At 71.3% G+C, this 108,990-nt stretch carries 119 protein-coding genes, 1 tRNA gene and 1 pseudogene (2 of these 121 cut by a window edge); 61 read left to right on the forward strand and 60 right to left on the reverse strand.

What is annotated here, in order from left to right:
* Together ACFYUV_RS41950 and ACFYUV_RS41955 are read right to left on the reverse strand one after the other, a co-directional pair.
* A protein-coding gene (locus tag ACFYUV_RS41950; protein ID WP_352319745.1) for a glutamine amidotransferase crosses the window boundary here: on the reverse strand, window positions 1-641 show its 5' portion. It extends 73 nt beyond the left edge of the window; only the first 641 of its 714 coding nucleotides appear in the window; it begins with the start codon at window positions 639-641; the stop codon falls past the left edge of the window.
* Window positions 631-1,860 carry a MurT ligase domain-containing protein gene (locus ACFYUV_RS41955; protein ID WP_358289348.1) on the reverse strand — a complete coding sequence of 410 codons (1,230 nt, stop codon included), beginning with the start codon at window positions 1,858-1,860 and terminating at the stop codon, window positions 631-633. Before ACFYUV_RS41955 ends, ACFYUV_RS41950 begins: the two co-directional genes overlap by 11 nt.
* Before the next feature lie 181 nt (window positions 1,861-2,041).
* Between ACFYUV_RS41955 and ACFYUV_RS41960 the strand changes: the two genes are divergently transcribed.
* Window positions 2,042-2,452, forward strand: a complete 411-nt coding sequence (locus tag ACFYUV_RS41960) for a YjdF family protein (protein WP_387679388.1) — start codon at window positions 2,042-2,044, stop codon at window positions 2,450-2,452.
* A gap of 19 nt (window positions 2,453-2,471) precedes the next feature.
* Here the strand turns inward: ACFYUV_RS41960 and ACFYUV_RS41965 are convergent, their stop codons facing one another.
* Together ACFYUV_RS41965 and ACFYUV_RS41970 are read right to left on the reverse strand one after the other, a co-directional pair.
* A complete protein-coding gene (locus ACFYUV_RS41965; protein ID WP_358289352.1) occupies window positions 2,472-5,441 on the reverse strand; it encodes an ATP-binding protein in 2,970 nt (989 codons plus the stop codon).
* A gap of 73 nt (window positions 5,442-5,514) precedes the next feature.
* Window positions 5,515-7,458, reverse strand: a complete 1,944-nt coding sequence (locus tag ACFYUV_RS41970; RefSeq protein WP_358289355.1) for a hypothetical protein — start codon at window positions 7,456-7,458, stop codon at window positions 5,515-5,517.
* Between the two features lie 169 nt (window positions 7,459-7,627).
* On the opposite strand from ACFYUV_RS41970, the gene ACFYUV_RS41975 reads away from it, so the two are divergent.
* The 3 genes from ACFYUV_RS41975 to ACFYUV_RS41985 are packed head-to-tail and all read left to right on the forward strand — an operon-like array spanning window position 7,628 to window position 10,138.
* Complete coding sequence (locus ACFYUV_RS41975) at window positions 7,628-8,293, forward strand: hypothetical protein (RefSeq protein ID WP_387679392.1); 666 nt, start codon at window positions 7,628-7,630, stop codon at window positions 8,291-8,293.
* Window positions 8,290-8,943 (forward strand): hypothetical protein, encoded by a 654-nt coding sequence (locus tag ACFYUV_RS41980; RefSeq protein WP_387679395.1) that lies wholly within the window; start codon window positions 8,290-8,292, stop codon window positions 8,941-8,943. Before ACFYUV_RS41975 ends, ACFYUV_RS41980 begins: the two co-directional genes overlap by 4 nt.
* Window positions 8,944-8,950: 7 nt before the next feature.
* Complete coding sequence (locus ACFYUV_RS41985; protein WP_387679398.1) at window positions 8,951-10,138, forward strand: hypothetical protein; 1,188 nt, start codon at window positions 8,951-8,953, stop codon at window positions 10,136-10,138.
* On the opposite strand, the gene ACFYUV_RS41990 is transcribed toward ACFYUV_RS41985, so the two are convergent.
* Window positions 10,125-11,366 (reverse strand): hypothetical protein, encoded by a 1,242-nt coding sequence (locus ACFYUV_RS41990; RefSeq protein ID WP_387679400.1) that lies wholly within the window; start codon window positions 11,364-11,366, stop codon window positions 10,125-10,127. The two genes, ACFYUV_RS41985 and ACFYUV_RS41990, sit on opposite strands and share 14 nt — an antisense overlap.
* Window positions 11,367-11,591: 225 nt before the next feature.
* On the opposite strand from ACFYUV_RS41990, the gene ACFYUV_RS41995 reads away from it, so the two are divergent.
* The gene (locus ACFYUV_RS41995) at window positions 11,592-12,146 is read left to right on the forward strand and encodes a helix-turn-helix domain-containing protein (protein WP_387679403.1); all 555 of its coding nucleotides are present in this window, start codon (window positions 11,592-11,594) and stop codon (window positions 12,144-12,146) included.
* On the opposite strand, the gene ACFYUV_RS42000 is transcribed toward ACFYUV_RS41995, so the two are convergent.
* The 10 genes from ACFYUV_RS42000 to ACFYUV_RS42045 all read right to left on the reverse strand — a co-directional run bounded on the left by ACFYUV_RS42000 (window position 12,122) and on the right by ACFYUV_RS42045 (window position 18,096).
* Window positions 12,122-12,874 (reverse strand): methylated-DNA--[protein]-cysteine S-methyltransferase, encoded by a 753-nt coding sequence (locus ACFYUV_RS42000; RefSeq protein WP_387679406.1) that lies wholly within the window; start codon window positions 12,872-12,874, stop codon window positions 12,122-12,124. The genes ACFYUV_RS41995 and ACFYUV_RS42000 overlap by 25 nt on opposite strands.
* A complete protein-coding gene (locus tag ACFYUV_RS42005) occupies window positions 12,871-13,431 on the reverse strand; it encodes an RNA polymerase sigma factor (RefSeq protein WP_387679409.1) in 561 nt (186 codons plus the stop codon). Before ACFYUV_RS42005 ends, ACFYUV_RS42000 begins: the two co-directional genes overlap by 4 nt.
* Window positions 13,432-13,534: 103 nt before the next feature.
* The gene (locus ACFYUV_RS42010; protein WP_357706203.1) at window positions 13,535-13,837 is read right to left on the reverse strand and encodes a DUF1416 domain-containing protein; all 303 of its coding nucleotides are present in this window, start codon (window positions 13,835-13,837) and stop codon (window positions 13,535-13,537) included.
* A complete protein-coding gene (locus ACFYUV_RS42015; protein WP_358289377.1) occupies window positions 13,837-14,676 on the reverse strand; it encodes a sulfurtransferase in 840 nt (279 codons plus the stop codon). Before ACFYUV_RS42015 ends, ACFYUV_RS42010 begins: the two co-directional genes overlap by 1 nt.
* The gene (locus ACFYUV_RS42020) at window positions 14,673-15,086 is read right to left on the reverse strand and encodes a DUF4395 domain-containing protein (RefSeq protein WP_364326456.1); all 414 of its coding nucleotides are present in this window, start codon (window positions 15,084-15,086) and stop codon (window positions 14,673-14,675) included. The genes ACFYUV_RS42015 and ACFYUV_RS42020 overlap by 4 nt, the downstream gene beginning before the upstream one ends.
* 174 nt (window positions 15,087-15,260) lie before the next feature.
* Entirely contained in the window at window positions 15,261-15,719 is a 459-nt protein-coding gene (locus ACFYUV_RS42025; protein ID WP_387679414.1) for a thioredoxin family protein, read from the reverse strand.
* Between the two features lie 28 nt (window positions 15,720-15,747).
* The gene (locus tag ACFYUV_RS42030) at window positions 15,748-16,560 is read right to left on the reverse strand and encodes an anti-sigma factor family protein (RefSeq protein ID WP_387679417.1); all 813 of its coding nucleotides are present in this window, start codon (window positions 16,558-16,560) and stop codon (window positions 15,748-15,750) included.
* Window positions 16,557-17,069, reverse strand: coding sequence for a sigma-70 family RNA polymerase sigma factor (locus ACFYUV_RS42035; RefSeq protein ID WP_125643242.1), 513 nt, complete (start codon window positions 17,067-17,069; stop codon window positions 16,557-16,559). The genes ACFYUV_RS42030 and ACFYUV_RS42035 overlap by 4 nt, the downstream gene beginning before the upstream one ends.
* 37 nt (window positions 17,070-17,106) lie before the next feature.
* Window positions 17,107-17,772 (reverse strand): DUF2993 domain-containing protein, encoded by a 666-nt coding sequence (locus ACFYUV_RS42040; RefSeq protein ID WP_387679419.1) that lies wholly within the window; start codon window positions 17,770-17,772, stop codon window positions 17,107-17,109.
* A 72-nt stretch (window positions 17,773-17,844) separates the two neighbouring features.
* Window positions 17,845-18,096, reverse strand: a complete 252-nt coding sequence (locus ACFYUV_RS42045) for a MoaD/ThiS family protein (protein ID WP_358289389.1) — start codon at window positions 18,094-18,096, stop codon at window positions 17,845-17,847.
* A gap of 176 nt (window positions 18,097-18,272) precedes the next feature.
* Here ACFYUV_RS42045 and ACFYUV_RS42050 point away from each other — a divergent pair, with 176 nt between their 5' ends.
* The 3 genes from ACFYUV_RS42050 (at window position 18,273) to ACFYUV_RS42060 (ending at window position 22,986) form a co-directional block, all read left to right on the forward strand.
* Window positions 18,273-18,965 (forward strand): winged-helix domain-containing protein, encoded by a 693-nt coding sequence (locus ACFYUV_RS42050; protein ID WP_387679422.1) that lies wholly within the window; start codon window positions 18,273-18,275, stop codon window positions 18,963-18,965.
* Between the two features lie 104 nt (window positions 18,966-19,069).
* Window positions 19,070-22,516 carry a tetratricopeptide repeat protein gene (locus ACFYUV_RS42055; RefSeq protein WP_387679425.1) on the forward strand — a complete coding sequence of 1,149 codons (3,447 nt, stop codon included), beginning with the start codon at window positions 19,070-19,072 and terminating at the stop codon, window positions 22,514-22,516.
* A 101-nt stretch (window positions 22,517-22,617) separates the two neighbouring features.
* On the forward strand, window positions 22,618-22,986 hold the full coding sequence (locus tag ACFYUV_RS42060) for a hypothetical protein (protein WP_387679428.1): 369 nt from the start codon (window positions 22,618-22,620) through the stop codon (window positions 22,984-22,986).
* Window positions 22,987-23,404: 418 nt separating this feature from the next.
* Here the strand turns inward: ACFYUV_RS42060 and ACFYUV_RS42065 are convergent, their stop codons facing one another.
* Window positions 23,405-24,595, reverse strand: coding sequence for an aromatic acid exporter family protein (locus ACFYUV_RS42065; RefSeq protein WP_387679430.1), 1,191 nt, complete (start codon window positions 24,593-24,595; stop codon window positions 23,405-23,407).
* Between the two features lie 103 nt (window positions 24,596-24,698).
* Between ACFYUV_RS42065 and ACFYUV_RS42070 the strand changes: the two genes are divergently transcribed.
* The gene (locus ACFYUV_RS42070) at window positions 24,699-25,295 is read left to right on the forward strand and encodes an alpha/beta hydrolase (RefSeq protein WP_358289401.1); all 597 of its coding nucleotides are present in this window, start codon (window positions 24,699-24,701) and stop codon (window positions 25,293-25,295) included.
* 90 nt (window positions 25,296-25,385) lie between these two features.
* Here the strand turns inward: ACFYUV_RS42070 and ACFYUV_RS42075 are convergent, their stop codons facing one another.
* The 4 genes from ACFYUV_RS42075 to ACFYUV_RS42090 all read right to left on the reverse strand — a co-directional run bounded on the left by ACFYUV_RS42075 (window position 25,386) and on the right by ACFYUV_RS42090 (window position 28,334).
* Window positions 25,386-26,234, reverse strand: a complete 849-nt coding sequence (locus ACFYUV_RS42075; RefSeq protein WP_387679433.1) for a PHP domain-containing protein — start codon at window positions 26,232-26,234, stop codon at window positions 25,386-25,388.
* Between the two features lie 17 nt (window positions 26,235-26,251).
* On the reverse strand, window positions 26,252-26,959 hold the full coding sequence (locus ACFYUV_RS42080) for a zf-HC2 domain-containing protein (protein WP_387679436.1): 708 nt from the start codon (window positions 26,957-26,959) through the stop codon (window positions 26,252-26,254).
* Complete coding sequence (locus ACFYUV_RS42085) at window positions 26,956-27,450, reverse strand: sigma-70 family RNA polymerase sigma factor (RefSeq protein WP_352355860.1); 495 nt, start codon at window positions 27,448-27,450, stop codon at window positions 26,956-26,958. The genes ACFYUV_RS42080 and ACFYUV_RS42085 overlap by 4 nt, the downstream gene beginning before the upstream one ends.
* Before the next feature lie 173 nt (window positions 27,451-27,623).
* A complete protein-coding gene (locus tag ACFYUV_RS42090; protein WP_387679439.1) occupies window positions 27,624-28,334 on the reverse strand; it encodes a hypothetical protein in 711 nt (236 codons plus the stop codon).
* Between the two features lie 309 nt (window positions 28,335-28,643).
* Between ACFYUV_RS42090 and ACFYUV_RS42095 the strand changes: the two genes are divergently transcribed.
* Window positions 28,644-30,227 (forward strand): Coagulation factor 5/8 type domain-containing protein, encoded by a 1,584-nt coding sequence (locus tag ACFYUV_RS42095; RefSeq protein ID WP_387679442.1) that lies wholly within the window; start codon window positions 28,644-28,646, stop codon window positions 30,225-30,227.
* 18 nt (window positions 30,228-30,245) lie between these two features.
* Here ACFYUV_RS42095 and ACFYUV_RS42100 read toward each other — a convergent pair whose 3' ends face one another.
* A complete protein-coding gene (locus ACFYUV_RS42100) occupies window positions 30,246-31,451 on the reverse strand; it encodes an MFS transporter (RefSeq protein WP_387679445.1) in 1,206 nt (401 codons plus the stop codon).
* A gap of 79 nt (window positions 31,452-31,530) precedes the next feature.
* Here ACFYUV_RS42100 and ACFYUV_RS42105 point away from each other — a divergent pair, with 79 nt between their 5' ends.
* The gene (locus ACFYUV_RS42105; protein WP_387679448.1) at window positions 31,531-32,448 is read left to right on the forward strand and encodes a LysR family transcriptional regulator; all 918 of its coding nucleotides are present in this window, start codon (window positions 31,531-31,533) and stop codon (window positions 32,446-32,448) included.
* Here the strand turns inward: ACFYUV_RS42105 and ACFYUV_RS42110 are convergent.
* Together ACFYUV_RS42110 and ACFYUV_RS42115 are read right to left on the reverse strand one after the other, a co-directional pair.
* Complete coding sequence (locus ACFYUV_RS42110; protein ID WP_387679450.1) at window positions 32,414-33,304, reverse strand: SMP-30/gluconolactonase/LRE family protein; 891 nt, start codon at window positions 33,302-33,304, stop codon at window positions 32,414-32,416. The two genes, ACFYUV_RS42105 and ACFYUV_RS42110, sit on opposite strands and share 35 nt — an antisense overlap.
* A 57-nt stretch (window positions 33,305-33,361) precedes the next feature.
* The gene (locus ACFYUV_RS42115) at window positions 33,362-34,633 is read right to left on the reverse strand and encodes an MFS transporter (RefSeq protein WP_387679452.1); all 1,272 of its coding nucleotides are present in this window, start codon (window positions 34,631-34,633) and stop codon (window positions 33,362-33,364) included.
* A 52-nt stretch (window positions 34,634-34,685) separates the two neighbouring features.
* Here ACFYUV_RS42115 and ACFYUV_RS42120 point away from each other — a divergent pair, with 52 nt between their 5' ends.
* Window positions 34,686-35,558, forward strand: coding sequence for a winged helix-turn-helix transcriptional regulator (locus ACFYUV_RS42120; protein WP_387679454.1), 873 nt, complete (start codon window positions 34,686-34,688; stop codon window positions 35,556-35,558).
* Between the two features lie 26 nt (window positions 35,559-35,584).
* Window positions 35,585-36,031, forward strand: a complete 447-nt coding sequence (locus ACFYUV_RS42125; RefSeq protein ID WP_387679457.1) for a GNAT family N-acetyltransferase — start codon at window positions 35,585-35,587, stop codon at window positions 36,029-36,031.
* Window positions 36,032-36,037: 6 nt separating this feature from the next.
* Here ACFYUV_RS42125 and ACFYUV_RS42130 read toward each other — a convergent pair whose 3' ends face one another.
* Window positions 36,038-36,964, reverse strand: a complete 927-nt coding sequence (locus tag ACFYUV_RS42130) for a helix-turn-helix transcriptional regulator (RefSeq protein ID WP_387679460.1) — start codon at window positions 36,962-36,964, stop codon at window positions 36,038-36,040.
* 94 nt (window positions 36,965-37,058) lie between these two features.
* Here ACFYUV_RS42130 and ACFYUV_RS42135 point away from each other — a divergent pair, with 94 nt between their 5' ends.
* The 3 genes from ACFYUV_RS42135 to ACFYUV_RS42145 all read left to right on the forward strand — a co-directional run bounded on the left by ACFYUV_RS42135 (window position 37,059) and on the right by ACFYUV_RS42145 (window position 38,759).
* On the forward strand, window positions 37,059-37,472 hold the full coding sequence (locus tag ACFYUV_RS42135) for a VOC family protein (protein WP_387679463.1): 414 nt from the start codon (window positions 37,059-37,061) through the stop codon (window positions 37,470-37,472).
* Window positions 37,473-37,477: 5 nt separating this feature from the next.
* Window positions 37,478-37,834, forward strand: a complete 357-nt coding sequence (locus ACFYUV_RS42140; RefSeq protein WP_387679466.1) for a YdeI family protein — start codon at window positions 37,478-37,480, stop codon at window positions 37,832-37,834.
* Window positions 37,835-37,952: 118 nt separating this feature from the next.
* Window positions 37,953-38,759, forward strand: coding sequence for a type II CAAX prenyl endopeptidase Rce1 family protein (locus ACFYUV_RS42145; RefSeq protein ID WP_387679469.1), 807 nt, complete (start codon window positions 37,953-37,955; stop codon window positions 38,757-38,759).
* A 98-nt stretch (window positions 38,760-38,857) separates the two neighbouring features.
* On the opposite strand, the gene ACFYUV_RS42150 is transcribed toward ACFYUV_RS42145, so the two are convergent.
* The 3 genes from ACFYUV_RS42150 to ACFYUV_RS42160 all read right to left on the reverse strand — a co-directional run bounded on the left by ACFYUV_RS42150 (window position 38,858) and on the right by ACFYUV_RS42160 (window position 40,483).
* Complete coding sequence (locus ACFYUV_RS42150) at window positions 38,858-39,145, reverse strand: hypothetical protein (RefSeq protein WP_387679471.1); 288 nt, start codon at window positions 39,143-39,145, stop codon at window positions 38,858-38,860.
* Between the two features lie 121 nt (window positions 39,146-39,266).
* The gene (locus ACFYUV_RS42155; protein WP_387679472.1) at window positions 39,267-40,208 is read right to left on the reverse strand and encodes a hypothetical protein; all 942 of its coding nucleotides are present in this window, start codon (window positions 40,206-40,208) and stop codon (window positions 39,267-39,269) included.
* On the reverse strand, window positions 40,205-40,483 hold the full coding sequence (locus tag ACFYUV_RS42160) for a hypothetical protein (protein ID WP_387679475.1): 279 nt from the start codon (window positions 40,481-40,483) through the stop codon (window positions 40,205-40,207). Before ACFYUV_RS42160 ends, ACFYUV_RS42155 begins: the two co-directional genes overlap by 4 nt.
* 457 nt (window positions 40,484-40,940) lie before the next feature.
* Between ACFYUV_RS42160 and ACFYUV_RS42165 the strand changes: the two genes are divergently transcribed.
* From ACFYUV_RS42165 to ACFYUV_RS42195, 7 genes are read left to right on the forward strand one after another with little or no spacing between them, the layout of a single operon-like run.
* Complete coding sequence (locus tag ACFYUV_RS42165) at window positions 40,941-42,008, forward strand: hypothetical protein (protein WP_387679478.1); 1,068 nt, start codon at window positions 40,941-40,943, stop codon at window positions 42,006-42,008.
* Window positions 42,005-43,105, forward strand: a complete 1,101-nt coding sequence (locus ACFYUV_RS42170; protein WP_387679481.1) for a JmjC domain-containing protein — start codon at window positions 42,005-42,007, stop codon at window positions 43,103-43,105. The genes ACFYUV_RS42165 and ACFYUV_RS42170 overlap by 4 nt, the downstream gene beginning before the upstream one ends.
* 8 nt (window positions 43,106-43,113) lie before the next feature.
* Entirely contained in the window at window positions 43,114-44,331 is a 1,218-nt protein-coding gene (locus ACFYUV_RS42175) for an arginase family protein (protein ID WP_387679483.1), read from the forward strand.
* Window positions 44,328-45,617 carry an MFS transporter gene (locus ACFYUV_RS42180; protein ID WP_387679486.1) on the forward strand — a complete coding sequence of 430 codons (1,290 nt, stop codon included), beginning with the start codon at window positions 44,328-44,330 and terminating at the stop codon, window positions 45,615-45,617. The genes ACFYUV_RS42175 and ACFYUV_RS42180 overlap by 4 nt, the downstream gene beginning before the upstream one ends.
* A complete protein-coding gene (gene rsgA / locus ACFYUV_RS42185) occupies window positions 45,610-46,647 on the forward strand; it encodes a ribosome small subunit-dependent GTPase A (protein ID WP_387679489.1) in 1,038 nt (345 codons plus the stop codon). The genes ACFYUV_RS42180 and rsgA overlap by 8 nt, the downstream gene beginning before the upstream one ends.
* Window positions 46,640-47,392: a JmjC domain-containing protein gene (locus ACFYUV_RS42190; protein ID WP_387679492.1), complete on the forward strand. Its 753-nt coding sequence runs from the start codon at window positions 46,640-46,642 to the stop codon at window positions 47,390-47,392. Before rsgA ends, ACFYUV_RS42190 begins: the two co-directional genes overlap by 8 nt.
* Window positions 47,389-47,997 carry a 2OG-Fe(II) oxygenase gene (locus ACFYUV_RS42195; RefSeq protein ID WP_387679495.1) on the forward strand — a complete coding sequence of 203 codons (609 nt, stop codon included), beginning with the start codon at window positions 47,389-47,391 and terminating at the stop codon, window positions 47,995-47,997. Before ACFYUV_RS42190 ends, ACFYUV_RS42195 begins: the two co-directional genes overlap by 4 nt.
* 18 nt (window positions 47,998-48,015) lie before the next feature.
* On the opposite strand, the pseudogene ACFYUV_RS42200 reads toward ACFYUV_RS42195, so the two are convergent.
* Window positions 48,016-48,123: pseudogene (locus tag ACFYUV_RS42200) on the reverse strand (transposase); the annotation flags it as partial.
* 163 nt (window positions 48,124-48,286) lie between these two features.
* Here ACFYUV_RS42200 and ACFYUV_RS42205 point away from each other — a divergent pair.
* Both ACFYUV_RS42205 and ACFYUV_RS42210 read left to right on the forward strand, forming a co-directional pair.
* Window positions 48,287-49,051 carry a MerR family transcriptional regulator gene (locus ACFYUV_RS42205; RefSeq protein WP_387679498.1) on the forward strand — a complete coding sequence of 255 codons (765 nt, stop codon included), beginning with the start codon at window positions 48,287-48,289 and terminating at the stop codon, window positions 49,049-49,051.
* On the forward strand, window positions 49,048-49,653 hold the full coding sequence (locus tag ACFYUV_RS42210) for a hypothetical protein (RefSeq protein ID WP_387679501.1): 606 nt from the start codon (window positions 49,048-49,050) through the stop codon (window positions 49,651-49,653). The genes ACFYUV_RS42205 and ACFYUV_RS42210 overlap by 4 nt, the downstream gene beginning before the upstream one ends.
* A 40-nt stretch (window positions 49,654-49,693) precedes the next feature.
* Here ACFYUV_RS42210 and ACFYUV_RS42215 read toward each other — a convergent pair whose 3' ends face one another.
* The 3 genes from ACFYUV_RS42215 to ACFYUV_RS42225 form a co-directional block, all read right to left on the reverse strand.
* Window positions 49,694-51,193 (reverse strand): M28 family metallopeptidase, encoded by a 1,500-nt coding sequence (locus ACFYUV_RS42215; protein WP_387679504.1) that lies wholly within the window; start codon window positions 51,191-51,193, stop codon window positions 49,694-49,696.
* 122 nt (window positions 51,194-51,315) lie between these two features.
* A complete protein-coding gene (locus ACFYUV_RS42220; protein WP_387679507.1) occupies window positions 51,316-52,257 on the reverse strand; it encodes a DNA polymerase domain-containing protein in 942 nt (313 codons plus the stop codon).
* Between the two features lie 33 nt (window positions 52,258-52,290).
* A complete protein-coding gene (locus ACFYUV_RS42225) occupies window positions 52,291-53,127 on the reverse strand; it encodes a helix-turn-helix transcriptional regulator (protein ID WP_387679509.1) in 837 nt (278 codons plus the stop codon).
* 78 nt (window positions 53,128-53,205) lie between these two features.
* Between ACFYUV_RS42225 and ACFYUV_RS42230 the strand changes: the two genes are divergently transcribed.
* The 3 genes from ACFYUV_RS42230 to ACFYUV_RS42240 all read left to right on the forward strand — a co-directional run bounded on the left by ACFYUV_RS42230 (window position 53,206) and on the right by ACFYUV_RS42240 (window position 54,745).
* The gene (locus tag ACFYUV_RS42230) at window positions 53,206-53,970 is read left to right on the forward strand and encodes an SDR family oxidoreductase (protein WP_387679512.1); all 765 of its coding nucleotides are present in this window, start codon (window positions 53,206-53,208) and stop codon (window positions 53,968-53,970) included.
* 65 nt (window positions 53,971-54,035) lie between these two features.
* Entirely contained in the window at window positions 54,036-54,428 is a 393-nt protein-coding gene (locus ACFYUV_RS42235) for a CoA-binding protein (RefSeq protein ID WP_352319836.1), read from the forward strand.
* Window positions 54,429-54,463: 35 nt separating this feature from the next.
* Window positions 54,464-54,745 carry a hypothetical protein gene (locus ACFYUV_RS42240; RefSeq protein ID WP_387679515.1) on the forward strand — a complete coding sequence of 94 codons (282 nt, stop codon included), beginning with the start codon at window positions 54,464-54,466 and terminating at the stop codon, window positions 54,743-54,745.
* Between the two features lie 2 nt (window positions 54,746-54,747).
* Here ACFYUV_RS42240 and ACFYUV_RS42245 read toward each other — a convergent pair whose 3' ends face one another.
* Together ACFYUV_RS42245 and ACFYUV_RS42250 are read right to left on the reverse strand one after the other, a co-directional pair.
* Window positions 54,748-55,212 (reverse strand): hypothetical protein, encoded by a 465-nt coding sequence (locus ACFYUV_RS42245; RefSeq protein ID WP_387679518.1) that lies wholly within the window; start codon window positions 55,210-55,212, stop codon window positions 54,748-54,750.
* 77 nt (window positions 55,213-55,289) lie between these two features.
* The gene (locus ACFYUV_RS42250; RefSeq protein WP_352319839.1) at window positions 55,290-56,684 is read right to left on the reverse strand and encodes a cytosine permease; all 1,395 of its coding nucleotides are present in this window, start codon (window positions 56,682-56,684) and stop codon (window positions 55,290-55,292) included.
* 113 nt (window positions 56,685-56,797) lie between these two features.
* Here ACFYUV_RS42250 and ACFYUV_RS42255 point away from each other — a divergent pair, with 113 nt between their 5' ends.
* Window positions 56,798-58,201 (forward strand): MFS transporter, encoded by a 1,404-nt coding sequence (locus ACFYUV_RS42255; protein ID WP_387679521.1) that lies wholly within the window; start codon window positions 56,798-56,800, stop codon window positions 58,199-58,201.
* A gap of 19 nt (window positions 58,202-58,220) precedes the next feature.
* On the opposite strand, the gene ACFYUV_RS42260 is transcribed toward ACFYUV_RS42255, so the two are convergent.
* The gene (locus ACFYUV_RS42260; protein WP_387679524.1) at window positions 58,221-59,105 is read right to left on the reverse strand and encodes a cytochrome c oxidase assembly protein; all 885 of its coding nucleotides are present in this window, start codon (window positions 59,103-59,105) and stop codon (window positions 58,221-58,223) included.
* Between the two features lie 256 nt (window positions 59,106-59,361).
* Here ACFYUV_RS42260 and ACFYUV_RS42265 point away from each other — a divergent pair, with 256 nt between their 5' ends.
* Complete coding sequence (locus tag ACFYUV_RS42265; RefSeq protein ID WP_387679527.1) at window positions 59,362-60,702, forward strand: sensor histidine kinase; 1,341 nt, start codon at window positions 59,362-59,364, stop codon at window positions 60,700-60,702.
* 150 nt (window positions 60,703-60,852) lie between these two features.
* Here ACFYUV_RS42265 and ACFYUV_RS42270 read toward each other — a convergent pair whose 3' ends face one another.
* Window positions 60,853-62,661 (reverse strand): bifunctional metallophosphatase/5'-nucleotidase, encoded by a 1,809-nt coding sequence (locus ACFYUV_RS42270; protein ID WP_387679530.1) that lies wholly within the window; start codon window positions 62,659-62,661, stop codon window positions 60,853-60,855.
* A 107-nt stretch (window positions 62,662-62,768) separates the two neighbouring features.
* On the opposite strand from ACFYUV_RS42270, the gene mshD reads away from it, so the two are divergent.
* Window positions 62,769-63,677 carry a mycothiol synthase gene (gene mshD, locus ACFYUV_RS42275; protein ID WP_387679533.1) on the forward strand — a complete coding sequence of 303 codons (909 nt, stop codon included), beginning with the start codon at window positions 62,769-62,771 and terminating at the stop codon, window positions 63,675-63,677.
* A gap of 91 nt (window positions 63,678-63,768) precedes the next feature.
* Here mshD and ACFYUV_RS42280 read toward each other — a convergent pair whose 3' ends face one another.
* The 3 genes from ACFYUV_RS42280 to dcd form a co-directional block, all read right to left on the reverse strand.
* Window positions 63,769-64,773 (reverse strand): inorganic phosphate transporter, encoded by a 1,005-nt coding sequence (locus tag ACFYUV_RS42280; protein ID WP_358289487.1) that lies wholly within the window; start codon window positions 64,771-64,773, stop codon window positions 63,769-63,771.
* 5 nt (window positions 64,774-64,778) lie between these two features.
* Window positions 64,779-65,396 carry a DUF47 domain-containing protein gene (locus ACFYUV_RS42285; RefSeq protein ID WP_106243913.1) on the reverse strand — a complete coding sequence of 206 codons (618 nt, stop codon included), beginning with the start codon at window positions 65,394-65,396 and terminating at the stop codon, window positions 64,779-64,781.
* A gap of 236 nt (window positions 65,397-65,632) precedes the next feature.
* A complete protein-coding gene (dcd, locus tag ACFYUV_RS42290) occupies window positions 65,633-66,208 on the reverse strand; it encodes a dCTP deaminase (RefSeq protein WP_358289490.1) in 576 nt (191 codons plus the stop codon).
* A gap of 99 nt (window positions 66,209-66,307) precedes the next feature.
* Here dcd and ACFYUV_RS42295 point away from each other — a divergent pair.
* Window positions 66,308-66,378, forward strand: a tRNA-Gly gene (locus ACFYUV_RS42295).
* Between the two features lie 104 nt (window positions 66,379-66,482).
* Here the strand turns inward: ACFYUV_RS42295 and ACFYUV_RS42300 are convergent.
* From ACFYUV_RS42300 to ACFYUV_RS42325, 6 genes are all read right to left on the reverse strand, one after another.
* Complete coding sequence (locus tag ACFYUV_RS42300) at window positions 66,483-66,962, reverse strand: tyrosine-type recombinase/integrase (protein ID WP_387679537.1); 480 nt, start codon at window positions 66,960-66,962, stop codon at window positions 66,483-66,485.
* Between the two features lie 390 nt (window positions 66,963-67,352).
* Complete coding sequence (locus tag ACFYUV_RS42305; RefSeq protein WP_387679540.1) at window positions 67,353-67,619, reverse strand: hypothetical protein; 267 nt, start codon at window positions 67,617-67,619, stop codon at window positions 67,353-67,355.
* Window positions 67,620-67,782: 163 nt separating this feature from the next.
* Window positions 67,783-68,295, reverse strand: a complete 513-nt coding sequence (locus ACFYUV_RS42310) for a hypothetical protein (protein ID WP_387679543.1) — start codon at window positions 68,293-68,295, stop codon at window positions 67,783-67,785.
* Window positions 68,296-68,590: 295 nt separating this feature from the next.
* A complete protein-coding gene (locus tag ACFYUV_RS42315) occupies window positions 68,591-68,827 on the reverse strand; it encodes a hypothetical protein (protein WP_387679546.1) in 237 nt (78 codons plus the stop codon).
* A gap of 113 nt (window positions 68,828-68,940) precedes the next feature.
* Window positions 68,941-69,567 carry a DUF6518 family protein gene (locus ACFYUV_RS42320; protein WP_387679549.1) on the reverse strand — a complete coding sequence of 209 codons (627 nt, stop codon included), beginning with the start codon at window positions 69,565-69,567 and terminating at the stop codon, window positions 68,941-68,943.
* A gap of 194 nt (window positions 69,568-69,761) precedes the next feature.
* Window positions 69,762-70,013 (reverse strand): hypothetical protein, encoded by a 252-nt coding sequence (locus ACFYUV_RS42325; RefSeq protein WP_387679552.1) that lies wholly within the window; start codon window positions 70,011-70,013, stop codon window positions 69,762-69,764.
* Window positions 70,014-70,429: 416 nt separating this feature from the next.
* Between ACFYUV_RS42325 and ACFYUV_RS42330 the strand changes: the two genes are divergently transcribed.
* Window positions 70,430-71,020, forward strand: coding sequence for an RNA polymerase sigma factor (locus tag ACFYUV_RS42330; RefSeq protein ID WP_306861939.1), 591 nt, complete (start codon window positions 70,430-70,432; stop codon window positions 71,018-71,020).
* Window positions 71,013-71,993, forward strand: coding sequence for a CU044_5270 family protein (locus ACFYUV_RS42335; RefSeq protein ID WP_387679555.1), 981 nt, complete (start codon window positions 71,013-71,015; stop codon window positions 71,991-71,993). The genes ACFYUV_RS42330 and ACFYUV_RS42335 overlap by 8 nt, the downstream gene beginning before the upstream one ends.
* Window positions 71,994-72,767: 774 nt before the next feature.
* On the opposite strand, the gene ACFYUV_RS42340 is transcribed toward ACFYUV_RS42335, so the two are convergent.
* Entirely contained in the window at window positions 72,768-74,075 is a 1,308-nt protein-coding gene (locus ACFYUV_RS42340) for an MFS transporter (protein WP_387679558.1), read from the reverse strand.
* Window positions 74,076-74,211: 136 nt separating this feature from the next.
* Between ACFYUV_RS42340 and ACFYUV_RS42345 the strand changes: the two genes are divergently transcribed.
* The 3 genes from ACFYUV_RS42345 to ACFYUV_RS42355 all read left to right on the forward strand — a co-directional run bounded on the left by ACFYUV_RS42345 (window position 74,212) and on the right by ACFYUV_RS42355 (window position 75,878).
* Entirely contained in the window at window positions 74,212-74,583 is a 372-nt protein-coding gene (locus ACFYUV_RS42345; RefSeq protein WP_387679561.1) for a hypothetical protein, read from the forward strand.
* A 106-nt stretch (window positions 74,584-74,689) separates the two neighbouring features.
* On the forward strand, window positions 74,690-75,073 hold the full coding sequence (locus tag ACFYUV_RS42350) for a DUF5655 domain-containing protein (RefSeq protein WP_387679562.1): 384 nt from the start codon (window positions 74,690-74,692) through the stop codon (window positions 75,071-75,073).
* 442 nt (window positions 75,074-75,515) lie between these two features.
* On the forward strand, window positions 75,516-75,878 hold the full coding sequence (locus tag ACFYUV_RS42355; protein WP_387679565.1) for a hypothetical protein: 363 nt from the start codon (window positions 75,516-75,518) through the stop codon (window positions 75,876-75,878).
* A gap of 295 nt (window positions 75,879-76,173) precedes the next feature.
* On the opposite strand, the gene ACFYUV_RS42360 is transcribed toward ACFYUV_RS42355, so the two are convergent.
* From ACFYUV_RS42360 to pyrH, 4 genes are all read right to left on the reverse strand, one after another.
* Window positions 76,174-76,716 carry a hypothetical protein gene (locus tag ACFYUV_RS42360; protein WP_387679567.1) on the reverse strand — a complete coding sequence of 181 codons (543 nt, stop codon included), beginning with the start codon at window positions 76,714-76,716 and terminating at the stop codon, window positions 76,174-76,176.
* Between the two features lie 551 nt (window positions 76,717-77,267).
* Window positions 77,268-77,522: a hypothetical protein gene (locus tag ACFYUV_RS42365; RefSeq protein WP_387679570.1), complete on the reverse strand. Its 255-nt coding sequence runs from the start codon at window positions 77,520-77,522 to the stop codon at window positions 77,268-77,270.
* 263 nt (window positions 77,523-77,785) lie between these two features.
* Window positions 77,786-78,325, reverse strand: a complete 540-nt coding sequence (locus tag ACFYUV_RS42370; RefSeq protein ID WP_387679573.1) for an SMI1/KNR4 family protein — start codon at window positions 78,323-78,325, stop codon at window positions 77,786-77,788.
* A gap of 67 nt (window positions 78,326-78,392) precedes the next feature.
* Complete coding sequence (pyrH, locus tag ACFYUV_RS42375) at window positions 78,393-79,106, reverse strand: UMP kinase (RefSeq protein ID WP_387679576.1); 714 nt, start codon at window positions 79,104-79,106, stop codon at window positions 78,393-78,395.
* A gap of 140 nt (window positions 79,107-79,246) precedes the next feature.
* On the opposite strand from pyrH, the gene ACFYUV_RS42380 reads away from it, so the two are divergent.
* Window positions 79,247-79,897, forward strand: a complete 651-nt coding sequence (locus ACFYUV_RS42380) for a histidine phosphatase family protein (RefSeq protein WP_387679579.1) — start codon at window positions 79,247-79,249, stop codon at window positions 79,895-79,897.
* 47 nt (window positions 79,898-79,944) lie between these two features.
* Here the strand turns inward: ACFYUV_RS42380 and ACFYUV_RS42385 are convergent, their stop codons facing one another.
* The 4 genes from ACFYUV_RS42385 to ACFYUV_RS42400 all read right to left on the reverse strand — a co-directional run bounded on the left by ACFYUV_RS42385 (window position 79,945) and on the right by ACFYUV_RS42400 (window position 81,739).
* Window positions 79,945-80,094 (reverse strand): hypothetical protein, encoded by a 150-nt coding sequence (locus ACFYUV_RS42385; RefSeq protein ID WP_387679582.1) that lies wholly within the window; start codon window positions 80,092-80,094, stop codon window positions 79,945-79,947.
* 68 nt (window positions 80,095-80,162) lie between these two features.
* Entirely contained in the window at window positions 80,163-80,624 is a 462-nt protein-coding gene (locus ACFYUV_RS42390; RefSeq protein WP_387679585.1) for an NUDIX hydrolase, read from the reverse strand.
* Between the two features lie 97 nt (window positions 80,625-80,721).
* Window positions 80,722-81,036, reverse strand: coding sequence for a hypothetical protein (locus ACFYUV_RS42395; protein ID WP_387679587.1), 315 nt, complete (start codon window positions 81,034-81,036; stop codon window positions 80,722-80,724).
* Window positions 81,037-81,070: 34 nt separating this feature from the next.
* Complete coding sequence (locus ACFYUV_RS42400) at window positions 81,071-81,739, reverse strand: FadR/GntR family transcriptional regulator (protein ID WP_387679590.1); 669 nt, start codon at window positions 81,737-81,739, stop codon at window positions 81,071-81,073.
* Between the two features lie 76 nt (window positions 81,740-81,815).
* On the opposite strand from ACFYUV_RS42400, the gene ACFYUV_RS42405 reads away from it, so the two are divergent.
* The 11 genes from ACFYUV_RS42405 to alc are packed head-to-tail and all read left to right on the forward strand — an operon-like array spanning window position 81,816 to window position 94,021.
* Entirely contained in the window at window positions 81,816-82,946 is a 1,131-nt protein-coding gene (locus tag ACFYUV_RS42405; protein ID WP_387679592.1) for an amidohydrolase family protein, read from the forward strand.
* Entirely contained in the window at window positions 82,946-84,571 is a 1,626-nt protein-coding gene (locus tag ACFYUV_RS42410; protein WP_387679595.1) for an ABC transporter substrate-binding protein, read from the forward strand. Before ACFYUV_RS42405 ends, ACFYUV_RS42410 begins: the two co-directional genes overlap by 1 nt.
* Window positions 84,568-85,500, forward strand: coding sequence for an ABC transporter permease (locus ACFYUV_RS42415; protein ID WP_387679598.1), 933 nt, complete (start codon window positions 84,568-84,570; stop codon window positions 85,498-85,500). The genes ACFYUV_RS42410 and ACFYUV_RS42415 overlap by 4 nt, the downstream gene beginning before the upstream one ends.
* Complete coding sequence (locus tag ACFYUV_RS42420; RefSeq protein WP_387679601.1) at window positions 85,497-86,297, forward strand: ABC transporter permease; 801 nt, start codon at window positions 85,497-85,499, stop codon at window positions 86,295-86,297. The genes ACFYUV_RS42415 and ACFYUV_RS42420 overlap by 4 nt, the downstream gene beginning before the upstream one ends.
* A complete protein-coding gene (locus ACFYUV_RS42425; protein WP_387679604.1) occupies window positions 86,294-87,223 on the forward strand; it encodes an ABC transporter ATP-binding protein in 930 nt (309 codons plus the stop codon). Before ACFYUV_RS42420 ends, ACFYUV_RS42425 begins: the two co-directional genes overlap by 4 nt.
* Window positions 87,224-87,259: 36 nt before the next feature.
* Entirely contained in the window at window positions 87,260-88,045 is a 786-nt protein-coding gene (locus ACFYUV_RS42430) for an ABC transporter ATP-binding protein (protein WP_387679607.1), read from the forward strand.
* On the forward strand, window positions 88,042-89,496 hold the full coding sequence (locus ACFYUV_RS42435; RefSeq protein WP_387679609.1) for an amidohydrolase family protein: 1,455 nt from the start codon (window positions 88,042-88,044) through the stop codon (window positions 89,494-89,496). The genes ACFYUV_RS42430 and ACFYUV_RS42435 overlap by 4 nt, the downstream gene beginning before the upstream one ends.
* Window positions 89,493-90,746 carry a DUF6986 family protein gene (locus ACFYUV_RS42440; RefSeq protein ID WP_387679612.1) on the forward strand — a complete coding sequence of 418 codons (1,254 nt, stop codon included), beginning with the start codon at window positions 89,493-89,495 and terminating at the stop codon, window positions 90,744-90,746. The genes ACFYUV_RS42435 and ACFYUV_RS42440 overlap by 4 nt, the downstream gene beginning before the upstream one ends.
* A gap of 1 nt (window position 90,747) precedes the next feature.
* Complete coding sequence (locus ACFYUV_RS42445; RefSeq protein ID WP_387679615.1) at window positions 90,748-91,530, forward strand: aspartate/glutamate racemase family protein; 783 nt, start codon at window positions 90,748-90,750, stop codon at window positions 91,528-91,530.
* Complete coding sequence (allB, locus tag ACFYUV_RS42450; RefSeq protein WP_387679618.1) at window positions 91,530-92,870, forward strand: allantoinase AllB; 1,341 nt, start codon at window positions 91,530-91,532, stop codon at window positions 92,868-92,870. Before ACFYUV_RS42445 ends, allB begins: the two co-directional genes overlap by 1 nt.
* Window positions 92,867-94,021: an allantoicase gene (gene alc, locus ACFYUV_RS42455; RefSeq protein WP_387679620.1), complete on the forward strand. Its 1,155-nt coding sequence runs from the start codon at window positions 92,867-92,869 to the stop codon at window positions 94,019-94,021. The genes allB and alc overlap by 4 nt, the downstream gene beginning before the upstream one ends.
* Before the next feature lie 2 nt (window positions 94,022-94,023).
* Here the strand turns inward: alc and ACFYUV_RS42460 are convergent, their stop codons facing one another.
* Window positions 94,024-94,545 carry an EF-hand domain-containing protein gene (locus ACFYUV_RS42460; protein WP_387679623.1) on the reverse strand — a complete coding sequence of 174 codons (522 nt, stop codon included), beginning with the start codon at window positions 94,543-94,545 and terminating at the stop codon, window positions 94,024-94,026.
* Between the two features lie 162 nt (window positions 94,546-94,707).
* Between ACFYUV_RS42460 and ACFYUV_RS42465 the strand changes: the two genes are divergently transcribed.
* Window positions 94,708-95,043, forward strand: a complete 336-nt coding sequence (locus ACFYUV_RS42465) for a hypothetical protein (protein WP_358289570.1) — start codon at window positions 94,708-94,710, stop codon at window positions 95,041-95,043.
* Window positions 95,044-95,053: 10 nt separating this feature from the next.
* Window positions 95,054-95,860 carry an inositol monophosphatase family protein gene (locus ACFYUV_RS42470; RefSeq protein ID WP_387679630.1) on the forward strand — a complete coding sequence of 269 codons (807 nt, stop codon included), beginning with the start codon at window positions 95,054-95,056 and terminating at the stop codon, window positions 95,858-95,860.
* A 24-nt stretch (window positions 95,861-95,884) separates the two neighbouring features.
* Here the strand turns inward: ACFYUV_RS42470 and ACFYUV_RS42475 are convergent, their stop codons facing one another.
* Window positions 95,885-96,328, reverse strand: coding sequence for an HIT family protein (locus ACFYUV_RS42475; RefSeq protein ID WP_387679633.1), 444 nt, complete (start codon window positions 96,326-96,328; stop codon window positions 95,885-95,887).
* Window positions 96,329-96,495: 167 nt separating this feature from the next.
* Complete coding sequence (locus tag ACFYUV_RS42480; RefSeq protein ID WP_387679636.1) at window positions 96,496-97,542, reverse strand: trypsin-like serine peptidase; 1,047 nt, start codon at window positions 97,540-97,542, stop codon at window positions 96,496-96,498.
* 173 nt (window positions 97,543-97,715) lie between these two features.
* On the opposite strand from ACFYUV_RS42480, the gene ACFYUV_RS42485 reads away from it, so the two are divergent.
* Window positions 97,716-97,847, forward strand: a complete 132-nt coding sequence (locus tag ACFYUV_RS42485; protein ID WP_387679639.1) for a hypothetical protein — start codon at window positions 97,716-97,718, stop codon at window positions 97,845-97,847.
* A 5-nt stretch (window positions 97,848-97,852) separates the two neighbouring features.
* Here the strand turns inward: ACFYUV_RS42485 and ACFYUV_RS42490 are convergent, their stop codons facing one another.
* Window positions 97,853-98,611: an NAD(P)H-binding protein gene (locus ACFYUV_RS42490; RefSeq protein WP_387679642.1), complete on the reverse strand. Its 759-nt coding sequence runs from the start codon at window positions 98,609-98,611 to the stop codon at window positions 97,853-97,855.
* A 166-nt stretch (window positions 98,612-98,777) separates the two neighbouring features.
* Here ACFYUV_RS42490 and ACFYUV_RS42495 point away from each other — a divergent pair, with 166 nt between their 5' ends.
* Complete coding sequence (locus tag ACFYUV_RS42495) at window positions 98,778-99,665, forward strand: maleylpyruvate isomerase N-terminal domain-containing protein (RefSeq protein ID WP_387679644.1); 888 nt, start codon at window positions 98,778-98,780, stop codon at window positions 99,663-99,665.
* 41 nt (window positions 99,666-99,706) lie between these two features.
* Window positions 99,707-99,934 (forward strand): hypothetical protein, encoded by a 228-nt coding sequence (locus ACFYUV_RS42500; RefSeq protein WP_352327393.1) that lies wholly within the window; start codon window positions 99,707-99,709, stop codon window positions 99,932-99,934.
* A gap of 156 nt (window positions 99,935-100,090) precedes the next feature.
* On the opposite strand, the gene ACFYUV_RS42505 is transcribed toward ACFYUV_RS42500, so the two are convergent.
* A complete protein-coding gene (locus ACFYUV_RS42505) occupies window positions 100,091-101,890 on the reverse strand; it encodes an alkyl sulfatase dimerization domain-containing protein (protein ID WP_352355665.1) in 1,800 nt (599 codons plus the stop codon).
* 160 nt (window positions 101,891-102,050) lie between these two features.
* On the opposite strand from ACFYUV_RS42505, the gene ACFYUV_RS42510 reads away from it, so the two are divergent.
* From ACFYUV_RS42510 to ACFYUV_RS42530, 5 genes are all read left to right on the forward strand, one after another.
* A complete protein-coding gene (locus ACFYUV_RS42510; RefSeq protein WP_387679646.1) occupies window positions 102,051-102,677 on the forward strand; it encodes an HAD family hydrolase in 627 nt (208 codons plus the stop codon).
* The gene (locus tag ACFYUV_RS42515) at window positions 102,674-103,132 is read left to right on the forward strand and encodes a GNAT family N-acetyltransferase (RefSeq protein WP_387679649.1); all 459 of its coding nucleotides are present in this window, start codon (window positions 102,674-102,676) and stop codon (window positions 103,130-103,132) included. The genes ACFYUV_RS42510 and ACFYUV_RS42515 overlap by 4 nt, the downstream gene beginning before the upstream one ends.
* A gap of 18 nt (window positions 103,133-103,150) precedes the next feature.
* Window positions 103,151-104,089 carry a ribose-phosphate diphosphokinase gene (locus tag ACFYUV_RS42520; protein ID WP_387679652.1) on the forward strand — a complete coding sequence of 313 codons (939 nt, stop codon included), beginning with the start codon at window positions 103,151-103,153 and terminating at the stop codon, window positions 104,087-104,089.
* Between the two features lie 54 nt (window positions 104,090-104,143).
* Complete coding sequence (locus ACFYUV_RS42525) at window positions 104,144-104,890, forward strand: nucleotidyltransferase domain-containing protein (protein WP_387679654.1); 747 nt, start codon at window positions 104,144-104,146, stop codon at window positions 104,888-104,890.
* Window positions 104,891-104,990: 100 nt separating this feature from the next.
* Window positions 104,991-105,629: a maleylpyruvate isomerase N-terminal domain-containing protein gene (locus ACFYUV_RS42530; RefSeq protein ID WP_387679656.1), complete on the forward strand. Its 639-nt coding sequence runs from the start codon at window positions 104,991-104,993 to the stop codon at window positions 105,627-105,629.
* A gap of 13 nt (window positions 105,630-105,642) precedes the next feature.
* Here ACFYUV_RS42530 and ACFYUV_RS42535 read toward each other — a convergent pair whose 3' ends face one another.
* A complete protein-coding gene (locus ACFYUV_RS42535) occupies window positions 105,643-106,212 on the reverse strand; it encodes a TetR/AcrR family transcriptional regulator (protein ID WP_387679659.1) in 570 nt (189 codons plus the stop codon).
* A 73-nt stretch (window positions 106,213-106,285) separates the two neighbouring features.
* Between ACFYUV_RS42535 and ACFYUV_RS42540 the strand changes: the two genes are divergently transcribed.
* Both ACFYUV_RS42540 and ACFYUV_RS42545 read left to right on the forward strand, forming a co-directional pair.
* The gene (locus ACFYUV_RS42540; RefSeq protein ID WP_387679661.1) at window positions 106,286-107,461 is read left to right on the forward strand and encodes an FAD-dependent monooxygenase; all 1,176 of its coding nucleotides are present in this window, start codon (window positions 106,286-106,288) and stop codon (window positions 107,459-107,461) included.
* Between the two features lie 60 nt (window positions 107,462-107,521).
* The gene (locus ACFYUV_RS42545; RefSeq protein ID WP_387679664.1) at window positions 107,522-108,346 is read left to right on the forward strand and encodes an NAD(P)H-binding protein; all 825 of its coding nucleotides are present in this window, start codon (window positions 107,522-107,524) and stop codon (window positions 108,344-108,346) included.
* Between the two features lies 1 nt (window position 108,347).
* On the opposite strand, the gene ACFYUV_RS42550 is transcribed toward ACFYUV_RS42545, so the two are convergent.
* Window positions 108,348-108,990 carry the 3' portion of an ABC transporter ATP-binding protein gene (locus ACFYUV_RS42550; protein WP_387679667.1) on the reverse strand. It continues 362 nt past the right edge of the window, so only the last 643 of its 1,005 coding nucleotides appear in the window; its start codon lies beyond the right edge, outside the window — the gene reads right to left on this strand; its stop codon occupies window positions 108,348-108,350.

Below are 108,990 nucleotides of genomic sequence, written 5' to 3' on the forward strand. Positions count from 1 at the left end.
TCGCCCACGCGCCACGACAGCAGCAGGTCGGCCAGGGCCGGGTTGCGCGCCAGCGCCGGGCCGTGCAGGTACGTGCCCACCACGTGGCCCGCGTAGCAGCCCTCGAAGCCGTCGCCGTTGCCGACCCCGGCGACCGTCTTGGACAACGGCCGCACGCCCGGGCCGAGGTGCGTGACGCCCATGTGGTTCTCGAAGCCGGTCAGCGTGGGCAGGTTGAGTGCGGCGTCGACCTCGGCGACCAGCTCGCCCACGGCCCGGGCGGGGCCGCGCGAGCTGGCGATGTCGAGCAGGCCGATGCCGTCGACCGGCTGGCCCTCCTCGCCGCCGAACGTGCTGCCCATGATCTGGTAGCCGGCGCACACGGCCAGCATCGCCGCGCCCCGGGCGATGGCCCGCTGGAGGCCGCCGTCGCGGCGCAGGCGCTGGGCGGCCAGGATCTGCGGCCGGTCTTCGCCGCCGCCGATCAGGTAGATGTCGCCGGTCTCCGGCACGGGGTCGGCCGAGCGGACGTAGACGGTCTCGACCTCGATGCCCCGGCGCTGCGCACGCTGCTCCAGGACGAGCACGTTGCCCTGGTCGCCGTAGGTGCTCAGCAGGTCGGGGTAGATCCAGACGATGCTGAGGGCGCTGTCAGACGGCACGTCCGAACTCCGATCGGATCTGCTGGAAGGCGGTGTAGTTGGCGATCACGTCGACCCGGCCGGGCGGCTGCATGGCCAGCGCCTCGGAGAACGAACTGCACAACGTGAACGGCACGTCGGCCACGTCGAGCCGGAGCGCCAGGTCGAGCCGCCGCTCACCGGTGACGAAGACCGGACGGCCGCGCAGGATGCGGTAGTCGACGTCCCACAACCACGAGGTGTCGCGGCCGTCGGGGCCCTGCGCGTTGACCGAGAGGATGATCGGCAGTTGCGGGTCGGCGACGTCGAAGGCCTCCAGCCAGCCCGCCGGGTTCTTGGCCAGCAGCAGCCGCGCGTGGCGGCCCTCGCGCTCGACCGTGGTGTAGCGGCCGGCCACCGAGGTGACCTCCCGCAGCCGCGGCAGCGCCCGGTCGACGGGCAGCCCGAACGCCTCGGCCACGGCCAGCGCCATCACCGCGTTGGAGCGGTTGGCCAGGCCGGGGAGCTGGATGTCGAGCATCCACCGCTGCCCGCGCGGGTCGATGGCGACGTCGTCGTCGAGCACCCACTGCGGCTCTGGACGGTGGAAGGTGCACTCACGGCAAGACCAGTCGGCGTCTTTGCGGTCGAGGGGGCCGCCGCACTCGGGGCAGCACCAGGAGTCCTCCTTCCAGCGCTGGCCGCCGGCGACCCAGGTGACCTTGGCGGCGGTGGAGGCCCCCCAGGTGACGAGGGGGTCGTCGCAGTTGGCGATGACGTGCGTGGGCCTGCCCGACAGCGCCCTGCGCCACTTCTGCGCGAGCAGCCAGATCTCGGCCGCGCGGTCCATCTGGTCGCGGCTGAGGTTCATCAGGCAGACGACGCCGGCGCCGGTGGTGTCGAGCACCTCCGGCAGGTACTTCTCGTCGACCTCCAGCACGCCGTAGGGGGCGCCCTTGTGCTGGGAGAGCGCCGAGACGTGCCCGGCCGGCATGTTGGCGCCGAAGGCGTTGGTGGCGACCTCGCCCATCTCCAGCAGCGCGGAGGTGATCAGCCTGGTCGTGGTGGTCTTGCCGTTGGTGGCGCTGACCAGGGCCAGCTTGCGGTCGCGGGCCAGCTTGCGCAGGAGGTCGGGTTCGAGCATCAGGCCCACCCTGCCGCCGATCACCGAGCCGTCACCGCGCCCGGTCATCCGCGAGAGCGTGGCAGCGCTGCGTCCCAGGGCGCTGGCGAGCTGAGCCCGCAGAGGAAGCTGGGTCATGCACATGGATCCTAGTCGCCGTTGAGTCCTACTCTGGAGTCGCACACGAAAACGCGGCCCGGTTGGTAGCCCGGGCGAAGCATCACGTATCCGCCCTTCCAGGGATGTCCGGTGTGCCGGAGGCGGCCTGTCCAGGTCGCTTTCCCGGCATGTCTGGTGAAGGGCGGAGAAGATGGTCACGTTGTCGGTCTATTTGGACGGCCCGTTCTGGGTCGGGGTGCTGGAGGTCGCCGAGGGCGGGCGGCTGCGGGCGACCCGGTTCACCCTCGGGTCCGAGCCCACCGATCCCGAGCTGCACGCGTTCCTGATGCGCCATGGCGTTTCGCTGCTGGAGCAGGCCCATGCCGCGCCCGCCGTGGCCGGCGGGGAGCGGGCGCGGCGGGTCAACCCCAAGCGGGCGGCCAAGCTGGCGGCGCGGGCCGCCGCCCAGGTGTCCGTACGGAGCACGGCCGCGCAGGAGGCGATGCGGCTGGAGCTGGAGAGCCGCAGGCAGCAGGCCGCGCAGGGACGTCGGGAACGGCGGCGCGAGCTGGCCGAGCACAAGCGCGAGGTGGCCCGCCGCAAGCGCCTCGAACGCCGCCGCGACCGCTGACCCGTCCCCCGGGCGGGCGTCAGGCCGAGGGGGCGTCGACGAAGGCGATCTCCGGGGCGCCCCCGTGGTCGAACGGCAGGACGAACCGCTGCGGCCACGACAGCACCCCCTCCAGCCAGCCCGCGCCCATCGTCTGGCCGACGTGCCTGATCCTGGCCGACGCCTCGATGCCGATCGCCACGTTCGTGATGTCGCGCTGCACGCTCTCGTTCTCGTCGTCGCCCAGGATGACCCGCCAGGCCAGGGCCCGGTTGTGGTCCACCTCCATGGACAGCGGGTGGTGGCGCAGGGCCTTGGCGCGGTGGCCGAGCAGCTCGGCGTGCACCAGGTCGGCCGTGCCGTTGCCGTTGGACTGGCGGAACAGCGCGTACTCCATGGGCGGGGCCGGGCTGCGCAGGTTGGGGGCGGGCTGGCCGTACGGGAAGAGCCGGTCGACCTCGTGCAGCCAGCGCACCTGCGGGATCACCCACGACGCGCCCGGACGGTCGCCGCCCGGCTCGGCCCCCGACAGCAGCCGCGCGGCGACCTCGGCGGCCTTCTCGGTGAGCAGCGCCGGGTCGAACCAGCTCCGCAACGACCAGGCCCGCCGCTGGACGGCGCGTTCGACCAGCGTGGCGAGCAGGCACTCGCGGCGGCGGGCGGGCAGCTCGCCCCAGGCGGCCGACAGGGCGCGCGGCACGCCGGGCAGCGGCCGGTTGCTGACGAAGGCGAGCACGACCGTGTCGCACCAGATGCGCAGCCACGCCCAGTCGGGCCCGTCGGCGAGCACGTCGGCCTCTCTGAGCTCCACCAGGGTGCACGCCTGGCCGGTACGGCACTGCGCCCCGCACGCGGCCGACCTGCGCCCGCGGATGGGCGGCTGGGGGCCCGGCAGCGGCTTCTCCCGCGACTCGCCCAGCGGGACGCGCACCCGCAGCGGCCGGTCCATGCCGTCGGCGAAGACCGCGGCCGAGCCGGGCTGGAGCGAGACGACGTGCCTGGACTGCTCGTCGCTGAGGTTCATGGCCGCGCCGACGAGCTTCCTGTCGTCCTCGGCGGGCAGCCGGTGGACGACCTTCAGCGCGGTGTTCTTCACGACGTCGGAGACGAGCTTGGTCGGGATCTGCTCGGCCACCACGATGCCCTCGCCGTACGCCCTGATCTCGGCGAGCAGGCCGGCCAGGAGCTCCACGGCGTGCGTGGAGGCCCGGCCGTGGCCGCGGTCGCGCAGCAGCCGGTGGGCCTCCTCGATCACGATGACGTGCCGCAGCCCGGCCGACTTCTCCTTCCTGGCCCGCATGCGCAGGTGCTCGACGATCCGGATGATCAGCGTGCCCATGAGGAACGCCTTGTCCTCGTCGTTGGCGACGTCCTCGATGGCCAGGACGACGTTGCGCTCCAGCAGGCCGCCGATGTCGGCCGGGTGGCCGCCCTCGAAGAAGCGCCCGGCCGAGCCGACCCGCAACGACCGCAGCCTGAGCGAGATGAAGCCCTCGACGTCGGCCTGGACCTCGCGGCCGTAGCCGATCTCCTTGATGACGTCCATGGCGTGCTGCTGGAGCTGTTCGAGCGTCGGCACGCTGGGCGGGACGTTCGAGCCGGGCACGGCGCCGCCGGTCACGACGTCCCAGCCGGTGGCCTCGTAGACCCGTTGCAGGGACAGCGACATGATCTGCGGGAACGGCTCCTCGGCGTCGAAGGCGGCCATGAACAGCGCCCTGATCATGTCGATGTGCGCCTGGACGGGGTAGCCGGGCTCGGGTTCGAGCGGGTTGACGCTGAGCGGCACGCCCTCGGGGGCCGACGGGTTGATCACCGTCACCGGGTCGGCGATGCGGCCGGCCATGGCCGCGTACTCGGACTTGGCCGGCTCGATGGCCAGCCACGGGATACGCGCCTCGCTGAGCTGCTCCAGCAGGTGCCGGACGGTCTGGGACTTGCCCGAGCCGGTCGCGCCGGTGACGAACGCGTGCCTGTTGAGCGTGGCCAGGGGCACCCGGAAGCTGCCCACGCCTCTGTCCTGGCCGTCGAGGATCTCGCCCAGCTCCAGCTCGCCGCCGTCGGCCTCGGACGTCACGTCGAAGAAGCCGGAGTCGAGCACGCGCACGCCGGGCACCTCGCGCCTGGGCAGCCCGGCCAGCGCGGCCAGCGCACCGGCGGTGGCCGCGAAGGGCGCGGCGGCGCCGTCGGCCGGGTCCTGCATGGTGATGGCCAGGGCCTCCGACAGCGCGTAGACCGCGCCGTGCGCGCTGCGCAGCCGGTACGGGTGGTGGCTCATCTCGACCGACCCCACGAGCACGGGCGCGATCTGCCGCAGCTCCTCGGCGGTGGCCCCGCCGGCCAGCACGCGCACGTTCCACAGGCCGGCCTCGCGGAAGGCGTCGAGCTCCTGCATGCGGCGCTCGGCCCGTTCGGCGTCGAACCGGGAACGCTCGGAGGCGTCGCCGTACTGCCGCAGGACGTTGAGCTGGGTGCGCAGGTGCGCCACCTCGGCGTCGAGCAGGTCGGTCGGCTCGGCCACCACCAGCCAGGCGAACGGCCGCGACATGAGCGTGACCAGCGTCGACTCGAACAACGTGGGCCGCTTCAGCTCGTCGGGGTCGGACCCGGCGAACTCGCGTCCCCGCCCGCCCAGCGGCGGCGCCTGGCGGCCGGGGCACGGCGTCCAGACCAGGTCGGCGAGGTCGGCCAGGTACTCCTCGTCCAGCTCGACGCCCCGCGCGCCGCCCGGGAACAGCAGCGGCTGGGGCCCGGTCGGCAGACCGGGCACGTCGGTCGCCCTGCGCGGCTGGCGCGGCGGCGAGAGCGGGCCGGCATTGGTGATCAGTTCGAGCGGCGCCCCGGAACCCCGCGACAGCCACCCGATGACGAACGGCCGGTCACGCTGCGCCGCCGACAACACGGCGGGCAGCACGGTGACGAAATCCCATTCCGCCGACGAGCTTCGCGAGGGTGCGGCGATCGACTGGATCCGATACCAGGGCCCGCTCAGCGAGACACTCGGCTGCATCTTCAATTCCCCCACAGTCGGTTCTCAGTAAAATCCCGCTGATCGTCAGCTCCTCACCACGCCCTTGACCAGGTCATTGCCTGCCCTTGCGCCAGTCAAGGCGTGGCGGTGGTGGCCCGAGGTTGGGCGGCGGCTCCTCGCCCTCGTCCTTCGCCTCCAGGGCCAGCACGGCCTCGCGCACCTCCTCCAGGTCGCCGAGCGTGGTCTTGGGGAAGGTGAGGATGGCCGGGTTGGCGTCGGCCAGCCGCACCCGCCTGCCCTCGGCGGTCGCGTCGGTGACGATCACGGACGTCGTGGGGAGCTGCTGGAGCTGGTGCGGCTCGACCAGGAACTCGCGCGACCGGTGGAGCACGCGCTCGGTCTCGGAGATCTTGTCGGCCGTCCGGCCCCACTCGGTGGACTCGGTGATGTCCTCGACCAGGTCGGCGTGGCCGTCGCCGCGGTCGTGGCGGGCGTCGTCCACCTGGGAGATGGTGGAGGTGTAGCCGCCGTCGAGGCCCGGCAGGGCGTCGCTGATCGTCTCGGTGAGCTGGGCCAGCTCCAGCCGGTGCTCGGTGCCGACGTGCTCGCTGGCGACCCGGGCGTCCTCGGCGTTGCCGAGGCGCATGAACGCCACGGCCGCGTGGCCGCGCCCCAGCCGCTCCTTCACGGTGGGGGTCAGGCTCCGGTACGTCAGCACCAGCCCGGTACGCGAGGTCTCGCACGCGTCCATGAGCCGGTCGAGCACGTCGCCGCGGAGCTTGTCGGCGCCGGCCACGATGATCGTGTGGTACCAGGGCCGGTCGGAGGCGGGCGACTGGCGCAGGATGTGGGTGAGCGCGGTGGCGACATACGTGCCGAGCACCCGGTTGCCGAACACCCCGGCCTGCCGGTCCATGCTCACCACGCGCAGCCGGGCGGGCGGCAGCCGCACCGCCTGGGTGCCGAGCGTCTCCAGCTTGCGCAGCTGCGACTCAAGGGCCCAGGCGCGCTCGATCACCACCCGGTCGCTCACGCCGCGGCCGAACAGCGTGCCGATGCGTTCGAGCTGGGTCGCGGTGATCAGGCCGAAGCGCAGGTCGTCGCGCGGGTCGCCGACCTGCGCCAGGGCCCGCAGGGCGGCGGTGACCTGGCTGATGGTGGCGTTCTCGCCGAGCACTTCGAGCACCCGTTCCAGGATGGCGTTGTCGAAGCTGAGGTCGCGGGTGGTGCGGTGCTCCTCGCTCACGCTCACCACGTGGGCCAGCACGTCGGCGAACGCCTCCGGCTTGAGCGTGGCCCCGAGGTCGAGCTTCGGCAGGTCGACCGGCAGCACCCAGACCAGCGGGTCGTCGCCGCCCTTGCGGGCCAGCTCGATCAGGTCTTTGGCGATCGCGCCCTCCGACAGGTCGAGCACGGTGAGGTGACCGCCGCTGTAGAGCCGGGTGGCGCCGAGCAGCGTGATCAGCGCCGACCAGCCGGGCAGCGTGCCGCCGGCCACGTCGATGCGGTCGATCTCGTCGGGGACGGCGACGGCGTACCAGGTGAGCTGGCGTTCGTGGCGCTCCTTCGACTCCTGCCAGTCGCGGTAGCGCCGGGCGTGCTCCTCCTGGGCGCGGAACAGCTCCTTGTCACGTTCCTGACGTTGCCGGTCGTCCCTGGCCTGCTGTTCGAGCACTCGGTAGCGGACCGCCCGGTCGCCCTGGAGCAGGGCGTAGGTGCAGATGCCCGCCACGCCGCCGGCCGCGACCAGCCCGAGGAGCGCGAACGACCATCCCAGGTAGCCGCTGACCGCGGCCACGAGGATCAGCGCGGACATGGTCAGGCTGATGGCCCGGATGACGCGTACGGGCCGGTTGAGCATGTCCTCCTGGAGCCGCTCGCGGCGCAGCGCCTCGGCCGCCGCCCGGCCGGACGACTCCGCGTCCGGCGCCGGCTCCTTCTCGGGCGAGGGACGCTTGGGCGGCGGCCCCGGGTCGGGATGCAGCAGGATGTACTGCCACCCCAGGTAGATGCGGTCCGCCTGGAGCTGGGCATGCTCGGGATGCACGTCCGCCACGTGACCCTCCGGCCGCGATATGTCGTTAGTTGCAGGGGCCAGCCCTTTTCCGCTCCGTGACAGCGTATGAGCTTCCACCCCCGTAGCGGCAGGGTTCGCGGCAATTCCCCCCGCCAGAAGGGACCATTGCGGCAGATGGGGCAACCGTGACCTATTACCATCCATACCCATGACGGAACCCTCCGGCGACAGCAGGCCGAGACGCCCGGTGGCGGTGCCCATCCTGGCTCTCGTGGCGGTCACGGCCGTCGGCATCACGGCCTTGCTGGGCGGGCTGAACGAGGCCCCCGACAAGGGCCCCGACCTGCTCGGCCAGGGCGCGACGCTCGACCAGGGCCGTTACTCCACGCGCTTCGTCGAGTCGCGGGTCAAGGTCGAGCGGGCCAAGACGCAGTTCGACGAGGACAAGCGGTTCGTGGAGCTGGTCTTCGAGGTCACCAACAAGGGGGACGAGACCTCCAGTGTCGGCCTGCCCCCCGACCCCGCGCAGCCGGACAAGGCGTGGCTCGGCTCGTCCTTCGCCGACTCGCTGGTCGCCATCAGCCCCAAGTTCTCCAAGGAGTCGGGGCCCTTCGTCTACGCCCTGGACAAGGGCGACGAGACCCGGCAGCTCCACCCCGGCGTGACCAGCCAGGTCCTCGTCCGGTACCGGCTCGGCGCCACCGAACGGCCGCCGGACAAGATCACGTTCGACGTGGCCACCTTCGAGTACGTCCCCGGCTTCCAGGACGAGCGGCTGCAGTGGCAGATGGTCGCCAAGGAGAAGGACGACAAGTTCTACCCCGAGGTGAAGGCCCGCGTGACGCTGCCGGTCAAGGCGGGTGAGGGGGCATGACCGCCACCCAGCCGCGTTCCTCCGCCGTCCCCGAGCGCCCCGAGCGGCCCGGCCGCCGCGCCGGACGCGGGCCGGGCGGCGGCTCCAAAGTGCTCAACGCCTGCGCCGGGCTGCTGCTGGCGGCCGCCGCCGTCGGGCTGCAGACGTTCCACCTGACCGCCAACGAGGCGAGCGCCAGGGTGACCTACACGGGCGCCAAGGGCGAGGACGTGGACGCCAGGCGGTTCACCGTCCGGCTCGACTCGTTCCTGGCCGCCAAGACGATCCAGAACAGCGACGAGACCATCACGACGGACAACCTGTTCCTCGTCGTCAACGCCTCGGCCAGGTCGAGCCTCAAGCCGTACCACCTGGGGCAGCCGCAGCTGCTGACCGCGGACGGCAAGAAGTTCCAGGCCACCGACCGCGTGGCGAGCACTCTGACGCTGGCGAACACGTGGGTCCAGCCCGACATCTGGGTCAGCGGGCGGTTCTTCTTCGAGGTTCCTCCATCGGCGCTGCCGGGGGCGCGGGTGGTCTTCGGGCTGCCGGCCGAGATGCTGGTGGAGCCGTTCCAGCCGGAGGTCGAGATCGACCTCCGGCTCGACGAGGAGGCCGCGCGCAAGCTCGCGGCCTCGCCGCAGGCCGTCTACTCCACCGTCAAGAAGTGATCGCACTGTGAGCACGAACGAGCGCGACTGGTTCGCCCCCAGGAACGACCACCACTCCGAGGACCCCGCTCCGGCCCCCTCGGCCTTCCCGCCTCCCCCGGCGCCCGCGGACCCCGCGACCCCGCCGGGGGCTCCGGCCTTCCCCCCGCCCTCGGCGGAGCAGCCGCCCGCGGCGGGGCCGATGCCGCCTGCGCCGCAGACGCCGCTGCCCGCCAGGCCACGCCGCCGCCGTACGGGCTCGCCGCGCGACCGCGCCACCCCGCCGCCGGCCCGCCCCACGCCGCCTCCCGGCTACGGCCCCGCCCCCTCGGGCCCCGTTCCCTCCGGCCACGCGACTCCCCCGGCCGGCCCCGCGGGGGCGCCTCCCGGTCACGACGCGCGGCCTCCGGGCCGTGGCGGCGCGCAGCAGCCCGGCCCGGGGATGCCCGGCGGGCCCGGTCGGGGGCGGTTCGTGCATCCGGACCAGCAGGTGTGGCCGCCGGCCCCCCGCGAGTCCTCAGGAGGCAGCACCCAGCCGTTGCCCGCCATCCGGCCCGGCATGGCCGTGCCGTCCCCCCAGCGCCCCCCGGCCGCGGCCGCCGTACCGCCCGTGGAGCAGCCGCCGGCGGCCCCGCAGGACGCCCGGCCGCCCAGGCGCGGCCGGCTGATCCTGGTCGCCGCGGGCGCCGCCGTGGCCTCCGTCCTCGCCATGGGCCTCAACACCTACGACGGCTACCGCTTCTACGACACGACCGTCACCGACGGCATAAAGATCAACGAAGTCGCCGTCGCCCCCGGCCAGTCGGGGAAGGTCCACGACATCGAGTGGCGGGCCGCCCTGAAGGCCGTCCAGGCCCCCGAGGGCAGCAAGCACGGCCCCGAGGTCACCTGGCTGAAGGTGGACATCACCCAGAAGCTCCTCGACGAGTCCAGCGCCACCATGACCGCCCCGCCGGACAGGGCCAAGCTGGAGGACCGCGCCGGCCGGACCTGGACGGTGGAGTTCACCCCTGGCGACCGCCCGACGGACCGGCTGGAGCTGGGCAAGGAGTACAAGTTCGAGGGCATGGCGATCGTCCCGGCGCCGGTCGCGAACGAGGTCGAGCTCTCCTTCAGGGTCAGCGACTACCGCTCCGACACCCCGACTGCGGACTACTTCAAACGGGAGAAGGCCGGCAAGCCGGAGGCGGACGTGCTGCGGTTCACACGTCGCTGAGCGGCTCGCCCTTGAGCCGGGCCCGCGTGGCGGCCAGGTCGTACGTGGCCGCCAGCAGCGCCATGGTGAGCACGGTCACGACCAGCCCGCGCACGAACGTCACGGGCCCCTGCTTGTACGCCCACACCCACTCGGCCTGCGAGCCGACGAGCGTCACCACGGCGCGCTCGGCGTACTCGGCGCCCACGGTGAGGGCGACGTAGCTCAGGCACATCATGCCGAACAGCGGCGCGCCGCCCTTGGCGATCATCCGCAGCGAGTTGGCCAGCGGCAGCCAGCGGTCCCGGAAGCCGCCGGTCAGCTGGTCGAACGACCTCTTCGTGAGGTCGTGGCTGTCCTCCAGCCGGTCCACGCCCCGTTCGAACCGGGTGCCCTTGACCAGGCTGCGGGTCTCGTCGGAGTAGGCGCCGAACACCAGCATCGCCACGGTCAGCCAGGCCAGCGGGACGGCGACGCCGCCGATGAAGAACGGCCAGAAGTCGCTCACCGCGTCCGTGACCGTCTTCCACAGCGGCACGCTCTTCTCCGCCTGCTCCAGCAGGTCGTTGGTGCCGGCGACCACGCTGCGGTGCTCCACCCAGTCCGAGCGCAGCCCGGCGATGGCGACGGTGGCGTTCAGGCCGTAGAAGACGAAGGCGAACTCGGAGAAGGCGGCGCCGAAGCCGTACAGCTTGCCCTTGCCCTGCTCCACGAGCTTGGCGAACAGCCACTTCAGGCCGAACAGCACGACCATCGCGCCCAGCGAGACCCGCCAGTCGAGGTCGGTGAGGCCCTTGCCGACGTGGGTCTCCTCGCCGAACCAGGCCGCCGACTGCATGTCGTAGAAGTGGTGGTTCAGGTCCATCTGCTGGAGGGCGCGGGCGTCCTCCACGTGCCAGCCCCACGACAGGTAGAGCACCGCGAAGGCGGGGGCCACCCGGTCCAGCACCCGGAAGAAGCGCTCGTCCTCGACGCCCTCCTCCCGCCTCGCGCGCATCTCCCACAGCGCGCCGCGCAGGGTGTAGAGCATGCCCGTGGTGACCGTCATCGCCGCGAGGACGATCAGGGTCAGGAAGGTGACCGTGCCCACCAGCCGGAGCTGTCGCAGGTCGCCGTAGGCGAGCTCGGTGGCGGCGTACAGCAGGACGAAGCGCACGACCTGGCCCGCCGCGTACCAGAGGATCAGCGGCAGCGCGCAGTTCCCCGCGAGGCGCAGCGCGTGCAGGGGCAGCGAGTACGGCGACGGCATCCGCTGAGCCGGCGTAGGCCCAGGTCGGGGCGGCGCCATCACACCTGTCGATCCGGACATCTGCTGAATCGTAGCGGTCTGTCCCTTACGCCGCAGCCGCAACCCGTGGACAGCCTGTGGCCGGCGTGTTTCCAGGCCACTCCTGAGCAGTGGCGAATCCGGGAAACGACGATTCGGCCCCCGAGAGGCGGTCACACCGGACGAGCCTTGCGGCACGATGGCGTCATGGAGCCGCTGCCCGCGTTCGACCAGGACCCCGCCGTCGTCGGTGACCGGCTGCGACGGCTGCGCCAGGCGCGCGGAGTCTCGCTGTCCGAGCTCGCCAAGCGGGCGGGCATCGGGAAGGCCACGCTGTCCGGCGTCGAGACCGGCACCCGCAACCCCACGCTGGAGACGCTCTGGGCGATCACCGCGCAGCTCGGCGTGCCCATCGGGGCGATACTCGACTCGCCGCCCGAGCCGCGGACCATGCGCGGCGCGGCCATCGAGGCCGACCTGCTGGAGGTCTTCGAGGACGACAGCGTCACCTACGAGCTCTACCGCGTCCGCGTGCCCCCGGGCGTCACCCAGACCTCGCCCGCCCACCACAAGGGGGTTAGCGAGCACGTCACGGTCTTCACCGGCACGCTCAGCGCCGGCCCGATCCACGAGCCGCTCACGGCCGGGCCCGGCGACCACATCTCCTGGCTCTCCGACGTCCCCCACGGCTACCGCGCGCACGGCCCCGACGTCGTGCGCGCCACCCTCCTGATGCGCTACCCGACCAAGCCCTCCGCCTGAGCGGGCCGGCAGGTGCGGCACGGCCGGTACCCGGCCGCCCTGGCCTGGGCGACGCTGCGGAAGCCGTGCCGGTGCGCGGGGGTGATCCGGCGGGCGTTGTGGCAGGTCGGGAAGCACACCACGCCGGTGGTGTCGCTGGCCAGGTAGAACACCCGCTCCCCGGCCAGCGCGCGCACCCGGTCCAGGTCGACGCCCTCGGCCAGCAGCAGCCGTTCCTTGGCCGCCGGGCCGAACACGTAGTCGCCGCTCACGCCGTCGGACCTGACGACCCGGTGGCACGGCACGAGCAGCGGCACCGGGTTGGCGCCGAGCGCCGTCCCCACAGCGCGCACGGCCCGCGGCCGCCCGATCTGCTCGGCCACCCACGAGTACGGCCTGACCTCGCCCCTCGGGATCGTCCTGACCGCGTCGAGCACGTCACGCTGGAAGCCGCTGACGCCGCGCAGGTCCAGCGGCACCTTGCCCAGACGGCCGGTGCGCAGCGCGGGAACCAGCCCCGCGGGCGGCCGGTCGGCGGCCAGCAGCGGCCGGCCGAACCGTTTCCGGAACGAGGCGGCGAAGTCGTCGCCGGCGTGCACGTAGGCCACGCCCTGGTCGGTGAAGGCCACCCGCAGCTCGCCGATCGGCGCGGGCACGCTCACCCAGCGGGCGGCGATCCGGTCGAGCAGTCCGGCGGGCGCGTCGGTGGCCAGCGCGGCCAGCCCGGCCAGCAGTGAATCGTCGTTCATCGGGCACCTCCCAGTTCGCGCAGCCGCCGCAGCCCTCGCGACACGTGCGACTTGACCGTGCCCTGCGGAATCCTGAGCACGGTGGCGATCTCGCTGACCGGCAGGTCGACGACGTGCCTGAGCACAACTGCGGCCCGCTGTTCCTCGGGCAGCAGACCGAGCAGCTCCGACAGCTCGTCGCCGGTCTCCCTGCGGACCGCCGCCTCCTCGACGTCCTGGGCGGGGTCCGGCTCGTCCACGGGCTCGTCACGCAGGTCGGGTGGCGGTTTGCGGGATTTGGCCCTGGCGCAGTTGCGCCAGATGTTCATGAGGATCGTCATCAGCCAGGCCCGCGGCTGCAGCGCGGCCACGCGGTCGGGCCCGTAGCCGGCCAGTGCCCGGTACGCCCGCAGGAACGCCTCGGCGGTGAGGTCCTCGGCGTCGGCCCAGCGCCCGCTCAGCCGCAGCGCGGTCGAGAAGACCAGGCCGCGGTGGGCGGCGTACAGCTCGGCGAAGCCCTCGTCGAGGTCGTCGAGGAGCGCCTTGCGCACCGGGTCGAGACAGTCGGTTCCGCTCACGTCCTCTACAACACCGCCGCGCCGGGTTTCGTTGCGCTCGCCCGGAACGGGAACGGGCCCGTGTCCGGTGTGGACACGGGCCCCGTCTCGGCGCTGTCTGGGCTCAGACGGCGACCGCGAGCTGGGAGACCTCACCCAGCCGGGCCTCCACCTGAACGTCGCGGGTGACGCCGCCGCCGGCGATGATGCGGACGGTCCAGTCGCCGGGCGCGGCGAAGAAGCGGAAGACGCCGTCGTCGGAGACGACGACCTCACCGGTGAACTCGCCGGAGTGGTCGAGCAGCCGCGCGTAGGCGGTGGTGGCGCCCGTCACCACGCCCTGGATGACGGCCTGGTTGGACAGATCGATCCCGGCCGGCAGCGCGATGGTCTGCTCCGGCGCTCCGCAACCCTGTGCAGTGGTCATCAGCGGGCCTCCCCCAGCTCGATCGGCACGCCCACGAGCGAGCCGTATTCCGTCCACGAACCGTCGTAGTTCTTCACGTTGCCCTGGTCGAGGAGCTCGTGCAGCACGAACCAGGTGTGCGCCGAGCGCTCGCCGATGCGGCAGTAGGCGATGGTGTCCTTGCCGAAGTCGACGCCGGCCTCGCCGTAGAGGGCGCGCAGCGCGTCGTCGGACTTGAAGGTGCCGTCGTCGTTCGCGGCCTTGGACCACGGGATGTTGCGGGCGGTGGGCACGTGGCCGCCGCGCTGGGCCTGCTCCTGCGGGAGGTGGGCCGGGGCGAGCAGCTTGCCGGTGAACTCGTCGGGCGAGCGCACGTCGACCAGGTTGAGCTTGCCGATCGCGGAGACCACGTCGTCGCGGAAGGCGCGGATCGCGGTGTCCTGCTCCTGGGCGACGTACTGGGTCTTGGCGCGCTCGGGCACGTCGCGGACCAGCTCGCGGGAGTCGAGCTCCCACTTCTTGCGCCCGCCGTCGAGCAGCTTGACGTCCTGGTGGCCGTAGAGCTTGAAGTACCAGTACGCGTAGGCCGCGAACCAGTTGTTGTTGCCGCCGTAGAGCACGACGGTGTCATCGTTGGAAATGCCGCGGTCCGACAGCAGGGCCTCGAAACCGGTCTTGTCCACGAAGTCGCGGCGGACCGGGTCCTGCAGGTCCTGCCGCCAGTCGACCTTCACGGCGCCACGGATGTGGCCCTTGTCATAGGCGCTGACGTCTTCGTCGACCTCGACGAGTACGACGTTGGGGGTGTCGAGGTTGGCCTCGACCCAGTCGGCGTCCACCAGGGCGGCGGAGCGGCTCATTGGGAAACCTCCATTTTGGCGGCGGGCAGTAGACGGCGGGTGAGCAGGTACGTTTCGCAGCCGAGGCAGAATCCGAAGGCTGCGTTGAGGAAGGCGGCGAGGAGAGCCGCGGCCGTGGCCCCGAGGGCCAGCGGTGTGATCCCGGTGACGAACCCGGCCAGCCCCGCGACCGCGAAGAGCAGCCCCACCCCCTGCGCGAACCGCGGCGGGCGGGCGTCTTCTGTCTCCTTCGGAGCGCTCCTGACGAGCGCCTTGAAGAGCATCGTGTACGGCGAGCGGCGTGCGACTCCCAGCGCGAAGACCACCGCCTGGACGGCGAGCAGCCACGCGCTGCCCGTCACGAGGACGAGAGCGAGGACCAAGGTGGTGACGGCCGCGCCGAAGCGCAGCGCTCTGGGATCAGCACGCATCGCAGGATGCTCCTGAAGGGGTCGGATGGGGCGGACCAGATGTCCGCGGTGACCGTCCTCAGGCAGCGCGACAGAGCGCGGTGGCTACGCGGCAGAAATCAACCGCGCGCCGCTTCGTGAGCAGCTCTGTCGACGGGTTCATAGCGACGACCCTACTCGTCGTCTCGCCATCTGTCACATCTCGTCCGAGTTCTGAGACAGTTCGTGAGACGGCCGTGACTCCCCGGAGGGGATCGCGACCGCCAGCGCGGCCAGCACGTCGGCCTTCCGTGGCTGGCCAGAGGCCTTTTTGACCACGTTGCCTGACGGATCCAGCACAAACACGGTGGGCGTGCGCATGACGTCGAACCGCCGCACCAGGTCGAGCCGGGACTCGGCGTCGATCTCCACGTGCGCGACGCCGGGCACGAGCGCGCTCACGTCGGCCAGAACCCGCCTGGTCGCCCGGCACGGCTGGCAGAACGCGGTCGAGAACTGCACCAGCGTGGCCCGCTCGCCCATGGCGGCGCCCAGCATGTCCGCGGTCAGCCGTTCCCCGGCCGCCGCGCGCACCCGTCCGTCGCGGCGCAGACGTACCACCCCGATCACCGTGCCGAGCGCCAGCGTCGCCAGCGCGATCCACAGACCCGTCACCTCAGGTGCCAACCACGGGCGGCCGCGATTACTTCCTGGCCGGTCCGGCGACGTCCACCAGGACGCGTCCCCGCCGGTCGACGACCTCGAAGCGGTCGATGCGCCGCATGAGCACCGGCGTCGCCATCTGGAAGACGGTCTCCTCGCGGTAGCTCTCGCGGCTGACGGTCCAGCTCCCGACGACCTCGCGCCGCCCCCTGTCGTCGTAGACGGCCAGGCTGCAGGCGGTGCCGACCGGCACGTTCCGCACGGTCACCAGCAGCTCGGTGCGCCCGTCGCCGGGCAGGGCGACGACCGTGGCGTAGTAGTCCTCGGCCCGGTTCTCGCCCTTGAAGGCCCGGCCGTCGCCGGTGGGGGCCGTCGTGGGCATCGCGCTCGCCGACGGGACGGCCTTCCTGAGCTGGGCGTCGGGCGCGGCGTCGCTGGCGACGAAGCCCTCGGTCTCCGGCGACTTCGCGGCCGCCGAGGACTGGGGGGCGGCCGCGGGCGCGGCCGCGGTCTGCTGCCCGGCGTCCTGCCGGGTGACGGTCCAGACCGTGCCGCCGACGGCGATCACCGCGACGGAGGCCGCCACGGCCAGCATGAGCCGGCCGCGCCGGTGACGCCGGGCGCGGGCGTTGAGCAGCCGGTCGAGCACCTGGCGCGGCGGGCTGGCCACCAGCTCGACGTCGCGCTCGGACACCTTGCCGAGGAAGGCGGCGACACCTTCCAGTTCGAGCAGCTCGGCGCCGCAGGTCTCGCAGGTGGCCAGGTGGTTGTCGATCTCCAGCGCCTCGTCGGGTTCGAGCGCGCCCAAGGCGTGCGCGCCCATCGCGATGCGCACTTCTTCGCAGGTCGTCACGGCGCCAGCCCCCGCTCTTCGAGCGCCAGCTTGAGCGCGCGCAGCGCGTAGTAGGTGCGCGACTTGACCGTGCCCGGCGGTATGCCCAGCGTCGCCGACGCCTCCTTCACCGATCGCCCCCGGTAGTAGACCTCCAGCAGCACCTCGCGGTGCTCGGGCCGCAGCGCGGCCAGCGCCTCGGCCACGGCCCACGACTCGACCGCCCGTTCCAGCTCGTCGTCGGCCGGCAGGACCGCGAGGGCCTCGTCGCCGGTCTCCTGCGGCCGGGCCTTCTTGGCGCGGTGCTGGTCGACCACGAGGTTACGCGCCACCGTGAACAGCCAGGCCCGGATGGGACGGCCGGAGAGCGCGTCGGGGTGCCGCCAGGCCCGCAGCAGCGTCTCCTGCACCACGTCCTCCGCTCGTCCGGAATCACCGGTGAGTCGCAGCACGTACCCGTAGAGTGGCCCGGCGTGCTCATCGAAGAGGGTGCGTACGAGCTCCTCGTCCGCGGTGCCTGCTGCGCTCACGCCCTCATCACGTACGGGGGGCCGCAGCGGTTCAGGCTCATCCACGGATCGGCACGTCAGACGCTTCGGCCGAGAACTCCAATCCGTCGGCCACGTTCTTGACCCCGGTGATCTTCACGTCGAAGGGCAGGCCGCCCTTGAACGGGATCGTGTAGGTGACGAAGTGGGCGAGCTGGTCGGGCACGCCCTGGATCTTCTCCGCCTGGAGCCTGATGGCGCCGTCGGCCACGTCGACCCGCATCTCCGCGGTGAACTGCACCTTCTGCACCCCCACCGTCACCTCTCCCGACGCCACGAGCCGCCGCCCGTTGCCGCTGATCTTGATGCCCCGGGGCGCGTGCTTGTCGATCGTGGCCCGGGTGAGCACGCCGCTCACGGTGACCCGCCCGGCCCGGACGTCGGCACGGTTCTGCAGCACGTCGGACAGCGGGGCGGTCACGTCGTAGGCGACGCCGCGCAGGTTCTTCACCGGCACGCCTCCGTAAGTGAGGGTGCCGAGATCGAACCGTACCTCGGGATAGTGCCCCGAGACGGCCTGAGTGAGAAACGGGATGCCCTCGATCGTCACCTTGGGGGTGCCGCTGAGGTCGGTGGCGGCGGCGATCCGGTTGGACAGGTCACGCTCCACCCCGGCCACCGCGACGCGGTCGACGACGACGAAGAGGACGACCAGCACGATCAGAAAGATGATCAGCTTGCGCATGGGGCTCCCTGTCGTCGGCGGGGGTGTCGAGCCTATCGATCCGGCGGTCTCCTTCCCCGCCGGAGCCGTGGATCACCCGCCGGCGAAGGGCGGCAGCACCTCCACCGTGACGCCCTCGCCGAGCACCACCGTGTCGTGGGCGCGCCGGCCCACGGGGGCGCCGTCGACGAGGAACGACGAACGGCCGACCACCCGGGCGAGCTCGGCCCGGTCCTGTGTGATTTTGGTCATCAGTTCGTCAAGAGTCGCCGCTTCGAACGACTCTTCCGCGACTCCGGCGGCCTCCTTGGCCGCCGCCCAATAACGTACTTTTCCTGTGGCCATGCGTTGCCTCACAATCGCCTTCGCTCTATTGTGCGACGCCCTTAACATGCTTGTTTCAAAGGGCCCGCTGTTCACCTGGTGGACGCGCAATGGACGCGACTAAGCCGTGGGATATCCTCGCGTACAGGACCTGGGCGACGTCGCCTCCGGGTCCTTGTGTGTTAGAGGAGGCCGTGATGAGCAACCTGCTGCTGCTGACCAACGCCCTCGAGCCGTCCTCCGAGGTGCTGCCGGCGCTGGGGTTGCTGCTCCACTCCGTGCGGGTCTCGCCGGCCGAGGCGTCGGCGCTCATCGACGCGCCGCCCGCCGACGTCGTCGTCGTCGACGCGCGCAAGGAGCTCGTCCAGGCCAAGAGCCTGTGCCGGTTGATCCGCACCACGGGCATCGACTGCCCGCTGCTGGTGGTGGTGACCGAGGGCGGCCTGGCCGCGATGACCGCCGAGTGGGGGGTCGACGACGTGCTGCTGGAGACCGCCGGCCCCGCCGAGGTGGAGGCGCGGCTGCGCATGGCGACCGGGCGCAGGTCGCAGACCGCCGCCGAGGACGTCCCCGACGAGATCCGCAGCGGCGACCTGTCGATCGACGAGGCCACCTACACCGCGCGGCTGCGCGGGAACGTGCTCGACCTGACGTTCAAGGAGTTCGAGCTGCTGAAGTACCTGGCCCAGCACCCCGGCCGGGTCTTCACCCGCGCCCAGCTCCTGCAGGAGGTCTGGGGCTACGACTACTTCGGCGGCACCAGGACGGTCGACGTGCACGTCCGGCGGCTGCGTGCCAAGCTCGGCACCGAGAACGAGTCGCTGATCGGGACCGTCCGCAACGTCGGCTACCGGTTCGTGCCCGACCGGAGCGATTCGGCGCACGTGTGATCCGTTGACCCGTGTTCGCCTGATGTGACACTTTGTCGTTGGGACTGTTTCCAACCTGTCATGTCGAGGACACCGCCGTCCCCAAGATTGGTGGTGGTGGCGGCGTGGGTCTGTTCAGGTCACTTGTCGACGAGGGCGCGAGCCCTCGCCTCTTCCGCCGCGGCGAGCTGATCTGCTCGCCGGTCCGGCCGGTCAACCGTGTCCACCTGATCGACCACGGGTACGCCCGCGAGCACGTCCCCGGCGGCGACCGGGAGGTCGTGCACGACCTGCGCGGCCCCGGCGACCTGGTGGGCGAGCTGGCCTTCTGGAGCCCGGGCGAGCGCGTCAAGGTGGACGCCCTGACCGACGTCCGGGCCTGGCCCATCGACCTGCGGCGGTTACGCGAGCACGCCTCGGCGGGCCCGGCCGTGGCGACCGCGCTCGTCCAGGAGCTGTTCGCCAGGAACCTGGCGGCCCGCAGGCACGAGGCGCTGGCCCGGGCGCCGGTCGCGGCCCGCCTGGCCGTGTGGCTGCTGCACCTGGACGAGCGGTACGAGCTGGCCTCCCCCGCCGCGCCGCCGCTGTCCGGGGACACGCTGGCCGACCTCGTGGGCAGCGCGCCCGACGTCGTGCAGCGGCAGCTCACGCAGTGGGTCAGGCGCGGCTGGCTGGTGCGGCTGGGGTACCGGAGGCTGCGGATCGCCGACCCGGTGGCGCTGCGCGAGGCCGCGGGGGCCTGGGAGCACCTGTCCGAGCCGTGGCGCGGCCGGGTGACGCCGTTCCTGACGCGGCCGGGCGCGCAGGCCGGGCCGCTGCCGGTCGGCGAGCTGCCGAAGCCGCGCCAGCTGCTCGCCGACGTGTCCGACTTCACCGGCCGCCAGCAGAGCCTCGACCTGCTCACGGCCTGGCTGGACCGGCCGCGGCGGACGAACACCATGGTCGTGCAGGGCCTGACCGGCGTGGGCAAGACCGCGCTGGTGACGCACTGGGGCCACCTGCACGCCGACCGGTTCCCCGACGGCCAGATCATGATCGACCTGCGCGGCCACTCGCCGACCCAGCCGCCGATGAGCTCGGCCGAGGCGCTCGGGCAGATCCTGCGCTCGCTCGGCGTCGGCGAGCACATGCCGGCCTCCGACGAGGCCGAGCTGATGCTGCTCTACCGCAGCAGGATCGCCGGGCGCAGGCTGCTGCTCGTCCTGGACAACGCGGCCGACCCGGCCCAGGTGCGGGCGCTGCTGCCGGGCGGCAAGGACTGCGTGGTGCTGGTGACCAGCAGGACTCGGATGGCGCCGTTGCGCGCCACCGGGCACGCCGACCTCATGGACCTGTCGGTGCTCGACCCGGGCAACGCGGTGGCGCTGCTGGTGTCGGTGCTCGGCGAGGGCTCGCCGCGGGCCGCCGACCGGGACGCGCTGGCCGAGCTGGCCCGGGTGTGCTCGTACCATCCGTACGCGTTGCGGATCTCGGCGGCCAAGCTGGCCGAGGACCCGGGGCTGAGCGTGCGGGCGCGGGCGGCGGAGCTGCGTACGCCGGACCGGCCGCTGGCCGGGGACCCGGAGGAGGCGTTCAGGTCGGCGCTGGACCTGGCGTACGAGTCGCTGAGCCCCGCGCAGCGGCGGGCCTTCCGGCACGTCGGGCTGCTTCCCGGGCGGGACTTCGCGCCGGAGGTACTGGCGGCGGCGCTGGGCGTGCCGGTGGGCGAGGCCGTGGCGGCGGTGGAGGGGCTGCATCGGGCGTACCTGGTGGAGCCGCTGCCCGGGTCGCGGTACCGGGTGCACGACCTGGTCAAGTGGCAGGCCAGGGAGCTGGGCCGGCACGCCGAGGCGGGGGTGCGCGAGGCCAGGGTGCGGCTGCTCGACCACTACCTGGCGGTCGCGACCGGTCCGGACACGCCGCGCGAGTGGTTCGAGGCCGAGCGGCGGTCGCTGGTCTCGGCGGTGCGGCTGGCCGAGGAGAGCGGGGCGTACGGGATGGCCTGGCGGCTCGCCGAGGCGGTGTTCGAGCCGTTCAGGAGGCTGCGGTACTACGAGAACAACCTGGAGGTGCAGCAGGCCGGGCTGACCTCGGCCATCCAGGTGGGCGACCGGCGGGCCGTCGCGCTCATGCGCAGCCACCTCGGCTCCATCCACCGCGACATCGGGCCGTCCACGCTGGCGGCCAGGTTCATCGGCGAGGCGCTGGCCGACTTCACCTCGCTGGGCGACCGCGCGGGGCTGGCCCGCGCGCTCAACGACCTGGCGGAGGTGCACGGCATCGCGGGCAACAGGGACGAGGCGTTGCGCCGCGCGGGCGAGGCGCTGGAGGTGCACCGGGAGATCGGAGACCTGCCCGGCGTGGCGAAGTGCCTGCACACGCTCGCCCGGCTGCACCTGTCGCAGGAGCGCAACGATCTGGCGCTCCGGTACGCCGGCCAGGCGCGGCGCGTACGGGAGGAGCTGGGCGATCGCAGGGGCGCCGCGCAGAGCATGATCATCTCGGCCCGGGTGCGGCGGAGCCTGGGCGAGCCCGACGCGGCGCTGTCGGAGGGCCTGGAGGCGCTGTCGATCTGCCACGAGCTGGGCGACGAGCACGCCGAGGCCGAGACGCTGCTCTGCCTGGCCGAGATCTACGACCAGCTCGGGCTGCAGCAGGACGCCCGCCGCGACGCCGAACGCGCCCTGGCCGGGTACACGGCCACCGGTGACCAGCACGGGTGCGGGCGGGCGCTGTGCGCGCTGGGCCGCATCGCGCGCAACGGCTCGCGCTACGACGAGGCGCTGGCCTGCTACGAGCAGGCGCTCGCGGTGCAGGTCGAGCTCCACCACGAGCAGGGCAAGGCCGAGACGCTCGGCGACATCGGGGTGGTGCACTGGCGGCTGTCGGACTACCTGCGCGCCGACGACTATCTCAACCAGGCGCTCGTCATCAGCCGGGTGATCCGCGACGAGCCCGTCGAGGCCCGCATGCTCAACCGGCTGGCCCGGGTGCGCCGCCGCCAGGGCCTGCCCCAGGTGGCCTTCGTGTACGCGCTGGAGGCGCTGGACCTGGTCCAGGGGCTGGGCAACCGGCGAGCCGAGGCCGACGTGCAGGAGACGCTGACCTACACGTACCTGTCGCTCGGGCGGCACGAGCCGGCGGTGCGGGCGGCGCGGGCCTCGCTGGCGGTCCGCGAGGAGACGGGCGACAGCAGGGCCAGCGCGCTGCTGTCGATCGCGCACGCGCTCCACGCGGCGGGCGAGCCCGCGGCGGCCCTGGAGTACGCCATGGAGACCGTCGAGCTGCAGCACGTGACCGGCACCAGGGACCGGTGGGGGGCGGCGCTCACGACGCTGGCCATGGTGCTGCTCGACCTGGACCGGGCCGAGGAGGCGCTGGTCCACGCCAAGCAGGCCAGGGACGTGCACCTGGAGTGCGGGACGCGGCGCGACCTGGGATGCGCGCTGAGGGCGCTCGGCCTGATCACCGCCAGGCTCGGGGACCGCGAGGCGGCGGTGGCCCATCTGGCCGAGGCGGTGCGCACGCTGGACGAGGTGGGGGACGTCTTCGAGGGCCGGCGGGCGGCGCAGGAGCTGCGGGAGCTCTCCTGAAAGACCGCTAAAAGTCGGGAAATCTCGGAAGTGAGGTCGCAGATCTTCTCCGCGCCTTCTCGTTAGCTGGTGCCACCAGCGACGACACGGAGGTGATCCGGATGCTCAAGCACCAGATGCGTCGAGACCTGCAGTCACTCAAGCGACAGGCGCGCAGGGATCGGCGGGTCACGCTCGGCCTGCTGGCCGGGGTGCTGGCGGCCTGGACCCGTCAGCTCTCGCCGGGTGACCCGCCGGCGGGGCCGGGGGTGCTGCTCGCCCTGTCCGTCGGGCTGCTCACCGCGTCGGGGGCGGCCTGGCTGATGGCGGCCTACTTCGCGGCACGGGCGGTCAGGCCGCGGTCCGAACCGGTGGAGGTGCTGGTCTGGGTGGCGCGGGTGAGCAGGAGCAAGGAGTGGGCGTTCTGCTCGCTGGCCGCGTACGTGGCCTGGCACCTGCTCCAGTTCGTCTCCGCGCTGCTCCTGGCCTGAACGGGGGCGCGGCGGGCCGTCACCTTCGCGGTGGCGTCCCGCCGTCTTCGCGCCACGCGCCGACGGCCGCCCTGATCAGCGGCTCGTAGCCGGCTTCGAGGTCGTCGGGCAGCCGGTCGACGGGGAAGAAGCGCAGGTCGCTGTGCTCCTCGCTGACACGCGGCTCGACCGGCCCGGTCGGGCCAGCCGCCGGGCAGCTCCCAGGCGTTCCTGGGGTTCCTGCAGAGCAGGACGCCGTCGTCGGTCAGGACCACGCCCTTGATCGAGGCGTGCATGAAATACCAGCCGGTCTCCGCGTCGATCACGAGGGGATCATGACACGGTCCGCGGGCCCGCGGGCGGAACCGGGGGAAGGCGGGCTGGTGGCGGCGGGTGTCGGGGTCAGGGGAAGGCAGGGCGATGGCGGCCGGGGCGGGGGTCAGGGGAAGGCGGACTGGTGGGGGCCGGTGTCGGGGTCGAACTCGTGGCGGATCCTGGCGCAGTCGTCGAGCAGGGCGCCGTACAGGGGCCACAGGGGGCCCTTGGGCGGGGAGCCGGCCAGCTCGGCGGCCAGGTGGCGCTGCTGGTGCTCGCCCTCGCGCAGGGCCGCGCACAGGTTCGCCATGTCCCTGGACGCGGCCTTGCCCACCTGGATCAGGCCGAAGTCGCGGAAGATGCGCGACAGCGCGCGCAGCTCGCCGGCCAGGGGCTCGGGCAGGTCGGCGGCCTTCTCGCCGGGCAGGCCGCGGGCGCCGGCGACCAGGTCCACCAGCCCGCGCGCGATGCTCCTGAGCTGGTGTCCGGCGTGGTCGAGGCAGGTCGCGGCCTCGGCCGACTGGCGCAGCCGCCGGTCGTAGCGGCGGCGCCGGCGGAAGGTCAGGCGCAGGGACTCGGCCGCCTGGTCGGCGGTGTCCTTGGTCTCCTCCAGGCGCTGGGACAGCTCGCGGGCGCGGTCGAGCCAGTCGCGGGCCATGTCCTCCGTCCAGTGGCCGCTCAGCCCGTCGGCCATGTCCTGGGCCAGGTCGGCCAGCTCGGCCGACATGTCGCACAACTCCCTGGCGGCGTGCTCGACGAAGCGCGGCGGCAGGATGAGCAGGTTCGCCGCGATGCCGATGGCCGCGCCGAGCAGGACGTCGGCCAGGCGCGCGAAGCCGTACGTGCGGCCGAGCGAGAGCACCAGCAGGGCGGTGATCGGGATCTGCACGTTCTGGGCCGGCAGGTTGAGCAGCCGGGTCAGCACGAGCCCGGCCGCCACCAGCAGGCCCAGCGTCAGCGCGTTGACGCCCATCAGCCAGATCAGCCCCGACGCCGCCGCCACCCCGACCACGACCGCCCCGACCTGCTGGAACCCGCGGACGACCGTGCTGTAGGCGGTCGCCGACACCGTGAGCAGCACCCCGATCGGCACCAGCACGGGCAGCGGCACCTTCAGCACGAACGTGGCGAGCCACCACCCGAACACGCAGGCCAGCGTCACCTTGACCGTCTGGGCGAACGCCTCCCGCTCGGCCCCCAGCCACTGCCGGAACCCCTGGGCGCGCAGGCGCGCGAGCCCGGCCGCCGCGCCCGAGAAGATCCGCCCGAGCGGCGCGCCGGCGCTCTGCTGCTTGCGCCCCGGCTCCTTGTCCATACTCCCAGGTCAATGCCCATTCGAGCGGTGAATAGAGGTCGCCGTGCCTGGGTAGCGGCAAGGTTGTGGCGCAGCGGGGCAGCGCGCCCGTCGGAGGTGAAGCATGACCGGCGACCTGGTCGTCCCTGACGCCGCCCGGGGGGTGGTGGTGTTCGCGCACGGCAGCGGCAGCGGCCGGCTCAGCCCGCGCAACCGGTACGTGGCCGAGGTGCTGAACAAGGCCGGCCTGGGGACGCTGCTGTTCGACCTGCTCACGCCCGAGGAGGAGGCCGACCGGGCCAACGTGTTCGACATCGCGCTGCTGGCCGGACGGCTGCTGGAGCGTACGGAGGAGCTGCGCGGGCACGAGGAGGCGGCGGGGCTGCCGATCGGCTACTTCGGCGCCAGCACGGGCGCGGCGGCGGCGCTGTGGGCGGCGGCCGAGCCGGACAACCGGATCGCGGCGATCGTCTCCCGCGGCGGGCGGCCCGACCTGGCCGGGAAGCGGCTGGCCGCGGTGCGCGCGCCCACGCTGCTCATCGTCGGCGGCCGGGACCCGATCGTGATCGACCTGAACGAGGAGGCGCAGCGGCACCTGAGCGCCGAGCACCGCCTGACCGTCGTGCCCGGCGCCACCCACCTGTTCGAGGAGCCGGGCGCGCTGGAGAGCGTCGCCGGACACGCCCGCGACTGGTTCACCACGTACTTCAACGCGCCGTGATCGGTGCGGCTTTCAACGGCCCCTGATGGGCGCGGCTTACAACGGCCCGCGATCGGTACGGCCTTCAACGGCCCGTGACGGGTGCGGCTTTCAACGGCCCGCGATCGGTGCGGCGCCCTTCGCCTCGGCGAGCAGGTGCGCGTAGACCTCGGGGTCGGTGGTCTCGCAGCCCAGGCGGTGGCCGGTCAGCTCGCCGTGGTCGTCGCTCGACCCGGTCACTTCGAGGCCGAGCCCGGCGGCGAGGCGGCGCAGGTGGGCGCGGGCCTCGTCGTCGTGGTCGAGGTGGTCGGCCTCCACGCCGAAGAGCCCGGCCGCGGCCAGCTCGGCGATCCACTCGTCGGGCACCGCCTCGCCGCGCCGGACCGCCTTCGGATGGGCCAGCACGGGCACCCCGCCGGCCGACCGCACCAGGCGCACCGCGCGTACGGGGTCGAGGGCGTAGCGGGTGACGTGCGCGCGGCCGCCCGCGCCGATCCACTCGGGCGTGAACGCCTCCTCCGGCGCGGCCACGGCCCCCGCGGCGACCATGGCGCGGGCGATGTGCGGCCGTCCGACCGGGCTGTCGCCGGCCACCGCGGCCACCTGCTCCCAGGTGATCGGCACGCCGAGCTCGACCAGCCGCTCGACGGTCAGCCTGCCGCGTTCCTCGCGGGCCCGGCGGATGCGTTCGCACTCGGCCAGCAGCTCGGGGTCGGCGGGGTCGAAGAGGTAGGCGAGCAGGTGGATGCTCTGCCCGGCCCGCCGGCACGACAGCTCCATGCCCGGCACCAGCGTCAGGCCCTCGGGCAGCGCCTCGACGGCCGCGCGGTGCCCGGCGACGGTGTCGTGGTCGGTCAGCGCGAGCACGTCGAGGCCGCGCTCGCGGGCGCGGCGCACCACGTCGGCCGGCGGCTGCGTGCCGTCGGAGGCGGTGCTGTGGCTGTGCAGGTCGATGCGCATCGCTCGATGGTAGGCGGTCACACCTGCACGGTCGCGAGGATGCGGCCGTCCAGGGTCTCGATGGTGAAGTGGTTGAGGTCGTCCTGGGTCAGGCTGGTGCCGCCGTGCAGCAGCAGGGGGTCGGGGGCGCCCGGGACGCCGTACCCCTTGTCGGGCACGCCCCAGCTCGCCACGGTCTCCGAGCGGCCGTCGTCGCCGAAGGCCACCAGCCGGCACTTCAGCGGCCCCTTGACGCCCTTGAGCTCCAGCGCCACGTGGGTGCCCCAGCCCTTGTCCTCGACGCCCACCACGCCGGACACGCCGGTCGCGGGGTCGTTGACCGGGTAGGTGCGGCCGGTCATGAGCAGGGCGCGGGCGGGGCTGTGCACGCTGTCGGGGTTGGGGCCCGAGGTCGCCGCGTTGACGGCGAGGAAGACGCCGGTCGCGACGAGGAAGCACGCGGCGGCCGACATGAGCCCCCGGTGGAGGGTGCGGCGGCGGCGCTCCACGGCGGCCCGGCGCACCAGCAGCGACTCGACCGGGGAGTCCAGTTCTGAATCGACCGGTCCGGCGCGCAGGTCGTCGGGGTCGACGTCGCGCATCAGCTCCCCCATGGCCGCGAACGCGCCGACCTCGCCGGCGCAGCTCGGGCAGCCGTGCAGGTGGCGTTCGAAGGCGTTGCGCTCGTCGTCGTCCAGCAGGCCCAGCGCGTACGCCGCCACGTCCTCGTGGTGCACTTCGTTCACGGGAGCCCCACCCCCCTTTCCTCCAATGCGATGCGTAACGCCCGCATCGCGTAGTACACGCGGGACTTCACCGTGCCCACGGGCACGCCGATCGTCTCCGCGGCCTCCTGCAGTGTGCGATCGCGCAGGAAGGTCTCCGTGAGCACCTGGCGGTGCGCCGGCGACAACGAGAGCATGGCGTCGGTCACCACGATCTCGCGCAGCAGCCGGTCGTCCTCGGCGGCCACGGCGTTCGCCCGTTCCGGGACCTCCTCCACGGTGTCGAGGGGACGCGTGCCGGCCCGGCGCCGGTCGTCGATCACGACCCGGCGGGCCACGGTGGCCAGCCAGGGCATCAACGAGCCGTTGTCGGTCCGCAGGTCCCCCAGGTTGCGCCAGGCGCGTACCAGCGTCTCCTGGACGACGTCCTCCGCCCAGCGCCGGTCGCCGCCCGTCAGCCGCACGGCGAAGGCCATCAGCGGGGACCCGTATTCGCGGTACAGGGCCCGCACCATGGCCTCGTCGGTCACACGATGATTCACGCGGCGACTCCTCGCGCTGCGTACATCATGAAATGTCGCCCGGATAACTACTGATATTGAATTATTGCCCTAGCACGGGCGAGGAACAAGATACGGGATTTGCATCAATCCCCCCACCTGTTGATTCATCGCTAAAAAGCTGATCATTCTCCCGATGACGCACGCCCGTGCCGACCCGCCGCTCGCGGCCGCACCTCCGAACGTGCCTCCGTACATGCCTCCGTACGTGCCTCCGGACGCGCCTCCAGATGTGCCTCCGGACGTGCCTCCAGATGTGCCTCCGGACGTGCCGGCTCGTGCGGACCGGCCCAGACCTCGGCCTCGCGCAGCAGGTCGCGCACCGAGGCGTGCCGGGCGGAGGCCGCGTGCCCGAGCAGGACGCGCACCAGCTCGATCGCCGTCGGCCGGGCGGCCGGGTCCGGCCGGCGGCACCGCTCGACCAGTCCGCGCAGCGGGGCCGGCAACCGGCCGAGGTCGTCGCCGCCCCCGGCGTGCCCGGCGGCGGCGTGCCCGCCCCCGGTGTGCCCGGCCCCGGTGTGCCCGGCGGCGGCGAAGACGATCACGTCGGCCCACTCGCGCACGTCGGCCGGCGGCAGGTCGCTGCTCCGCGGGCCGGGCGCGAACGACACCTCGCCGAGCGGCCCGACCAGCACGTTGTGCGGCCCGAGCCGCAGCCCCGCGATCCCGGTCAGATGCAGCCTGGCCATGGTGGCGGCCGTGCCCAGCGCGAGCCGGTGCAGCGCCTCCCCCTCGTACGGCCCCGCCGCCGCGACCACGTCGGCCAGCGGCTCACCCATGCCCAGGTAGTCGCGCGGCCGAAGGGCCAGCCCGCCACCCCATCCCTGACTGTCCATCGCCGTCCTCCGGCTCGGTGCCCGTCGTCAGGGTGTACGCCGTCCCGCGCTGGCCGGGTTCAACGGCTCCCATGCGGAAATCTCATGGAACGGCCGTGAAGCGCCGAGCCGGGCGAGGAAGGCCGCGTCCTGGGAGGAGGCGGACCGGCGGCGGTTCGGCGCCTGCCTCGGCCGCCTGGCCGACGACGTGGGCGCCTGACATTTCGGTCGCGGATTTAGATGAGATCAGCTCATGTTCGGTCTTGCCGGGACCCTTCCGGCGGTGGATGCTTGCGGCGACCCCGGTACCGCAGCCTGGGAGGTGGTCCCGTGTTCCACCGTCTCATCCGCCGGGCGGCCGCAGCCGTCCTTCTCCTGACCGGCGCGCTGGTCGCGCCGTCCGTCCCGACCGCCGCCGCGCACGCCGCCGCCGCCGTGAGCGGCTTCGTGGACGGCCACAGCCACCTGTTCTCGTACGAGACGTTCGGCGGCATGCTCATGTGCGGCAAGCCGTTCGACCCCGACGGCATCGAGCACGCGCTGACCGACTGCCCCGACCACTACCCGAACGGCGAGCTGGCCTGGTACGAGAACTTCACCAGGACCGGCAAGCCCACCGGCACCCACGACCCGGTGGGCTGGCCGACCTTCCGCGACTGGCCGGCCAACGACTCGCTGACCCACCAGCAGGCGTACTACACCTGGGTCGAGCGCGCCTGGCGCGGCGGGCTCCGGGTGCTGGTCAACGACCTGGTGGCCAACCGGCAGCTGTGCGCCATCTACCCGCTGAAGAAGTACTCCTGCGACGAGATGACGTCCATCCGCCTGCAGGCCCAGCGGGCCCGCGAGCTGCAGGACCACATCGACGCCGAGTCGGGCGGCCCCGGGCGCGGCTGGTTCCGCCTCGTGAACGACCCCGCCGAGGCCAGGAGCGTGGCCGCGGCCGGCAAGCTGGCCGTCGTCCTCGGGATCGAGACGTCGGAGCCGTTCGGCTGCCGGCAGATCCTCGGCATCCCGCAGTGCACGAAGTCCCAGATCGACCGGGGCCTGGACGAGATGTACGCGCTCGGCGTGCGCAGCATGTTCGTCTGCCACAAGTACGACAACGCGCTGTGCGGCGTGCGCTTCGACTCCGGCACCCAGGGCGCGATCGTCAACGTCGGCAACCTGCTGTCCACCGGCTCGTTCTGGCAGGCCCGCACCTGCACAGGACCCGAGCACGACAACACCATCGACCCGGCCGGCGTGCTGCCCGACCAGATCGCGCGGCTGCTGCCGCCGGGCGTCTCGCTGCCGCTGTACCCGCCGGCGCCCCACTGCAACACCCGGGGGCTGACCTCGCTCGGCACGTACATGGTCCAGGGCCTGATCCGGCGCGGCATGATGGTGGAGATCGACCACATGAGCGTGAAGGCCGCGGCCCAGACGCTCGGCCTGCTGGAGGCGGCCCGCTACCCCGGCGTGATCTCCTCCCACAGCTGGGCCGACCCCGGCTTCTTCAGCCGGATCTACGCCCTCGGCGGCATGATCACCCAGTACGGCCACAACTCCCCGGACTTCGTCGCGGAGTGGCGGCGCACCGCGCCGCTGCGGCAGCAGTACAACGTGGGATACGGCTACGGCCTGGACGTCAACGGCATGGGCCGCCTGCCCGCCCCGCGCGCGGGCAACGCCGCGAACCCGGTGACGTACCCGTTCACGTCCTTCGACGGGAGCGTGCGCCTCGACCGCCAGCGCACCGGCCAGCGGGTCTGGGACGTCAACGTCGACGGCGTGGCCAACTACGGCCTGGTCCCCGACTGGATCGAGGACATGCGCCTGCTCGCCGGTCAGGACATCGTCCGTGACCTGGCGAGCGGCGCGGAATCGTACCTGCGGACCTGGGAGGCGACCGCCGCGCGGCGACTGCCGTGAGGCGGGCGTCCCCGTCGTTCACGCGACCGGCTGGACGGACCGCGAGGTCCGCCGGCCGGTGGCGAGGTTGAGCAGCAGCGAGGCCGCGGTCAGCGCCACGCCGAACCACACGACGCTGGTGACGCCGACGTTGTCGGCGAACAGCCCGCCGAAGAGCGCGCCGAGCGCGATGGAGGTGTTGTACGCCATCGTGTTGAGCGACATGGCCGCCTCGAAGGTCTCCGGCGCGGCGGCGAGCGTCATGTTGACCTGGGCGAGCTGCACCACCCCGAACGACAGCCCCCAGACGACCAGCGCCACGATCGCCCCCGTGGCGCTGCCGCCGAGCGCGAGCAGCAGCAGCATGGCCGTCACGAGCCCCGCGGCGCCGACGACGAAGCTGCCCCGCAGGTTGCGGCTCACGGTGTGCCCGGCGACGAAGTTGCCGATCGCGCCGGCGACCCCGAACACCATCAGCACCCCGGTCACCAGCAGCGGCGAGGCGCCCGCGTTGGCCTCCAGGAAGGGCCGGACGAAGGTGTAGGCCCCGAAGTGGCCGAGCACGAACAGCACCACCGTGAACAGCACCATGCGCAGCGGCACGTTCCGCAGCGGGAGCCCGAACACCTCGCGGACCGAGACGGCGTTCGCCGACGGCAGCGACGGGATCGCGGAGGCGACCGCCAGGAACACCAGCCCGCTCAGCCCGCTCCAGATGAGGAACGTGGTGCGCCAGTCGGTGAGGCTCTCCAGGAAGGTGCCGAGCGGGATGCCGACCACGGTGGCGACCGAGATGCCGGACATCACGACGGCGGCGGCCCGGTTGGCGTGCCGTTCCTCGACCAGCCGCATCGCCATGCTCACGCCGATGGCCCAGAACACGCCGCTGGCGAAGCCCAGCAGGAGCCGCGTCGTCAAGATCACCGTGTAGCTCGGCGCGATGCCGGTCACCAGGTTGCCCACGGCCAGCACCGCCAGCAGGACCGACAACAGCACCCGCCGGTTGACCCGCCTCGACCACGCCACGATGAACGGCACGCCCAGCCCGGCCGACACGCCCTGCAACGTCACCATCAACCCGGCCGCGCCCACGGAGATGCCCAGATCCTCGCTGAGCGGGGTCAGCAGCCCCACCGGCATCAACTCGGTCGTGAGGAAGACGAAGAGGCTGGCCGTGATCGCGGCGACCCCCGCCCACGCCCGGAAGGCGGAGCGTGTCGCCTGCGGAGAAAGAGTTTGCGTCATGCGACCAGCCTGCCGACACTCCATCGATGAGTCCAACACATAGTTTTCATCGCGATCGATCGTCTGACACGATTGATCCATGGAGCTTCAACAGCTGCGGTACGTCCTCGCCGTCGCCGAGACCAGCAACTTCACCCGGGCCGCCGAGCGCTGCCGGGTCGTGCAGTCGGCGCTCAGCCACCAGATCGCCGCCCTGGAGCGGGAGCTGGGCGCCCGGCTGTTCGAGCGCACCAGCCGCCGCGTGCGGCTGACCGCGGCTGGGGAGGCGTTCCTGCCCGCGGCCCGCGACTGCCTGGAGGCCGCCGACCGGGTGCGGACCGACGTCGCGGCGGCCAGCGGGGAGATCCGCGGGCGGCTCGCCGTCGGCTCGATCCCGACGGTCTCCGCCGTGGACCTGCCGGTCGTGCTGAAGGAGTTCCGCCGCCGGCACCCGCGGGTGCGCATCACGCTGGTCTCCGCCGGCAGCGAAGACCTGATCGAACGCGTCCGGCGCGGCGAGACGGACGTCGCCTTCCTCGGCCTGCCGACCCGCGCGGAGCCGAAGGCCGTCCGGAGCCGCCCGCTGGCCCGGGGCGAGCTGGTCGCCGTCGTCGCCCCGGACCACCCCCTCGCGGGCGGCGAGAGCGACCTGCGCGGCCTCGCCGACGAGCCGTTCATCGACTTCCGCGCCGGTCACGCCGGGCGCATCCAGTCGGACGTGGCGTTCGCGGCGGCCGGCGTCCACCGCGAGGTCGCCTTCGAGGTCACCTCCGCCGAGTTCATGGTCGATCTCGTCCGGCACGGCCTCGGCGTGGGCCTGCTCCCCGCCGCCTACGCCCCCCGCTTCCCGAACCTCGGCCTCGTCCGGCTCCGCGACGCCCCGGCACGGGTGGAGCACCTGATCTGGGGCGCCCACCCGTCCGCGGCGGCCACGGCGTTCCTCGGTCTGATCGGCCCGCCGTCCGGCGGCGGCGGGAGCGGGGTCAGCCGCGCAGCAGCGGCTGGCCCGGGAGCTTGACCTTGGTCTTCATCAGGCTGGGCGCGCCGTTGCCGCCGATGTTGACGAAGTAGAGCGCCTTACCGTCGAAGGCCAGGCTGGCCGGGCTGTCCAGCTTGTCGGCCAGCACCTCCACGCCTCCGCCGGTGCGGACGATGCTGAGGGTGTTGCCCGTGTAGCTCGGCACGTAGAGCTGTCCGCGCACGTCGAAGGCCACGCCGTCGGCCCCGGCCAGCTTGGCGTCCTTGACGTACACGGTCGGCACGCCCGCCTTGCCGCCCTTGCCGTACGGGACGCGGACGATCTGTCCTTCGTCCGACACGGCCACGTAGAACGCGCCCGAACGCCAGGCGATGCCGTTCGCCCCGGTGCCGTCCGAGCCGACGAACAGCGACGACTTGGCCCAGACCGCCGCCTTGCCGTCGGTCACGCGGTAGACGACGCTGTTCGTGGTGTCGGTGACGTAGAGCGCGTGGTCGGGGCCGAAGGCCAGGCCGTTGGCGAAGCCGATCGGCAGCGCGGCGTAGAGCTTGGCCTCGCCGTAGGAGGTGATCCGCCAGATGCCGTTGGTGGCGGCCGCACCGGAGTTGAGCGCGGCGTAGACGTTGCCCTGGCGGTCGGTGGCCAGGCCGTTCAGCTTGCCCTCGCCGATGGGCAGGGCGGCCAGCAGGCTGTCGGTGCCGGTGCTGTCGACCTTCCTGATCTCGCCCTTGGTCAGCAGGCCGACGTAGATCGTGCCGTCCGGGGCGACGGTGACGCCCTCGGTGAGGTCGCTGTACGGCTGCACGACGATCGGGCGCAGTGCGGCGGCCTGGGCCGGCGTGGCGACCAGCGTCAGCAGCGCGGCGGTGGAGAGGAAGAGGGGGATGCGCTTCATGGCTGTGATCCTGACGCCGCAAGATCGCCATGACGTCACCGCCACTTCCGCGAATCATCATGCGATCGGCACACCATGCGCGCCGGGGCTCTCCTCGCTCCCCTGATGGTCGGTGAGGTCGCGCAGGCGCCGGATCGGCGAGGCCAGCAGGACCAGCGGCACGCAGACGGCCGCGACGACGAAGATCCACAGGGTCGCCCGCGCGCCGAGCAGCCCGGCGATCATCCCCGCGACCAGCCCGCCGACCGGGATCGCGCCCCAGGAGACGAAGCGGACCGTGGCCATCACCCGGGACAGCAGCTCGGGCGGGCTGGCGAGCTGCCGGTACGTCCGGGTCACCACGCTGAGCACCACCACCCCGGCGGCGAACACCACGTTGCCGACGGCGAACGCGGCGAAGCCCGGCCAGCCGTCGCCGAGCGGGATGACCAGCGCCCCGGCCACCACGACGAAGCCCGCGCCGACCAGCGTACGGGCGGTGCCGAACCGGGCCGTGAGCCGGCTGGTCGCCGCCGCGCCGATCAGCGTGCCGACGCCCTCCACCGCCAGCAGCAGGCCGACCAGGCCGGGCTCGGCGTGCAGCTCGCGGACCAGGTAGAGCGCGTAGAGCGCGTGCTGCGCCCCGCAGACCGTGTTCACCGCGGTGGCGGCCCACATGCACGGCCCCATGACCGGGTGACGCACGACGAACCGCCGGCCTTCGCGGATCATCTCGCGCATCGGCGGGTAGCGATCGGGGGTCTCGGGACGGCGCTCGGGCAGGGTCCGCAGCAGCAGGGCCGAGACGAGGTAGCTGACGGCGTCCACGAGCAGGGTGGGCACCGCCCCGAGCACCTGGACGACGAGCCCCCCGACCGACGGCCCGCCGAGCTGGGTGGTGGCGTGGGTGCCGGAGGTCAGGCTGTTGCGGGACTGCAACTGCTCCTTGCTCACGATCGACGGCAGGAAGGTCGCGTTGGCGACGTCGAAGAGCACGTTCGCGAAGCTGGTCACCAAGGCCACGATCACCAGCTGGGCGATGGTCAGCTCGTCCAGCCACCAGGCCACCGGGATGGACACGATGGCCGCCGCGCGCGCCAGGTCGGCGGCGACCTGCACCGTCCGCATCGGGAGCCGCTGCACGATCACCCCGGCTGGCAGGCCGATCACGATCCAGGCGACGTAAGCGGCGGCGGCGATCACGCCCATCTCGAACGCGGAGGCGTCGAGCACGGTCAGGGCGGTCAGCGGTAACGCCACCGCGCCGACCGCCGAGCCGACCGCGCTGGTCGTGCCGGCCGTCCACCACCGCCAGAAGACGGCCGCGCCACCTCCGCCGTCGATCCCCATCCCGCACCTCCGCCAAGTAAGTTCCAGAATGGAACGCACTATACTGGAGCCCGTGAAGCGCGCCGATCTCCCCGACTCCGACTGCGGCATCGCGCAGGCCCTCGGCGTGATCGGCGACTGGTGGACGTTCCTGGTCGTACGCGACATCGCGGGCGGCACCACCCGCTTCGACGGCCTCCAGCGCGAGCTCGGCGTCAGCCGCCGGGCCCTGGCCGAACGCCTGGCCAAGCTGGTCGAACACGGCGTGCTCGAACGGCGGCCCTACTCCACCCGCCCTCCGCGCCACGACTACGTGCTGACGGCGAAGGGCGAAGGTCTGCTGCCGGCGCTCATCGCCCTCCAGGACTGGGGCGTGCGGCACGTGATGGGCGACGGCGCCCTGACCGCCACCAGCGAGAACGGCTCCGCCGAGAGCCGTCGCGTGCACGAGCTGGTCGGCCGGAAGATCCCCGGCGTCCTGCTGGAACGCCACGACGGCGAGCTGGTCGCGCCCAGCGCGCCGGGCGCCTGGACGGTGCTCTACTTCTTCCCCGGCGCGTTCGCCCCGGGCGCCCAGGACTACCCGCCCGGCTGGGCCGACATCCCCGGCACGACGGGCTGCACCCTGGAGGCTCTCACCTACGCGTCACGGTTCGCCGACTTCGAGGCGGCGGGCGCCACGATCCGCGGCGTGAGCACCCAGCGCCCCGACCAGCTGGCCGCGTTCGTCACGCACGCGAAGCTGCCCTTTCCCCTGCTGTCCGACCAGAACGACAGGCTCGCCGCCGGGTTGCTGCTGCCGACTTTCCGGACGGCCGGCGTCGACCGCCTCAAGCGCCTCACCCTGCTGGTCGACCCCGGCGCGGTCGTCCGGGCCGTGCAGTTCCCGATCACCGATCCGGCCGGTTCGGTGGACGAGATGCTCGCCCTCGTCCGCGACCGCTGACCGCCGGCCTGCGGCAGGATGGCGCCATGCTGGAGATCGACTTCCTGACCGAACCCGACCGCGCCCGCTGGGAAGTGCTGGCCCGCGGGCAGGACGCCTACTTCGACACCGAACGCGACGACGACGCCTACGAACGGACCTGGCGGCGCCTGATCGACGACGAGCAGACCCGCGGGATCACCGCCCGCCTGGACGGCGAAATGGTGGCCATCGCGCACTACCTCTTCCACGCCAGCGTCTGGTATGCCGGGAGGTGCTACATGGCGGACCTGTTCGTGGACGCCGCGTTCCGGCGGCGGGGCATCGCGACGGCGGTGATCGAGTGGGTGGCCCGCGACGCAAAGGACCACGGCTACCCCAGCCTCTACTGGAACACCCTCGAAGACGCCCAGGCCCGCGCCCTGTACGACAAGATCGGCAGGTTCCACGAGGGCCTCATCCTCTACACCTACCGCCGCGACACCGCCCGGTAGGGGCCGTCAGCCCCCGCCGTACAGCGTTGTGAGCTGCGCGGCCAGCTTCGTCAGCTCCCGCTGGACGGACTCCGGGCCCTCCACGACGACGAGGTCGCCCCAGCCCGCGAGCTGGCGGGCGATGTCCAGCGCGGTCGGCGCGGTGAGCGTGACGCGCACCCGCTCCCCGTGGGAGATCACCTCGCAGTGGCGGCCGAAGCGGTCGCGCAGGACGCGCAGGTAGCGGGGCTCGATGGTCGCGGTGGCCGTGGTCGTCGCGCGGCGGGCCTCCATCGCGGTGACGACCTCGTCCCAGGCCGTCGCGAGGTCGAAGTCCGCCGGGCGTTCGGCCGGGTCGTCGGTGACCTCGGCGTCGGTGACCCGGTCGACGCGGAAGGTCCGCTGCCCGTCGGGGGTGCCGGCGATCAGGTACCAGGTGTCGTCCTTGTCGACGAGGCCGTACGGCGCGACGACGCGCTCCCGTCCTGAGTAGGTGAGGCGGACCTTCCGGCGCCGGACCACCGCGTCCTCCAGCAGGTTGACGAGCGCGGGCCGGGTACGGCGGTGCTCGCCCCAGCGGGCCGGATCGACCACGACGGCGTCCGCCGCCGCCTCGGCCTCCTGCCGGAACGTCGAGGGCAGGGCGCGTACGAGCTTGCGCAGCGCCGCCTTGGCCTCGGGCGCGATGGCCGCAGCCGGGCCGAGCAGCAGGAACAGCGCCCTGGCCTCGGAGGCCTTGAGCCCGGACAGGTCGGTGCGGGCGCCGCCGAGCAGGGCCCAGCCGCCGCCGCGCCCGGCCTGCGGGTAGACGGGGATGCCCGCCGCCGACAGGGCCTCCAGGTCACGGCGCGCCGTGGCCACCGAGACCTCCATCTCGGCGGCGATGTCCGCCGCCGTCACCCGTCCGCGCGCCTGCATCAGCAGCAGGACGGCCACCAGTCGATCCGCTCTCACGTCTTCCGACGATGCCAGAAAAAGTGCTCATTCGATGAGCACTTTGCCTGGCAGCATCGATCTCACAAGCCACCGCAACGAAAGGCGCGAGGACATGCTCCGCGGACTCACCACCATCAGCTTCTACGCCCACGACGTCGCCGCCGCCCGCGACTGGTACGCCGACCTCCTCGGCATCCCCGCCTACTTCCAGCGCCCCGAACAGGGCGACCCCGTCTACGTGGAGTTCCGCGTCGGCGACTACCAGCACGAACTCGGCATCATCGACGCCCGCTTCGCCCCGCGGAGCCGGAGCGCCGAAGACGGCGGCGCCATCGTCTACTGGGCCGTCGACGACCTGGAAGCCACTTGGCAGCGGCTGCTGGAGATGGGCGCCACCCCCTACGACAAGCCCACCGAACGCGGCCCCGGCTTCACCACCGCCTCCGTCCGCGACCCCTTCGGCAACATCCTCGGCATCATGATCAACCACCACTACCTGAACATCCTCGCGAGCCGGAAGGGCTGACCACGATGACCGACGACGCCCTGCGCCTGGACGACGCCGCCGCCTGGAGGTCCTGGCTCACCGAGCACCACGGGACGGCCGCCGACGTCTGGCTGCTGATCGCCAAGAAGAACAGCGCCGCGACCACCGTCACCCTCGACGAGGCCCTGGACGAAGCGCTGTGCCACGGCTGGATCGACAGCCACCGCAGGGCCTTCGACGGCGACTTCTACCTCCAGCGCTACTCGCCGCGCGCCCGCCGGAGCCCCTGGTCCGCCATCAACGTCGCCAAGGCCGAGGCGCTGACGGCGGCCGGCCGGATGCGCCCGGCGGGCCACGCCGCGATCGAGGCCGCCAAGACCACCGGCCGCTGGCCCGCCTGACGCCTTCCCGCTCGGCAGGGGCGCTCCGCCCCCTCGTGACGCGCGCCTTTCACGGGGCTCGAAGCCGTGTCAGAACGATGTCAGGGCCGTGTCGGGTCGCCCGGCCACGATTGCCGACATGGACACAGCAACGCGGCCCCCGGCCGGCGCCCACCCGACAGGCTTCGTCGCGAAGCTCCTCGCGGACCGTCACTCCGTCCCGCTCTCCATCGCACTGCACCTGGTGCCCGGCGCGGCCATCGTGGCCGTGTACGCGTTCGTCGCCGCCCCGCTGGTGCGGGCGATGGGCGCGCCGATCTTCGCGGCCTGGGCCATGGCCCTCGCGATCGTGCTCTTCCCGCTCCAGCTGTTCCTGCTGTGGCTGGGCAGGAAGCAGACCGGCCGCTTCACGATGAAGGGCGTCGTCCGCTACCGCGACAAGCCGCTCACGCGCCGCAAGGTCATGTGGCTCGGGGGCGCGTGCCTGGTGTGGATGACCGTCGTCTCGCTCGCGCTGACCCCGCTGGACAACCTCGTCTACGACTGGTTCTTCACCTGGGTGGACTACCAGGGCGCCGGCCCCGACGGCACCACCTACCTCCAGGGCTACCCGCACGCGGTCGTGCTCACCACGCTGATCGTCTGCGGGCCGTTCACCGGCTTCACCCTGCCGCTCATCGAGGAGTACTACTTCCGCGGCTTCCTGCTGCCCCGCCTGCCGCAGCTCGGCAAGTGGGCCCCGATCTTCAACACCCTCCTGTTCTCCGTGTACCACTTCTGGGCCCCCTGGACGGTCCTGTCGAAGCTCGTCTTCCTCTACCCCGGCGTCTGGCTGGCCTGGAAGAAGCAGGACATCCGCATCTCGATCACCATGCACCCCGGCACCACGCTCCTGATGACCGTCGTCGGCATCGTCGCCCTCGCCTCCGGCGCCGCCTCGATGTGAGCCGCCCCCTTCCCCGGAACGACGAAGGCCACGACCCCGCACAACGCCGCGGGGCCGTGGCCGGACGTTTTCCCCTACCGGCTTCCCTACCGGCTTCCCTACCGGATGAACACGCTGGTGCCGACGATCTCCTGGCCGTCGTTCGGCGGCACCGTCCCGGTCACCGGCCCCTCGCAGCCCGGCCGGAGGAACACGATGGCGAGCTCGTTGGTCCGGTTGTAGACGAAGGGGTTCGCGCTGTCGGAGGTGTAGCAGCCGCTGGGGTCGTCGTACTGCGCCCGGTTGATGTAGAGGGTGCCGGTCGCGGCCGAGGCGGGGGTCGCCAGGCTCAGGACGAGTGCGGCGGCGGTGGCGAGGCCGGTCAGGCTGGTCGTGGTACGGAGCATGAGCGCGTTCCTGTCCCTTGAGGTACGGCGCCGTGGCGCCGGCGTCCTCGCCATCATTCACTTTTTGTAGTTTTTTGACTACTGTTCGTGACGACAGTGATCGGTGACGCTCGACGAGCGGCTACTCGGGACGCAGCAGCTGCTCGCGCCTGGTCAGCAGCCGCGACTGCTCGGCCAGCAACTGGCCGCGCCGGCCCTTCAGATGCGCCCTGGTCTCGCGCACCCACTGCGCCAGCCTCTGCACCTCGGCCCTGGTCTTCTCGATGCGCTGATGCTTGAGCACGTCGCTGATGATGTTGTCGAAGAAGGCGTCCACGAACCACCGCGTGTCCACCTTGGGCATCACCGGCCGGGACGCGATCCCGGTGTCGGCCAGCTCGCGGGAGAAGACGTCCAGAGCTCGCTGGGCGTGCCAGGCGGCCTTGTCGGCGCTGGTCAGCCTGTCGTGCTCGAAGGCGTCGGCGATCAGGCCGCCGCCGAACACGTCGAAGGTGGAGGCCGTCCTGGCGGAGTCGAGCAGGCGCAGGACGACGGCCAGCGCCTCGTGCGCGCCCTGCCCCGCCCGGTGGGCCTCGTCGCACTCACGCACCTCGGCGCTCAGCCGGTCGAGCGCGGCGCCGAGGTCGGCCAGCTCCCGCGCCCGCGGATCGCCGCTCCGGACGATCTGCTGCTCCTTCTCGACCAGCAGCCGCGCGTACTCGCGGGAGGCGGGGTCGAGCACGGCCAGCTCGGCGTCGGCCGCCGCCACGTCGGCTTCGAGCTGCGCGAGCCGGGCGCGGTGACCGTCCACGCGTTCCCTGGCCACCACCACCTCGGCGCGCTCGCGTGCCAGCCGCTCCTCCCGGTCGCCCAGCAGGCGGGACAGGACGGCGGACAGCCCGCCCTCCAGCCGGGCGACGTCGCGCTCCTCGTCGGCCAGCTCGGACTCCAGGCCCTTCAGGGTGTCACGGACGTCCGCGATCTGCCGCGCGGCGCTCCCGCGCAGCCGCCGGACGTGTTCGGCGCGGTGCATCCTGGCGAACGCCTCGCGCAGCCGTTCGTCAAGTTCCGGGGAGAGGGTCACGCAATGAACGACGAACGGCCCGGACCGGACGTTCCTGGTTGCTGCAAGGCTGCCGCGACACGAAGGTGAAGGTCGAACAGCGGCTCCAGCCGGTTGGCGACCCGATGTGGCTCGTCGGCGGGCGCGCCTGATCCCCCACTCGTCACATTTGCCGGAAAAGGCGATTCAAAGCGCAGCGAAAGCGGATCCATATCGGCTGTCGTTAGGTTCGTTCCAGTGATCGCCCCAAGCTGATCAGCGCACAGGATGATCGCACTCCTGTCCCACTGGTTCACGGAGATCGAGACGGAATTGCGTCGCGTCTCCCACGACAACGAGAGGAGCATCAATGGAAACGCCGTCGCGTAACGACTCGCCCATGGCCGTGGTCGACATCTCGGACATCATCGTGTTCGAGGACTCGACTTCCACCGCTCAGGGCCGTCAGCTGTGGATGCGGCCCGAGCAGGATGTCGGCCACTGACGGTGAGCCGCGACCGGGATCGGCCCGATCCGGGCCCTTCCCGGCATCTCCTGAACGGAGACGACGTCCCCCAGGACGTCATCCGAATGTAGCGACGGGCGCCTTCCAGGCGTCCTGAGCCGACGGCGCAAGACCTCCTTCCGTCCGTCGCGAGGGAACGGGGTCTTGCGCCCACCGGCCGCAGAAATCTTCCGGAGGTCTGAAACGTGCTGGACGAGGGGAAGTGGCGGGAGCTCTGCGAGCGCAACGCGCCCGGATTCACCGAGCGCGTGCACGTCCCCGGCCTGATCACCAGGCCGGAGGCCCTCACCGACCTGCTCCTGAACGCCGTCGCGGCGGCCACCACCCGGGTGGACGAGGACGACGCGGACCTGCCCACGATGCGGGCCTTCCGCGGGGCCGCCCTCGACTACGACGCCTCGGAGCGGCTGATGTCGGGCGCCTTCTCCCGTGCGCACGACATCCACTCCTGGCTTTTCGAGCAGGGCGGCAAGACCGACATCTGCCTCGCCGCCAACGGCATGGAATCGTGGGACGCGGAATTCGGCGAACTGCTCTACTCGCATTTCGTCGTCCCGCTCGCGGAGGCGGGCGTCCCGCTGACGCGAGGAATCGACTGGTACTGCTTCGTCGCCAGCGCCGGTCCCACTCCTTTCGGGGTGCACACCGACCCCGAGCCCTCCTTCATCTTCAATCTCGGCCCGGCGAGCAAAACGGCCTGGACGTGGTCGCGGTCGAGCCTTTCCGCGCTCGGCAACGGGCGGCCGAGAACGCTCGACGCCGAGCCGCTTCTTCCGGCGGCGGAAAGCGTCCGTCTGGCGCCGGGCGATTTCCTCTTGATTCCCGCGGGGATGTTTCACATCTTCCGCAATGACGGCCCATCGACATTGCTGGGGCTCACGGTTTATCCGGAGGACCCCGCGCAGACCGCGACGGAGGCGCTGCTCCACCAGATGCGCCGCCGCCACGAGCCCGATCCGCTGGACGCCTTCCGCGCCGCCCTCGCGGGCGACGGCGTCGAACGGGCCGCGGAACGCCTGGCGCGACTGCTCCGCTCCAGCGGGTACGGCACGCCGCCGCGTTTCCCCCGCAGAGCCGTCGATCTGGGCCCGCCGTACAAAGTCACCCGCTTACCGATCATCACCACAGGCAGGAGCGTCTTCGCCATGGGACGGGAACTCACCGTCGACCTGGGCGATCTGGCCGGCCTGCTACAGCCGGGAGCCCTCGTCGGCGAGGACGAGCTCGGCGACGCGGCCGCCACGCCGGAGCTGAGAGCCGCCGTGCGGGCGTTGATCCAGGTAGGCGTCCTTCGGAGCGTTGGGACACCACAATGACACTGTCCTGGGACATCATCGTCGAAGCGCTGGGCGGGGAGACCGTCTGGCGCAAGTCGTTCGGTCACGAACTGCTGAAGGGCCGGGTCTCGCGGGAGCACTCCTGGGAGTCCTCGCTCGGCTGGCGCGTCGTCGACCACCTCATGAAGACGACCACGATCGAGCCGCTGATGATCCGGTTGTCCGCGGACCCGATCGCCTATCCGGGCAGCTACATCAGCACCCGCATCGACGGCGGCGACATCGTGCACCGCAACTGGCGCTACGGCCCGATGATCGAGTACCTGCGGTCGGGCGCGACGCTCATCGCGAACCGGGCCGATCGTCTGCACGTGGGGCCCGCCCGCCTGCGCGAGCAGTTCGAGTACTTCGCCGACGACCCCGCCTGGGTGAACGGCTACGCCTGCTGGACCGAGAAGTCGGCGTTCGGCCGCCACTGCGACGGGCACTCCACGGTGATCTTCCAGGCCGAGGGCAGCAAACGCTGGCGGATCTGGGAGGGCACCGGGCCCGACGCGAAGCTGATCGAGGAGGCGGACATGCACCCCGGCGACGTCTGGCACATCCCGCGCCGCTGGGATCACGAGGCCACCGGTATCGGGCCGAGCCTGCACTGGACGTTCGGCGTGCACCTGTCCACTCCCGAGGACCTGACCAGGACCGCGATGGACGCGTGGACCAACCGCCATGGCGAGCGCAGACCTGACGACGCCGTGGCGCTCGACTCCCTGATGACCTCGCTGTCCACGGACGTGCACCAGGCGCGCGAACTGCGTTCCGCGCAGTCACTCGAACGGCGTGAGGGGCTGTCGCTGCCCTGGTCGGTGCAGAGCGCCTCCTTCGCGGGCACCGGCCTGCGGTGGGCGGCCCGCTTCCCGCCGCTGGTCACGTACAAGGAGGAGACGATCACCATCGAGAGCCTCGGCGTCCGGCTCAACGTCGACGCCAGGCTCGCCCCTTGGGTGAAGGCGTGGTCGGCGGGGCGGGTCGTCAGGCGCGAGGACGTCATGGGCATCCCGCTGGGGGACGACGACCTCGACGCCGGGCTCGACGCGCTGGTCAAGGCCGGGCTGCTCCTGGTCGAACAGGTGGGGTGAAGCGCGCCATGACGAGCGACACACCGGCCGCGACGCCCTGGGCGCTCAACCCGGCGTTCCGGATCGAGGGCGCTGAGCTGGTCAACGACACCGAGGGCGTCCGGCTCGCCCTGACCGAGCCGTTGCGCGAGCTGTGGACCGGCCGTGCCACGCTCCCGGCGGTACGGCTGACGCCGCAGGCCGAGCAGGCGCTGCGCAGGGTCAGGCTGATCGTGCCGATGGGCGCGACGGCGGCGGCCGGCGGCGGGCTGGCCCGCGTGGCCGTGACCCCGCTCGCCTTGCCCGCCGGCAAGCGCGCGAACGCGGCGGTGTGGGGGGTGATCGGGGCGCCGGTGGACCTGGGAGGTCCGCCGGGGCCCCGGCCCAGGGACGGCGTCCCCGTGATCCGCGCGGCCCTCGCCCGGCGGCTGCGCCTGCTCGGCCAGGACGGGGCGTGGTCGTGGTCGTTGCGCGCCAGGCCCGCCGACGGGCTGCCCGGCGTCGCCGATCACGGCGACCTCCTCGTCGATCCGGCGACGGACACGGGCGTGACGGCGCACGAGCGGCTGCGGGCGCTGGTCGGCGCCGTGGTCGCCCAGGGGCATCGCCCGCTGGTGGTGGGCGGGGACCACTCGGTCAGCTACCCCGCCATCGGCGCCGTCGCCGACGCCTACCCCGGCCTCCGCGTCGTACACGTGGACGCGCATGCCGACCGCAGGCCGCGCGGGGAGCGGGCCACGGCCGACTGCGGGAACTTCGTCAGCTGGGCGCTGGCCGAGCATTCCCGCCTGCGCTGGCTCACCGTGGGCGTCCGCGGGGTGGACCCACAGGTCGACCTGGCCGCCGACGCGCACGAGGAGCGGGTCGCCTACCTCACCGCCGATGAGGCCGCCGAGCCCGGCACGGCCGAGCGGATCGCGCGCTTCTGCGACGGGCGGCCGGTCTACCTCACGGTCGACGTCGACGCCCTCGACCCGGTGCACGCGCCCGACGTGGTCTACCCCTGCTCAGGCGGCTTCGCCCCGGCGACGCTGACGGCGGTGGCCCGTGCGGTGGCGGGCGCCGGGCGGCTGGTCGGGGCCGACTTGGTGGAAGCGTGCCCGTCCCCGACCGGCCGGCACCTGGCGGCCAGGCATCTGGCGGACCTGATGGTGACCGTCCTGCTGGAAGAGGCCCGGCGGGCCCTGTCCGCCCCCCATGACCAGCCGGAACCGTTGACAGACGACCTCCCTGGAGCAGTTGGATGACCGAGGCCAGACCCGTGTCCACCTCGCCTCTGACCTCGCTCCCTTTCCGGGTCCACCTGGCGGGGCAGGCGGTCTCGCGGCTCGGGGACGGTGTCGTCGCGGTCACCTTCGCCTTCGCCGCTCTGGCCGTCGCACCCGACGGGCGGGGCATCCCGATGGTGCTGCTGGCCCTGTGGGTCTCGCGGTTCGTCTTCGTCGCGTACGGGGGCGCCCTGCCCGACCGCATCGGGCGGCTGCCCGTCATGTTCGGCGCGGACCTGGTCCGCCTCGGCGCCCAGCTGTTCCCCGCGCTCACCTTCGCCTTCGGGCAGCCGCAGCTCTGGCATCTCGTGGCCTCGGCCGCGGTGTACGGCGCGGCGACGGCCTTCTTCATGCCCGGCGCCGTCGGGCTCCTGCCCGAGCTGGTCCGGCCGACGCAGTTGCAGAAGGCGAACTCCTGGCTCGGTGTCGCCGGCGACACCGGCAGGCTGGCCGGGCCCTCGCTGGCGGCGCTGCTCGTGGCGTTCGGGGGTGTCCCGCTGGCGCTCTTCTTCGACGCCGCGACCTTCGTCTTCTCCCTGCTCTCGCTGGCCTGGTTGTGGCGGCTGGTGCCGCGCCGCCAGGAGCCGGAGGCCGCGGAGGGCGAGAAGCACGGTCCTCGGGAACGGGTGCGCTTCCTCGACGCGATGCGCATCATGCCGCGCGTTCCGTACATTCTGGGGGCGATCCTCATCTGGGTGCCGGCCCAGATCGGTCTGGCGTCGGTGAGCGTGCTCGGGCCGATCGCCGTGCGGGACACCTTCGGGAGCATCGAGGAGTGGGGCGTCCTCGTGACCTTCCTCGCGGCGGGTGGGCTGCTGGGAGCGCTGGTGAGCGGCATGGTGCGGGTCGCGTGGCGCGGTGTGCTCGTCGTCGTCCTGCTGGCGGCGTCGATGCCGGTCCAGCTGATCGCCCTGGCGTACGGCCAGGACCTGGTGGTGATCGCGGCGGCCCTGTTCCTGACGAGCCTCACCGCCGGGGTCGCGGGCATCGTCTTCGACACGCTGGTACAGCTCTCCGTCCCCGCCTCGATGCTCTCGCGGGTGGGCTCGTTCGAGACCACGATGACCACGGCGATGGTGCCGCTGGGCTTCGCGATCGCGTTGCCGCTGGCGAACCTCGTGGGACGGACGGCGTACCTGGCCGGGCTGGCGGCCGTCATCGTGGTCACGTCCGGGGCGGTGCTCCTCTGGGCGGTCGCGCGATCGGGCGTGCGCGACCGGTTCGTCGAGGAGTCCGCGGGCGACCTGGCGGGCCGCGATGCCTGACGGGACACGCGGGCTGGCCATGCTCGGCTGGCCGGACGGAGCCGTGTGGCCGCGCGACGAGCATGTGCCCGCGCGGATCGCCGCCGTGCACGGGAGCCTCGCCGAGGCGTGCGCCGTCGCCCCCGGCGAGACGGCCGGCTGGGTCCGCCACACAGGCGTCAAGCTCGCAGGCACGCTCGATGTCACCCCCGTCGCCGGCGACTGGATCACGATGCGGGGCGTCGAGGTCATGGAGGTGCTGCCGCGCCGTACCGCGCTGTCGCGCCCCAGCCCGGGCGGGCGGGGCCGGCAGGTCCTCGCCGCGAACCTCGACACCGTCGTGGTGACGGTGCCGGTCGATCGCGGGCTGAATCAGAAGATGGCCGAGCGGCTGACCGTCATGGCCTGGGACAGCGGGGCCGTTCCGGTCCTGGCCCTCACCAAGTGCGACGCCTGCCGGGACGTGCCGGAGACCGTCGAGCAGGCGGCCTCCCTGGTGCCGGGGGTCGAGGTCGTGGCCACCAGCGCGGTCACCGGCGAGGGCGTCGCACGGCTGCGCGAACTCATGGGCCCGGGGACGACCTCGACGCTGCTCGGCGCGAGCGGCGTGGGCAAGACGTCGCTGCTGAACGTCCTCGGCGGCCACCGCGAACGGGTCGCCGCCGTCAGGCGCGACGGAGAAGGCCGCCACACCACGACGACGCGGCGGCTGCACTTCGTGACGGGCGGCGGCGTCCTGATCGACCTGCCCGGCATCCGGGCGCTGACCCTGTCGGCGCGTCAGGAGGCGATCACCGACGTCTTCGCCGAGATCGCCGAGCTGGCCGGGGAGTGCCGGTTCGCCAACTGCGGTCACGAGCACGAGCCCGGCTGCGCCGTACGGCAGGCGGTCGAAACCGGGCAGTTGCCGCGACGCCGCCTGGACGCGTGGGACGCCATCCAGCGGCAGCTCGCGCACGAAGAGCGCAAGCACGATCCGATCGCGCGGGCGGCCGAGAAGGCGAAGTGGAAGGCAGTGTCCAAGGGAATCAGGAGGCGTCAGCGTGGCTGAGACACTCACCCGTCCCCTCACGGAGCGCGCGGTGGCCGGAGGGCGGGAACCGCTGATCATCAGGCGGGCGGCGCTGGACTGGCCGCTGGCGCGGACGGTCCGCGACGGCGGCCTTCTCGCCCGCTTCGGTGACCAGGAGGTGGGCGCCACGCGCACCGGCGAGCGACGGACGATGACTCTCGCCGAGGCGCTCGCGCTGAACAGCGACGAGTTCGACCCGTGGTATCTGTGCTGGAACGTCCACGGCCGCCGCGACGAGCTGGTCGGCGAGCTGCCCGAGGCGTTCGCCTCGTGGTTCGACTGGCTGCCGGAACCGGTGCGCCCAGCCTGGACGTGGATCTTCGTCGGCCCCTCGGGGACCGGCACACCGCTGCATCTGGACACGATGGGCAGCTCGGCCTGGAACGCGCTGCTGAGCGGCGCGAAGGAGTGGCGCGTCATGTCGCCGCGCCGTTCCGTGCGAGCCGGCCTGCTGAGCCAGGCCGTGGCGGAGACGCTGCCCGACGTCGGCGACGTCGAGTACACCTGCACCCAGCATCCCGGTGACCTGCTGTTCGTCCCCGGAGGGTGGGCGCACGAGGTCATGAACACCGGAGACACCGTCTCCATCACAGGAAACTTCGTCAACGCCTCGAACATCGGCACGGTCGAGGCCGCGCTGACCCGTTCCGGCGACGACACCTGGCGCGAGATCACCAGACGGGTACGGCAGGCCGCCACGCGGCTGCGGGAGGAGCAGGGATGAGTGACGTGACGACCGCGGTCGGGCGGCGCTACGCCGTGATCGACGACGCGTTGCCCCTGGACGCCTTCGACGCCTGGGCGAAGGCGGAGCGGGCGGTCACCTACCGGCCCACGTTCAGCTCGATCGACCCGGTCTTCGACGGGGTGGCGTTCCACGCCGACGCCTCGTTCGCGTCGGTGCCGGTCGGCGACGAGCACGGCGCGGCGATGCGGTCGGCCGTCAGGAAGGGGCTCGAAGCCTTGGGCCTCGATCTCGCCGACGGCGAGCATTTCAGATTCTGGCGCTACGGCCGTGGCAGCGGCCTGGGCTGGCACGACGACGGGCGTGGACGCGGAGCGGCGTTCACGTTGTACCTGTCGGGCGAGTGGCGGGCGACGTGGGGCGGCGAGCTGGAGCTGTTCGACTGCCCGGTGGACGATGTGCCGTGCGTGCATTTCGACGTGGCCAGGGACCTGATGGACGCGCCGCTTCCCGCCACGGCGATCGCACCGCGGCCGAACCGGCTCGTGGTGATGGCGGCCGGGACGTTCCACCGGGTCAGGCCGGTGGAGGCGGGCGCGGGCGACCACCTCAGGCGCTCGATCACCGGCTTTCTGGCTCCCTGACGGCGCACCACTTTCCCCGACGCTGATCAGCTCCTGCTCGGCTCGGCGGCGGCGTTCCACCGGCCAGTCCGGGAAGTAGGAGCCCGGCCTGAGCTTCGGGACGGCCAGCTCGATCGAGCCTGCACGGTCGTGATGGACAAGACCTTCAAGCCGTGGGCCGGGTAGAGCAGTGGCTCCCCGTCTGGCTCCCAGAGATCAACACTGACCCCCGGAGCCCCTTCCGAGCAGCAAGAGAGCCGGAACCCCATCGGCTTGACCTTGACGCGGCGTCAAACTGTTCAATGAGGGCATGCGGATCGGCGAGTTGGCCGCGCTGGTCGGGGTTTCCACCCGTACCGTGCGCTACTACCACCACCTGGGAATCCTGCCCGAGCCTGAACGGCTTCCCAACGGCTACCGGGAGTACCGGCTGCGCGACGCCGTACGGCTGGCGCGGGTGCGGCATCTGGCCGGGCTCGGGTTGTCGCTGGAGGAGTTGCGGGACGCCCTGGCCGACGACCGGGGCGTGGACTTCCGGGAGGCGCTGCAGGAGCTGGACGCCGACCTGGCCAGGCAGCAGGAGGCCATCGCGGCGCGGCGGGCCCGGCTGGCGGCGTTGCTCGCGCAACCCGGCCTGAGCCCGGAGTCGATGATGTCCCCCGACGCGGCGGCCGTGCTGCGTGACCTGGGCGGCGGCGGGTCGGCCTTCGGGGCGTTGGACCACGAGCTGCTGACCCTGGCCACCATGTTGTCCGACGAGGAGGGCCAGGCGGGCCTGGCCGAGCTGATGCGCCCGATGACCGAGCCGGCCGCGCTCGCCGCCGGGCACGAGCTGTACCGGCGGCTCGACGAGCTGGCGGACGCGCAGGCCGGGGACGAGCGGATCGGGCCGCTAGCCGCGGACATGGCCGCCCACATACCGGACGAGCTGGCCGGGATGGTGCCCTCCGGCCCGGGGGCCGACCTGTCCTGGATGGAGACGATGCTCGGGGAGTTGTCGCCCGCGCAGGCGGAGGTGCTCCGGCTGCTGTTCACCGAGCTCACGGAGACCGGATCGAAGGAGGGGGCGGGATGATGGGCGTGGTGCGCGCGGTCCTCAGGTTCGAGCTGGCGGGGCTGACCAGCGTGGCCCTGTGGGCGGCCCGGCGGCGGCACGGCGTCCCGGCGGGGGCGACCGCCGTGTCGTACGCCAAGGAGCAGGCGTTCACCCTGGGCCTGTTCATGTTCGCGATGGTCGTCGAAACGGCGGTCGTGGACGTGCTGCTGGTGGTGAACGACGTGCCGGCGGCGATCCGCGTGCCGGTGTTGGTCGGCGACCTGTACAGCCTGCTGTTCGTGGTCTTCATGGCCGCCGCCTCCGTCACCAGGCCGCACGTGGTCACCGAGGACGAGCTGCGCGTCCGGTACGCCGCCTACTTCGACCTGCGCGTGCCGCGCGACCTCATCGCCTCCGTCCGGACCGTCCAGAACTACAACGAGGCGGGGCTGATCAGCGTGGACGGCGGCCGGCTGGGCGTCGCGGTCGCGTCCAGGACGAACGTGACGGTGGAGCTGACCGGGCCGGTCGTCGCGGTGCGGCCGCTCGGCGGGCGGGCCGAGGTCACCTCGATCCGCTTCTTCGCCGACGACCCCGCCGCCGCGGTCGCCGCCCTGCGCTCCCCGAGCCGTACCCGCTGAAGGATCCCGGGCGGGCGGCGACTCGCCCGGGATCGTCTGCTCAGCGTGCCGACTGCGAAGTGAGCGCGGTCTTCGCGGCGGCGGCGGTCCGCGGCGGGATGCCGTTCAGGTTGAAGGCGAACCTGGCCGTGGAGTCGGCCACCGCGTCGGCGTCCACGTCGAGCGCGGTCGCGTTGATGTTGGCGATCGTGTCGCACGCCTGGTGGTAGCAGGAGTCGTAGGGCTGGCCCGCGACACCGCCGAACAGCGCGGCCTCCTCCGCCGTCTTGATGCCCTCGGCGCCGGTGAAGATGCCGCCCGCGGGGATGCCGACCGCGATGAACGGCCCGTAGTCGGAGCGTCCGTCGAAGTCGGTGCCCACGGTGGGCAGGTGGCGGGAGGCGTAGAAGTCGGCGAGCTGCCGCTCGATCTGCGCCGATCCGGGCGGACCGGCCGGCGAGCCCTGGCCGTCGGAGTCGTCGCCGTCGTACAGCTTGTACGCGTAGTTGGGCGAGGCGACCATGTCGAAGTTCAGGTAGACCCGGATCCGGTCGCGCTGGGCCTGGGACAGCTTCTCGACGTACTGGTCGGAGCCGAGCAGGCCGATCTCCTCGGCGGCCCAGAACGCGAAGCGCACCTTGTTCTTGACCGGGAAGAGCGCCATCTCCTCGGCCACTTCGAGGATGGTCGCGCTGCCCGAGCCGTTGTCGTTGATGCCGGGTCCGACGGTCACGCTGTCGAGGTGCCCGCCGACCATGACGACGTTGCGCGGGTCGCCGAACCGGGACTCGGCGATCACGTTGTCGTTGGTGCCCAGGACGAGGTTGGCGTCGACCTTGAGCCGCACGGTCGGCGAGCCGGCGGCCAGCTCGTTGCCGACGGCGAAGTCGGCGAAGACCATGGGCACGTTCGCCCGCCACTCGCCGATGTCCAGCGGGAACGCGTCGGTCCGGCCCGGCTGGCCCTCGTTGAACACGATGATCCCGGACGCGCCGGCCCGGCCCGCGTTGCGGATCTTCTGGGCGAAGGCGCAGGTGCCGCGCTGGATGAGCGCGATGCGCCCGGCGACGAACCCGGCGAAGTCCGACTCCTCGCAGCCGCTGGTCGAGGTGGGCGTCGGGGTCGGGGGCAGGATCAGGTCCACGCCCTGGACCTGCGCGGTCACGTCCCCGGCGGGTGACGGCTGGAAGGAGTAGAAGTCCTCGTTCGGCACGTACGACTTGGCGTCCGGCGCGGTCCGGTTGAGCGTGGGCGGGCTGTTCTCGGTCCAGCTCTCGACGAAGTTGATCGGCTGGAACGTGACCTTGTAACCGGCCTTGCGCAGCTTGCCCGCCACGTAGTCGCGGGAGGCGTTGTAGCCGGGTGTGCCGGCGGCGCGGGTGCCGCCGTTGGCGTTGGCGATGGATTGGAGTGCTTCCAGGTGCTTCTTCACGTTCTCGCCCTTGACCTGCTTCACCAGCAGCTTGGCGAAGACGTCGTCGAGCGGGCCCGCGCTCGCCGGGACCGCCATGGCGACGGGTAAGGCGAGAGCGGCGACCAAAGCGATGATGATTCTGCGCATGCAGGCTCCCCTAGGAGTGAGATGCGGAGAAATCCCCCGAGCCGCAATGATTCGCAAGGTAGCCCGTCGAAGCAGCCCTGAGAAGGTCTACCGGCCTACGCCAATGCGTCAATATCCGGACACTACGCTGACTCGGCACGCCGGGCGCGGGCGCGACGCTTGCCCTCGTGCATCGCCTGGACGCGGGCCACCGGGATCGTGTGCCCCTCCGCGACCAGGTCGGCGGGCAGCTCGCGCGGCTCCGGCATGAGCTCGGCCCACGGGTCCCGCCCGCCGAGCAGCCCGGCCGCGTTGTGGATGGTGAAGTCGGCGGGCACGACCCGGTCGAGCTCGTCCCAGGCGACGGGGAAGGAGACCGGCACGCCCGGCCGCACCCGCGGGCTGTAGGCCGACACGACCGTCGCGCCGCCGGCCCTGGTGGAGTCGATGAACACCTTGCCCGCGCGGTCCTCCCTGATGAAGGCCGTCGTGGCCAGCGCCGGGTCGAGCCGCTCGGCGCGGGCGGCCAGGGCCCGGGTGGCCGCGGCCAGGTCGTCCATGGCGGTGCCCGGCGGGACGGGGACGAACACGTGCACGCCCTTGGCCCCGCTGGTCTTGACCGCGCCCGCCAGCCCGGCGTCGGCAAGCGCCTGGCGGACGAGGTGGGCGGCCCGTACGGCGAGCGGGAAGGAGTCGTCGCCCTCGGGCGGGTCGAGGTCGAGGATCATGTGCGTGGGCCGGCCGTCCAGGAACAGCGCCGGGTGGTATTCGACGGCCCGCTGGTTGGCGAACCAGAGCAGGGTGCGCCGGTCGTCGCACAGCGCGTACGTCACCTGCCTGCGGGACGCCTCGGCCCACACACTGACCGTCCTGATCCAGGAAGGGGCGTATTTGGGCAGGTTCTTCTGCATGAAGGGTTCCTGGCCCGGCCGTACCCGCAGCACCGACAGCGCGCGCCCGCGCAGCGCCGGGACGATGCGGTCGGCGACCGCGTCGAGGTAGTCGACCAGGTCGCGCTTGGTGGCGCCGGACCCGTCGAACAGCGGCTGGTCGAGGTTGGTCAGGGCGACGTCATCGGCGGTCACCCGCCCCACGATGCCCACTGGCCCGCGCCCGGGTCAACCACGGCCGGACCGGGCGAGTTCCCGCGAGGAGCCGATCTCCTCCCGCAGCCGGGCGACCACGCGGCCGGTGCCGGAGTCCGGGTCGGCCGTGTACATGACGATCGCCAGGTCGGGCTGGCCGGGCACGGCCAGGGTCTCGTACCCGAACTCCAGCTCGCCCAGCTCGGGGTGGCGCAGGCGCTTGGTCCCGTACGTCTTCTCGGCGACCCCGTGCTCGGCCCACAGGCGGACGAAGTCGGGGTCGGCCGACAGCTCGGCGACCAGCTCGGCCAGCAACGGGTCCTCCGGGTGACGCCCGGCGTACAGCCGCAGGTACGCGACCGTGTCGGCGGCCACCTCGGCCCAGTCGGGGTAGAGGGTGCGCGTGTGCGGCGCCAGGAACACCTGGAGGAGCTGGTTGCGCCGGCCGTCCGGAACGCCGGCGAAGCCGCTGACGCGGTCGGCCAGCGCGTTCCAGGCCAGCACGTCCATCCGGGGCCCGAGGACGAACGCGGGCATGCCGTCGGCCAGGTCGAGCAGCCTGCTCAGTCCGGGCCGCAGGACGGGCCGGCTCACGTGCCTGGCCGGCCGGAGCAGGTCGCGCAGGTGGGCGCGTTCGGTGTCGTCCATGCGCAGGACCCGGGCGACGGCGTCGAGCACGGCGTCGGAGACGTTCTGGACGCGTTCCTGCTCCAGGCGGATGTAGTAGTCGACGCTCACGCCGGCGAGCAGCGCGACCTCCTCGCGCCGCAGGCCGCTGACCCGCCGCCGCCCCGACGTGGGCAGCCCGGCGTCCGCCGGATGGATCCGGGCCCGACGAGAACGGAGAAACTGCCCCAAATCACCTTCCACCGCTTCAGGGTAGTACCGCCGTTACCAGGAAAAGCCGTGCGCTGGGTAAGTCCGTGCGGCTCGGCCAGGGTGAGAGGCATGACGAACTACGAGAACCTCTCGGGCCGCATCGCCGTCGTGACCGGAGCCGCCAGCGGCATGGGCGAGGCCACGGCCCGCCTGCTGGCCGCCAACGGCGCCAAGGTGGCCCTGCTCGCCCGCCGCGCCGACCGGCTGGCCGAGTTGGCCGCCAAGATCGACGCCGACGGCGGCACCGCGCTGCCCGTCACCGTGGACGTCACCGACGACGAGAGCGTGGCCGCCGCCGTGGAGGTCGTCCACACCGGGCTGGGCCGGGCCGACCTGGTCGTCAACGCGGCCGGCGTGATGCTGCCCAACCCCGTCCAGGACGGCCGCCTCGACGAGTGGACGCGCATGCTGGACACCAACGTCGCCGGCGTGCTCCGCGTCACCGGCGCCTTCGCCGCCGACCTGCTGGCCGCCGCCGACGCCGGGCGGACGGCCGACCTGGTGAACATCTCCTCGATCGGCGCGCACGTCACGTTCCCCAACTACGCGGTCTACGGCGCGACCAAGGCCGCGCTGACCCACCTGTCGGCCTCGCTGCGCCCGGAGTTCGGCCCGCGGGGCGTGCGCGTGACGAACCTCGAACCCGGCCTGACCGCGACCGAGCTCGGCGACCACATCGACAACGCCGAGCTGGGCGCGCAGCTCGCCGGGATGTTCGAGGCGTTCACCCCGCTGACCGCCGACGAGATCGCCGACCTCATCGGCTACACGGTCAGCCGGGCCCGGCACGTCAACCTGCGCCAGGTGGTCGTGCTGCCGACCGCCCAGGCGTAGGCGGGAAGCCCGCGCGCGTCCGGCGTGTTGACGCCTGCATGGACGATCGTTTCGCGGATCAGCGCGTGATCAGGCAGCTGCTGCACGAGGCCGGGACGTGGGTGTTCGTGGGGCTCGGCGACGACCCGCAGCGCACGGCCTACGACCAGGCCCAGCGCATCCAGGCGCGGGGCAAGAAGATCATCCCGGTCCATCCGGCGGGCCGGCCGGTGCTGGGCGAGCCGGGCTACACGTCGCTGGCCGAGGTGCCGGTCAAGCCCGACGTGGTGGCGGTCTACCGGCGTTCGGAGTTCGCCGGCCAGGTCGTGGACGAGGCCATCGCGGCCGGCGCGAAAGCGGTGTGGCTGCCCATCGGCGTGATCGACGAGGCGGCCGCCCAGCGCGCCCTCGACGCCGGGCTCGACGTCGTCATGGACCGCTGCCCCGCGGTGGAATGGGCGTTGCGCCGCAATCCCTGATCGCGAGGTACGGTGCGGTGAGGGAGGGCGGATCCATGGAAGACGACCACATCACCACGATCGGCACGTGCTTCGCGTGCAAGCGCACGTTCCCCTACACCACCGCGAACGTCACCATGATCACCATCGACCCGGAGACCGGCCTGCCTCCGGACCGGACGGTGCTCGGCACCCAGCGTGAGCCGGCCCCGGAGGCCCTGGCCCGGTCGGTGCCCGAGCCCGTCTGCCCCGACTGCCTGACCAGGGCGCGCGAGTTCAAGGAGCGCATGAGCTCCCCCGCGCCGTTCGAGACCTGGCGCCGGCCCGAGCCGAACTGACCTCATCCGGCCGACGGCCGGGCGCGTCCGGCACAGAGCTCCTGGTAGGCCAGCGCCAGCAGGGTCACCACCGCCGTGCCCGCGGCGGGCCCCACGACGAGCGCCGCCGACAGCTCGCCCGCGTGCCAGCCCGCCGCCGTGATCGCCGCCGACGTCAGCACCGTGACGCCGAACGTCGCCGCCCACAGCGGCAGCAGCCGCAGGTAGGCGAACACCAGCGGGAACGCCGCCCACACGAACGGCGCCGCCGCCACCGCGAGCACCGCCCAGCACGCGGTCACCAGCCCCAGCCACACCCGCCCGAGCATCGGCCGCGACGGGCCGCCCTGGATCACCTGACCCAGACCGTAGAGCAGCCCGAGCAGCACGCCCCCGGCGGCCTCGGCGGACCGCTCCTCGCCCAGCACGGCCAGCACGGCGATCACCAGCGACGCCCAGAAGGCGCCGTGGACTGACCACCTGAGCAACCGCAATACGGTAGACATCCACGGAAAGTCCATGACTGTTCACCAACAGTAACGGACGCTCCCCGGTGCTGAGAAGGTCAGCGGCGGCGCAGGGTGAGCACGAAGTACAACACCCCGGCCAGCAGCAGCGCGATGACCACGCCGATGTTGGCCGCCCCGAACGTGCTGTTCCGCAGCTCGTCGCTCATCAGGAACCCGACGACCGCCGCGATGTGCTCGTCCGCGGACGTGATCAGGCCGACGCCCACGACCGAGGCGACCACCAGGGAGACCAGCCCGGCCGGGTTGAGGGCGGGCGCGCCGGGGCGCAGCAGGCGCTCGTCGTAGGCGCGGCCGCCGTCCCGCAGCCGCCACATGTCCACCAGGAAGATCGCCACCCAGGCGGCCATCACCACGCCGATGATCGCCAGGAACGCCTGGAAGGTGCCGAAGAAGTTGTCGGAGACGAACAGCAGGTAGTAGCCGCCGAGCACCATGAGGAGCCCGTCGATCAGCACCGCCAGGTGCCGCCTGACCGGCACGCCGAGGGCCAGCATCGACAACCCCGACGAGTAGATGTCCATGATGGCCCCGGCCAGGAAGCCGCCGATCGCGGTCAGCAGGTACGGCAGCAGGAACCAGGTCGGCAGCGCCGCCGCCAGCGCGCCCACCGGGTCGCCGCCCGCCGCCTCGGCCAGCTTCGGGTCGCCGCCCGCCAGCAGCACGCCGAACACCAGCAGCACCATCGGCGGCAGCGCGCCGCCCAGCGTCGTCCACAGGGCCACCGACCTGGGCCGGGAGCCGGCGGGCAGGTAACGGGAGTAGTCGGCGCCGCAGTTGACCCAGCCCAGGCCGAGCAGGGTCATGGAGAGGATGACGCCGCCCACCCAGCCGCCGGGGCCCGCCGTCGTCTCCAGCGAGCCGCCCAGCCTGGGCAGCATGAGGATCAGGTAGACGACGGTCAGCACGACGAACGCGTACGTCAGGTAACGCTGGACGACCATGATCATGGCGTGGCCGTACACGCCCACGGCGATCACGACCAGCGCCGCGACGGCGAAGCAGCCGGCGGTGGCGGTCGTCTCGGGGATCCCGGGCGCCACGCGGCGCAGGATGGCGGCCCCGCTCTGCGCGGAGAGCGTGACGAGCACGATCTCCCAGCCCACGTTCGACACGTACGACAACACCGCGGGCAGCTTGTTGCCCTGGTACCCGAAGGGCGCCCGGCCCAGCGTCATCGTCGGCACGCCGGACCGGCTGCCTGCGACGGCGACCAGGCCGACCAGCAGGAACGACAACGCGTACCCGACCGCGCCGGTCACGACGGCGGGGACGACGCCGAGGCCGAGCCCGACGACGTACACGCCGAACGCCACCCCGAACAGGGACAGGTTCGCCCCCGCCCAGGGCCAGAACAGGTCGGACGGTCTTCCCCGCCGCTCGCTGTCGGGGACGGCGTTGATGCCGTTCCGCTCCACGGCCATCGTGTCCATGATCACTTGCTCCTTCGCGGGGGCCCGGCAAAGAAATCATTGTCCGCCTAGGACGATATTTCCCACCCTGGGGGGAATCATGATCGCTGCCGCTGTTCCGCAGAGAGGTCGCGATGCAGGCACCCGGTTCCGACACGCGCAGGCGGGCGCTGGGCGTGTGCCTGGTGGCGGCGTTCATGTCGGGCCTGGACGTGAGCATCGTCAACGTCGCCCTGCCCTCCATCCGCGCGGGCCTGCACGCCTCGGACGACGGCCTGCAGTGGACGCTGTCCGGCTACGCGCTCACGTTCGGCCTGCTGCTGGTCCCGGCCGGGCGGATGGGCGACGCCAGGAGCCGCAGGACGCTGTTCATGTGGGGTGTGGTGCTGTTCACGGCGGCCAGCGCGGCCTGCGGCTTCGCCTGGAGCATGCCGGTGCTGATCGCGGCCCGGCTCGTGCAGGGCATGGCGGCCGGGATGCTGAACCCGCAGGTGTCCGGCCTGATCCAGCAGATGTTCCTGGGCCACGAACGCGGCCGGGCCTTCGGCGCGCTCGGCGCGACCATCGGCGTGTCCACCGCCGCCGGGCCGCTGATCGGCGGCGCGCTGGTCACCGGGTTCGGGGCCGCGCAGGGCTGGCGGTGGGTGTTCCTGGTGAACCTGCCCATCGGGATCGCGCTGCTGCCGCTGGCCTGGAAGTGGCTGCCCGAGCCCGTCCCCGGGCCGGTGCGCACCGGGCGGCGGGAGAGCATGGACCCGGTCGGCGTGCTGCTGCTCGGCGTGGGCGTGGCGACGCTGCTGCTGCCGTTCATCCAGCAGCACCAGTGGAAGGGCGAGGCCAAGTGGCTGCTCGTGCCGGCCGCGCTGCTCGTGCTGGCCGGGTTCGTGCTCTGGGAACGGCTGTACCGCAGGGAGCCGCTGGTGGACCTGTCGCTGTTCGCCAGGCGGTCCTACAGCCTCGGGTCGGCCATCGCCCTGTTCTACTTCGCCGGGTTCACCGGGATCTTCTTCGCCTTCACCCTGTACCTGCAGAGCGGCGAGGGCTACAGCGCGCTGCTGGCCGGGTTGTCGATCACGCCGTTCGCGCTGGGGTCGGCCGGGTCGTCGGTGGTGGGCGGCAGGCTCGTGGGCCGGGCGGGCAGGAAGCTGGTCGCGGTGGGGCTCGGGACGGTGATCGCGGGCCTGCTGGCGACCATGGTGGCGACGCTGCTGGTGCCGGGGGCCGGCGTGGGCGCCGCGACCGCGCTGCCGCTGCTGGTCGCGGGCATCGGCAGCGGCCTGGTGATCTCGCCCAACCAGGCGATCACGTTGTCGGAGGTGCCGCCCGCGGGCGGCGGCAGCGCCGCCGGGGTGCTGCAGACCGGGCAGCGGCTCGGGTCGGCGATCGGCATCGCGGCGGCGGGCTCGGCGTTCTTCGGCTCGCTGCCGCAGGGCTGGCCGACGGCCTTCCGGCACGGCCTGTGGGTGGTGCTGGGGTTCGTGGTCATGGCGCTGGCCGCCGCCCTCTACGACCTCTTCCGCTCCCGCGCCGCCCACTGACCGGGCCGCCGCCGGGCGGCTACAGGTCGGCGGGGTCCGGATCGTCCTCGTCGCCGTACTCGGCGGGGGTGAGGGGGCCGCGCGTCCTCGCCGGCTCGCGGTCGGGGACGCGGACCCGCCGGACGGGCTCGGGCTCCCCCGGCACCCGGACGGTCAGCCCGGGGGCGAGCAGCTCGACGTCGGCGTGCTCGGGAGTGCGCCGGGCCCGCCAGGACGCCGCCAAGGCCAGGGCGAGCAGCAGCTCCGCGGCGCCCCCGCCGTAGAACATGATCTCCGCCGCACCCCTGAGCTGGCCGGACGGCACCGGCAGGTCCAGCCATCCGGCGTACATCACCTGGGACAGCCCCGCGTGCACGGCGACCGCCACCCCGACCACGGCCAGCCGCACCGGCACCGGCGGGCGGCGCGGCGCGGGGTCGGGCCCGGCGACGACCCAGGCGAACAGGTAACCGGTCAGCAGGAGGTACGCGTGCACCGGCGGCGCGGGGACGAGCCCGTACAGGGGCGTGCAGGACAGGGCCGCCATGCCGCCGGCGCTGAGCACCAGCGCGGTCCACGGGTTGGCCGGCAGGTGGACGGCGGGCCCGCGGAGCGCCAGGGTCAGGCGGCGGGCCTGCGCGACCGGCAGCGAGCGCAGCAGCAGCGTCACCGGCGCGCCCAGGGCCAGGAACAGGGGCGCCGCGATGCCGATCAGCAGGTGCTGCACCACGTGGCCGCGGAAGTCGGTCGCGGCCAGCGCGGCGACGGGGTCGGTGAGCGCCACGGTCACCAGCGCGCAGCCGCCCGCGAAGCTCGCGGTACGCCACCGGCTCCACGCCGTCCGCCCGGCCAGCACCACGTACGTCACCAGCACGACGAGCGCCGGCGCGGCCCAGAACCCGCTCAGGTGGTGATGATGCGGCACAGATCGATCACCTCGCCCATGTGTCGCGGCAGCCGCCCGGCGAGGACCGGCGGCCTGCCCGTGGCGCCTCCCACGTGATCCACTATTCGAGCGCCACGCCGGGCCGGCCCGGCGGGACACCCCTCTTTGCGGGCCGCTTGCCGAATCTCGATCCGGACTTTTCCCCGTTCAGGTCTCCATGGGTAGGTCTCAGGGGATGGCGAAAAGGCTCTTTCCCCGCTCGATCCGCGGGCGCCTGACCACGCTCGCGACATTGGTGGCGGCAGTGGTCCTGGCCGTCACGGGCGCGCTCGCCCTCACCCTCGGGCCGGACAACCTGCACGGGCTGGTGGAGACCCGGGTGGAGCTGGCCGTCCGCAGGGTGGCCAGCGAGGCCCGCGCCGGGCAGCTGCCCGCGTCGCTGGAGGCCCCGGCCCGCGTGCAGCTCCTGCAGGTGGTCGACGCCGACGGACGCGTGCTGGCCACCAGCCCCGGCCTGCACCACGGCCAGCGGCTGTCCGGCATGCGGGTGGACAAGCCGGAGACCCTCTACAGCGCCGAGAGCACGCTCACCGGCCTCAGGGACGAGAAGGAGGCCCAGTACCTGATCATGGCGATGAAGGTGCGCACCCCCGACGGCCGGCTCGTCACGGTGTACGGCGCCTCCTCCCTCAGCGACGTCAACCGGGCGCTGTCCTGGCTGAACGCCACGGTGTTCCTCGGCACGCCCATCGCCCTGGTGATCGTCGCCGGCATCACCTGGGTCGTGGTCGCCTCCGCGCTGCGCCCGGTCGAGCGCATCCGCGCCGAGCTCGCCGAGATCACCGGCCGCGACCTGAGCCGGCGCGTGCCCGTCCCCGAGACCGGTGACGAGATCACCGACCTGGCCACCACCACCAACCACACCCTGGACCGTCTCGAACGCTCGGCCGAGACCCAGCGCCGCTTCGTCGCCGACGCCTCCCACGAGCTGCGCAGCCCCATCTCCGCCCTGCGCACCCAGCTGGAGGTCGCCAACGCCTACCCCGACGAGACCGACTGGCCCGCCACCGGCGCCCGCGCCCTGGCCGCCGCCGAACGCCTCACCGGGATCATCGACGAGCTGCTCCTGCTGGCCCGCCTGGACGCCGGCGCCATCCCCGACCGCCGCGTCGTCGACATGTGCCGCCTGGCCGAGGAGCAGGTGCGCCGCCGCGAGGGCGGCAAGATCCCCATCGTCGTGGACGTGTGCGCCCACGCGCCCGTCCTCGGCTCGCCCGTCCAGCTCGACCGGCTGCTGACGAACCTGCTGGACAACGCCACCCGGCACGCCGCGCACCGGATCGACCTCAAGGTGTGGGTGGAGGGCGACCGCGTCTACGTCTCGGTCACCGACGACGGCGACGGCATCCCGCCCGCCGACCGCGAGCGCGTCTTCGAACGCTTCACCCGGCTGGAGGACGCCCGCCGGAAGGAGAAGGGCGGCAGCGGGCTGGGCCTGGCGCTGTCCCGCGAGATCTGCGCCTCGCACGGCGGCACGCTCAAGGTCGCCGACCACGAACCGGGCGCCCGCCTGGTGGCCTGCCTGCCGCTGTACCGCGAGCAGGAACGCCCCGCCGACTCACCGCACCGGTCCTGACGTCCGGCTCACCGCACCGGGTCCTGGCGTCCGGACGCACGCCGTCGCGCCTCGTCCGGACGCACGCCGTCGTGCTCTGTCCGGACGCACGCCGTCGTGCTCTGTCCGGAAGAGCCGGAGGCCCGCACGGCGGGACCTCCGGCCCGGGGATCACTTGATCATCGTGATGCGGTTGGCCGCCGACGGGCTGATCGGCGAGTGCGCGGTCAGGTACGCCGTGAACGCGTCGAGATCGACCGGTCCGCTCCACGTGTCCGTGCTCTGCGTGAACACCGAGAAGCCGTCACCGCCGCCCATCAGGAAGTTGTTCGCGGCGATCTTGATCGACTGCGTGTCCGTGACGGGGGCGCCGTTGAGCTTGACGTCCGACACGCGCGACCCCACCGGCTTGGTGGTGTCGAAGGTGTAGGTCAGCGACGACGACACCTGGAGCAGCCGGTGGTTGATCGCGCCCGTCGCCGGGTTGGGCGTCCAGACCTGCTGCTCCAGCAGCGCCTTGAGCTGCGCGCCCGTGTACGTGCGCACCTGCACGATGTTGCTGAACGGCTGGACGGCGAACGCCTCGCCGTAGGTGACGACGCCGTCGCCCTCGGACCCCGACTGCGCGTACGTCAGCGAGGTGCGGATGCCGCCCGGGTTCATCAGCGCGATCTCGGCGCCCGCCGGCTTGGCCGCCTCCAGCTGGGAGTCGGCGATGAGGTCGCCGAGCGGCGTCTCCGGCCTGGTGGTCGCGGCCGAGGTGTTGGTGACGACGTTGGTGATGTCACCGGTGATCGAGCCGATCTTGCGGTTGGCCACTTCGGCGCTGCGCGTCCGCCACGTCTGAACTTGCGCCTCGACCTGCGGGTCCGGGGTGACCGTACGGGCGACGACCTTGTTGTCCGCGGTGACCGAGGAGCGGACCACGTCCCGGGTGCGCTTGTCGACCCGCAGGTCGATCTGGGTCAGCACGCGGCCGAACGACGAGCCCTGCGTGTAGTAGCGGTCCTGGCCCGCCGGGTCCTTGGTCTTGCAGATGTAGGCCTGGTGCGAGTGGCCGCTGATGACCAGGTCGATCTGCGGGTTCAGCTCCCTGGCGATGCGCGAGCCGGCGTTGGCGGTGTTCGCCGAGCACGCGTCCGGGCTCTGGTTCGGGGTGGTCGAGTCGCCCTCGTGCATCAGGACGACCTGCGCCTTGACGCCCCTGCGCGCCAGGTAGGCCGAGGCCCGGTTCGCCGCGGCGACCTCCTCGGTGAACTGCAGGCCCTTGATGCCCTCGGCGGTGACGATGGTCGGCGTGGTCGCCGTCACCAGGCCGATGAAGCCCACCTGCACGCCGTTGATCTTCTTGACGTAGAACGGCGGCAGGGCGTACTGGCCGGAGCCCTCCTTGAGGACGTTGGCGGCGAGGAAGTCGAAGTCCGTGCCCTTCCACTGGCCGGCGGGCGAGCAGCCGTCCACCGGGTGGCAGCCGCCGTTCATGAGGCGCTGCAGCTCGGCGTACCCCTCGTCGAACTCGTGGTTGCCGGCCGCGGTGGCGTTGAGGCCGAGCGAGCCGAGCACCTCCAGGGTGGGCTCGTCGTGGTAGGCGGCCGAGATGAGCGGGGACGCGCCGATCAGGTCGCCCGCCGCCACGAGCAGCGTGTTCTCGGTACGCGCCTGCTTGACGTACGTCGCCAGGTACGACGCGCCGCCGGCGATCGAGTACTTGCCGCCGGGCAGCCCGGTCAGCGAGCCGTCGGCGTCGACGAGGGGGCCGTCCGGGTCGAGGATGCGGCTGGAGGAGCCCGACGGCGGTTCGAGGTTGCCGTGCAGGTCGTTGATGCTCAGCAGGCGGACCGGGACGGTCGGCCCGCCGTGGCCGGTTCCGCGATCGGCCGAGCCGCTGGTCGCGGCGACCGCGGGCGCCATGGCCAGGGCGATCCCGGCCGCGGTGGCGGCGCCGGCCGTGCACAGCCGGAGGAGGGTGCGTGACGTCATGAGAGGGACGTTACGACGTCTCCCTATGCAACGAATGTCGCAAAGGTAACGATTGACCGGGGCAGCCCATGGCATTGTTCGCCATTGGTACGCCTAGAGTTCCTTATGTGGGTGCGCATGTGAAGATCTGCGAACGGCTCGACGACGACGAGGTCTCCCAGGTTCTCCGCATCGTCGAGGCGGCGACCGAGACGGACGGGGTCCGCCCGCTCAACGAGCACGTGATGCTCCATCTCCGGTACGGCGGCGACCCCCGTGCCCGCTCATTGCTGCTGCACGCCGACGACGGCGCGCCCGCGGGCTACGCGCACGTCGACCCGACCGACGAGGTCGAGGGGCCGAGCGCGGAGCTGGTCATCCATCCCGCCTACCGGCGACAGGGCCACGGGACGCGGCTGCTGCGGGCCGTGCTGGAGCTGACCGGCGGCAGGGTGCGGCTGTGGGCGCACGGCGACCACGCCGGCGCCGGGGCGCTGGCCGCGTCGTTCGGCTTCGACCGGGTGCGCTCGCTGTGGCAGATGCGCCGCTCGCTGTTCGCCCCGCTGCCGCCCTACACGCTTCCGGAAGGTGTGGAGCTGCGCACGTTCGTCCCGGGTCAGGACGAGGAGGCGTGGCTCAAGGTGAACTCCGCCGCCTTCGCCCACCACCCCGAGCAGGGCGCCTGGACGCTCGACGACCTGCACCGGCGCGAGCGCGAGCCCTGGTTCGACCCCGAGGGCTTCTTCCTGGCCGTCCGCGGCGACCGGCTCGCCGGCTTCCACTGGACCAAGATCCACGGCTCGTCCGAGCACGGCCACGAGCCGCTCGGCGAGGTCTACGTCGTGGGCGTCGACCCCTCCCAGCAGGGCACCGGCCTGGGCCGGGCGCTCACCCTGGCCGGACTGACCCACCTGCGCTCGCGCGGCCTCGCCCACGCGATGCTCTACGTGGACGAGGCCAACACGGCCGCGATCAGGCTGTACGAGTCCCTGGGCTTCGCCCGCTGGGACGTGGACGTGATGTACGCCGGCGGATAGCCCCCGGCTGATGGACGCCGACGGACAGCCACCGGCGCCCCACTCCACCGTCAGGCCCTACTCACCGTCAGGCCCTACTCACCGTCAGGCCCTACTCCACCATCAGGTGGAGGACGCCGTAGGCCAGCGCCGCCACGAGGGCCGCCGCCGGGATGGTGAGCACCCAGGCGGTCACGATGTTGCCGGCCACGCCCCACCGCACGGCGCTCAGCCGCTTGGTGGCGCCGACGCCCATGATCGCCGTGGTGATGGTGTGGGTGGTGGAGATCGGCGCGCCGAACCCGATCGCGGCTCCGTACAGGACGGTGGCCGCGGCCGACTCGGCGGCGAACCCCTGGGGCGGGTCGAGCGCGATGATCCGCCGGCCGAGCGTGCGCATGATGCGCCACCCGCCGGCGTACGTGCCGAGCGAGATCGCACCGGCGGCGCTCAGGATGACCCACTGCGGGATCCCCTCGCCGGGGCTGGCGTACCCGCCGACCGTGAGCGCCAGGAAGATGACGCCCATCGTCTTCTGCGCGTCCTGCAGGCCGTGCCCGAGCGCCATGGCGGCGGCCGAGACGGTCTGCGCGTAGCGGAAGCCGCGGTTGGTCCTGCCCGGCTGGCTGTTGCGGAAGATCCAGTAAATTGCGATCATGATCAGCGCGGCGAGGCTGAACCCGATCAGCGGCGACAGGATCATCGGGATGACGACCTTCTCGACGACGCCGTCCCAGTGCACCACGCTGGCCGAGGCCAGCGCGGAGCCCACCAGGCCGCCGATGAGCGCGTGACTGGAGGAGGAGGGCAGCCCGAAGTACCAGGTGATCAGGTTCCAGACGATCGCGCCGATGAGCGCCGCGGCCACGACGACCAGGCCGTGCGGACCGTTGGGAGCGTCGATGATCCCTTTTCCGACGGTCTGGGCCACCTGAGTGCCCAGGTGGGCGCCGATGAAGTTCATCGCCGCGGCCATGAACAGCGCGGCCCTGGGGGTGAGCGCCCGGGTCGAGACGGAGGTCGCGATGGCGTTCGCCGCGTCGTGGAACCCGTTGGTGTAGTCGAAGGCCAGGGAGATGACGACCACGCCGATGACGAGGGCGAGCGTGAGGTCCACTGGGCCTAGCTTTCCTTGACCGCGATCGACTCGACGGTGTTGGCCACGTGCTCGAAGGCGTCGGCGGCCTCCTCCAGGGCGTCGACGACCTCCTTCATCTTCATGACGGTGAGCGCGTCGTACTCGCCGCTAAACAGCTTGGCCAGCAGCCTGCGGTAGACCTGGTCACCCTGGTTCTCCAGGCGGTTGACCTCGATCCAGTACTCGTTGAGGTTCTTCATGGAACGCAGCCGGGGCATCGCCTCGGCGGTCAGCTCGGCGGCGCGTTCCAGGACCTCGACCTGCCGGACCACGTCTTTGGGGAGATGGTCGATCTGGTAGAGGACGATGAGGTCGGAGGCGGCCTCCATCGCGTCCATCACGTCGTCGAGGTTGGAGGCGAGGCGGTAGATGTCCTCACGGTCGAACGGAGTGATGAAGCTCTCGTTGAGCCGGTTCATGATCGCATGGGTGCGTTCGTCACCGGCGTGCTCGCAGGCGCGCATCTTCTCGGCCAGGGCTTCCCTGTCCGATCCGTCACTGATGATCTCGACCAGCAGACGGGATGCCGTGACCAGGTTGTTCGCGGAGTCGGCGAACAGGTCGTAGTAGCTGTCCTCACGTGGCGTGAGACGCAGGCGCACGTCGTTCTCCAGATGTGCGGGGATGGTCCGTGGAAGAGGGTACGGGTTACCAGGCGAAATGCGAACTTCATGTCTCCTTCGCCTTCTGGCTACCCTGCGTATGTTGTGCGACACCGGCGTCCGGAGTAGTTTGGCCGCTTTTTGCAGGGAAATCCGGCCGGTGACGTGGCCTGTTGTGGGGTGTGCGGAGGGCTCATCCTTCCGCGACGTTCGCTAAATGTTCACCTGTTGTTCACTCAAATCTTCGTCCGGTGGAAGTTCCTGAACGACCGGGACGGAGTCGGGCCCCGCTGCCCCTGATACCGGGACTCGTACTTGGCCGATCCGTACGGGTGCTCGGCGGGCGAGCTGAGCCGGAACACGCACAACTGCCCGATCTTCATCCCCGGCCACAGCTTGATGGGCAAGGTCGCCACGTTGGACAGCTCAAGCGTGACGTGCCCGCTGAAACCGGGATCGATGAACCCGGCGGTGGAGTGCGTCAGCAGGCCCAGCCGTCCGAGCGAGCTCTTCCCCTCCAGCCGCGAGGCCAGGTCGTCGGGAAGCGTGATCACCTCATAGGTGGAGGCCAGCACGAACTCCCCCGGATGCAGGATGAACGGCTCGTCACCGGCCGGCTCGACCATCCGCGTGAGATCCGGCTGCTCCACGGAGGGGTCGATATGGGGGTACTTGTGGTTCTCGAAGACACGGAAGTAGCGGTCGAGCCGTACGTCGATGCTGGACGGCTGGATCATGTCCTGGTGGAAGGGGTCTAGGGCGAGCCGGCCGGAGTCGATCTCAGCAAGGATGTCACGGTCAGATAGCAACACGGTGAGCCAACTTACCGTCCCGGCCGGAAAAGGTGGGGCGTTGGGTTTGCTGTTGGGGGGCAAGTTTCCGCTACAGTGGGGACGCGTACTTCGGTTCGTGCGGGTGTAGTTCAATGGCAGAACATCAGCTTCCCAAGCTGACAGCGCGGGTTCGATTCCCGTCACCCGCTCTCACTACGAAGGCCCAGGTCAGGAATCAGATCCTCACCCGGGCTTTGATCACGTTCGGAGCTGTTCGATCTTTTCGGGCCATTAGCGGGCCATAAGCCGTTGATCATCCTGCGGGAACCAGTGCTCCGGCCGCCTCGTCCCCCTCGTCGTCATCACGGACCGTGAGTTGCCTGTCGATGGCGTTGGTGATCGCCTCGTCCGCCCCTCTGACCGCGTGCTGGTAGATCATCGCCGCTCGTATGTTGTCATGGCCCATCCGCGCCATGAGGTCCTTGAGGCCTGCGCCCGACTCGGCGGCGAGCATGTTGCCGGTGTGCCTCAGGTCGTGGAAATGGAGCCCGTGCAGGCCCATGTCGGACACCACGTCAACCCATCGGCTGCGGCTGTTGAAGCCGCTGCGACGGATCGGTCCGCCCTTGGCCCCGGGGAACACGAGTGATCCCAGCTCGTCCTTGACGTAGGTGTCCATGTGCTCGCGCAGGATCGGGACGATGCTCTGCGGGATGCCCACGGTTCGCCGTCCCGCTTTCGACTTGGGCGGGCCGAGCACCAGGCCGCCGGACGAGCGCTCCACGAAGGCCACCCGTACTCGGACCGTACGCGCGTCAAGCGGCGGCGCGGCGCGCCGCCGTACCCCCGGCCCTCCGCCCGCCCGCCGTCCGGGCGTGCGGCCTGGGGGCCGGTCCCGGACGGCGGCGGGACACCGGGCCGGGCACCGCACGCCGGCCCCGCCGTACCAACCGAACGCATCGGCCGGGGGTTGCCACGCCGCCGCACAGATGTAGCCCTACGGTCGCCACGGCGTGGCTGGCCATCGTGCATGGTCGGGGGCGATCGAGGGTCCAGGGCTTCGTTCCTCAGCCCCGGACCACCGAGCAGCATGGTTGCCGACCGTTTTCCGGCTGATGCGTGCAGCCCGGCGCCTTAGAGCTCGATCGAATCGTCTCCTGTGATCCGTCAGTCCTGGCTGGTCTCACTCAGGTAGCAGGTTGAAGCCGTTGTCGATGAGCGCGCTGATGGCGGCTTCCATATAGGCGCGCGTGACTCGGTCGACCACGACAAGGTTGGCCTCTCTGAAGAAGCCTGCGCCGCGTGCCATCTCCTCGGCGATCTCTTGCCCAAGTCGGATCGGATCGTAGAATGCCGGGCGGTAGAGCTGTCCCTCCCGCTCGATCAGGACATCCGAGAACCAACCCTTAACTCGATGAGGGGCGCCTGCTCGTCGAAGTAGTCCGGCCAACGCACACTGAACACTGCGCGAGTGTACCGATCCAACATCACGGGGGATCAACCGTCAGTTGCAATTCCTGTTGCAGTTCAAGCCCGTACCAGCCCGTTCAGAGCAGACCACCCATGCCCGCTGACCTGCATTGCACTACCTGAAACAGCTTGGACTGGATCTCTTAATCGGTAGGTTTCACAATCGCTGACCCCGGACCAATCGGTTCGACCATCAGTACCACCCGGCTGGCTTCGACATCGAACCCGAGATCCGGATAACCAGGGGAACCCTCCGGAGACATCAGCACAGACTTCCCAAGACGCTGTCCGATCAGGCGGAGGACAGCCACCAGGACATCCAACCGCTCCTGCCCCTGCAATTCTCTGAGGTCAACGTCGAAGTCAATTGACTCGGCCTGATACAGCCGGAAGATCATCACGACCTCGGGGATCGGCCAGACTCTCAATTCAGGCGTGGCGCCGGCGGATGCAGCGGCGACCATGTCAGGAGCCGACGTGAGCTCCATCGGCTCACCAGTCAGCGAGTAGGCGTACTGCCAATCCTGCGACCGAACGAGCTCAAGCAGCACCTGCCAGTCCTCGACAGTCGTTCCCTCTACGACCACGTCGGGCAACGTTCCGTTGATGTCGGGGTCGAAGAGGCCCTTCACGTCATCCCACAACAGGTCAGGCACAGTACACATCATCCTTGAGGAAGTCCCTCCGGCGGATACTCCAGCTCCCGATCGACGGCTGATCGTCGGGCCATTAGCGGGCCATTAACCAAGGTGACGAGCGGTCAACCACGGTCACTCATGACCTTGCCGACATCCTGTGCGACCAGCAATCCCCTGCTACAGGGACCGTGATCGGTGCAGTTCCCAAGCTGACAGCGGGTTCGATCCCCGTCAGTCGCTCCACATGCCCACGGTCACGGAGTGAATCCCGACTCGGACCTTGATTATTTCTAGAGCCATCAGCCGACCTTGCTCAGTCCTGCGGCTTGCGCCAGATGATGCTGTAGCGCAACAGAAGGCGACGGCGATACTGGGAGAGCCAGGCAACATCTCGGCGGACAACGCTCGGCACGGTCTGTCGCAGTTCGCGGGCGACCATGCCCTCGCCGCAACCTACGTCGAGGGCGCGCTGGTGACCATCAGGGATCGCGCGCAGAATGCGGAGATAATAGACGTTGTGGTTCCAACGTCTGCGGTTCTCCACGGTCATGTGTCGATCCTGCCGGACAGCCGTTGACGGATCCCTCTAAGAACCCCTGGCCAAGTGAAGCGCGTGATCGGTCGGGCGACCAGCCCCACTGTGCCGGCGGTCTGCGATCCACCTCATGTCGTCACGTACTGAAGTGGGAATCCGACGACCAAGTACGCCAGTGGCGCGAAGGCCAGGGCCGTCAGCAGGGTCGGCATCCGCTCTCTCTGCCGGCGTGCCATCACCAGCGGTACAAGGACCAGGACGGCCAGACAGGCCCATGCCTGCGGGGCGTAATGCAGGACGAAGGCATAGAGGATGCTCTCCATCCCGAAGACACCTCCCAGCGCGGCGAGCCCTATGACACGGTTACGGATGGTGCGTCCGTTCCACCACCACAGCCCAGCCACACCGAACAACGGGCCGCTGATGGCCGCCATCACAAGCCACACCAGCGGATAGGTGAGGCTGCCCATGCCGTCCCGGCCGAACTCCGCGTACCCGTAATACCCAACGACCAGGCCGATCGAGGCACACAGGCCGGCGACGGCGGCTGACCGCGCTGACGCCCAACCGGCAAGCAGGGCGCCGACGACGAACGCTGGGACACACCAGACAGCACCGGAGTTGGCGACCTGGTTCCAGGCGCCCGGAAGCCAGCCCTGGGCAAGATTGGTGACAACACCGAATCCCAGACCTGCCAGCAGTGCGGATGCGCACCAGACGCTGAGCTTTGCGATCGGCCCGAAGCGGCTGTTCATCAGGAAGATCCCCCCTGTCTTCCCTCGCTGGACACCGGCGGGTCGCAACTCTATATGCAGGCCATACATGCTGCGTCTAGTTGATGATCACGTCGTCACCGCAAGATCCCTCACTGACAAACCAGCACGATGTACTCACAGACAACCACCCCTTAGCGGTAATGTTGATCGCGTCATTGGGGAAGTGGTCGCGATCACTGCATGCCAGATGCATGCCAGAACGGACGATGATCAACGGTGAGTTGCAGGGACTCCCGGCCACTCGACCAGCCTTGACCTGCCTCCCCATTTCCCCCGCTCAGGACGGCAAGATCCGTAGCCCATTCCCAAGCTGACAGCTCTGGTTCGATTCCGAGGGTGGTCCCGGTGTGACGAAGGTCATGGAAGTGAAAGCCGCTGAGCTCGGCATTCTTCAATGCCGCCGCCGAGGCACGGGTGAAGTTCACGCGCCGGAGCTTGGCACCCCTTGGGCCGACGAAGACGTGCCCGTCGTCGGACTGCTCGGCGTGGGTCTCCATGTGCGCGCGAGGGTCCGCACCGCAGGCCAGAGATTGTCGGACAGCAGGACGAGTGACGCCCTGTGAACCGTCGGCACTCCGATTCTGGGAGCCATCTTGGGAGCCAACAGGCCGTACGGCTCCGGACCGAGTTGGATTGATCTGAACAGGCGACTCGGTCACGACCTTCGCGGCGAACTGGCCTGAACGGCCCTGGCCATCGTTTGGGAACCTTTCGATCAGATGTCGCGGGTCGCGTCGTGACCTGATCGCTGCGTGACGCAGATCACATCCCCTGACACGAACTCGTGCCGCCCCCTCGGGCGAAAGCTGGTGAACCACCACTCAGGGGATTGGAGCACCATGTGACCGATGACGAATCCGGTAGGGCTGTCGACGCCGAGCTGATACGGCGGTCGGAGCACGACCCGGAGTCCTTCGCCGACCTGTTCGACAGGCACGCGCCCGCACTACGGCGTTACGTTGCCCGGCGGCTGGGCCCCTCTCTTGCCGACGACATCGTCTCCGATGCCTTTCTGACCGCTTTTCGGCGCCGTGGCCGCTATGACATGAGCCATCCTGACGCACGGCCTTGGCTGTACGGCATCACCGCTCGGCTCATCAGCCGACACAGACGTGTGGAGGTTCGGTTCTACCGGGCGCTGGTCCGCAGCGGCATCGACGAGATCGTCGAGCCGTACGCCGAGCGTGTCGATGACCGGGTCGCCGCCCAGCAGGCCGGTCTGGCGGCGGCGCTGGCAAAGCTGTCCCCCGGTGATCGGGAGGTGCTGTTACTCGTGGCCTGGGCCGACATGTCATATCAGGACGTGGCCCGTGCACTGGATATCCCGATCGGCACTGTCAGATCCCGCCTGAACCGAGCCAGGACGAGGACACGCCAGGCGCTCGGCGGATCCGACCCCGCGATGACCCGAGAGGAGTCTTTCGATGGATGACCTGCGATCGCTGCACGAGTGGCGCGCCAAGGTCCCCGAGCCCGGCCATGAGTGGATCATCTCGGAGCGCCGGCGGCTGCTGAAGCGGATACGGGGGCGCAGGCGATCAGTGGGGCGCCGGCTGCTTGCGATCGGGGCTCTGGGGGCCGCCGCCTCGGTCGCCGTGGCCACCCTATGGCCGCAACCGCCTGCTCAAGGGCCGGCGGCTACACCCCCAGTCGTTCGGCTCGACTCCAGCGTGGTGCTGGTCCGCGCCGCCGATATGGCGAGCAGGCGCAGGAGCACCCAGGTGCCGCTGCCGACGCAGTGGCACTACACCAAGACCCTGGACAAGCAGCCGAACTCAGAGACGACCAAGACCCAGGAACAATGGCTGCGCTATGACGGCAGGCAGGCCGCCTCCTTCGGCGAGGACGGCCGACTCACCGTCGGCAAGGAACACGACCCGCTGGATCCCGGCGATGACGACCTGTCGCCGCAGCAGTACGACGCCAAGCTACGCAAGCTGCCCACTGACCCGAGGAAGCTGCTGGTCAAGATCACAGGTGATCGTCACTGGATCGAGGGAGCCCGCGAGGAGGGGGTGCCCAAGAGCGTCGAACCCGCCGACGCCCGCGCTTATCGCGTGATCATGCTCTACCTGAGCAGGTACGGCACGATGCCACCGCGGCTGGAGGCGGCCATGTTCCGCGCTCTGGCGCTCATTCCCGGCGTCCGGATCGAGCAAGGCGTGAGCGACGCCGCCGGTCGCAGTGGGCTGGGCGTCTGGCTGGAGCGCGCCGGCGATGCGCGGCCCTTCCGCCGATACGAGATCCTGGATCCGGCCACCTATCGCTACCTGGGAACTCGGACGGTCTGGCTGCGCGATGCGTTCATGCCTGGCAGCAGCGAGCCAGCCACCCGCAAGGGAGCGGTGTGGAGCACGGCCTTGCTGACGTCGGTGATCGTGGAACGTCCCGGTCAGCGGGGCTGAGCGCTCACCCGTGGGTGGGAAGCACGCAAGGAAGAGGGCCGGATCGGGGCCTGTTCGTCGTGCGCGGCCGCATGAGCCAGGACGGTGGACGGCATGCACGGGGGCGCCGGGCTTGGCGTAATAGTGTCGTCGTGGGTTCCCAGGCTCGGGATCAAAGCTACTGGCGTACACGATTTCGGGCCTGAGCATGCGGATCGGAAGCGGCTTGGTCCGATCGCATGTGTGTTCCACCGCAGGCCACGAAGCATCGCGCAGCCAGAGTCTCGCTCCGCCTTCATCCGCTTGTTGCGGGAGCCACGTTGGGAGCCACCGGGGCGGACGATCATGAACCGAGCCGAACGAGCCTGAACAGCGGGGCGAACGATCCCGAATGGCCTTGGATATCGTTCGGGGACCTACGGATCAGAAGGTGCGTGCCCCTTGCGTGCCCGTACGGTCGGCGATCACCGGGGAGTCACGGGGACTCATGGGGATTGGACCGGCATCCGCCCAGGTCAGCGTTCTCAGCTCAGGGAGCATGACCAGCCCTTTGCCCTGCTCGGCGCCTCATCAAGCCGTGATCGATGCAGTTCCCATGCTGGCAGCGCGCGTTCGATTCCCGTACCCCGCCCCCCATGAGGAAGCCCAGCTAGACCGATCGAGTCGGCACCTGGGCTTTGATCTTCCTTAGGGTTCTGGTCCACGACATCGCGATCCGGTAGGGCAGGTGCTCCCCGACGGGGATCGTTCTCGGGACAGGGAATGACGAGACCGGCATTCGAGCGTCTTCAGCGCCTATTCAGGCATCTGCCCGGCATGTGCGCCCGGCCCTACGGCGTCGTGTCCGGCTGGGGTGACTTCCCCGGTGAAGCTGCGCAACTCTCGGCTGAGCGCGGCTATGGCGGCGGTCATGCCGATTAGACCGCCCAGGATGACGAGCGCCGCCGCGCCGCCCAGTGCCGCGGCCAGTGCTCCGCCGAGGACCGGGCCGAAGGGTTTGAGCGCCATGCTGCCCATGCTCAGGATCGCGCCCATCCGGCCGAGCATCTCTTCGGGCACCATCCGTGCGATCACGACGTTCAGCACCACGTTCAGCGAGGGTGTGGACAGGGTGATGAACACCAAGGGAACCATTGGCCACCACGCTCCCCATGGCAGCGCCGTGGCCGCCAGCGCGGCGCCGAAGACCGTCAGGACGACCAACAGCAGTTTGCCGGGCGGGAGGAGCTTTCCGATGCGTCCCGACAGCAGCGCCCCGGCCAGTCCGCCGATGCCAAGGCCGGCCAGGACTGTGCCGGTGGTGAGCGCACTACCGCCGCGCTCGCCGACAAGCACGATCAGCGGGATCAGGAATGCCCCGCCCAGCAGGTTGAGGACCATCACCGCCGCAGTGACCTCTCTCAGGCCCCGCCGGCGCCACAGCCAAGTGATGGCCTCAACCGCCTCCCGGCGCATGCCACCCCGGATCGGGGGCTGCTCCTCGCCGTCCTCTCGTGTGGAGGTCCGCGACTCGTTCGCCGGGCGGCGCGGCACCTTCGCCAGAGCGTAGAAGATCGTGGCGGCAAGGAAGGTGATGGTGTCGACGACGAAGGGCGCCGCACGCCCCAGGCCGTAGAGCAGGCCACCAAGCGGAGGGCCGGCCAGCCCGGCGGCATGGGTGCGGGACTCCTCTTGAGCGTAGGCGCTGTGAAGTTGGCTCGTGGGGACGATCCCGCGAACGGCCGTGCCCAGGACCGGCTCGATGAACGCGGCGCACAGCGCGTCGAGTACCGCCAGCGTGACGAAATGCCATACCTGCACCTGGTCGGTGAGGACCAGTGCTGCCAATACCGCTGAGACGACAGCCTGAAGACCCTGGGCGGATATCAGCGTACGGCGACGGTCCCACCGATCCACCCAGACGCCGGCGGGTATCTGAACCAGAAGAAAGGCGACGGTGCGGGCTCCGGCAACGACGCCCGCCAATCCCGGGGAACCGGTGAGCGCGAGCACCAGCAGCGGCATGGCCAGTCTGGTGAGCTCCGACCCCAGTTCAGACACCGCGCTGCCGATCCACAGCAATTGGAAACGCACGTTCCTGCGCAGCGGGACGATGCCGGTCACGGGTCATCTTCCTTGGGTCGGGGGGTGTGACTCCGGGCCTGCGGCGCCGTTTCCGGATGCGGCAGGGCTGCCGCTGCGGTTCAGTCTTCGAACAGGCGCGACCCGAGGCGAGACCCGGAGAAGATACTCATCAGGCATGACGCTGTCTACTGAATATCGCGGGCGGGCCATGCGCTCTTGCGCGCCCGCAGCGGAGCTCGTAAAGGGTTCGGCGGTCAGATCGGCGACATGCCGCGTTGCCCCGCAGGACTTCAGGCCCGCCACACGGCTCATCGACGACACCTTCATCGACCAACACGCCGCACGAACACTGATCCCTCATCTCTTCTTTGACCAACGAGAAGCCGACCTCGTGCAGACGGTGGTCGACGCCCTCTTGCAGCTGCTCGATCACCTCGGCCCTACCGCTCCGGACAGCGCCTACCTCGACCCTCCTGAGTGGACCAACGTCCTGAACTCGGCCGGCGCCGCCTACCTGCTCTTGTCCTCCGACAAGCACGGCTCGTGACAAGACTTCGCGCAACGCGCCCTTGCACGTAGGAGCGTCAGGCAGGGGATTCCGTACGGGTTCGCAGCCCGAAAACCGTCGCCACCGCCTGCTACTTTCTCGGTCCATGAACAATGAGACCTGGACGATCGACGATCACCTTGGCGGCAAGCCCGACACATCGGTAGCCCTGTACCGCGAATTCGTCAGGCTGGTTGAGGCATGCGGCCCATTCACGTACGCGGTGTCCAAGAGCATGATCACCGTCAAGGGAACACGTCGTGGATTCGCCGGAGCAAAGCCAGACGCCCGAGGGCTGCGAGGCTATTTCGACATCCAGCGCACGATCAGCGACGACGCTCGCATCACCAGCGTGGCTCCGTACACGAAGCGGCTGTACGTTCATTCCTTCCGAATCTCTGATCTCGCTGAGCTTGATGAGGAATTCGCCGGCTGGCTCCGCGAGGCGTACGGAGTGGGTCAGGGCGGACACCTGGGCGCTTCACGATAAGGCCAGCCCCGACACGAGCTGTGAGGTCCCTGGTCGTCAGCTGATCGTCGTGCGATCAGACAGGGGAACGGGGGGTCAATCACGGACATTCATGACCGGTCCTTCGTCCAGCTCAGCGCCCCGAAGCCCGTTGATCGTTGCAGTTCACAGCTGACAGCGCAGATTCCATTCTCGTCACCCGCCCTCACACAGCGAAAGCCAGGCCAGGCACCCGCTCCCGACCTGGCTTCACAAAGTCCTGCTGGCGTTTCGATCTTCTGCGCCTGTTCCGCGCCCGATCCCCGCCGTACCGACCGAACGCCCCGACCGGGATTGCCGGGCCGCCGCACACATACAGCCCTACGACCACCACTGCATGGCTGTACGCCGTACGTGCTCGCGGGCGGTCGACTGTCCGGCCCCTGGCTCACCGAGTATCGCGGTTGAGCTCTCGGAGGGCACCATGAGCAGCATGCCGAAGAGTCCGCCCGAGTCGGTGAAGCGTCACTTGCGTCAGCGCCTGAACGATCACGCTCGTTCGCGGTGGCAGGTGTCCGGGATCGACGTGCGTTTTCGTGGCGAATTCGCTTATGTAGAAGCGCGTCTGCAGGGCGGTGCCTACGCGCGGTTGTGCCGCCTGCGCTTCGAGGGCCTCCCGCACACCTGGGCCTTCGCGCTCTACCTTCCTAGCGATGACATCTACCAGAACAGTCCCCTGCCCAGCGGCCATCTTTCAGGCTCACCCGAGGAAGCCCTCGACTGTGCGTGCGCCTTCCACTTTGCTGACCCCGAGGTTCACATCCCATCCACCGCCCCAACCAGCTGAAACGGCGGTCCTGAAATCCGGAAACATACCGCGGAATGGGGAAGGAAGCGCCTGATCACGCCGGCGCTCCTCTACAGTTCAGGACGCATGCCGCACACGAAGCAATACCCGCTTCAACGCCGGTTCCAGACTTGGCGGCCCTAACTCGATGAGCTGTAAAGCCGCCACCAGTACCTGACCCGCCTCAGCCGCTACGTCCGCCTCTGCGAGGAGACCTCTGTCCGCGTCACCGCCGAGGCCGATCCCACCCAACGCCATGAGACCACGGCGCTGTGATACCTGAACGTCATGGACGCTAGAAGATGCCCAAGAGAATCTTCGCGGCTGCCGCTGCGATGAGAGCTGCGGAACTTACCAGCATCCATCGAGTCGCGCTTCCGAGCTTCTTGGTCCTCGCGTGATGTACGCAGATGCAACGCCATAGCTCCAGCGCTGCCGCATCTAGTGTCTCCGCTGCGGTTTGCTTGGTGAACGCGTCGCGAAAATCCTTTGCGGAGCTTATCTGGCTGATCGTGTCGCTGTAACTGAATGCGATTGGAGCGCGAGCGTCGCGCTCCAAAGAGATCCTGCGGATAGATCGCGAGCCGGTGAACACTCCAACCGCACTTATGGTCGAGTAGGCAATGGCCGCTAGGCTGGCTAGCGCGAACGTCCCGGTGATCGGCGATATGGAAGACGAGTTGAGCCCTGAGATGAATACTACTCCGGTGACCACCAGAGCATTGGCGCTCAATATTCCGCCAGCTCTGCTGATGAGCCCCAGCCGGAGCTGATCCGATCGAGTGAGATGCCATTGGGCTAGATTCAGCCGAGCTGTAATGTCTGTCTCGTCGGTCATCTAGCCCCTTGCCTTCCCTTGTCGGCCTGCAGAAGGGTCCACGATTGTCCAACGCGATCGATCGGAAGGTGGTTCCTGCATGGGCATGCAGGAACCAGGCTGTGTCAGGAGCGTCGCCCAACGACCACTGTGCTATATGCATGAAATGATCAGGCTCCCCCCTCCGGCAGTGCCCGTTGCGTGCTCGTACGTACCCTACGAGCCGAAGCCGACCTGCACAGAACCGTTCACGAGCGCGACGCGCGGCCGTGGAACCCCGTAGAGCATCCAGGTCATACACACACCATCGGGCAACGCCTTACACGTTACGCTCGGACCACTCGGCCACGGTCTGGATCGACCCCAACAGCCTTTCCACGACCTGGGTTTTCGTCTCACAGTCCAAGCCGTGATGATCATGACCACGTTAAGTTGCGTGCCGATGGCCTTTCTCCGTCTACGGACGTAGACGAATCGCCTGCCGATGCCCGTCCTGGGAGGTTTTCAGTGCTTCCTCCGCGAGCTCGCATGGCCACGCTCGAAATCACTCGTCGTCGAAAAAGCGCCTGGTCTTATTCGTCGTCCTCGTCACCCGTGTAGGCCTCGTACAGTTTGCGGCGGAGGAGGTCGGTTCGGACGGTCAGGGCGCCGAGGAGTTCTTCGTCGCTCAGCCCGTCCGTGGTTCTGAAGGCCCATGAGGAATGGCCTTCCTCGTCGAGGCACTTCACGAGGACTATCGCGCCCAGAGCGGTCCATCCTTCGGGAAGCGGGTAGACGTCGAGGCCGTTCAGGGCCTGGCCGACGGGTACTTCCCCTTCCTCTGTCACTGAGCCTCCTGATGGCTGGTGGTGGCACGAACCGGGATGTGCTGCTCAAGCGCGTCGCAGCGAACAGCGAAGCCGCCGTGCCGGGGGCACTCGACCTCGCCGGCTCGCGGGCAGTAGTAGATGTCCGGACAGCCGCAGTCGGAGAACACGGGCAGGGGTCAGGCAGGGCGGCCACGTTCCAGATGATGTGCCTCTGGTTCACCGCTGCGCAACCGCTTTAGTCTCCAGGCCAGAGCCCTCTCGATGTTGCATCCCGAGGCGCCTCATTCGGCCAGCCGCTGCTCAGCCGACTCCCATGGCCGCATTTCGCCGTCTTCGTCGGCGTCTTCCTCGTACCAGCCCGTTTCGGCGAGCCAGGTCTCCAGCCAGTCGGTCAGGCTCTCCGAGTCGACATACCAGGCGTGGTGCCAGTCGTCGCTGATCCCGTTCGGTTCGAAGAGCAGTACGGCGCCCTCGGGGCTGCGGCAGTCCACGGCGGCGTACATGCCGCACCCCCAGTCCAGGATGGGCAGCACGTCCGCCGGCCAGTGCGCGTCCGTGCCGGGCCCTGAGGTCTCCCGGACCTCGCGGTATTCGCGCACGACGGTACGTCCTTCTCCCGCGAGCGGCAGGAGCTGGTAATCGGGGCCGAAGCCGCCGTTGGCCACCTCGCGGTAGAGGCGGGTGAGCACCGGAGGAAGTCGGAATCCCAAGACGCGTTCGGCCCGCGCCGCCTCCTCCGCCGTCGCGGGAGGAGGCAGGTGGTCCGTGGTCGCGCTCGCCTTCGCCGACACACGCCGAAGGAGATCATCGTTGTCCGTCACGACGGTGATCCTGTCAGCTGCCCACGACAGATCTTCATGGATGGTCGTTCATGCCCGCCCGAGATGGCTATCTGGAGGAATCCGGATCCCGGGTGATTCTCGTTCCCACGTCTTCCCCTTGGCAGATCGCCTTCATCACGCCCGTCGCCGCCACGTCGAACACGTGCATGAGCAGCCCTTGCTCATTGGCGAGCACGAAGGCGCTCTCGTCCATCACTTTCACCCCGGCCGCCAGGGCTTCTCGATAGGTGAGGTTGGTGTACCGCTTGGCGTCCGAGTTCACGTTCGGGTCGCTGTCGTACACCCCGTCGACGCCGCGCTTGGCGACCAGCAGCGCGTCGGCTTCGAGCTCCAGAGCCCGCTGGACGGCCGGATAGTCCGTCGTGACGTACGGCTGGCCGATGCCACCGGCGAGCAGGACGATCAGCCCGCGGCGAAGGTGCCGGTCGGCGCGCAGCCGGATGAAGGGCTCGGCGACACTCTGCATCGGCACAGCCGTCATCACCCGCACATCGGTCTGCGAACGCGCGGTGAGCACTCCACGCAACATCAGCGCGTTCATCACCGTGCCGAGCATGCCGATGTTGTCGGCTTCGGCGCGGCCTATCCCCCAGCCATCTGCCATCCGGCCGCGGAAGTAGTTGCCGCCGCCGATGACCACCGCGACCTCGACGCCCAACGTGCTGACGGAGAGGATCTCATCCGCCAGCTGAGCGAGGCTGGCCGGATCGGTTCCCCACCCGGCGTCGCCCGCGAGTGCCTCGCCACTCAGCTTCACCACGACCCGTGAGTAACGACTCATCCCGTTCCCTTCACGGCCGCGCCCTCGGCGACCTGATCAAGGATACGAGGCGCACCCTCGCCAGGAGCATCCCGGCTGCAGGCGCCTCGACGGCCGCCCCATTGGGCATGATCCACAGCATGCGAACCCGGATGTTCTTCGTACGCCACGGGGACTCCCTGCACAAGCAGGACGGCGTGATCGGCGGCCCGCAGGGATGCCGCGGCCTCACCGACATCGGACATCAGCAAGCAGCACAGCTCGGGCGGCAGATCATCGCGGAAATCGGCGACGACACGACGGCGATCTACTCCTCGCCCCTGCCGCGCGCCGTGCAGACGGCCGCCGCGATCGCGACGGCCGCCGGCCTGCCGTCGTCACAGGACTGCGGGCTCTGCACGTGGCACACACCGCCAGAGGCGGACGGGCTCAGCCACGCGGAGTTCCGGCGCCTCGACATCGAAGGCGGCGGCATCTACCGTCCATGGCAGCAGGGCAATGAGACCTGGGCCGAGATGGTGACCCGCACCAGCCGCACCATCACCGACCTCGCCCACCGCCACCGCGGCGAGACCGTCATCGTGGTCGGCCACGCCGAGACGGTCGAGATCTCGTTCAACGCCCTCGGGCTGCTGCCGGTTTACCGGTCCTTCGACCTCAAGGTGTCCCCGGCCTCGGTGACGGAATGGGTCACCGAGGAGGAGCCGACACAGTGGCCGCCTCCCAGGTGGACGCTCGTGCGATTCAACGACACCCCAGCCCCTGGGGGAGGCGCTGCGGCTCCGGGGTGATCGCCGTGCCGGGGGCTGGGGCCGGGCGGCGCGCCGCCGGGGCTCTGTCAGTTCGTGTCCGGTACGGCCAGGTCCAGTACGCCGACCTTCTGGCCACCGCTCCCCTCGCCCGTGACCTGGAAGCCGAGTTTCCGAAGAAAGCCGACGGGACGGTCACCGTCCAGGATGAGGCGCGGCCAGGCCACCTGCGGCTGCACGTGGGCCTCCGCGAGAGACTTCGCCGCCGGCGAGACGAACCGCTGCTGGTCGGGACGGCAGGCGCGGGTCAGCTGTGGAGCAGTTGGGTGAGCGGCTCGCGCACGTCGGCGGGGTAGAGGTCGAGCGGCCCGAACTCGGCGGCGCTCGCCCAGACGAGCTCGAAGGTGTTGTCCGGCCCGTGGTCCACGGCTTCGTCACCGGAGAGCGACGGGACGCCGATCACGTCCCGCATGAGGAAGTAGGAGGCGGGCCGGCCGCCGTGCGTGCCGGTGAAGAGCAGCCGGTCGATCGTCGCGGTGAGAGTCGTCTCCTCGTGGAGCTCGCGGACCGCGGCGCTCTCCGGTGACTCGCCGTCCTCCACGTGGCCTCCCGGCAGAAGCGCGTAGTGGTGCCCGGGACACGGCTGCCCCTGCCGGCCCTTGGCGGTGCAGATGCCGCAGGCGACGCCGGGGCCGCGCCGGAAGTACCGCTTGATGACCAGGACCCGGTCGCCGTCGACGACCACGGCGACCGCTCGGGGGATCGGCATGAGAGGGATCATACGATCCGGCGTCGCACGGGCCGCGATCACTGCGGTTTCCAGCCCTCGGGGTCCAGCAGGTACGGGAGGAATTGACTGGTGGTCTTCAGCACGGCGGGATCTTGCCGTGGCGCAGGCCATATCTGCAGGTAGTAGCCGTCTTCCTGCCAGTTCTCGTCGTCACCTTGGGTGTGGTAGCGCAGGCGGTGAGTGCCAGACCGGCGGGCAGCGGAAGGCGGTGCACCTTGTCGTCGCGCCAGTCGGTGTCCCATCCCGCCACGACCAGCTCGCTCGCCACGGTTTCGAAGCTGATCTCCACGACGTCCTCGTAGCCGTCGAGGCGCGCGCCCGGATCCCGGTCGGCGACGGCCACCGTGAAGGGCACCTCTCCGGCCTGAGCGGCGATATGCAGGCAGACCACCCCTGCCGCCTCCACTTGGACGAGCCCGATGGAGTCAGAGGTCGCGTTCCTGGTCGTTGAGGATGGTGAGCGCGATCGTGGCCGCGCCGGTCGCGTCGCCGGACTCGATCGCCTCGTACAGGTCCTCGTGGGTGGAGTCGGAGCCGAGCACGGCGCGTTCCATGCAGTGGTCGCGGCGGACCGTCTCGCGCACCGCCTCGCTCATGCCGCGGTACAGGTCCAGCAGCACGGGGTTGTGCGAGGCCGCGGCGATGGACAGGTGGAACTCCACGTCGGCGTCGGCGAACGCGTCGAGGTCGGCGGCCTGGTGGGCGGCGGTGCGCCGGGCCAGGGCCTTCCTCAGGCCGTCGAGGTCGGCCGGCTTGCGGCGTTCGGCGGCCAGGCGGGCCGCCACGAGGTCCAGTCCGCGTCGTACGTCGATGATGTCCATGGTGGCCGCGCGGTCGAGGCGGCGCTTGAACGCCACCTCGCTCTCGTCGGTCGCGGTGACGTAGGTGCCGTCGCCCTGACGCGTGGTGAGCAGCCCGGCGTGGACGAGCACGCGTACGGCCTCGCGCACCGACAGCCTGCTCACGCCCAGCGCCTCGGCCAGCCGGCTCTCCGTAGGGATCTTGGCCCCGACCGGCCAGACGCCGCTGGTGATCTCCTGGCGGAGCTCCCGGATGGCGGAGTCGACGAGGGAGGTCCGGCCCACGTGCCGCATTTGTCCTCTTCTCTAATCATCTGATGTCTGATAATTCTATGCCACTGTCGCCCTCGGGTTAAGGGGATCAGCCGGTATGGCTCAGATTCTGTTCACCGATGTACGCCCCCACGATGTCCTGATCGAAGACGGTCGCGTCGTCCCACTGGCACGCCGGGCGGAGGACTGCCAGGTCGTGGCGGCGGGCGGACTGCTCGCCCTGCCCGCCCCGGTGGACGCCCACGTCCATCCCGACAAGACCACCTGGGGCCAGCCCTGGCTGAGCCGCACCCCGGCCGGGACGCTGCGCGACCTGATCGAGGGCGACGTCGCGGCGCGCGCGGAGATGACCGCCCCGGTCGCCACGCGGGCCCTGGCGCTCATGGACCACGCGATCGCCCGCGGCACCCGGGCCTGGCGCGCGCACGTGGACGTCGCCCCGGTGTACGGCCTGAGCAACGTGCACGGCGTACGGGAGGCCGCTCAGGCCCGCGCCGGCCTGCTGGACGTGCAGATCGTCGCCTTCCCCCAGCTCGGGCTGCTGTCGCGGCCGGGCACGGCGGAGCTGATGGAGCAGTCGCTCAAGGAGGGCGCGGACATCCTCGGCGGGCTCGACCCCGTGGGCATCGACGGCGACCTGCACGGCCACCTCGACCTGCTGTACGGCCTGGCCGAGCGGCACACCGTCCCCCTCGACATCCACCTGCACGACGGCGGCGAGGAAGGGGTCGCGCAGGTGCTGGAGATCGCCCGCAGGGCGAGGTCCAGCGGCGTGCCGACCACGATCAGCCACGCCTTCTGCCTGGCCGACCGCCCGGACCTCGCCGAGACGCTGGCCGAGGCGAAGGTCTCGCTGACCACCTGCGCGCTCGGCGCCGACCCGGTGCTGCCGGTCGGGCCGCTGGTCGAGGCCGGGGTGCTGGTCGCCCTCGGATCCGACGGGGTGCGGGATCCGTGGACGCCGTTCGGCGACGGCGACATGCTCAACCGCGCCCACCTGCTCGCCTACCGCACCGACGCCCGCACCGACGAGGAGCTGGCCAGGTGCTACGAGATCGCGGCGCACGGGGGCGCCGCACTGCTGGGCCTGGAGCAGGCCCGGCTCCAGCCCGGAGATCCCGCCGACTTCCTCCTGGTACGCGCCGAGTCCATGGCCCAGGCGGTCGTGGACAAGCCCATCCCCCAGTTCGTCGTCCGCAACGGACGCGTTCGCGAAAGGTCCTCCTGATGATCCGTCGAGCCCTACCGGTGGCCGCCGCACTCGCGGTGGCCCTGGCCGGATGCGGCCAGCAGGCCGCAGCACCGCAACAACAGCAGCAGGGCTCGGGCGAGGCGCCCAAGCTGGAGCTCAAGACCGTCACCGCCCCGGCCACCGGGGAACTGGACAAGGTGACGTGGAACCTGCCGTACGAGCCGCAGACGGTCGACCCGATCAGGTCGTTCAACTACGCCGAGAACACCGTGCTGGCCAACATGTGCGAGAGCCTGCTGCGGCTGACCCCCGAGTTCGGCATCGAGCCCGGCCTGGCCGAGAAGGCCGACAACCCCACCCCGACCACGTGGGTCTACACGATCCGGGACGGCGTGAAGTTCTGGGACGGCACGCCGCTGACCGCCGAGGACGTCGCGGCCAGCCTCAACCGCCACCTCGACCCCGCGCTCGGCACCTGGTGGGGCGACTACTTCCACACCGTGCAGTCGATCAAGGCGACCGGGCCGATGCAGGTCACCGTCACGCTGAAGCAGCCCGACGTGCTGTTCAACCAGGCGATGGCCACCGCGGCCGGCGCGATCGTGTCGGCCGAGTACGCCGGGAAGAAGGACCTGGGCTCGCCGACCGGCGGGGTGATGTGCACCGGCCCGTACAAGTACGGGAGCTGGAAGTCCGGCGACGCGCTGACGATCACCCGCAACGACGCCTACTGGGACACCGCGCTGCGGCCGAAGACCAAGGAGCTGGTCTTCCGGTTCATCGCCGACGAGACCACCGCCATCAACGCGCTGCGCTCCGGCGAGGTGGACGGGCAGTACTTCTACCTGCCGCCGGCGGGGCTGGGCCAGCTCCAGCAGTCGCCGACCGGCTCCGTCACGCTCGGCAAGTCGCTGACCTTCTGGACGCTGCTCGGCGCCGCCAAGTCCGGCCCGTACGCCGACCCGAAGGTCCGCCAGGCGCTGTCGCTGGCACTGGACCGGGCGGCCATCTCCAAGGTGGTCTTCCAGGGGACGGCGATGCCGCAGCGCACCCTCGCCGGCGCCGAGTACTGGGGATACCAGCGGGACGCCTTCCAGAAGGCCCACGACGCGATCCCGCCGGAGACGCCCGACCTGGCCAAGGCCAAGCAGCTGCTCACCGAGGCCGGCTCCCCCACCCAGACGATCACCATCGGGATCCAGGGCAGCTCGGCCGTCCACGAGCAGACCGCCAACCTGATCAAGGCGACCGGCGAGGCGCTCGGCCTGAAGATCGAGATCAAGGTGATCCCCGTCGAGCAGTACGGGAACCTCTACAGCGACCCCAAGGCCCGCGAGGGCATCGACGCCTTCTTCTCCACCTGGTACGGCAACGTGCCGGACCCGCTCGACATCTACACCGTCTTCCTGGCGGGCGGCCGTACCAACTTCAACGACTACGCGGCCGTGAACGCCGACATCGCCAAGGCGCGGGCCGCCTACGACGAGGCGGAGCGGGCGGGGCTGGTGACGGCGATCCAGCAGAAGGTCACCACCGACGTGCCGTGGATGCCGCTGAACAACCTGCCGGTGATCCTCTACATGAACAAGCGGGTGACCGGAGCCGTCGCCTCCTTCCCCTACCTGTACTACCCGTGGGCCGCAAGGCTCGGCGCGGCATGAGGTTCCTGGCGAGACGGCTGGCGGGGCTGATCGTGGTCCTGCTGGTCGCCTCCTTCCTGGTGTACGGCCTGCTCTACCTGGTGCCCGGCGGGCCCATGGCGTTCCTGCTCGGCAACCGCAGCGGCACCCCCGAGCAGGTCGCGGCCATCCGCGCGCAGTACCACCTGGACGATCCGTTCCTGCTGCGCTACGCCGCCTGGCTGCGCGACGCGGTGACGGGCGACTTCGGCGCCTCCCTGGTCTACCGGCAGGACGTCTCCGCGCTGATGGCGTCCCGGGCGACGACGACCGTCTTCCTGGTGGTCTACGCGACGCTGCTGATCGTGGCGGGGGGCGTGGCGATGGGCCTGCTGGCCGCGCTGCGCGGCGGCCGGGCCGACGGGCTGGTCGGCCTGGTCTCCTCGGTGTTCCTGGCCACGCCGCCGTTCGTGGTCGGGGTGATCCTCGTCATCGTCTTCGCGCTGGGACTCGGCTGGTTCCCGGTCTTCGGGCCCGGCGACGGGTTCGGCGACCGGATCCACCACCTCACGCTGCCGGCGATCACGCTCAGCCTGGCCAGCGCCGCCTTCCTCGCCCGCATCACGCGGGCCTCGGTGTCGGAGGAGCTGGGCCGCGAGCACGTGGAGACCGCCCGCAGCCGCGGCCTGGCCGAGGGGCACATCGTCCGCAGGCACGTGCTGCGCAACGCGGCCATCCCGGTGGTGACCGTGGTCGGCCTGAACGTCGCCGGGCTGATCGCGGGCTCGGTCGTGGTGGAGAGCATCTTCGCCCTGGACGGTCTGGGCTCGTTGTTCGTCCGCGCGATCCTGCAACGCGACTTCGCGATCGTCCAGGCGGTGGTGCTCGTGCTGGTCACCGCCTTCGTCCTGATCAATCTGGTGGTGGACCTGTGCTACTCCGCTCTCGACCCGCGCCTGTCGCGGCAGTGACCCGCCGCCTGGGCGGGCTGGGCGTGGCCGCCGCCGTCCTGCTGGCCGTCGTCGTGGCGATCACCCTGCTGGCGCCGCTGCTCGCGCCCTACGACCCCGACCAGCCCGACCTGTTCAACGCGCTGGGCGGCGCCTCCGTCGCGCATCCGCTGGGCGGGGACGTCCTGGGCAGGGACGTGTTGTCCCGGCTGATGTACGGCGCGCGGACCACGTTGCTCGCCCCGGTGCTGGTGATCTGCGTCGCGAGCGCCGCCGGGACCACGCTGGCGATCGTCGCCGCCTGGGCGGGCGGCAAGGTGGACGCGGTCGTCTCCCGCCTGCTGGACGTGCTGTTCTCCGTGCCGGGCATCGTCTTCGCGCTGGTCACCGTGGCCGTGCTCGGTCCCGGCGTGCCCGGCGTGGTGATCGGCCTGGCGGTCGCGTACACGCCGTACGTGGCCCGGGTGGTGCGCAGCGCGGCGCTGCGGGAGCGCAGCCTGCCGTACGTGGCCGCCGCCTGGGTGCAGGGCCGGTCGGCGACCGCCATCTGCCTGCGCCACCTGCTGCCGAATCTGCGGCCGATCATCGTCGCGCAGTCGGTCTCGGCGCTCGGCTTCGCGGTGATCGACGTCGCGGCCGTCTCCTTCCTCGGGCTGGGCGTGCAGCCGCCCACCGCCGACTGGGGGCTGATGGTCAAGAGCGGCCTGGACAGCGCCATGCGCGGCCAGCCGCTGGAGGCGCTGAGCGCCGGCCTGCTGATCGCGCTGGTCGTGGCCGCGGTGAACCTGTTGGGCGATCGCCTGGGGAGGCAGTCGTGAGCCTGTTGACGTTGGAGGGCTTCGGCCTGGCCGTGCCGTACGAACGAGGCTGGCGGACGCTGGTCGAGCACGTGGACCTGACCATCGGCGCGGGAGAGGCCGTCGGGCTGGTCGGCGAGTCCGGTTCGGGCAAGTCGATGACCGCCCGCGCGGTCATCGGCCTGACCCCGCCGGGCGCCCGCGTGACCGGCAGGATCGTCTTCGACGGCGCCGACGTGCCCTCGGGCCGGGCGCTGCGGCTGCTGCGGGCCAGGCGGATCGCGATGGTCTTCCAGGATCCGCGGGCGCACATCAACCCCGTCCGCAGCGTCGGCGACTTCCTCACCGAGGCCATGGTGCACAACCTGCGGATGCCGGTGCGGCAGGCGTCGGCGCGGGCCGTCCAGCTCCTCAAGGAGGTCGGCATCGCCGATGGCGAGCGGCGCCTGCGCCAGCACCCGCACGAGCTGTCCGGCGGCCTGCTGCAACGGGTGATGATCGCCTCCGTCCTGGCCGTCGAGCCCGACCTGGTGCTGGCCGACGAGCCGACCACCGCGCTCGACGTGACCACCCAGTCCGAGGTCATGGCCATCCTGGACGAGCTGCGCCGCGAGCGCGGCATGGCCATGCTGCTGATCACCCACGACCTGGAGCTGGCCGCCGCGACCTGTGACCGGCTGGCGGTGATGTACGCGGGCCGCATCGTGGAGGACCTCGACGGCGAGCCGCGCCACCCCTACACCCGCGGCCTCATGAGGTCGCGGCCGAGCCTTGAGGAGACCGCGCACCGGCTGCCGGTGATCCCCGGACGGCCCGTGGCGGCCTTCGAGGCCGAGGACGGCTGCGCGTTCGCGCCACGCTGCGAGCTGGCCGAGCCGCGCTGCCGGGAGAGCCGGCCGCCGTCCGTCCGCGGCGTCGCCTGCCTGAAAGCGGAGGAGACGGCATGAGAGCCGAGGAGACGGCATGAGAGCCGAGGAAGCGGCATGAGCGTGATCGAAGCGCGGCGGCTGCGGAAGGTGTACGGCCCGGCCACCGCGGTGGACGAGGTCTCCTTCACCGTGGCCGAGGGCGAGTCGCTGGCCGTCGTGGGCGAGTCCGGGTCGGGGAAGACCACCGTCGCCCGCATGCTGCTCGGCCTAGAGACGCCCACCAGTGGCACGATCAGCGTCTGCGGGCGTCCGCGGGCGGCGGGCCGGGTGTCGGCGGCGGAGCGGCGCAGGCGGGCACGGGAGATCCAGATCGTCTTCCAGGACCCCTATGCGTCGCTGGACAAGCTGCAGCGGGTCGGCGACGTCGTCGAGACGAGCCTTGCCCTGCACTTCCCGCTCACCTCCGCCGAGCGGCGGAAGAAGGCGCTGGACCTGCTCGAATCGGTCGGCCTGGCCGAACGCCACGCGGCGATGCTGCCCAGGCAGCTGTCCGGCGGGCAGCGCCAGCGCGTGGCCATCGCCCGCGCCCTGGCGGTGGAGCCGCGGGTGCTGGTGCTGGACGAGGCGGTCGCCGCGCTCGACGTGTCGATCCAGGCGCAGATACTCAACCTGCTCGCCGACATCCGCGAGCGGCGCTCGATCAGCTACGTCTTCATCTCCCACGACCTGGCCGTGGTCAACCAGATCAGCGACACGGCCGTGGTGATGCGGCACGGCCGCGTCGTGGAAAGCGGAGTCACCCGCACCCTGCTGCGCGAGCCGCAGGAGGAGTACACCCGCGCCCTGCTGGCCGCCGTGCCCAGGCCCGGATGGAAGCCGACCCGGAGGAACACACAGTGAGCACGCTGATCAGGGCGTCGTTCGTCATCGGCTTCGACGGCGAGGACCACGTCATCCACCGCGACGCGTGCGTCGTCTACGACGGCGACCGGATCGTCCACGTCGGCCGTTCCTACGAAGGGCCGGTCGAGGAGGTGATCGACGCCGGTGAGGCGATCGTCGGGCCCGGCTTCATCGACCTGGACGCGCTGGCCGACATCGACCACGCCGTCCTCGACACCTGGCACGCCGACTCCAGCGGGCTGAACTGGTCGCACGACTACGCCGTCAACCGGCGCCGGGCCGTCTTCCCGCCGGAGGACACGCTCTTCATGCGGGAGTACGCGCTCACCCAGCTCATCCGCAACGGCATCACCACCGCGATGCCGATCGCCGCCGAGACGCACAGCGCGTGGGCGGAGTCGTACGAGGAGCTGGCCGGCGTCGTGGAGATCGCCGGGCGGCTCGGCCTGCGCATGTACCTGGGGCCGTCCTACCGCTCGGGCGTGCCGGTGCTGCGCGCCGACGGCAGTCGGGCCGTGCACTGGGAGCCCGGACTCGGTGAGCGGGGGCTCGCCGACGCCGTCCGCTTCGTCCGGGACGTCGACGGAGCCCACGACGGCCGGATCCGGGGGGCGCTGCTGCCGTGCCGCATCGAGACCGTCACCCTCGACCTGCTGCGCGCCACCGCCCAGGCCGCGGAGGAGCTCGACTGCCTGGTGCGCCTGCACTGCATGCAGGGGCTGACGGAGCTGCGGCTGCTGCGCGAATGGTACGACCGGCACCCCCTGGACGTGCTGGCCGAGGTGGGCCTGCTCGGCCCGCGGCTGCTGGTGCCGCACGCCCTGTACCTCGGCGATCCCGGCGCACCGTTCGAGGGATCGCCGGACCGGCTCGCGGCGCTGGCGGGGATCGTGCACTGCCCCCTCACCTTCGTCAGGTACGGCGACGCGCTGCGCGACTTCGACCGTTACCGGGCGGCCGGCGTGACCGTGGCGCTGGGCACCGACTCCTTCCCGCCGGACATGATCCGCAACATGGACTACGGCAACAACCTGGCCAAACTGGTCACCGGACGGCTGGACGCGGGCTCGGCCGCCGACTACTACCGGGCCGCCACCCTGGGCGGCGCCCGCGCGCTGGGCCGGGACGACCTGGGCAGGCTCGCCCCCGGCGCCAAGGCCGACCTGGTCGTCGTGGACCTCTCCGGCCCGCGCACCGGCCCGGTCGACGACCCGATCAGGACGATGCTGATGAACTGCACGGGCGCCGACGTGTCCACCGTGGTGATCGACGGCCGGCCGGTGATGCGCGACCGGACGATTCCCGGCGTGGACGAGGAGTCGATGCGGCTGCGCGCGCAGAGCTACTTCGAGACGATGAAGGCCGCCTACTCCGAGCGCGACCACCTGCGCCGCGACCCGGCGCTGCTGTTCCCGGCGTCCTTCCGCGTCGTCGAGGACGGCTCATGACCGACGCGACCTTCCTGTCCGGGCTCGCCGCCGAGCTCGACGTCCGGCTCGCCGCCGCGGACGAGCGGCTGCGCACGGCCTACCCCGGCGAGCCGGCCACCCGGCAGCCGGTGCACACGGTGTACGTCCCGGCCGACCGCTACACGGCGGACACCGTACCGGCGTGGGGCCGGCGGGCGCTGGCGGCGCTGGCCGAGCACGGCCGGACCGCCGCGGAGTTCGCCGACGCGCTCGGCCTGCCGCCGCGGACGGCGGCGGAGGTGTACGACCAGGTCCGGGCCAAGCTGGCCCGCGAGCCGGTCGAAGACCTCAGGATCGACTTCGAGGACGGCTACGGCCACCGCCCGGACGCCGACGAGGACGCCGCCGCCAGGACCGCCGCGAAGGCCCTGGCCGAGGCCACCGCCGCCGGCGCCGGCTCGCCGTTCTGCGGGATCCGGTTCAAGAGCTTCGAGGCGCCGACCCGGCGGCGCGGCCTGCGCACCCTGGCGATCTTCCTGGAGACCCTCGGACCGCCGCCCGGCGGCTTCGTCGTCACGCTGCCGAAGGTGACCTCGGTCGAGCAGGTGGAGGCGATGGCGCTGGCCGCCGGACGGCTGGAGGCGGCATGCGGGCTGGCGGGCGGGAGCCTGCGCTTCGAGCTCCAGGTGGAGACGCCGCAGGCGATACTCGGCGCGGACGGCGTCTCGCCGCTGCCGTCGATGATCCGCGCCTCGGCCGGGCGCTGCGCGGGCCTGCACTACGGCACCTACGACTACTCGGCGGCGCTCGGGGTGTCGGCGGCGTACCAGAGCGCGGAGCATCCGGTCGCCGACCATGCCAAGGCGGTGATGCAGGTCGCCGCCGCCGGCACCGGCGTACGCGTCTGCGACGGGTCGAGCAACGTGCTGCCCGTGGGCGACGGCGACGCCGTCCGCGCCGCCTGGCGGCTGCACGCGCGCCTGGTCCTGCGCGCCCTGGAGGGCGGCCTCTACCAGGGCTGGGACCTGCATCCCGGACAGCTCCCGAGCCGGTACGCCGCCGTCCACTCCTTCTTCAGGGAGGGGCTGCCGGCCGCCGCCGCCCGGCTGCGCGGCTATCGCGAACGCCGGACGTCCGGCTTCCTGGACGAGCCGGCGACCGCCCGCGCGATGGCCGGGTTCCTCGCCCGGGGCCTCGACTGCGGCGCGATCGGCGCGGCCGAGCTGGGCGCCCTGGCCGGGGTCACGCCGTCCGAGCTGCGCGCCATGCGCGCCGGGGCGGGTGGCTGACGTGCGCATCCTGATCGTGAACGTGAACACCACCCGGTCGATGACCGACACGATCCGCGCCCAGGCGGCGGCGCACGCCTCGCCGGGGGTCGAGATCGTCGCGCTCACCCCGTCGTTCGGGCCGGAGTCGGTGGAGGGGAACTTCGAGAGCTACCTGGCGGCGGTCGCCGTGATGGACCGGGTCGTCCGCTACGACGAGCCGTACGACGCGGTGATCCAGGCCGGGTACGGCGAGCACGGCCGCGAGGGGTTGCAGGAACTGCTGGACGTCCCCGTGGTGGACATCACCGAGGCGGCCGCGCAGGTCGCGATGCTGATCGGGCGTACGTACTCGGTGGTCACCACGCTGGACCGCGCCGTGCCGCAGATCGAGGACCGGCTGCGGCTCGCCGGGCTGGCCGGCCGGTGCGCGTCGGTCAGGGCCAGCGGGCTGTCGGTCCTGGAGCTGGAGGAGGATCCCGGCCGGGCCGTCGAGGCGATCGTCGCCCAGGCCCGGGAGGCCGTCACCGGCGACCGGGCCGAGGTGATCTGCCTGGGATGCGGTGGCATGGCGGGACTCGACCGGAAGATCACCGCGGCCACCGGGGTGCCCGTCGTCGACGGCGTGGCCGCGGCGGTCGCCCTCGCCGAGGGGCTCGTCCGGCTCGGCCTCACCACGAGCAAGGTGCGCACGTACGGGACGCCGCGCCCCAAGATCGTGACCGGGTGGCCGATCACCGGCGGCCCCGCGGCCGTCGCCGGGCCGGTCCGCGCGGGACGGCGCAGCCATGGAGGTGTCGTCTGATGGCCCGGCTGGACCTGCTGTTCAGGGCCCGTCGCGTGGTCACCGACGCCGGAGAGGTGGCCCGCAGCATCGGCGTGCGGGACGGGACGATCGTCGCGGTCGAACCGCTGGAGGCCGACCTGGCGGCCGCCGAGGTCGTCCGGCTCGGCGACGACGAGGTGCTGCTGCCCGGCCTGGTGGACAGCCACGTGCACGTGAACGACCCCGGACGGACCGAGTGGGAGGGGTTCGCGACCGCCACCCGTGCGGCCGCGGCCGGCGGCGTCACGACGATCGTCGACATGCCGCTGAACAGCGTCCCGCCCACCACCGACGCGGCGGCGCTGCGGGTGAAGCGGGCGACCGCCCGCGGGCAGGCGCACGTGGACGTCGGCTTCTGGGGCGGCGCGGTGCCGGGCAACCTGCGCGAGCTGCGCGCGCTGCACGACGCGGGCGTGTTCGGGTTCAAGAGCTTCCTGCTGCACTCCGGCGTGCCGGAGTTCCCTCCCCTGGAGCCGGCCGAGCTGGCGGACGCGCTCCGCGAGCTGCGGTCGTTCGACGCGCTGATGATCGTGCACGCCGAGGACCCGCAGGTGATCGAGCACGCGCCGCCCGCGCGCGGCGCCGGCTACCGCGACTTCCTGCGCTCCCGCCCGCGCGGCGCGGAGAACCTCGCGGTCGCGCAGGTCATCGAGCTGGCCCGCCGGACCGGCTGCCGGGTACACATTCTGCACCTGTCCAGCTCGGACGCGCTGCCGATGATCCGCTCGGCCCGGGACGACGGCGTGCGGATCACCGTGGAGACCTGCCCGCACTACCTGACGTTCAGCGCCGAGGAGATCGCCGAGGGGGCCACCCTGTTCAAGTGCTGCCCGCCGATCCGCGAGGCGGCCAACCGCGAGTCGCTCTGGCGGGGGCTCGCCGACGGCACGATCGACTGCGTCGTCTCCGACCACTCGCCGTGCACGTCGGAGCTCAAGCGGCTCGACACCGGCGACTTCGGCCTCGCCTGGGGTGGCATCGCGTCGCTGCAGCTCGGCCTGCCCGCGGTGTGGACCGAGGCCAGGCGCCGCGGCCACCCGCTGACCGACGTGGCGCGCTGGATGGCCGGCCGCCCCGCGCAGGTGGCGGGGCTGTCCGGCAAGGGCCGGATCGCGCCGGGCCACCAGGCCGACTTCTGCGTGTTCGCGCCCGACGAGCTGTTCGTGGTCGACAAACACCGGCTGCACCACCGCAACCCCGTGACGCCCTACCACGGCCGCACGCTGGCCGGCGTGGTCCGCGGAAGCTGGCTGCGCGGCGAACGCATCGACATCGGCGGCCCGCCGCGGGGCCGGCTGCTCACCCGAGGAGAAGCATGACCTTCACCCACTTCCCGGACCTGGCCTCGCGTGCGCTGGCCGGCAGTGTCGTGCACGCCAACGACGAGCTGTTCGCCGAGCGGGAGAACCTGATCAAGCCCGGTCCCGCCGCGTTCTCGACGGAGGACTTCGGCCACAAGGGCAAGGTGTACGACGGCTGGGAGACCCGTCGCCGGCGCGAGCCGGGGAACGACTACGCGATCGTCCGGCTCGGCGTGCCCGGCGTGGTGCGCGGGGTGGTGATCGACACCGCCTGGTTCAAGGGCAACTACCCGCCGTACGCCTCGGTGGAGGCGACCGGCGTCGAGGGCACGCCGTCACCGGCCGAGCTGGAGCGGGCGAACTGGGAGACGATCGTCGGGAAGAGCGCGATCAGGGGCGACACCGAGAACGCGTTCGAGGTCGCGGACCGGCGGCGCTGGACGCACGTGCGGCTGAGCATCTACCCCGACGGCGGGGTGGCCCGGTTCCGGGTGCACGGCGAACCGGTGCCCGACCCGCGCCTGCTGGACGGCACGATCGACCTGGCCGCGCTGGAGCACGGCGGCAACGTGGTGGCCTGCTCCAACACGTTCTACTCATCGCCGGTGCAGCTGCTGCTGCCCGGCAGGGCCCGGATCATGGGCGACGGCTGGGAGAACGCCCGCCGCCGCGACGGCGGCAACGACCACGTGACGGTCCGGCTGGCGGGCCGCGGGCGGGTGCGCCGGGTGGAGATCGACACGTCGTACTTCGTCGGCAACGCGGCCGGCTGGGCCTCGCTGAGCGGAACCGACTCGGGCCGTTCAGACGTGGACGGTCTGGACGCGGAGTGGTTCGAGCTGATCCCGAAGACCCGGTTGCAGCCGGACACCCGGCACTTCCTGCGCCCGGCGTCGGCCGCGCCCGTGACGCACGTCCGCCTGGACGTCTTCCCCGACGGCGGCCTGGCCCGGCTCAGGGTGCACGGCGAGCTGGACGCCGACGCCCACCGCGCGGCCGTGCTGCGCTGGCTCGACCTGCTGCCGGCCGGGCACGCCGTCGAGGTGCTGCGCGGGGCCGGCGTGCCCGGCCGGACCGCCGAGGAGCTCGTCGGCCGTCGGCCGTTCGCCGACGGCGACGTGCTGCCCCCGGCGCTGCTCCTGCCCGCGGGGCCGCCTTTCCGGCCTTGAGGTCATTCGGGCGGCGCGCCGAACACGTACGAGCCGGGGGCGTCCGGGTCGTCGCCGGCCCAGAACTCGGTCCAGTGGAGGCGGAACTCCTCGCGTGAGAGGTGGCCGTCGCCGTCCAGGTCGAGGCGGGGGAAGATGTCGTCGGTCGCCGAGGGGGCGCCGTTCCACGTCTCGATCAGCGCGCCGTACTCCGCACGGGAGATGAGGCCGTCGCCGTTGAGGTCGATGGCCTCGAACATCGCGTCGGCGGTGCCGGTGACCGCGTCGGTCATGTCGCCGAGCACGTCGACCACGCTGAGCACCTGGTCGAGGGAGACGCCGGCGTCGCCGCCCGAGGCGGCCCTGAGCACCGGCCACCAGCCGGTCATGACGGAGGTCAGCCGCTCCGGGCCGGCCGGACCCGCTAGGGCCGACCAGCGGTGGGCGAGCGCCTGGAAGTCGGCCTGGGTCAGCCGGCCGTCGCCGTCGACGTCCATCGCCCGGAAGACTCCGCCGACCTTCTTGCGCTGGAACTCACTGGCCACATCTGCCTCCACTCCTCGGGGAGACTCAATGCTGTCGAGTGATCACTTTTCGTGACCATAGTCGTTTGAGTGACTAATCCGTTACGTAGTGTGGGAGGTCAGGTGAAGTCCGCGCAGCGGGGCCGCCCGTCGTCCGGCTGGACCCGTGGCTACCCTGGGCGCATGGGTCATGCGAAGACGTCGTTCGTCTGCCTGCCGTGCCGGGCCTCGTACAAGCAGCCCTACCCGCTGCCCGGCGACCGGGGCCGGTCGTGCCCGCGGTGCGGCGAGCCGCTGATCCACGTGGGCTCCGCCTTCGCGGCTCCCCGGCGGCGCGACACCGCGGCCTGGCGGGTGCTCTCGCTGCTGCTGCACGCGGGCGTCGGCTTCCACAAGAGTTGTTGCGGCGGGCCCGGCTACCGGCCGCGCACGCTCGGCGCGGCCCGCGCGCGGATGGCGCACGCACGGGCCACCGGAGAGCCGTTCGCCACGGCCCTGACGCGTCCCGAACTGCCCTAGGACGGCCCGCATGACCATCGACGTCCGGACGTTGCTGCCCGTCGCCGAGCGGGCCGCGTCGATCGCCGGCGAGATCATCACGACCCGGGCGCCCGGCGTCGTCACCGCCAAGGGCGACCGCGACATGGCCACCGAGGTCGATTACGCCGTCGAGCACGCCGTACGCGAGTTCCTCTCGAAGGAGACGCCCGAGCTGGGCTTCCTCGGCGAGGAGGAGGGCGCGAGCCGGCCGGGCCAGGGCCTGACCTGGGTGCTCGACCCCGTGGACGGCACGGCCAACTTCCTGCACGGCATCCCGCTGTGCGGGGTCTCCCTGGGCCTGGTCGACGGGGACGTGCCGCTGCTCGGCGTCGTCGGCCTGCCGTTCCTCGGCGTCCGCTACTCGGCCGCCCGAGGCGCCGGCGCGACGGCCAACGGCTCGCCCGTCCAGGTCAGCGGCGCCGCGGAGCTCCAGGACGCCGTCGTCGCCCTGGGCGACTACGCGGTGGGCGCGGACGCGGCGGAACGCAACCGTCCCCGCTTCGCCCTGACCCAGGAACTGGCCGCGCGAGTCCAGCGCGTCAGGATGCTCGGCTCAGCGGCGATCGACCTCGTGTGGGTGGCCGACGGCAAGGTCGACGCGAGCGTCATGCTCAGCAACAACCCGTGGGACACCGCGGCGGGCGTCGTCATCGCCCGCGAAGCCGGAGCCCTGGTGGTCGACCTCGACGGCAGCCCCCACGACATGGCCTCCCGGGCGACCATCGCGACGAGCCCCGCCCTCGCCCCCGAGCTCCTGAAGCTCCTCACCGCCGCCCTTCCGCACCCTTCGGAATAGGTCCGGCCGGCCGCGGGCCCCGCTTCAGCCGCCGGCGCTGCCCCGAGCCCCGTGGGCCGCGTACAGGACGCCGAGTCGCCGGTCGATCCCCGCACGCACCGGGTCGTGCCGCGGGCCGAGGGCGAATCGCCGGTCGGTCCAGCTGTCGGGCGGATACAGCCACACCGGTCGGCCGACCAGGTGGTCCGGTTCCCACTCGTACCGCGGCCAGACGTGAGCGTGCAGGAACGGGTCGGTGTTGCCGAGGATCTCCAGGTTCACCCGCCGGAACGCCGGGTCCAGCGCGCCGCAGGCCCGCTCGACCGCCTCGCCGAGCAGCTCCATGTCCGACAGGAAGGCCATCCGCCTGGCCCGGGGCAGGTCGGACAGCCGCTCCACGCCGGGCTCGTCCGTCAGGAGAACCGAGTATCCCGGCAGGAACTGCGTGTCACCGATCACGGCGAAGCCGGCGTCCAGCCGCCTGAGCACCGTGGGATTCCGGCCCGCCAACGCACTGCCGACCCTGGCCCCCCGCCAGTCACCACTCACGGCCCCCGACCCTACACACAAGCCGCCACAACTCACCGGCGGGCACTCCACCTGCGCGCCGTGACGGCCGCCTGGCCCCGCGGGTCCGCCTGCGGGGCCGGCGCTTCCTACGGCAGGACGATGGAGCCGCTCCACTGGGTGACCGCGTCGGAGTAGACCCCGCGCAGTTCGCCGTCGAAGTACGGCGAGAAGCTCTTGTCGTAGCGCAGGTCGGCGTCGGTGTCGGCGACGCTGATGGTGATCGCGTTGAGGTGGCCCACGCGCCCGGTCTTGTCGTAGCGCAGCAGCCAGGACGAGCCGAGGGAGCCCTGCCCGGGGAACGGGGAATCGACGGCGGCGAGCTCCTCGGCCTTCAGGCTGGGCGCCTGGGCGGCGGACGTGCGTCCCGCGAAGGTTTCCAGGGTGTCGCCCGTCTGCGGGTGGGAGCCGTCCGGGTGGACCCCGGCCGGGAAGCCGAAGACGTCCACCGAGGAGTCGAGCGGCTGGTTCCAGGCCAGGCCCTGTCCGCCGACCTGGTCGACCAGCCTGCCGGTGTCGGTCAGCTCGCCCGTGGGAGAGGAGGTGACGCCGTTGTAGACGGTGACGAAGGCGTAGTCGCGGTCGTAGTCGCCGTACGCGGGGAAGTCGTAGTGGGTGAAGAGCTGCTTTCCGACGTAGAGGCCGGACGGAGCGGCGCCGGCGGAGTATCCGGGGACGAAGACCCATTTGCCGAGACCCCCGCCGTACTGCTGTTCGTAGGCGCAGTGGCCGGCGGTGGCCACGAGGTTGCGGTACTGCGACTGCATGGCGGTGCCGGTGCACCAGTGCGGCAGGCCGTCGGCGCCGACGAAGAACACCTTGCCCGAGCTGACGGGCCCCTTGCCGGCGCTTCCGGCGCCGTCGGGCGGGAGCACGGGCGGGACGGTGCCGGGCTTGCCGTCGGCAACGGCCGAACCGCTGAGGATGACCTTGTCGATGTCGGTCTGGACGGCGTAGGGAGTGGCGTTCGCCAGATTGGCGCCGCCGTTGCCCAGCCAGAACGCGGCCACCTCCACAGCGGACGTCTGCGTGACCGCCAGCGGGTAGCTCGCCGTGGCGACCGATCCGGCGGCGGGCACGGCCATGAGGCCGGAAACCAGGAGGCCGGTGGCCAACACGCCCAGCGTTGTCTTCATCTGGCCCTCTCCACTCTGCTCGGGGGGTGACGGCTTTTCGAACATACGATCGCCGCCGAGGGCTGACGCTACCCGCCGAACTCAAGATGATCAACACTTTTAACAGCCGGCTGTCAACACGGGCCCCGCGCACGAACGCTTGGCGGGCCGGCGGCGATCGATAGCATCGCCGGATGGAGGATGATCTGCCGTCTCAGCACTTCTCCGACGCGAGCATGGCCATCGGTGTCGGAGTCGTCGTGTTCCTGATTCTGCTGCCCACCATCGTCTGGATCGCCGTGGTGATGTCGCGCAGTCGCAGGTAGGGCGGTCAGAGGGTGGCGTGGAGGTGGGAGAGCATCGTGCGGGCGGGGTGGCCGAGGATGTTCTCCAGGTCGGGGGTCTGTCTCTCCAGGGCGCCGGCGCGGATCCGGGCGTTCAGCCAGGCCATCGGGCCGGGGGCGGCGTCGGGGACCTCGCGGTAGGGCACGCCCAGCGCCCGCGCCACCTCCGGGTGGGTCCACAGCGGCCCGGTGAAGTCGTAGGCGCGGCCCTCGTGGCCTTCGCCGGTCAGCACGTTGGCCGCCGCCTCGGCCAGGTCGGACCGGAACGCGGTGTTCAGGCCGCGCCCTCCGCCGCTCCCGGTCAACTCACCGCCCGAGACCCGGGGGACGAACGCGTCGCTGTAGAACGGGTGGCGCAGGATCGTGCACGGCAGGCCGCTGCGCAGGAGGGCCTGCTCGGTGGCGTGGTGGGCCTCGGTCATGCCGGTGGCGACGGTGTCGGCGTCCAGGAAGCTGGTGTAGACGACGGCGCCGACGCCCACGTCCGCGGCGGCGGCGAGGGCGGCCAGGTGGTGGCCGATCCGGCGGCCGGGGTCGAGCTCCGGCGAGGAGATCAGGAGCAGGCGGGCGGCGCCCTCGAACGCCGTGCGCAGGCTCGCCGGATCGTCGTAGTCGCACCACCGCACCGGGACGCCCTCGGGCGCGCGGGCGGGATCGCGCACGGCGGCGACGACGTCCGCCCGGGTGCGCAGCCGGTCGATGACGAGACGGCCGAGCGCGCCCGACGCCGCCGAGACAACGATCATGGAGCTCCCTCTGATCGGAATGGGTGCTCAAAGTGAACTGCCACCGTGTCCTGCGACGCCACCGCTTTTCGCCCGGGACGGGCCCACGACGGCCCCAGAGGAGCATTTCCGGAGAAGACCGCCCAGGTCACCCGGGTTAGCGTGATCGTGGACCTCTGGAGAGAACATGGACGAGCTCATCACGTACGGCAAATGGGCGTCGGTGCGCGGCTCGCTCAAGGCGGCCACCGACCGGTTCGCGAAGCTGGTCTCCATCGTCGATCCCCACGCCATGGCGACCAGGGAGTGGACCGTCGCCGAGACCGCGGCCCACGTCACCGCGATCGCCTCGCTCTACACCTGCGTGGTGCGCGGCGACGTGACCACGCCCTTCCCTGCGCTGGCCGAGCCGATACTCGGCACCAACGTCGACACGGTGAGCGCCCTGAACGAGCTGGCCTTCGAGCACTTCCCCGAGCGGGACCCGGTCGTCCTGGCCGAGCGGCTGCGCGGCGACGTCCGGGAGATCCTGCGCGCCGGCGCGGAGGCCGATCCGGCGACACCGGTCCCGTGGCTGGGCGACGCGCGAGTGCCCGTCGCGGGCGTGCTGGCCCACCTGCTGAACGAGCTGCTGCTGCACGGCTGGGACATCGCCCGCGCCACCCGTACCCCCTGGTCGGTGCCCGCGCGGGACGCCGGGCTGTTCTTCGACCTGTTCCTCATCGGGATGATCAGGAACGACTACGGACATCTGATGGACACCGGGACGCCCGCCCCTCCCCGCCGGATCACCGTCGGGTTCCACTCCGCGCACACCGCCCCGGCGGCGCTGGCGCTCGAGAACGGGCGGGTGTCGGTGGCCGAGATGGGGCCGCAGGTGGACGCGCACGTGCGGTTCGACCCGGCGGCGCTGAACCTGCTGCTGTTCGGCCGGATGTCCAGGACACGAGCCGCGCTCACGGGCAAGGTGGCGGTCTGGGGGCGGCGTCCGTGGCTGCTGCCGGCCTTCCTGCGGTTCGTACGGCTGCCCACGACGACGGTCCCGCGCTCACGCGCCGAGTCCATACAGGTGTGAACGCCACAAAGTATTCACCCGGTGGGCGCATACTGGAGGAGATGAAGCGAGCCAGCGGCGATTCTCGTCGTCACCTGCCCACAAGTCCCTTCAAACCGCCGCCTCCGGCGCCACCCGCGGAGCAGTTCGACATGCACGACCGGGTGAGCCACGACCGATTCGGCCTCGGTGTCGTCATCGGTGTGGAGGACGACGTCGCCGTACTGGTCGACTTCGGATCCCGGCAGGAACGGATCACGACGCCGTTCAACAAGCTGTACAAACTCTGAGAGCCGGTCCGCGACGCCCGTGTGCCCCGAGGGCCGCATGGGCGGGACCGACGCGCGGCGTGCCCGGCTGAGGACGCCGGGGTTCAGTGACTCACGGGGACAGACGCTCGTGGGTCGATGGCGCGCGGAGTCGAGCCGCGGAGTGGAGTCGGCGGCTCAGGGGGTGACGATGGCGAAGTCGCGGGCCGGTGAGTCGAGCACGGCGACCAGCCGCTGCAGCGCCGTGATGTCGCCCTCCCGCTCCACCCCCTCCACGCCCTTGCCTGCCAGCAGGCCGAGCAGCTGGGCCCGGGTGAGGCGGAGCGTGAGGTCCACGGGCTCCTCCGGCGGGTTCAGCCGCTGGACGAGCACGCCGTTGGACAGCGTGGTGCGGTACAGCTCCCCCAGGTCCGTCAGGTGCCAGTCGATCGACAGGCTCTCGTGCCAGGCCTTGGGGCCGTCCACGCGGATGGCGAGGGAGTCGAAGATCTGCTCCACGGTCAGGGCCGCGAGCAGGTCGGGCGAGGTGGTGGTGACGCGGGTGGGGGCGATGCCGTCGGTCAGCTCCATGGCCCCCGTCAGGTACGAGTTGCGCCACGTCCCGTTCTCGGCGCCCTGGCCGAGCCGGGTGTAGACCTCGGCCAGCAGGTCCCTGGCCGCCTTGTTGCCCTCGTCGGCGAAGACGGCGTGGTTCAGCAGCTGGACGGCGAAGCGCAGGTCGTTCTCCTCGATGTAGCGGCGGGCGAAGGCCACGACGGCCGCGCCGCCGCCCATGCACTCGACGTACCGGATCGCGCTCTCCCTGGGCGGGTGCTCCCACAGGTGGGCGGGGTTGCCGTCGTACCAGCCGAGGTAGCGCTGGTAGACGGCCTTGACGTTGTGGCTGACCGAGCCGTAGTAGCCGTGGGTGTGCCAGACCTGTTCCAGCGCGGGCGGCACCCGCATCTGCTCGGCGATCTCGGCGCCGGTCAGTCCCTTGTTGAGCAGGCGCAGGGTCTGGTCGTGCAGGTAGGCGTACAGGTCTCGCTGTTCCTGGAGGAACCGGACGATGTTGCTCTTTCCCCAGGTCGGCCAGTGGTGGGAGGCGAAGGCGACCTCGGCCCGGTCGGCGAGCAGCGTGAGGGTCTCCGACAGGTAGCGGGCCCAGACGCGGGCGTCGCGCACCTGGGCGCCGCGCAGCGTGAGGATGTTGTGCAGGTTGTGGGTGGCGTTCTCGGCCAGGCACAGGGCGTCGCGGTCGGGGAAGAGGAAGTTCATCTCGGCGGGGGCCTCGGTGCCGGGGGTGAGCTGGAAGACGATCCGCACCCCGTCCACGATCTCCTCCTGGCCGGTGCGGCTGACGTCCACGGTGGGCGGGATGAGGGACGTGGTGCCGGTCGAGGACGTCATGCCGAGTCCGCAGCCGATCTGGCCGTCCGGGGCGTGCGGCAGGGCGAGGCCGAACATGTAGCCGGCGCGGCGGTTCATGGCGGGGCCGGCGTAGACGTTCTCGGAGACCGCGTGGTCCATGAAGCCGGCGGGGGCCAGGATCGGCACGTTGCCGTCGGTGACGCCGCGCACGCCGCCGAAGTGGTCGACGTGGCTGTGGGTGTAGACGACGCCGGTGACCGGCCGGTCGCCGCGGTGGCGGCGGTAGAGCGCGAGCGCGGCGGCGGCGCACTCGGTGGAGACCAGCGGGTCGATGACGATGACGCCGACGTCGCCCTCGACCAGGGTCATGTTCGACAGGTCCAGGCCGCGTACCTGGTAGATGCCGTCGGCGACCTCGTACAGGCCCTGTTTGGCGCAGAGCTGGCTCTGCCGCCACAGGCTGGGATGAGCGGTTTCGGGGCATTCGGCGTTGAGGAAGGCGTAGGAGTCGTTGTCCCAGACGACCTCGCCGCTTCTCGACTTGACCACGGCGGGGGTCAGCTTCGCGATGAAGCCGCGATCGGCGTCCTCGAAGTCGCCCGTGTCATGAAATGGAAGGTCTGCCATGTCTGCTCGCATGCCCCTGAATGGACGCTCGTAGCTCAACAACCAGCCCCAATAGCATGAAACTCGGGCAATAAGGACAGGGAGCGGCGGCGTAGCGACTCGGACGGTGTGATTGGGTGGTTCCAGGCTGATCTCATCGGGGGTGGTCATGGAAGCGTGCGTGTTCGACCTCGACGGCGTGCTCGTCGACTCCGAACCCGTCTGGGAGCAGGTGCGGCGCGCCTTCGTCGCCGACCACGGCGGCACCTGGCAGCCCGACACGCAGTCCAGGCTGATGGGCATGAGCACCGGCGAGTGGGCGGCCTACCTGCACGAGCTGGGGGTGCGCCTGACGCCCGACGAGATCGCCGCGGGCGTGGTCGACCAGATGGCCGAGCGCTACCAGGACGGCGTGCCGCTGCTGCCGGGCGCCCGCGAGGCCGTGCGCCGGCTGGCCGGGCACTTCACCCTCGGCCTGGCCAGCTCGTCGCCGCGGCGGCTGATCGACGTGGTGCTGGACGCGGCCGAGCTGCGCGAGTACTTCGTCACCACGGTCTCCACGGAGGAGGTCGCGCGCGGCAAGCCCGCCCCCGACGGCTACCTGGAGGCGGCCCGGCGGCTGGAGATCTACCCGAAGGACTGCGTGGCGGTCGAGGACTCCAGCAACGGGCTGCGTTCGGCGCACGCGGCCGGCATGCGGGTGATCGCCGTGCCGCATCCCGGCTACCCGCCCGACGACGACGCCCTCGCCCTCGCCTGGCAGGTCCTGCCCGACCTCGACGCGCTCACGGTCGAGGCGCTGACGTGACGACCGGCGGCATGGGCGTCCGCCTGCGGACGCCGGCCGACCTGAACGCCTGCGCCGACGCCCTGGCCCTGGTGCACGCCGCCGACCGCTACCCCGTCGACTGGCCGGCCGACCCGCAGGGCTGGCTGACTCCGGGCGACCTCCTGCGCGCCTGGGTGGCGGTCGAGGAGGGCCAGGTGCTCGGCCACGTGGGCCTGGCCGGCACCGACGAGGGCCCGCAGGTCACCCGGCTCTTCGTGGTGCCCGCCGCCCGGGGCCGCGGGCTGGCTCCCGTGCTGCTGGACACCGTGCGGAAGGCCGCAGGAACGCCCGTCGTCCTGGAGGTCTCCGACGAGGGCCGGGCGGCCGTCGCGCTCTACGAGCGGCTGGGCTGGCGCCGCGTCGGCAGCACCCGCGCTCGATGGCTCAACGCCGCGGGCGAACCCGCCCTGCTCCACCACTACGTGAGCCCGTGAGGCTATCCTTTGGGAATCGTGCGAGACATCACGGTTTTCAGTGGCAGCGCCCACCCCGAGCTGGCCGAGGAGATCTGCTCCCACCTCGGGACCCCGCTCCACCCCGTCAAGGTCGCCCGCTTCGCCAACGACGCGCTTGAGGTGCAGCTCCAGGCCAACTGCCGCGAGCGCGACGTGTTCCTCATCCAGCCCCTGGTGCCGCCGACGCAGGAGAACCTGGTCGAGCTGCTGCTCATGATCGACGCGGCGCGCGGCGCGTCCGCGGCCAGGACGACCGTGGTGCTGCCGCATTACGCCTACGCCAGATCGGACAAGAAGGACGCGCCACGCATCTCCATCGGCGCGCGCCTGGTCGCCGACCTGATGGTGGCCGCGGGCGCGAACCGGGTGCTGGCCATGACGCTGCACTCGCCGCAGGTGCACGGCTTCTTCAGCGTGCCGGTCGACCACCTGCACGCGCTGCGCGAGCTGGCCGCGCACTTCCGCCGCCACGACCTGTCGAACGCCGTCGTCGTCTCCCCCGACCTGGGCAACGCCAAGGAGGCCGCGCACTTCGCCCGGCTGCTCGGCACGGGCGTCGCGATGGGCGCCAAGCAACGCTTCGCCGACGACCGCGTGGTGATCAGCTCGGTCATCGGCGAGGTCGCCGGCAAGGACGTGATCATCCTGGACGACGAGATCGCCAAGGGCAGCACGGTCATCGAGCTGCTGGGCCGGCTGCGCGAGCAGGGCGTCAACTCCGTCCGGGTGGCGTGCACGCACGGGCTGTTCGCGGGCGGGGCGATCGAGCGGCTGAGCGCGTTCCCCGAGGTCATGGAGATCGTCTGCACGAACACCGTGCCGCCGCCCAAGCCGAGTGACAAGCTGACCGTGTTGTCGATCGCGCCGGCACTGGCCGAGGCCATGCGCCGGATCCACGACGGCGAGTCGGTGAGCGCTCTGTTCAGCACGTCCTGACGGCCCGCCCCGGTGATCTTCCGGGACGGCCGGGAATGGATCATAGTGGACATCATGCATGCGGCCACAGACGTCCTGCTCCGGCGGTTCCGAGACGGCGTGGGCGAGATCGTGCCCCTGGTGTCACTGTGGGCGCACGGCTCGCTGGGCGCCGGCGACTACCAGCCGGGGCGCAGCGACCTCGACCTGATCGCGGTGGTCGAGACGCCGGTCACGATGGAGCAGTGGCGCCGGATCAAGGGGCTGCACCGCGGGCTCGACCTGCCGCTCGCCGACCTCCTCCACTGCTCCTACCTGCCGCTGGAGGAGCTGGCGGACCTGCGGGTCGAGCACGTGACGTGGGCCCACGAGGAGATCTTCCGCCGTCCGGTGACGGCGGTGACCCGCCGCGAGCTGCACACGGCCCCGCTCGTGCTGCACGGGCCGCCGCCCGCCGAGCTGCTGCCGGCCGTCTCCGACGCCGTGCTGGCCGACTTCGTCCGTACGGACCTGCGCGAGTTCTGGCTGGACAAGACCCGAGGGCGGCGGCGCTGGCTGCGGGACGTCTGGGTGGACCTCGGCGTGCTGACCGTCGCCAGAGCCTCGGTCACGCTGCGGGAGGGCCGGTTGATCACCAAGCGGGAGGCCCTGGACGTGCTGGCCGGGATGGGCGCGCCGGAGGCCGTCCTGGCCGACGTGCGCGCCCGCCGGTACGGCACGCCGCGCCCGGTGCTGAGCCGCTTCAGAAGGGGCAGGATGACCCGCGCCTTCGTCCGGTCGGCCATCGGGAAGGTGCTGGCCGAGGGCCCCGGCGAGACCTGAGCCCGCCCCCGTCTCAGTGGGCAGGACGGCGGCCCTCCGCGGATCGCCGAGGGATAGTCTTGGCCCCGAGTTACCACCTGAACCGGGGAAAGGGCGGCATATGGGGGAGATCAGGCAGTCCTATCTGGTGGCCGCGGCGTCGGCGATGTCGCTGCTGCGTGACCCGGCCGTGCGGGCGGCGTGGGACAAGCCCAGCGCGCTGACCGAGTTCAGCGTCGCGGGCCTGGCCGGGCACCTGGCCCACCAGATCGTCCGGGTCGTCGACGTGCTCGACTCCGGCGAGCAGCCCGGGGCGCCGATCCCGCTCATCGAGCACTACACGAGGTCGCCGTGGGTGCAGGCCGGCCTCGACCACGAGAGCAACGTCAGCGTCCGGGTGGGCGGCCAGGCGGCCGCCGCGGACGGGCACGCCGCGCTCGTCGAGCGCACGCAGGCGCTGCTGGACCGGCTGCTGGCCGAGCTGCCCGCCGAGCCGGCGGACCGGGTCGTGCGGCTGCCGTGGGCCGGCTGGTCGCTGCGGCTCGACGACTTCCTGCTCACCAGGGTGATGGAGCTGGTCGTGCACTCCGACGACCTGGCCGCCAGCGTGGGCGTCGAGACGCCGGAGCTGCCGCCGTCGATCAACGAGCCGGTCGTGGAGCTGCTGGCCCGCCTGGCGGTGCACCGGCACGGCGCGACCGCCGTCATCCGCACCCTCAGCAGGGCCGAACGCGCCCCCGCCACGATAAGCGCCTTCTAGCCCCCGGCCCGTTTCACGACCCGCCCACCAGGCGCAGCGCCTCGGCCACCTCGCGCCCGGACAACGCGCTGTCCGGGTCGAGCAGCCACTGCGCCAGGAACCCCGTCAGCATGGCCTGGTACAACGAGCCCACCAGCCGGGCCCGTTCGGGGTCCGTCTCCGCCCGCACGCCCTGGAACAGCTCGGCGAGCCCGAGCCGCGCGCCCTTGATCGCCGGGACGAGCTGTTCGCGCAGCTCCGGCACGTGATCGATCTGCCCGAGCAGCTCAAGCTGGGTGATCCAGAGCGGCCGCAGCCGGTCGAACGACTCCACCACCCGGTCCCACGCCGCCTCGAACCGCTCCAGCGGTGAGGCGCCCTCCTCGGTGTCGGCGACGAGCGTGCGCGCCAGGTCGTCGCCCCATTCCTGCATCACCTCGAACAGCGCCTCGTTCATCAGCGCGTCCTTGGACTTGAAGTGGTAGCCGATGCCCGCGAGGCTCACGCCCGACGCGGTCGCGATGTCGCGCGCGGTGGTACGCGAGTAGCCCTTCTCGATCAGGCAACGCTTCGCCCCGGCCAGCAGGTCTTCCCTGTTTCCCATGCCCAGACGTTAACACGAACGTCTGAAAACATCGTCCTAGACAAGCGTCTGAGACAGATGTACTGTTCTCGGCATGAAGAACGTCCTGATCTCCGGCGCGAGCATCGCCGGCACCTCGCTGGCCTACTGGCTGCGCCGCCACGGCTGCACCGTCACCGTCGTCGAGCGCGCTCCTGCCGTCCGCACCGGCGGCTACAAGGTCGACATCCGCGGCGCCGCCCTCGACGTGATCGGGCGCATGGGCCTGCTGGACGCGGTCACCGCCCGCAGCACCGGCATGCGCGTCGCCACCCACTACGACCGCAAGGGCCGCCGGGTGGCCACCATGGACGCCGACCTGTTCGGCGGACGCGCGGGCGACGACGTCGAGATCATGCGCGGCGACCTCAACGAGCTCCTGTACGACCTCACCCGCGACGACGCCGAATACCTCTTCGGCGACTCCGTCACCGCCGTCTCCGACGACGGCCTGGTCACCTTCGAGCACGCCGCGCCCCGCCGGTTCGACCTGATCGTCGGCGCGGACGGCATGCGCTCCAACATCCGCAGGATCGTGTTCGGACAGGACGCTCAGTTCGTCCGCGACCTGGGCTACTACGTCTCGATCTCCACCGTCCCCAACACCCTGGGCCTGGACCGCGAGGAGGCCGTGCACGCCGCCCCCGGCCGCACCGCCAACGTCTACAGCACCCGCCAGGACGACGCCGCCAAGGCGCTGTTCATGTGGGCCTCCCAGCCGCTGTCCTACGACCATCGCGACACCGGCCGCCAGAAGGACCTGCTGGCCGAGGCCATGGCGGGGGTCGAGTGGGAGGTGCCTGCGCTGCTCGGCGCGGTGCGCGACGCCGACGACTTCTACTTCGACTCGGTCAGCCAGGTGCACATGGACAGCTGGTCGAAGGGCCGGGTCGTGCTGCTCGGGGACGCCGCCTACTGCGCCTCGCCGGCCTCCGGGCAGGGCACGAGCCTGGCGATCGTGGGGGCGTACGTGCTGGCGGGCGAGCTGGCCGGGGGCGGCGGCGCGGCGGGCTACGAGCGGGAGATGCGGGAGTTCGTCCGGGTCAACCAGGAGCTGGGCCCGGTGAACGTCAGGGGCATGGTGATGGGCTCACGGCTGGCGCTGTGGTTCCAGCTCAGGATGCTCAGGCTGCTGCCGTACCTGCCGGGCAAGGAGAAGGTCGTCGAGCGGATCGCCGGGGCGATCCACCGGGCGGCCGTGGCGATCCGGCTCAAGAACTACTCGGAATGAAGCGTTCCGTTCTGCTATAGTAAGAGCAGAACGTTCCGTTCCGAAAGAAGTGGGGTTCACATGACCATCCTCGTCACCGGTGCCACCGGGACCGTCGGCCGCCTCGTCGTCGAGGAGCTCCTCCAGGCCGGCCGGCAGGTCCGCGCGCTGACCAGGAACCCCGCCAAGGCCGCCCTTCCCGAGGGCGTCGAGGTCGTCGGCGGCGATCTCGCCGAGCCGGCCTCCCTGGCCGCCGCCTTCGAGGGCGTCACCGCAGTGCACTTCATCAACTTCGCCGGCGACGACTACGCCCCGCTGCCCGACGGCGCCGGGCTCGCCGAGCTGGCCGTCAGGGCGGGCGTGCGCCGGGTCACCGTGCTCGGCGGCCGCGAGGACGGCGAGCTGGAGCAGGCGCTCGCCGCCACCGACCTGGAGTGGACGCTGCTCCACCCGGTCGAGTTCATGGCCAACACGCTCCAGTGGTGGGCGCACACGATCAGGACGGAAGGCGTCATCAAGGAGCCGTTCGGCGACCGGCTGAGCGCCCTGGTGCACGAGCGCGACATCGCCGCGGTGGCCGCGAAGGTCCTGACCGAGGGCGGCCACGGCGGCCGGACGTACGTGCTGACCGGCCCCCGCGCGATCACCCTGCGGGAGAAGGTCGCCGTCCTGGCCGAGGCCGTCGGCAGGGACGTCGGCTTCGTCGAGCTCACCGTGGACGAGGCGCGGGCCAAGTGGCGCGCCGACGGCATGGGCGAGCAGACCATCGAGTTCCTGGTCGGCGCGCTGGGCAACACGCCGGAGGTCGGCTACACGGTCGTCCCGACCGTCCGGGAGATCACCGGCCGGGACGCGCGTGACTTCGCCGAGTGGGCGCGCGAGCACGCCGACGCGTTCCGCGGGTGAGCTACCCGGTGACCGCCGCGTAGTGGCAGGCGGCCTGGGCGTCGGGGACCGCGGGCAGGATGCTCAGCGCCTGCGACCGGCAGGCCGCGTCCACGCCCGCCTCCGCCGCGCGGCCGGAGGCCAGCACGTGGCAGCGGGGATGGAACCGGCAGCCACCCGGCACCCTGGTCGGGTCCGGCGGCTCGCCGGTCAGCACGATCCGCTCGGGCGACTCCGGCAACACCGACATCAGCGCCTGCGTGTACGGATGCCGCGGCGCCGTCAGCACCTGCTCCACCGGCCCCGACTCGACGATCCGCCCCAGGTACATGACCGCGACCCGGTCGGCGATGTTCCAGGCCAGGCCGAGGTCATGGGTGACGACCAGGGCCGACAGGCCGAGGTCCGTCTTGAGCTTGAGCATCAGCGCCAGGATCTCGCCGCGCACGGAGGCGTCCAGCGAGGCCACGGGCTCGTCGGCGATCAGCACCTTCGGGTCGAGGGCGAGCGCGCCGGCGATCACGACCCGCTGCCGCTGCCCGCCGGACAGCTCGTGCGGGTAACGCAGGAAGAACCGCTCGGGCGGTCGCAGCCCGGCCCTGGACAGGGCCGAGGCCACGATCTCCTCCTCGTCGGGCAGGCCGTGGATGCGCGGCCCCTCGGCG

The sequence above is a fragment of the Nonomuraea sp. NPDC003560 genome (assembly GCF_042878785.1).
Classification (GTDB): domain Bacteria; phylum Actinomycetota; class Actinomycetes; order Streptosporangiales; family Streptosporangiaceae; genus Nonomuraea.

Excerpts from the sequence above, each read along its gene's own strand:
- ACFYUV_RS42400 (WP_387679590.1), bottom strand. The coding sequence starts at position 81,739 with ATGCGGCACGTGGGCCGGACCTCCCTCGTCGACTCCGCCATCCGGGAG.
- ACFYUV_RS42115 (WP_387679452.1), bottom strand. The coding sequence starts at position 34,633 with ATGGGGATCGACGGCGGAGGTGGCGCGGCCGTCTTCTGGCGGTGGTGG.
- ACFYUV_RS42495 (WP_387679644.1), top strand. The coding sequence starts at position 98,778 with ATGGACGAGCTCATCACGTACGGCAAATGGGCGTCGGTGCGCGGCTCG.
- ACFYUV_RS42135 (WP_387679463.1), top strand. The coding sequence starts at position 37,059 with ATGCTCCGCGGACTCACCACCATCAGCTTCTACGCCCACGACGTCGCC.
- ACFYUV_RS42255 (WP_387679521.1), top strand. The coding sequence starts at position 56,798 with ATGCAGGCACCCGGTTCCGACACGCGCAGGCGGGCGCTGGGCGTGTGC.
- ACFYUV_RS42415 (WP_387679598.1), top strand. The coding sequence starts at position 84,568 with ATGAGGTTCCTGGCGAGACGGCTGGCGGGGCTGATCGTGGTCCTGCTG.
- ACFYUV_RS42270 (WP_387679530.1), bottom strand. The coding sequence starts at position 62,661 with ATGACGTCACGCACCCTCCTCCGGCTGTGCACGGCCGGCGCCGCCACC.
- ACFYUV_RS41975 (WP_387679392.1), top strand. The coding sequence starts at position 7,628 with ATGACGGAACCCTCCGGCGACAGCAGGCCGAGACGCCCGGTGGCGGTG.
- allB (WP_387679618.1), top strand. The coding sequence starts at position 91,530 with ATGGCCCGGCTGGACCTGCTGTTCAGGGCCCGTCGCGTGGTCACCGAC.
- ACFYUV_RS42090 (WP_387679439.1), bottom strand. The coding sequence starts at position 28,334 with ATGGACAGTCAGGGATGGGGTGGCGGGCTGGCCCTTCGGCCGCGCGAC.
- ACFYUV_RS42105 (WP_387679448.1), top strand. The coding sequence starts at position 31,531 with ATGGAGCTTCAACAGCTGCGGTACGTCCTCGCCGTCGCCGAGACCAGC.
- ACFYUV_RS42350 (WP_387679562.1), top strand. The coding sequence starts at position 74,690 with ATGAACAATGAGACCTGGACGATCGACGATCACCTTGGCGGCAAGCCC.
- ACFYUV_RS42410 (WP_387679595.1), top strand. The coding sequence starts at position 82,946 with ATGATCCGTCGAGCCCTACCGGTGGCCGCCGCACTCGCGGTGGCCCTG.
- ACFYUV_RS42480 (WP_387679636.1), bottom strand. The coding sequence starts at position 97,542 with ATGAAGACAACGCTGGGCGTGTTGGCCACCGGCCTCCTGGTTTCCGGC.
- ACFYUV_RS42050 (WP_387679422.1), top strand. The coding sequence starts at position 18,273 with ATGAGCAACCTGCTGCTGCTGACCAACGCCCTCGAGCCGTCCTCCGAG.
- ACFYUV_RS42170 (WP_387679481.1), top strand. The coding sequence starts at position 42,005 with ATGACACTGTCCTGGGACATCATCGTCGAAGCGCTGGGCGGGGAGACC.
- ACFYUV_RS42070 (WP_358289401.1), top strand. The coding sequence starts at position 24,699 with ATGACCGGCGACCTGGTCGTCCCTGACGCCGCCCGGGGGGTGGTGGTG.
- ACFYUV_RS42505 (WP_352355665.1), bottom strand. The coding sequence starts at position 101,890 with ATGGCAGACCTTCCATTTCATGACACGGGCGACTTCGAGGACGCCGAT.
- ACFYUV_RS42180 (WP_387679486.1), top strand. The coding sequence starts at position 44,328 with ATGACCGAGGCCAGACCCGTGTCCACCTCGCCTCTGACCTCGCTCCCT.
- ACFYUV_RS41995 (WP_387679403.1), top strand. The coding sequence starts at position 11,592 with ATGGAGCCGCTGCCCGCGTTCGACCAGGACCCCGCCGTCGTCGGTGAC.
- alc (WP_387679620.1), top strand. The coding sequence starts at position 92,867 with ATGACCTTCACCCACTTCCCGGACCTGGCCTCGCGTGCGCTGGCCGGC.
- ACFYUV_RS42205 (WP_387679498.1), top strand. The coding sequence starts at position 48,287 with ATGCGGATCGGCGAGTTGGCCGCGCTGGTCGGGGTTTCCACCCGTACC.
- ACFYUV_RS42230 (WP_387679512.1), top strand. The coding sequence starts at position 53,206 with ATGACGAACTACGAGAACCTCTCGGGCCGCATCGCCGTCGTGACCGGA.
- ACFYUV_RS42525 (WP_387679654.1), top strand. The coding sequence starts at position 104,144 with ATGCATGCGGCCACAGACGTCCTGCTCCGGCGGTTCCGAGACGGCGTG.
- ACFYUV_RS42470 (WP_387679630.1), top strand. The coding sequence starts at position 95,054 with ATGACCATCGACGTCCGGACGTTGCTGCCCGTCGCCGAGCGGGCCGCG.
- ACFYUV_RS42000 (WP_387679406.1), bottom strand. The coding sequence starts at position 12,874 with ATGAACGACGATTCACTGCTGGCCGGGCTGGCCGCGCTGGCCACCGAC.
- ACFYUV_RS42175 (WP_387679483.1), top strand. The coding sequence starts at position 43,114 with ATGACGAGCGACACACCGGCCGCGACGCCCTGGGCGCTCAACCCGGCG.
- ACFYUV_RS42100 (WP_387679445.1), bottom strand. The coding sequence starts at position 31,451 with ATGACGCAAACTCTTTCTCCGCAGGCGACACGCTCCGCCTTCCGGGCG.
- ACFYUV_RS42140 (WP_387679466.1), top strand. The coding sequence starts at position 37,478 with ATGACCGACGACGCCCTGCGCCTGGACGACGCCGCCGCCTGGAGGTCC.
- ACFYUV_RS42045 (WP_358289389.1), bottom strand. The coding sequence starts at position 18,096 with ATGGCCACAGGAAAAGTACGTTATTGGGCGGCGGCCAAGGAGGCCGCC.
- ACFYUV_RS42075 (WP_387679433.1), bottom strand. The coding sequence starts at position 26,234 with ATGCGCATCGACCTGCACAGCCACAGCACCGCCTCCGACGGCACGCAG.
- ACFYUV_RS42540 (WP_387679661.1), top strand. The coding sequence starts at position 106,286 with ATGAAGAACGTCCTGATCTCCGGCGCGAGCATCGCCGGCACCTCGCTG.
- ACFYUV_RS42360 (WP_387679567.1), bottom strand. The coding sequence starts at position 76,716 with ATGACCGACGAGACAGACATTACAGCTCGGCTGAATCTAGCCCAATGG.
- ACFYUV_RS42530 (WP_387679656.1), top strand. The coding sequence starts at position 104,991 with ATGGGGGAGATCAGGCAGTCCTATCTGGTGGCCGCGGCGTCGGCGATG.
- ACFYUV_RS42335 (WP_387679555.1), top strand. The coding sequence starts at position 71,013 with ATGGATGACCTGCGATCGCTGCACGAGTGGCGCGCCAAGGTCCCCGAG.
- rsgA (WP_387679489.1), top strand. The coding sequence starts at position 45,610 with ATGCCTGACGGGACACGCGGGCTGGCCATGCTCGGCTGGCCGGACGGA.
- ACFYUV_RS41980 (WP_387679395.1), top strand. The coding sequence starts at position 8,290 with ATGACCGCCACCCAGCCGCGTTCCTCCGCCGTCCCCGAGCGCCCCGAG.
- ACFYUV_RS42065 (WP_387679430.1), bottom strand. The coding sequence starts at position 24,595 with ATGGACAAGGAGCCGGGGCGCAAGCAGCAGAGCGCCGGCGCGCCGCTC.
- ACFYUV_RS42110 (WP_387679450.1), bottom strand. The coding sequence starts at position 33,304 with ATGAAGCGCATCCCCCTCTTCCTCTCCACCGCCGCGCTGCTGACGCTG.
- ACFYUV_RS42380 (WP_387679579.1), top strand. The coding sequence starts at position 79,247 with ATGCGAACCCGGATGTTCTTCGTACGCCACGGGGACTCCCTGCACAAG.
- ACFYUV_RS42320 (WP_387679549.1), bottom strand. The coding sequence starts at position 69,567 with ATGAACAGCCGCTTCGGGCCGATCGCAAAGCTCAGCGTCTGGTGCGCA.
- ACFYUV_RS42390 (WP_387679585.1), bottom strand. The coding sequence starts at position 80,624 with ATGCCGATCCCCCGAGCGGTCGCCGTGGTCGTCGACGGCGACCGGGTC.
- ACFYUV_RS41965 (WP_358289352.1), bottom strand. The coding sequence starts at position 5,441 with ATGCAGCCGAGTGTCTCGCTGAGCGGGCCCTGGTATCGGATCCAGTCG.
- ACFYUV_RS42020 (WP_364326456.1), bottom strand. The coding sequence starts at position 15,086 with ATGCGTGCTGATCCCAGAGCGCTGCGCTTCGGCGCGGCCGTCACCACC.
- ACFYUV_RS42250 (WP_352319839.1), bottom strand. The coding sequence starts at position 56,684 with ATGGACACGATGGCCGTGGAGCGGAACGGCATCAACGCCGTCCCCGAC.
- ACFYUV_RS41990 (WP_387679400.1), bottom strand. The coding sequence starts at position 11,366 with ATGCCGTCGCCGTACTCGCTGCCCCTGCACGCGCTGCGCCTCGCGGGG.
- ACFYUV_RS42545 (WP_387679664.1), top strand. The coding sequence starts at position 107,522 with ATGACCATCCTCGTCACCGGTGCCACCGGGACCGTCGGCCGCCTCGTC.
- ACFYUV_RS42210 (WP_387679501.1), top strand. The coding sequence starts at position 49,048 with ATGATGGGCGTGGTGCGCGCGGTCCTCAGGTTCGAGCTGGCGGGGCTG.
- ACFYUV_RS42240 (WP_387679515.1), top strand. The coding sequence starts at position 54,464 with ATGGAAGACGACCACATCACCACGATCGGCACGTGCTTCGCGTGCAAG.
- ACFYUV_RS42315 (WP_387679546.1), bottom strand. The coding sequence starts at position 68,827 with ATGACCGTGGAGAACCGCAGACGTTGGAACCACAACGTCTATTATCTC.
- ACFYUV_RS42405 (WP_387679592.1), top strand. The coding sequence starts at position 81,816 with ATGGCTCAGATTCTGTTCACCGATGTACGCCCCCACGATGTCCTGATC.
- ACFYUV_RS42535 (WP_387679659.1), bottom strand. The coding sequence starts at position 106,212 with ATGGGAAACAGGGAAGACCTGCTGGCCGGGGCGAAGCGTTGCCTGATC.
- ACFYUV_RS42485 (WP_387679639.1), top strand. The coding sequence starts at position 97,716 with ATGGAGGATGATCTGCCGTCTCAGCACTTCTCCGACGCGAGCATGGCC.
- ACFYUV_RS42215 (WP_387679504.1), bottom strand. The coding sequence starts at position 51,193 with ATGCGCAGAATCATCATCGCTTTGGTCGCCGCTCTCGCCTTACCCGTC.
- ACFYUV_RS42125 (WP_387679457.1), top strand. The coding sequence starts at position 35,585 with ATGCTGGAGATCGACTTCCTGACCGAACCCGACCGCGCCCGCTGGGAA.
- ACFYUV_RS42145 (WP_387679469.1), top strand. The coding sequence starts at position 37,953 with ATGGACACAGCAACGCGGCCCCCGGCCGGCGCCCACCCGACAGGCTTC.
- ACFYUV_RS41955 (WP_358289348.1), bottom strand. The coding sequence starts at position 1,860 with ATGACCCAGCTTCCTCTGCGGGCTCAGCTCGCCAGCGCCCTGGGACGC.
- ACFYUV_RS42440 (WP_387679612.1), top strand. The coding sequence starts at position 89,493 with ATGACCGACGCGACCTTCCTGTCCGGGCTCGCCGCCGAGCTCGACGTC.
- ACFYUV_RS42150 (WP_387679471.1), bottom strand. The coding sequence starts at position 39,145 with ATGCTCCGTACCACGACCAGCCTGACCGGCCTCGCCACCGCCGCCGCA.
- ACFYUV_RS42345 (WP_387679561.1), top strand. The coding sequence starts at position 74,212 with ATGACGCTGTCTACTGAATATCGCGGGCGGGCCATGCGCTCTTGCGCG.
- ACFYUV_RS42010 (WP_357706203.1), bottom strand. The coding sequence starts at position 13,837 with ATGACCACTGCACAGGGTTGCGGAGCGCCGGAGCAGACCATCGCGCTG.
- ACFYUV_RS42465 (WP_358289570.1), top strand. The coding sequence starts at position 94,708 with ATGGGTCATGCGAAGACGTCGTTCGTCTGCCTGCCGTGCCGGGCCTCG.
- ACFYUV_RS42355 (WP_387679565.1), top strand. The coding sequence starts at position 75,516 with ATGAGCAGCATGCCGAAGAGTCCGCCCGAGTCGGTGAAGCGTCACTTG.
- ACFYUV_RS42490 (WP_387679642.1), bottom strand. The coding sequence starts at position 98,611 with ATGATCGTTGTCTCGGCGGCGTCGGGCGCGCTCGGCCGTCTCGTCATC.
- ACFYUV_RS42195 (WP_387679495.1), top strand. The coding sequence starts at position 47,389 with ATGAGTGACGTGACGACCGCGGTCGGGCGGCGCTACGCCGTGATCGAC.
- ACFYUV_RS42500 (WP_352327393.1), top strand. The coding sequence starts at position 99,707 with ATGAAGCGAGCCAGCGGCGATTCTCGTCGTCACCTGCCCACAAGTCCC.
- ACFYUV_RS42060 (WP_387679428.1), top strand. The coding sequence starts at position 22,618 with ATGCTCAAGCACCAGATGCGTCGAGACCTGCAGTCACTCAAGCGACAG.
- ACFYUV_RS42040 (WP_387679419.1), bottom strand. The coding sequence starts at position 17,772 with ATGCGCAAGCTGATCATCTTTCTGATCGTGCTGGTCGTCCTCTTCGTC.
- ACFYUV_RS42430 (WP_387679607.1), top strand. The coding sequence starts at position 87,260 with ATGAGCGTGATCGAAGCGCGGCGGCTGCGGAAGGTGTACGGCCCGGCC.
- ACFYUV_RS42015 (WP_358289377.1), bottom strand. The coding sequence starts at position 14,676 with ATGAGCCGCTCCGCCGCCCTGGTGGACGCCGACTGGGTCGAGGCCAAC.